This window comes from Pseudomonas sp. GW821-FHT02A08, from assembly GCF_059422045.1.
The window spans coordinates 1-115,343 of the sequence record NZ_JBWKWD010000016.1 but is presented as its reverse complement, the minus strand read 5'-3'; the positions used below and the strand labels follow the sequence as shown (position 1 = coordinate 115,343).

Sequence of the window (115,343 nt, the reverse complement as noted above, 5' to 3'; positions counted from 1 at the left end):
GCGAACGTACCCAGGAAGGTTTCTACAAAGTGCGCGCCGGCCTGGACCAGGCAATCGCTCGCGGCCTGGCCTACGCTCCGTACGCCGACCTGATCTGGTGCGAAACCGCCAAGCCAGACCTGGACGAGGCTCGTCGCTTCGCTGAAGCGATCAAGAAGGAATACCCGGACCAACTGCTGTCGTACAACTGCTCGCCTTCCTTCAACTGGAAGAAAAACCTGGACGACGCGACCATCGCCAAGTTCCAGCGCGAACTGTCCGCCATGGGCTACAAGCACCAGTTCATCACCCTGGCCGGCATTCACAACATGTGGCACAGCATGTTCAACCTGGCGCACGACTACGCCCGCAACGACATGACTGCCTACGTGAAGCTGCAAGAGCAGGAATTTGCCGACGCCGCCAAGGGTTACACCTTCGTGGCTCACCAGCAGGAAGTGGGCACCGGCTACTTCGACGACATGACCACCGTGATCCAGGGTGGCTCGTCTTCGGTAACCGCGCTGACCGGTTCGACCGAAGAAGAACAGTTCCACTGATCTGCTTCGCCTGAGACATCAGCCGCCGCGGGCCGAATAGAAAGCTAACCGCAGCGCTGCACATCTGACGCCCCGACTGGTTCGGGGCGTTTTTTTTGCCTGCAATTCAACAAACACTGCAATAACCCTGTGGGAGCGGGCTTGCTCGCGAAAGCGTCGGATCAGTCGACATCAATACTCAATGATGAACCGCATTCGCGAGCAAGCCCGCTCCCACAGGGGGACAGAGGTGCTTGTAGCAAATCATTGATCCAGAGCGCTATCACTGTCAGAAAAATCCGCTAAAACGCTCACCGTCGCTACTTGCATTAACGCCCATATAAGACAACTTCCCGAACATCTGAAGGACAAGCAGTTTAAAAACCAAGCCAAATAATATTGATTATCATTTAGCTGCAACTATGTTCGTTACATTCCCTACAAAACATAATTGACGAAATGCCGGCTAATGCCCGTAACGCATGGGCTGCGGGGCCTTTATGGCTCGCTATGTCCTTATTCCTATAAATAATTTCGCTATAGGAATTTTACTTGCCGGGTGTTTAGCCATAAAATCAGCTGGATTGATTGCTGCGACATATCGTCACTGCTTTTGTTTCTTTTCAAGCTCAGAGACCTTTGCTCTCTGTTAAGGATTACCAGCATGCCCGAAGCGACAGGACTCATGGCCCATAACTGGGGCTTTGCCATTTTCCTTCTAGGCGTCGTCGGCCTCTGTGCCTTCATGCTGGGCGTCTCCAGCCTCCTTGGGTCAAAAGCCTGGGGCCGCAGCAAAAACGAACCGTTCGAGTCCGGCATGCTACCTACAGGTGGCGCCCGCTTGCGGCTCTCAGCCAAATTCTATCTGGTCGCGATGCTCTTCGTGATCTTCGATATCGAAGCCCTCTTTCTCTTTGCATGGTCTGTGTCCGTCCGCGAAAGCGGCTGGACCGGATTCGTCGAAGCTCTCGTTTTCATAGCAATTCTGTTGGCAGGCCTTGTCTACCTATTCCGAGTGGGCGCCCTTGACTGGGCTCCGGAAGCTCGGCGCAAGCGGCAAGCGAAGCTGAAACAATGAGGCTTTGGCAATGCAATACAATCTCACCAGGATCGACCCCGATGCTCCTAACGAGCAATATCCGATTGGCCAGCGGGAAACCGTTTCCGATCCGTTAGAAGATCAAGTCCACAAAAACATTTTCATGGGCAAGCTCGAAGACGTGCTTAACGGCACGATCAACTGGGGGCGCAAGAACTCCCTGTGGCCGTATAACTTCGGTCTTTCGTGCTGCTACGTGGAAATGACCACCGCCTTCACGGCGCCCCACGACATCGCGCGCTTTGGCGCCGAGGTTATCCGGGCATCGCCGCGCCAGGCGGATTTCATGGTTATCGCCGGTACCTGCTTCATCAAGATGGCGCCGATCATCCAGCGTCTCTACGAGCAAATGCTCGAGCCTAAATGGGTCATCTCCATGGGTTCGTGCGCCAACTCCGGTGGCATGTACGACATCTACTCCGTCGTTCAAGGGGTGGACAAGTTCCTGCCCGTTGACGTCTACGTGCCTGGCTGCCCGCCCCGCCCTGAAGCTTTCCTGCAAGGCTTGATGCTGTTGCAGGAGTCGATTGGCCAGGAGCGTCGCCCACTTTCCTGGGTCGTTGGTGATCAAGGCGTGTACCGCGCCGAGATGCCATCCGAAAAGGAAAAGCGCCGCGAACAGCGTATTCAGGTAACCAACCTGCGCAGCCCCGACGAAGTCTGATCCAGATCTGCTGTTTCAAAGAAACGAGAAGCTGGCTTCATTCTTTACGTTGACCGAAAGCGATAAATAACCATGACTACAGGCAGTGCTCTGTACATCCCGCCTTACAAGGCAGACGACCAGGATGTGGTCGTCGAACTGAACAACCGTTTTGGCCCGGAGGCGTTCACCGCCCAGCCTACCCGCACCGGCATGCCGGTGCTTTGGGTTGCCCGCGCCAAACTCGTCGAAGTCCTGACTTTCCTGCGTAACCTGCCCAAGCCGTACGTCATGCTCTATGACCTGCACGGCGTGGACGAGCGTCTGCGCACCAAGCGTCAAGGGCTGCCGAACGGCGTCGACTTCTCCGTGTTCTATCACTTGATGTCGATCGAACGTAATAGTGACGTAATGATCAAGGTCGCCTTGTCCGAAAGCGACCTCAGCCTGCCGACCGTCACCAGCATCTGGCCGAACGCCAACTGGTACGAGCGTGAAGTCTGGGACATGTTCGGCATCGACTTCAAAGGCCACCCTCACCTGTCGCGCATCATGATGCCGCCGACCTGGGAAGGTCACCCGCTGCGCAAGGACTTCCCGGCGCGCGCCACCGAGTTCGACCCGTTCACCCTGAACCTGGCCAAGCAACAGCTCGAGGAAGAGTCTGCGCGCTTCAAGCCGGAAGACTGGGGCATGAAGCGTTCCGGCCCGAACGAGGACTACATGTTCCTCAACCTCGGCCCGAACCACCCGTCCGCCCACGGTGCGTTCCGTATCATCCTGCAGCTGGACGGCGAAGAGATCGTCGACTGCGTACCGGACGTCGGTTACCACCACCGTGGTGCCGAGAAGATGGCCGAGCGTCAGTCCTGGCACAGCTTCATCCCGTACACCGACCGTATCGACTACCTCGGCGGCGTGATGAACAACCTGCCGTACGTGCTCTCGGTCGAGAAGCTGGCCGGCATCAAGGTGCCGGAGAAGGTCGACGTCATCCGCATCATGATGGCCGAGTTCTTCCGGATCACCAGCCACCTGCTGTTCCTGGGTACCTACATCCAGGACGTCGGCGCCATGACCCCGGTGTTCTTCACCTTCACCGACCGCCAGCGCGCGTACACGGTGATCGAAGCCATTACCGGTTTCCGCCTGCACCCGGCCTGGTACCGCATCGGTGGCGTCGCCCACGACCTGCCGCGCGGTTGGGAAAAACTGGTCAAGGATTTCGTCGAGTGGATGCCAAAGCGTCTGGACGAATACCAGAAAGCCGCACTGGACAACAGCATCCTGCGTGGCCGGACCATCGGCGTCGCCGACTACAACACCAAAGAGGCCCTGGAATGGGGCGTCACCGGTGCCGGCCTGCGTTCGACCGGTTGCGACTTCGACCTGCGTAAAGCGCGCCCGTACTCGGGCTACGAGAACTTCGAATTCGAAGTGCCGCTGGCCGCCAACGGCGATGCCTACGACCGCTGCATCGTGCGTGTCGAGGAGATGCGCCAGAGCATCAGGATCATCGACCAGTGCCTGCGCAACATGCCGGAAGGCCCGTACAAGGCGGATCACCCGCTGACCACGCCGCCGCCGAAAGAGCGCACGCTGCAGCACATCGAAACCTTGATCACGCACTTCCTGCAGGTTTCGTGGGGCCCGGTCATGCCGGCCAACGAATCCTTCCAGATGATCGAAGCGACCAAGGGCATCAACAGTTATTACCTGACGAGCGATGGCGGCACCATGAGCTACCGCACCCGGATTCGTACCCCAAGCTTCCCGCACCTGCAGCAGATCCCTTCGGTGATCAAAGGCAGCATGGTCGCGGACTTGATTGCGTACCTGGGTAGTATCGATTTCGTTATGGCCGACGTGGACCGCTAAGCATGAACAGCACGCTTATCCAGACAGACCGTTTCACCTTGAGTGAAACCGAGCGCTCGGCCATCGAGCACGAGCTGCATCACTACGAAGACCCGCGCGCGGCGTCGATCGAAGCCCTGAAGATCGTCCAGAAGGAACGTGGCTGGGTGCCGGACGGCGCCTTGTACGCCATCGGCGAGATCCTCGGCATCCCGGCCAGCGATGTTGAAGGTGTGGCGACGTTCTATAGCCAGATCTTCCGTCAGCCGGTCGGCCGTCACATCATTCGCGTCTGCGACAGCATGGTCTGCTACATCGGCGGCCACGAGTCCGTGGTCAGCGAAATCCAGAGCAAACTGGGCATCGGCCTGGGCCAGACCACCACCGACGGTCGTTTCACCCTGCTGCCGGTCTGCTGCCTCGGCAACTGCGACAAGGCGCCGGCGTTGATGATCGACGACGACACTTTCGGTGATGTGCAGCCTGCCGGCGTTGCCAAATTGCTCGAGGGCTACGTATGACCCTGACTTCCTTCGGTCCAGCCAACCGCATCAAGCGTTCGGCCGAGACTCACCCGCTCACCTGGCGTCTGCGTGACGACGGCGAAGCCGTCTGGCTCGACGAATACCAGGCCAAGAACGGTTACGCCGCTGCGCGCAAGGCCTTCGCCGACATGGCCCAGGACGACATCGTCCAGACCGTGAAAGACTCCGGCCTCAAGGGTCGCGGCGGTGCAGGCTTCCCCACTGGCGTGAAGTGGGGCCTGATGCCCAAGGACGAATCCATCAACATCCGCTACCTGCTGTGCAATGCGGATGAAATGGAGCCCAACACCTGGAAAGACCGCATGCTGATGGAGCAACTGCCCCATCTGCTGATCGAAGGCATGCTGATCAGTGCCCGCGCACTGAAAACCTACCGCGGCTACATCTTCCTGCGTGGCGAGTACACCACCGCCGCCAAGCACTTGAACCGTGCCGTGGAAGAAGCCAAGGCAGCGGGCCTTTTGGGCAAGAACATCCTGGGCAGCGGTTTCGATTTCGAGCTGTTCGTCCATACCGGTGCCGGGCGTTATATCTGCGGTGAAGAAACCGCACTGATCAACTCCCTCGAAGGCCGCCGTGCCAACCCGCGCTCCAAGCCGCCCTTCCCTGCCGCCGTAGGCGTGTGGGGCAAGCCGACTTGCGTGAACAACGTCGAGACCCTGTGCAACGTGCCGGCGATCATTGCCGACGGCGTGGACTGGTACAAATCGTTGGCTCGCGAAGGCAGCGAAGACATGGGCACCAAGCTCATGGGCTTCTCCGGCAAGGTCAAGAACCCGGGCCTGTGGGAGTTGCCGTTCGGCGTCACCGGTCGCGAGCTGTTCGAAGACTACGCCGGTGGCATGCGCGACGGTTACAAGCTCAAGGCCTGGCAGCCTGGCGGCGCCGGTACCGGCTTCCTGTTGCCGGAACACCTGGACGCACAAATGTATGCCGGCGGCATCGCCAAAGTGGGCACCCGTATGGGTACCGGCCTGGCCATGGCGGTGGACGACAGCGTCAACATGGTGTCCCTGCTGCGCAACATGGAGCAGTTCTTCGCCCGCGAATCCTGCGGCTTCTGCACCCCGTGCCGTGATGGCTTGCCATGGAGCGTCAAGCTCCTGATGGCCATCGAGAACGGTGAAGGCCAGCCAGGCGACATCGAGACCCTGCTGGGTCTGGTCGGTTTCCTCGGCCCAGGCAAGACCTTCTGTGCTCACGCACCGGGCGCCGTGGAGCCATTGGGCAGCGCAATCAAATACTTCCGCCATGAGTTCGAAGCCGGTATCGCGCCTGTCAGCGCCGCCGTCCCGCCTCTGGCAAGGCCGATCGTAGTCGGCGCGTAAACGCTTAAAACAGGCGAAGGGTCCGTGCCCTTCGCTTTTCGTGTGATGACGCCGTAAGCGGCTGTGTTGATTCACGCGGATAACAAGATTCCATTAGCCACGCCCGCTGACACCGGGCCAACGAAGAACTTTGAACCATGGCCACTATCCACGTAGACGGCAAAGAGCTCGAAGTCGATGGGGCAGACAACCTGTTACAGGCATGTCTGTCGCTAGGCCTCGATATCCCTTATTTCTGCTGGCACCCTGCCCTTGGCAGCGTTGGCGCTTGCCGCCAGTGCGCGGTCAAGCAGTACACCGACGAGAACGACACCCGTGGTCGCATCGTCATGTCCTGCATGACCCCTGCCACCGACAACACCTGGATCTCCATCGAAGATGAAGAGTCCAAGGCGTTCCGCGCCAGTGTTGTCGAATGGCTGATGACCAACCACCCTCACGACTGCCCGGTCTGTGAGGAAGGCGGTCACTGCCACCTGCAAGACATGACGGTAATGACCGGCCACAACGAGCGCCGTTACCGCTTCACCAAGCGTACCCACCAGAACCAGCAACTGGGCCCGTTCATTTCCCACGAAATGAACCGCTGCATCGCTTGCTACCGCTGCGTGCGCTTCTACAAGGACTACGCCGGCGGCACCGATCTCGGTGTGTTCGGCGTCCACGACAACGTGTACTTCGGTCGCGTTGAAGACGGCACCCTGGAAAGCGAGTTCTCCGGCAACCTCACCGAGGTCTGCCCGACCGGTGTGTTCACCGACAAGACTCACTCCGAGCGCTACAACCGCAAGTGGGACATGCAGTTCTCGCCGAGCATCTGCCATGGCTGCTCCAGCGGTTGCAACATCTCCCCGGGCGAACGTTACGGCGAACTGCGTCGCATCGAAAACCGTTTCAACGGTTCGGTGAACCAGTACTTCCTGTGTGACCGTGGCCGTTTCGGCTATGGCTACGTCAACCGCGAAGACCGTCCACGTCAGCCGCTGCTGGCCAATGGCACCAAGCTGAGCCTCGACGACGCGCTGGATAAAGCTGCTGATTTGCTGCGCGGTCGCAACATCGTCGGTATCGGCTCGCCTCGCGCCAGCCTCGAAAGCAACTACGCGTTGCGCGAACTGGTCGGTGCGGAGCACTTCTACTCGGGTATCGAAGCCGCCGAACTGGAGCGCATCCGCCTGGTCCTGCAAGTGCTTAAAGACAGCCCGCTGCCAGTGCCGAACATGCGCGACATCGAAGACCACGACGCCGTGTTCGTCCTCGGTGAAGACCTGACCCAGACAGCTGCGCGCATGGCCCTGTCCCTGCGTCAATCGGTCAAGGGCAAGGCCGAAGACATGGCCGACGCCATGCGCGTCCAGCCTTGGCTCGACGCCGCCGTTAAGAACATCGGCCAGCACGCGCTGAACCCGCTGTTCATCGCCAGCCTGGCTGAAACCAAGCTCGACGACATCGCCGAAGAGTGCGTTCACGCAGCTCCAGACGACCTGGCCCGCATCGGTTTCGCAGTGGCTCACGCCCTCGACGCCAGCGCACCGGCCGTTGAAGGCCTGGACGCCGAAGCCCTCGAGCTGGCCAAGCGCATTGCCGACGCCCTGCTCGCGGCCAAGCGTCCACTGATCATCGCCGGTACTTCCCTGGGCTCCAAAGCCCTGATCGAAGCCGCCGCGAACATCGCCAAAGCGTTGAAGCTGCGCGAGAAGAACGGTTCCATCAGCCTGATCGTGCCAGAGGCCAACAGCCTCGGCCTGGCCATGCTCGGTGGCGAATCGGTCGACGCCGCGCTGCAAGCCGTGATCGACGGTAAAGCCGACGCCATCGTCGTGCTGGAAAACGATCTGTACACCCGTACCGACAAGGCCCGTGTCGATGCTGCCCTGACCGCCGCCAAAGTGCTGATCGTCGCCGACCACCAGAAGACTGCCACCAGCGATCGCGCGCACCTGGTTCTGCCAGCCGCCAGCTTCGCTGAAGGCGACGGCACCCTGGTCAGCCAGGAAGGCCGCGCCCAGCGCTTCTTCCAGGTTTTCGATCCGAAGTACCTGGACGCGAGCATCCTGGTTCACGAAGGCTGGCGCTGGCTGCATGCCCTGCGCGCCACCCTGCTGAACCAGCCGATCGACTGGACCCAGCTGGACCACGCCACCGCCGCTGTCGCTTCCAGCACACCGGTCCTGAACCGCATTGTCGACGCCGCACCGTCCGCCGCGTTCCGCATCAAGGGCATGAAACTGGCCCGTGAACCGCTGCGCTATTCCGGTCGTACCGCCATGCGCGCCGACATCAGCGTGCACGAACCGCGTACCCCGCAGGACAAGGACACCGCGTTCGCCTTCTCCATGGAAGGTTACTCGGGTTCGGCCGAACCGCGTCAGCAAGTGCCATTCGCCTGGTCTCCAGGCTGGAACTCGCCGCAAGCCTGGAACAAGTTCCAGGATGAAGTCGGTGGTCACATCCGCGCTGGCGACCCGGGCACCCGCCTGATCGAAACCAGCGGTGACTCGCTGAACTGGTTCGCCACTGTTCCGCGTGCGTTCAACCCGGCCCAGGGCACCTGGCAGGTCGTGCCGTTCTTCCACCTGTTCGGCAGCGAAGAGAACTCTTCGAAAGCCGCTCCGGTTCAGGAACGCATTCCGGCTGCCTACGTCGCACTGGCCAAGTCCGAAGCCGACCGCCTGGGCGTCAACGACGGTGCCATGCTGAGCCTGAACGTGGCCGGCCAGACCCTGCGTCTGCCGCTGCGGATCAATGAAGAACTGGGCGCAGGCCTGGTGGCATTGCCTGCGGGCATCGCCGGCATTCCGCCAGCAATCTTTGGCAAATCCGTTGACGGTCTGCAGGAGGCAGCTCAATGACCTGGTTCACTCCTGAGGTGATCGACGTGATCATCGCGGTCCTCAAGGCCGTGGTGATTCTGCTCGCCGTGGTGGTTTGCGGCGCCCTGCTCAGTTGGGTCGAGCGTCGCTTGCTCGCCCTCTGGCAGGACCGTTACGGTCCGAACCGCGTCGGCCCGTTCGGCGCGTTCCAGATCGCGGCCGACATGATCAAGATGTTCTTCAAGGAAGACTGGACGCCGCCATTCGCCGACAAAGTGATCTTCACTTTGGCACCGGTCGTGGCCATGAGCGCCTTGCTGATTGCCTTCGCAATCATCCCGATCACCCCGACCTGGGGTGTCGCGGACATCAACATCGGCATCCTGTTCTTCTTCGCCATGGCCGGTCTGTCGGTCTACGCGGTGCTGTTCGCCGGTTGGTCGAGCAACAACAAGTTCGCCCTGCTGGGCAGCTTGCGGGCCTCGGCGCAAACCGTGTCGTACGAAGTGTTCATGGGCCTGTCGCTGATGGGCATCGTGATCCAGGCCGGCTCGTTCAACATGCGCGACATCGTTGAATACCAGGCGCAGAATATGTGGTTCGTCATTCCGCAGATCTTCGGTTTCCTGACCTTCTTCATCGCTGGCGTGGCCGTGACTCACCGTCACCCGTTCGACCAGCCGGAAGCGGAACAGGAACTGGCCGACGGTTACCACATTGAATACGCCGGCATGAAATGGGGCATGTTCTTCGTCGGCGAGTACATCGGCATCGTGCTGATCTCGGCGCTGCTGGTGACCTTGTTCTTCGGTGGCTGGCACGGTCCGTTCGGCATTCTGCCGCAGATCCCGTTCATCTGGTTCGCGTTGAAAACCGCGTTCTTCATCATGTTCTTCATCCTGCTGCGCGCCTCGATTCCGCGCCCACGGTATGACCAAGTGATGGATTTCAGCTGGAAGTTCTGCCTGCCGCTGACCCTCGTCAACATGCTGGTGACCGCTGCGATCGTGTTGCTCAACACGCCCGCCGTCGCGGCTCAGTGAGGATAGAGAATCATGAAGTACATTTTTGACATCGTGCATGGCTTCTTCACCCAGCTTCGCAGCCTGGTGATGATCTTCGGCCATGCCTTCCGCAAGCGCGACACGCTGCAATATCCGGAAGAGGCGGTGTACCTGCCGCCACGCTTCCGTGGCCGGATCGTGCTGACCCGCGACCCCGACGGCGAAGAGCGTTGCGTAGCCTGCAACCTTTGTGCCGTGGCGTGCCCGGTCGGTTGCATCTCGCTGCAGAAAGCTGAAACCGAAGACGGTCGCTGGTACCCGGACTTCTTCCGCATCAACTTCTCGCGCTGCATCTTTTGCGGCCTCTGCGAGGAAGCCTGCCCGACCACCGCGATCCAGCTGACGCCGGATTTCGAAATGGCCGAGTTCAAACGTCAGGACCTGGTTTACGAGAAAGAAGATCTGCTGATCTCCGGCCCCGGCAAAAACCCTGATTACAACTTCTATCGTGTTGCAGGTATGGCGATTGCCGGTAAGCCCAAAGGCTCCGCGCAGAATGAAGCCCAGCCGATCAACGTGAAGAGCTTGCTGCCTTAAGGAAGAAAGATGGAATTCGCTTTCTATTTCGCATCGGGTATCGCTGTGGTGTCCACGCTCCGCGTGATCACCAACACCAACCCTGTGCACGCCCTGCTCTACCTGATCATTTCGCTGATCGCCGTGGCGATGACATTCTTCGCCCTCGGCGCACCGTTTGCCGGTGTACTGGAAGTGATCGCCTACGCTGGCGCCATCATGGTGCTGTTCGTGTTCGTGGTGATGATGCTGAACCTTGGCCCGGCCTCGGTTCAGCAAGAGCGTGTCTGGCTCAAGCCCGGTATCTGGGGCGGCCCGGTCCTCCTCGCCGCGCTGCTGCTGGTGGAACTGCTGTATGTGCTGTTCTCCCACCATAGCGGCCAGGCCGTCGGCCACACCACCGTAGACGCCAAGGCCGTGGGCATCAGCCTGTTCGGTCCTTACCTGCTGGTGGTCGAACTCGCCTCGATGCTGCTGCTTGCCGCAGCCGTCACGGCGTTCCATCTGGGCCGTAACGAAGCCAAGGAGCAATGACGATGCCTGCTATCCCTATGGAGCATGGTCTGGCGGTCGCCGGCATCCTGTTCTGCCTCGGTCTGGTCGGCCTGATGGTCCGCCGCAACATTCTCTTCGTGCTGATGAGCCTGGAGGTCATGATGAATGCCTCCGCCCTGGCGTTCATCGTTGCCGGTAGCCGCTGGGCGCAGCCGGATGGACAGATCATGTTCATCCTGGTGATCAGCCTGGCAGCCGCCGAGGCCAGTATTGGCCTGGCGATCCTGCTGCAACTGTATCGCCGCTTCCACACGCTCGATATCGACGCTGCCAGTGAGATGCGCGGATGAACCTTCTCTATCTGACTTTCCTGTTCCCTCTGATCGGTTTTGTGCTGCTGGCGTTCTCCCGGGGACGCCTCTCGGAAAACCTCTCGGCGCTGATCGGCGTCGGCTCCATTGGCCTGTCGGCGATCGTCGCGGCTTATGTGATCTGGCAATTCAACGTGGCTCCGCCGGAAGGCGGCCACTACACCCAGGTGCTGTGGCAATGGATGGCGGTGGAAGGCTTCACGCCGACCTTCACCCTGTATCTGGACGGCCTGTCGGTGACCATGCTCGGCGTGGTCGTCGGCGTCGGCTTCCTGATCCACCTGTTCGCCTCCTGGTACATGCGCGGTGAAGACGGCTACTCGCGCTTCTTCGCCTACACCAACCTGTTTATCGCCAGCATGCTGTTCCTGGTCCTGGCCGATAACCTGCTGTTCGTGTACTTCGGCTGGGAAGGCGTGGGCCTGTGCTCGTACCTGTTGATCGGCTTCTACTACAGCAACCGCAACAACGGTAACGCCGCACTCAAGGCCTTCATCGTGACCCGTATCGGTGACGTGTTCATGGCCATCGGCCTGTTCATTCTGTTTGCCCAACTGGGCACGCTGAACATTCAGGAACTGCTGGTGCTGGCTCCGCAGAAATTCCAGGCCGGCGACTTCTGGATGGTCATGGCCACCCTGATGCTGCTGGGCGGCGCTGTCGGTAAATCCGCGCAACTGCCGCTGCAAACCTGGCTGGCGGACGCGATGGCCGGTCCTACTCCGGTTTCGGCACTGATCCACGCCGCGACCATGGTAACCGCCGGTGTCTACCTGATCGCCCGTACCCACGGCCTGTTCACCCTGGCGCCGGAAATCCTGCACCTGGTGGGCATCGTTGGCGGTGTGACCCTGGTTCTGGCTGGTTTTGCAGCCCTGGTCCAGACCGACATCAAGCGTATCCTTGCCTACTCGACCATGAGCCAGATCGGCTACATGTTCCTGGCGCTGGGCGTTGGTGCCTGGGACGGCGCGATCTTCCACCTGATGGCCCACGCCTTCTTCAAGGCCCTGCTGTTCCTTGCATCCGGTTCGGTAATCGTTGCCTGCCACCACGAGCAGAACATCTTCAAGATGGGCGGCCTGTGGAAGAAACTGCCACTGGCCTACGCCAGCTTCATCGTCGGCGGCGCGGCCCTGGCGGCCCTGCCTCTGGTGACCGCAGGTTTCTACTCCAAGGACGAAATCCTCTGGGAAGCGTTCGCCAGCGGCAACCACGGTCTGCTCTATGCAGGTCTGGTCGGCGCATTCATGACCTCGCTCTACACCTTCCGCCTGATCTTCATCGCGTTCCATGGTGAAGCGAAGACAGAAGCCCACGCCGGTCACGGCATCGCCCACTGGCTGCCACTGTCGGTCCTGATCGTATTGTCCACCGCCATCGGCGCGATGATCGTTCCACCGCTGCACGGCGTGCTGCCGCAAAGCGTCGGCCATGCCGGCGGCGAAGCCAAGCACAGCCTGGAAATCGCCTCGGGCGCCATTGCCCTGGCCGGTATCCTGCTGTCCGCGCTGCTGTTCCTCGGCAAGCGTCGCTTCGTCACCGCCATCGCCAACAGCGGCATCGGCCGTATCCTCTCGGCCTGGTGGTTCGCTGCCTGGGGCTTCGACTGGATCTACGACAAACTGTTCGTCAAGCCTTACCTGGCGATCAACCACATCCTGCGCAAAGACCCGCTGGACCAGACCATCGGTCTGATCCCGCGTATGGCCAAAGGCGGCCACACCGCCCTGAGCCGTACCGAGACCGGTCAACTGCGTTGGTACGCCGCCTCGATGGCTGCTGGTGCCGTGCTGGTCATCGGCGCCGTCGTGCTGGTAGCGGTCTGATATGAACCTTGCGAACTTGCGAAAGGAATTGAGCCCGTCATGATTCTGCCTTGGCTAATCCTGATCCCCTTCATCGGCGGCCTGCTGTGCTGGATGGGTGAGCGCTTCGGCGCCACCCTCCCCCGCTGGATTGCGCTGATCACCATGTCCCTGCTGCTCTCCCTCGGCCTCTGGCTGTGGGCCAACGGTGACTATTCATTTGCACCAAAGCCTGGCGCCGATCCAACCTGGGCGCTTGAGTTCAAGCACGTCTGGATCCAGCGCTTCGGCATCAATGTGCACCTGGCCCTCGACGGCCTGTCGCTGTTGATGATCCTGCTGACCGGCTTGCTGGGTGTGCTCTCGGTACTCTGCTCGTGGAAAGAGATCCAGCGTCATGTCGGTTTCTTCCACCTGAACCTGATGTGGATCCTGGGCGGTGTCGTCGGCGTGTTCCTCGCCCTCGACCTGTTCATGTTCTTCTTCTTCTGGGAAATGATGCTGGTGCCGATGTACTTCCTCATCGCGCTCTGGGGTCACAGTTCTTCGGACGGCAAGAAAACCCGGATCTACGCGGCGACCAAGTTCTTCATCTTCACTCAGGCTTCCGGCCTGATCATGCTGGTGGCGATCCTGGGTCTGGTACTGGTCAACTTCAACGACACCGGCGTGATTACCTTCAACTACGCCGACCTGTTGAAGACCAAGATGTCGACGACCACCGAGTACATCCTGATGCTCGGCTTCTTCATCGCCTTCGCGGTCAAGCTGCCGGTCGTGCCGTTCCACTCCTGGTTGCCTGACGCTCACGCCCAGGCACCGACAGCAGGTTCCGTCGACCTCGCCGGTATCTTGCTGAAAACCGCGGCCTACGGCCTGCTGCGTTTCGCCCTGCCGCTGTTTCCGAACGCTTCGGCCGAGTTCGCGCCGTTTGCGATGGCCCTGGGTCTGATCGGGATCTTCTACGGTGCGTTCCTGGCGTTCGCGCAAACCGACATCAAGCGTCTGATTGCCTTCTCGTCCGTTTCCCACATGGGCTTCGTACTGATCGGCATCTACTCCGGCAGCCAACTGGCGCTGCAGGGCGCGGTAATGCAGATGCTGGCCCACGGCCTGTCGGCGGCGGCACTCTTTATCCTGAGTGGCCAGCTGTACGAGCGCACCCACACCCGCGACATGCGTGAAATGGGTGGCCTGTGGTCGAAGATCGCTTACCTGCCGGCCCTCAGCCTGTTCTTCGCAGCCGCGTCCCTGGGCTTGCCGGCTACCGGTAACTTCGTCGGTGAGTTCCTGATCCTGATCGGCACCTTCCCGGTCGCCCCATGGGTCACCATCATCGCGACGTCCGGCCTGGTGTTCGGTTCGGTCTACTCGCTGATCATGATCCACCGTGCCTTCTTCGGCCCGTCGAAATCGGACGCGGTGCTGCACGGCATGGACGGTCGCGAAATGATCATGGTGGTCGGTCTGGCAGCGCTGCTGATTTACATCGGCGTCTACCCGCAACCGTTCCTCGATACCTCTGCCGCTACGATGCATGGCGTGCAGCAATGGCTCGGCACCGCCTTCACTCAACTCGCTTCGGCCCGGTAAGAGCGCTATGGAATTCACGACTCAACACTTTATCGCGCTTGCGCCGTTGTTGATCACCAGCGCCACGATCATCGTGGTGATGCTGGCGATCGCCTGGCGCCGCAACCACTCCCAGACCTTCCTGCTGTCGGTGGCGGGTCTGAACCTGGCTTTGCTGTCGATCCTGCCAGCCTTGAAGGTCGCGCCATTGGCTGTGACCCCACTGCTGCAAATCGATAGCTTCGCTTGCCTGTACATGGCGCTGATCCTGGTCGCCACCCTCGCTTGTGTCACCCTCGCCCACGCCTACCTCGGCGATGGCGGCACGGGTTACCCGGGCAACCGTGAAGAACTGTACCTGCTGATCCTGATGGCCGCCGCCGGTGGCCTGGTGCTGGTCAGCGCGCAGCACCTGGCCGGGTTGTTCATCGGTCTCGAACTGCTCTCGGTACCGGTCTACGGTCTGGTGGCTTACGCCTTCTTCAACAAGCGTTCGCTGGAAGCCGGCATCAAGTACATGGTGCTGTCGGCCGCCGGTTCCGCGTTCCTGTTGTTCGGTATGGCCCTGCTCTACGCTGACGCCGGTTCCCTGAGCTTCAACGGCATCGGCCAGGCCCTGGCGGCCACCGGCCTGCCAAGCTCGCTGGCGCAACTGGGCCTGGGCATGATGCTGATCGGCCTGGCGTTCAAACTGTCGCTGGTACCGTTCCACCTCTGGACTCCAGACGTGTACGAAGGTGCTCCGGCACCGGTGGCAGCGTTCCTCGCTACCGCTTCCAAGGTTGCCGTGTTCGCGGTGATGGTGCGCCTGTTCCAGATCTCGCCAGCGGCGAGCAGCGGCGTGCTGAGCAACGTACTGACCATCATCGCCATCGCGTCGATCCTGTTCGGTAACCTGCTGGCACTGACCCAGAGCAACCTCAAGCGTCTGCTGGGTTACTCGTCCATCGCCCACTTCGGCTACCTGCTGATCGCCCTGGTGGCGAGCAAGGGTCTGGCCGTGGAAGCCATCGGCGTGTACCTGGTCACCTACGTGATCACCAGCCTCGGCGCCTTCGGCGTGATCACCCTGATGTCCTCGCCGTACAAAGGCCGTGACGCAGACGCCCTGTACGAATACCGCGGCCTGTTCTGGCGCCGTCCGTACCTCACCGCCGTGCTGACCGTGATGATGCTGTCCCTGGCCGGTATCCCGCTGACCGCAGGCTTCATCGGCAAGTTCTACATCATCGCCACCGGTGTCGAGTCCCATCAGTGGTGGCTGGTCGGCTCACTGGTTCTGGGCAGCGCCATCGGCGTGTTCTACTACCTGCGCGTCATGGTCACCCTGTACCTGATCGAACCGAACCTGCGCCGCGTCGACGCCCAGCTGCACTGGGAACAACGTGCAGGCGGCGTGATGCTGCTGGCCATCGCGGTACTGGCTTTCTTCCTCGGCCTGTACCCACAACCGCTGCTGAACCTGGTTCAGCAGTCGGGTCTGGCGGGTTGATCGCTTGAGCGACACTCGGCAGTAAACGGAAACGGCACCTTCGGGTGCCGTTTTTGCGTTTGGGCATTTGTGTGCTGCCACAAGTCATCGGCTGTCAGGAATGGCCTCTTCGCGGGCAAGCCCGCTCCCACAGGTTATGCATCGTGCACAAAATTTGTGGCCACACTCGGTTACTGTGGGAGCGGGCTTGCCCGCGAAGGCGTCGGGACAGACTCCAACAAAAACGGCACCTTCCGGTGCCGTTCGCCTTTCACACTCCCGCCACGTTACTTACGCGCCGCCTCCCAGGATTTCAGCAGCTCGCTGTAGCTCACGGTCTCGCCTTTAGGCTTCTCGTTTTCCAGTTTCGGTTTCGGTGCGCCCGGCTGGTCGAACCAGTATTGCGCGTCGCGCTCGGGGTTCATTTTCGGGGCGCAGGTGGCTTGTGCCTTGGAGCGTTCCAGACGGGTCATGATTGCGTCCTGATCCTTGGCCAGGCCGTCGAGTGCCTGTTGCGGGGTCTTCTCGCCGCTGGCGGCTTCGGCGATGTGGCTCCACCACAGTTGCGCCAGACGCGGATAGTCCGGCACGTTGGTTCCGGTCGGGGTCCATTGCACTCGGGCCGGGCTGCGATAGAACTCCACCAGGCCACCGAGCTTTGGCGCCAGGTCGGTCATGGCTTGCGAGTTGATATCCGATTCGCGGATCGGTGTCAGGCCAACGATGGTTTTCTTCAGCGACACGGTTTTCGAGGTCACGAACTGCGCGTAGAGCCAGGCCGCGAGTTTCTGTTTCTCTGGCGTGGATTTCATGAAGGTCCAGGAACCGGCGTCCTGATAACCGAGTTTCATGCCCTCCTCCCAATACGGACCTTTCGGCGAAGGCGCCATGCGCCATTTCGGCGTGCCGTCGGCATTCATCACCGGCAGGCCCGGTTTGGTCATGTCGGCGGTGAACGCGGTGTACCAGAAGATCTGCTGGGCAATGTTGCCCTGGGATGGCACGGGACCTGATTCGGAGAAAGTCATGCCCGCCGCTTCAGGTGGCGCGTACTTTTTCATCCAGTCAACGTACTTGGTGGTTGCATACACGGCTGCCGGGCCGTTGGTGTCGCCACCGCGAGTCACGCTGGAGCCGACCGGATGACAATCCTCGACGCGGATCCCCCACTCGTCCACCGGCAAGCCATTGGGTATGCCTTTATCGCCAGCGCCGGCCATGGAGAACCAGGCATCGGTGAAACGCCAACCCAGGGACGGGTCTTTCTTGCCGTAGTCCATGTGCCCGTAAACGCGCTTGCCGTCGATTTCCTTGACGTCTTCGCTGAAGAATCTGGCGATATCTTCATAGGCCGACCAGTTCACCGGTACGCCCAACTCGTAACCGTACTTTTCCTTGAATTTTGCTTTCAGGTCCGCACGTTCGAACCAGTCGGCGCGGAACCAGTACAGGTTGGCGAACTGCTGGTCAGGCAATTGATAGATCTTGCCGTCCGGCGCGGTGGTGAAGGAGATGCCGATGAAGTCCTTGATGTCGAGGGTCGGCGAGGTGAAGTTCTTGCCCTCGTTGGCCATCAGGTCGGTGATCGATTCGGTCTTGCCGTAGCGAAAGTGCGTACCGATCAGGTCCGAGTCATTGACCCAGCCGTCATAGATGTTCTTGTCCGACTGCATTTGGGTCTGCAGCTTTTCCACCACGTCGCCTTCCTGCAGCAGGTCGTGGGTCAGCTTGATCCCGGTGATCTCGGTGAAGGCCTTGGCCAGTACCTTGGACTCATACTCGTGGGTGGCGATGGTTTCCGACACCACTTTGATGCTCATCCCGCGAAACGGCTCCGCCGCCTTGATGAACCACTTCAGCTCTTCGAGTTGTTGATCGGCCGTGAGTGTGGATGGCTTGAATTCACTGCCGATCCATTTCTTCGCGGCGTCTTCATAGGCATCGGCCCACGCAGACGCGCTCAAACCGCTGAGTGCCAGCATGGCTGCCAATGAAATGCTATGTCGCAGCTTATTGTTTTTGTCGAACATAGAGACCTCCTGTTTAAGTTTCGGAGCAACATTGCCGAGCGATTCGACTAGCCCCAACGCATCACAGCCAACAGCCACACCAGGGACATCGCGAAGGCGACCCAGATGCTCCAGTCGGTGACGCCGATTACCAGCAAATGCAGGTAGGCGCTGCCGAGAAGACCGATGAACAACCGATCGCCACGGGTGGTGGCAATCGGTAGAAAACCTCGCCGAAGCACGCTCGGCGAACGCAACTCCCAGGTGGTCATGCCCACCAGGATCAAGCCGATAACACCAAAAAATGCCGCCGTGGGGACGGTCCAGCTCATCCATTCCATCATCAGTTCCTCATACCCGGCCCAGGGCAAAGCCCTTGGCCACGTGGTTGCGAACAAACCAGATCACCAGCATGCCCGGCAGGATGGTCAACACCCCCGCCGCCGCCAACACTCCCCAGTCAATGCCGGACGCCGAGACGGTGCGGGTCATCACCGCTGCTATCGGCTTGGCGTTGACCGAGGTGAGGGTTCGCGCCAGCAGCAGTTCGACCCAGGAAAACATGAAGCAGAAGAACGCCGTCACGCCGATGCCGGAGCCGATCAGCGGGATGAAAATCTTCACGAAAAACTTGGGAAAGCTGTAGCCATCGATGTAGGCGGTTTCGTCGATTTCCTTGGGCACGCCGGACATGAAACCTTCGAGAATCCACACCGCCAGCGGCACGTTGAACAGGCAATGGGCCAGGGCCACGGCTATATGGGTGTCGAACAAGCCGATCGAGGAATACAGCTGGAAGAACGGCAACAGGAACACCGCCGGGGGCGCCATGCGGTTGGTCAGCAGCCAGAAGAACAGGTGCTTGTCGCCCAGGAAGCGGTAGCGCGAGAACGCATAGGCCGCCGGCAAGGCCACGGTCAGGGAAATGATCGTGTTCAGGCTCACGTAGTAAGCCGAGTTGATGTAGCCGGTGTACCAGCTCGGATCGGTGAAGATCACCTTGTAGTTCGCCAGCGTGAAGTCCTGTGGGAAAAGCGTCAGTCCACCGAGGATTTCGCTGTTGCTCTTGAAGGACATGTTCAACAGCCAATAGATCGGCACCAGCAGGAACAGGATGTAGATCAGCAACGGAATCAGCTTTCTCTTGCTCATGATGGCCTCAGCGGTTGGCGTCGGAGTGAGTCATGGCGGTGTAGAACAGCCAGGACACCAACAGGATGATCAGGAAGTACACCAGCGAGAATGCGGCAGCCGGCCCCAGGTCGAACTGCCCGATCGCCATCTGCGTCAGGGTCTGGCTCAGGAAGGTCGTGGAGTTACCCGGACCTCCACCCGTGAGCACGAAGGGCTCGGTGTAGATCATGAAACTGTCCATGAAGCGCAGCATCACGGCGATCAGCAGCACGCTCTTGAGCTTGGGCAGCTGGATATGCCGGAACACCGCCCAGGCCGAGGCCCGGTCGATCCGCGCCGCCTGGTAATACACATCCGGAATCGCCCGCAGGCCGGAGAAGCACAGCAGCGCCACCAGTGAGGTCCAGTGCCAGACGTCCATCACCAGCACGGTGACCCAGGCGTCCATGGTGTTCGCCGCATAGTTGTAGCTGATGCCCATGGCCTTGAGGCTCGCCCCAAGCAGACCGATGTCGGCCCGGCCGAAGATCTGCCAGATGGTGCCGACCACGTTCCAGGGAATCAGCAACGGAATCGCCAGGATGATCAGCACCACTGACGACCAGCGCCCCTTGGTCGGCATGGTCAGGGCAATCGCAATCCCCAGGGGGATTTCGATCAGCAGCACGCAGGCCGAGTAGATGAACTGGCGCAGCAACGAGTCGTGCAGGCGCGGGTCGAGCAGTACCTGTTTGTACCAGTCGGCGCCGACGAAGTAACGGCTGGACTGGTCGAAGATGTCCTGCACCGAATAGTTGACCACAGTCATCATCGGGATCACCGCACTGAACGCCACCAGCAGGAACACCGGAAGCACCAGCCACCAGGCCTTGTTGTTCTGCACCTTGTTCATGGCTGCACCTCTTGGTTGGCATTGGCTTCGAGCAGGAATTCATCGGCGTAGACCATCAGCCACTGCGCCGGAAAACTGATGTAGGCCGTGCCTTGCGGCACCGGTTTGTCTTCGGCCAGACGCACTTTCAGGGGCACGCCATCGAGGTCGAGGCTCATGATCTTGTAGGTGCCCAGGTCTTCGACGTGTACGACCTTTGCCCGCTGCGCGTCATCAAAGGCTTCGTCCCACACATGGACGAACTCCGGACGAATGCCGACCTTCAGGGTTTTCCACTCCGATTCAGCAATACGTTGCTGCATGGCCTCCGACAGCGGCAGGTGGGTCGAGGCGAAACCGACACCGCCCGGTTGTGGCTGTACCTCGATCAGATTCATCCCGGGGCTGCCAATGAAGTAGCCGACAAAGGTGTGGCTCGGGCGCTCGAACAATTCCCTTGGCGTACCGAACTGCACAATCTGCCCGCCGTACATCACCGCAATCTTGTCGGCGAAGGTCGAGGCCTCCAACTGATCGTGGGTGACGTAGACCATGGTGATGTTGAACTGCTCGTGGATCTGCTTGAGCTTGCGCCGCAGTTTCCACTTCAGGTGCGGGTCGATCACCGTCAGCGGCTCGTCGAACAGGATCGCCGACACGTCGTCGCGCACCAACCCACGGCCCATGGAGACTTTCTGTTTTTCGTCGGCGGTGAGGTTGCGCGCCTTTTTGCCGAGCAGGTTCTGCAGGTCGAGGACTTCGGCGATTTCCTGCACCTTGCTATGGACCTTCGCCTCGGCCATGCCCTGATTGCGCAGAGGGAAGGCCAGGTTGTCGAACACGGTCATGGTGTCGTAGACCACCGGGAACTGGAAAACCTGAGCGATGTTGCGTTTTTCGGGAGTCAGGTTGTTGACCGCTTTGCCGTCGAACAGCACATGGCCCTGGGACGGGCTGAGCAGCCCGGAGATGATGTTGAGCAAGGTTGATTTGCCGCAGCCCGATGGACCGAGCAAGGCATAGGCGCCGCCCTGCTCCCAGATGTGGTCCATCTCGCGGATCGCATAGTCCTCCGGTCCGGCCGGGGTCCTGGTGTAGCTGTGGGCGAGGTTCTGCAAACGGATTTCGGCCATCAGGCAACCCTCGTGACACGCCGGCCCGGCGCCTGGACCAGCCGCCCCTGCGTATCGAACACAAACAGTTTATGGGTCGGGATGTAGATGCGGATCGGCGCATCGACGTCGTATTCGTGGACACCCGGCAAGTGCAGTACCAGCAGGAAATGCTCGTTGCGCACGTGAAGAAAGGTTTCCGAGCCGCTGATTTCCGCGACTTCGACGGTCACCGCCAACTCGAGGTCATCGTCGTTGCTCGGCACCAGCGAGATATGGCTGGGTCGCACGCCGAAACGGAACTCGCCCTCACCCACCGGGCGCAGATCGACGTTCAGCGGGAAATGCACGAAGTTGGCGAAACTCACTTCGTTGCCGGCAATGCGCCCCGGCATCAGGTTGATCGGCGGCTCGGAGAACAGCTCCGCCGCCAGCACCGTCTGCGGCTGGTGATAGACCGAGGCGGACTGGCCGCTCTGGATCACCCGGCCTTCGTGAACAATGGTGGTGGTGCCGCCCAGGGCCAGGGCCTCGTTGGGTTCGGTGGTGGCATAGATCGCGATGGTGTGGCGCGCCTTGAACAGCTCGCGCATTTCCTGGCGCAGTTCTTCGCGCAACTTGTAGTCGAGGTTCACCAAGGGCTCGTCGAACAGGATCAGTTCGGCATCCTTGACCAGCGCCCGGGCCATGGCCGTGCGTTGTTGCTGACCGCCGGAAAGCTCCAGCGGATAGCGCTTGAGAAACTTCTCGATGCGCAGCATTTTCGCGGTTTCCAGCACCTTGCTCTGGATAACTTCGCTGGATACACCGGCCTGACGCAGGGGCGAGGCGATGTTGTCGAACACCGTCATGGTCGGGTAGTTGATGAACTGCTGATAGACCATCGACACATTGCGCAAGCGCACGGGGCGTTGGGTGACGTCGACGCCATTCATCAGGATGCGGCCGCTGTCGGGCTTGTCCAGACCGGCCATCAGGCGCATCAGGCTGGTCTTGCCGGACAAGGTGCGCCCCAGCAAAACGTTGAAGGAACCGGGTTCAAAACTCAGGTTGGCATCGTCGATCCAGGTCTGGCCCTCGACGGTGCGGCTGACGTGCTCCAGGGTTAATGACATGGCTCGGCCTTTTTTATTTTTGGAATCAAGCGACCGGAGCTGTAAAGCGACATTTGTGCCAGAAATTGCAAACGATTGATTCAGTTTGAAATTCCTGAGAATGACTACGGAGTCACGTTCGTTGCTGAACACAAATGAACAACCGGAAATGAACAACTGAACAGTTCACCCATTGACAGTGAACAATAGTGAACAACACTCTACGGACAGTTAATGGTCCCTGTAGCAGCTGGCGCAGCCTGCGTTCGGCGGCGCAGCCGTCGTAGAACCTGTATTCGCGGTCATCCTGACCACCGCGCTGCCTGATTTCACGACGGCTGCGCCGCCGAACGCAGGCTGCGCCAGCTGCTACAGGGATCGTGTGTACCCATAACAAAAACAATAAAAGCCTGTTCAGAGATCGACTGCCATGGCCGCACCCGCATCGCCGTTGTCCCACGACGCCATCATCCAGGACTCCTGGTCCCGCTGCCGCGCGTTCGGCCTCAGTCATCAGAGCACGCCGGCATTCGACCAATTGCCGGCCGCGGGCATCGCGCAACTGCTGGAGAGCCAGCATTCACTGGTGCAAACCACCCATCAGGAAGTGCTGCCCTACTACGAGAACATCCTGAGCAATTCCAATTGCCTGATCATGCTCGCCGACCATCACGGCCAGGTGCTCACGTCCTGGGGCACCCAGCGCTTTATCGAACCTAAACTGGCCCGGGGTTTCAGCGCCGGCGCCAGCTGGATGGAACGCTGCACCGGCACCAACGCCATCGGCACCGCCCTGGCCTGCGAACAAGCGGTGCACATCGAGCACGACGAACATTTCCTCAAGGCCAACCGCTTCATGACCGGTTCCGCCGCGCCGATTTTCGATGCCGAACGCAAGGTGATCGCGGTGCTGGACGTTTCCAGTGACAGCTACCTGCCGCCCTCCCACACCCTGGGCATGGTCAAGATGATGAGCCAGACCGTGGAAAACCGGCTGATCCTCAACCTGTTCCATGGCCAGCATTTCCAGCTGACGTTCAATACCGGGCTGAACAACCTGGACAGCCAATGGGCCGGCTTGCTGATATTCGACGAGACCGGCCAGGTGCTGTCGGCCAATCGCCGGGCCGACAATCTGCTGGGCATCAACCTGTCGCGGGTCAGTGTCGAAAGCCTGTTCAAGGTCTCGCTGCTGGAGCTGCTGAACCAGCCCGAAGGCCTGCCCTTCGCCTTGCAAACCTCGGGACGCAATCGCTTCCAGTGCCTGTTGAAGCGGCCGAAACAGGCATCAATTCAACCCCGAGTATTCGCCGAGCCGGTTGTAGCCGCACCCGCGGCCATCAGCCTCAACACCCTGCATTTCGGCGACAGTCGCGTGGAAAAAGCCGTGCGTCAGGCCGAGCGCTTGCTGGAAAAAGACATTCCATTGCTGATCCATGGGGAAACCGGGGTCGGCAAGGAAGTGTTCGTCAAAGCCCTGCATCAGGCCAGCTCGCGTAGCAAACAAGCGCTCATCGCCGTCAACTGTGCGGCGATTCCCGCCGAACTGGTGGAGTCCGAACTGTTCGGTTATGAGAAAGGCGCGTTCACTGGCGCCAACCAGAAAGGCAGCATCGGGCTGATCCGCAAGGCTGACAAAGGCACGCTGTTCCTCGATGAAATCGGCGACATGCCACTGCCAACACAGGCTCGCCTGCTGCGGGTGCTGCAGGAACGTTGCGTTCAGCCGGTGGGCAGCAGCGAGTTGTTCCCTGTTGACCTGCGCATCATTTCAGCGACCAACCGCTCGCTACGGGAACAAGTACAACTGGGGCGGTTTCGTGAAGACCTGTATTACCGCATCGGCGGCCTGACCCTGGAGTTGCCGCCCCTGCGCGAACGCAGCGATAAGGATGCACTGTTCAAACGCCTGTGGGAGCAGCACCGCGAACCGGCGCAATGGGCCGGTTTAAGCCAGGAAGTGATGGCGTTATTCGGCCGCCACCCGTGGCCGGGCAACCTGCGCCAGGTCAGCAGCGTGATTCAGGTGGCCCTGGCCATGGCCGAGGAACAGCCGGTGCGACCTGAGCATTTGCCGGATGATTTTTTTGTCGATCTGGAGATGGAGCCGGTGGAGACGCCGGAACCATTGGCCGTTGACCTCAATGATGTCGAGGACTTGAACCGGCAGTTGCAGGCAGTCGGGGGGAATATTTCGTATCTGGCCCGGCGGTTGGGGGTTAGTCGCAATACCCTGTACAAGCGGTTGCGTCAACCGAGCGATTAACTTCATCCCTGTAGCAGCTGCCGAAGGCTGCGTTCGGCCGCGCAGCGGTCGCAAGATCTTTCATGCGGTGTATCAGACTAAACGAAGTTGTCCGATTGGCGAGGGCTGCGCCCTCGAACGCAGCCTTCGGCAGCTGCTACGAAAATCAAACGTACCCTGATCAAACAAAAACCCGCACAAGGCGTAATGCCGATCAGTTAAGCCACAACGCAATCTGTAGCAGCTGGCGTAGCCTGCGTCCGGCTGCGCAGCAGTCGTAAAATCAGCGTTCGCGGTACCTCAGAGAGATCGTGCAAGCCGGATTTACGACTGCTGCGCAGCCGGACGCAGCCTTCGGCAGCTGCTACGAAAATCAAACGTACCCTGATCAAACAAAAACCCGCACAAGGCGGGTTTTGTTTTACAGCAGATCAGGCAATCAGTCAGCCAGACGCCAGGTCGTGCCACCCTTGCCGTCTTCCAGCACCACGCCCATGGCCGTGAGCTGGTCGCGGATACGGTCGGATTCGGCCCAGTCCTTGCCGGCACGTGCCGCCAGGCGCGCTGCGATCAACGCCTCGACTTCGGCAGCATCCACACGCCCTTCGGCGCCGGCCTGCAAGAAGTCATCGGCTTCGAGCTGCAACACACCCAGCACGCTGGCCAGTTCCTTGAGGCGCGCCGCCAGACCGGCCGCAGCGTTGAGATCGCTCTCACGCAAACGGTTGATCTCGCGGACCATCTCGAACAGCACCGCGCAGGCTTCCGGCGTACCGAAATCGTCGTTCATCACCGTGGTGAAACGCTCGACGAAGGCTTCGCCGCCAGCAGGTGCAACATTCGGCAGGCCTTTCAACGCGTGGTAGAAACGCTCCAGGGCGCCCTTGGCGTCCTTGAGGTTGTCTTCCGAGTAGTTGATGGCGCTGCGGTAGTGGCTCGACACCAGCAGGTAACGCACGACCTCCGGGTGGTACTTGTCGAGCACGTCGCGAATGGTGAAGAAGTTGTTCAAGGACTTGGACATCTTCTCGCCATTGATGCGAATCATGCCGCAATGCATCCACGCGTTGGCGTAGGTCTTGCCGGTGGCCGCTTCGCTCTGGGCGATTTCGTTTTCATGGTGCGGGAACTCCAGGTCGCTGCCGCCGCCATGAATGTCGAAGGTTTCGCCCAGGCAGCAGGTCGACATCACCGAGCACTCGATGTGCCAGCCCGGACGCCCGGCGCCCCATGGCGATTCCCAGCTCGGCTCGCCCGGCTTGGCGGCTTTCCACAGCACGAAGTCCAGCGGGTCCTGTTTCGACTCGTCGACTTCGATCCGTGCGCCGATGCGCAGGTCTTCGATCTTCTTGCGCGACAGCTTGCCGTAGCCCATGAATTTGGCGACGCGGTAGTACACGTCGCCATTGCCCGGTGCGTAGGCGTAGCCCTTGTCGATCAAGGTCTGGATCATGCTCTGCATGCCAGCGATATGATCGGTGGCCCGCGGTTCCATGTCCGGCTTGAGGATATTGAGGCGCGCCTCGTCCTCGTGCATCGCGGTGATCATGCGTTCGGTCAACACGTCGAACGGCTCTCCGTTCTCCTTGGCCCGATTGATGATCTTGTCTTCAATATCGGTGATGTTGCGCACATACGTCAGGTTATAACCGCTGAAACGCAACCAGCGGGTCACCAGGTCGAACGCGACCATGCTGCGGCCGTGGCCAATGTGGCAGTAGTCGTACACGGTCATCCCGCAGACGTACATGCGCACATTGTTGCCATCGAGCGGCTTGAAGACTTCTTTGCTCTTGGTGAGCGTGTTGTAGATCGTAAGCACTTTAAGTTCCTTGAATCACTGGCCCCACGAATCACGCAAGGTCACGGTACGGTTGAACACCGGAGCGCCCGGTTTCGAGTCCTTGATATCCGCGACGAAGTAACCTTCGCGCTCGAACTGGAAACGGTCTTCCGGCTGTGCATTGCCCAGCGAAGGCTCGGCACGACAACCAGTGAGAACTTGCAGCGAGTCAGGGTTGATGTTGTCCAGGAAACTGGCGCTGTCTTCGGCCTTCTCAGGGTTGGCCGAACGGAACAGACGATCGTACAGACGCACTTCGCACTCGACGCTGGCAGCGGCCGGCACCCAGTGGATCACGCCTTTGACCTTGCGGCCTTCAGGGTTCTTGCCCAGGGTGTCCGGATCGTAGGAGCAACGCAGTTCGACGATGTTGCCATCGGCGTCCTTGATCGCTTCGTCGGCACGGATCACGTAGCTGCCACGCAGGCGCACTTCACCGGCCGGCTCCAGGCGCTTGTAGCCCTTCGGCGGCTCTTCCATGAAGTCTTCACGGTCGATATAGATTTCCCGGGCGAACGGCAGTGCGCGCACGCCCATGTCTTCTTTCGGGTGGCACGGCAGTTCGAGGTTCTCGACCTGGCCTTCCGGGTAGTTGGTGATCACGACTTTCAGCGGACGCAGTACGCACATGGCGCGCGGGGCGCTGTGGTCGAGGTCGTCACGGATGCTGAATTCGAGCATGCCGAAGTCCACCACGCCGTCGGAACGGTTGGTGCCGATCATTTCGCAGAAGTTGCGGATCGATTTTGGCGTGTAGCCACGGCGGCGGAAACCCGACAGCGTGGACATGCGCGGGTCGTCCCAGCCGTTGACGTGACCTTCATCCACAAGCTGCTTGAGCTTGCGCTTGCTGGTGATGGTGTAGTTCAGGTTCAGGCGGCTGAACTCGTACTGGCGCGGGGTGGCCGGCACCGACAAGTGCTCGAGGAACCATTCGTACAGCGGACGGTGGCTTTCGAACTCCAGGGTGCAGATCGAATGGGTGATGCCTTCGATGGCGTCCGACTGACCGTGGGTGAAGTCGTAGTTCGGGTAGATGCACCACTTGTCACCGGTCTGGTGGTGGTGAGCATGGCGAATGCGATACATGATCGGGTCGCGCAGGTTCATGTTCGGCGAGGCCATGTCAATCTTGGCCCGCAGCACCCGTGCGCCGTCCTTGAACTCGCCGGCCTTCATGCGGGCGAACAGGTCCAGGTTTTCTTCAACCGAACGGTCGCGGAACGGGCTGTTCTTGCCCGGCTCGGTCAGGCTGCCACGGTATTCCCTGGCTTGCTCCGGGGTCAGGTCATCGACGTAGGCATTGCCGGATTTGATCAACTCCACCGCCCAGTCATGCAACTGGTCGAAATACTGCGAGGCGTAGCGCACTTCACCGGACCACTCGAAGCCCAGCCATTTGACGTCGCTTTCGATCGCGTCGATGTATTCCTGGTCTTCCTTGGCCGGGTTGGTGTCGTCGAAACGCAGGTGCGTGACGCCGCCGAACTCCTGGGCCAGGCCGAAGTTCACGCAGATCGACTTGGCGTGGCCGATGTGCAGGTAGCCGTTGGGTTCAGGCGGGAAACGGGTGACGATCTGCGTGTGCTTGCCCGAGTCCAGGTCTGCCTGGATGATCGGCCGCAGGAAGTTGACCGGCACGGCAGGGCCGGTCTTGGCATTCGAGGTAGGGTCGACAGTGGGCTTGCTCATAGGATCCTTGAACGTACAAGTGCGTGGCCGTAATGAAGGCCGGACAAAACAAAGGCGCTATCATAGCCGATGCCGTCAAGTACCTGACAGAGCGCACTCTGTAAACCGTCGCATTTAATGGGCCGTAAATGAAAAAACAGCCTCGAAATTCGCGTCTGGCACGCTAAACTGCGCACCTTGGCCAAAAAGGCTGAACCGGTGGCGGGACATGCTGTTCCAACACCACGAATTCCTTCAATGAGTAACGATCATGACCCAAGTCAAACTGACTACCAACTTCGGCGACATCGTCCTCGAACTGAACGCCGACAAAGCCCCGATCACCGTGGCCAACTTCGTCGAGTACGTTAAAGCCGGTCACTACGAAAACACCGTTTTCCACCGTGTCATCGGTAACTTCATGATCCAGGGCGGCGGTTTCGAGCCAGGCATGAAAGAAAAGAAAGACAAGCGTCCAAGCATCCAGAACGAAGCCGACAACGGTCTTTCCAACGACAAGTACACTGTCGCCATGGCCCGCACCATGGAGCCGCATTCGGCTTCCGCACAGTTCTTCATCAACGTGGCGGACAACAGCTTCCTGAACCACAGCGGCAAGAACGTTCAGGGCTGGGGCTACGCGGTATTCGGTAAAGTGACCGCCGGCACCGACGTTGTCGACAAGATCAAAGGCGTGGCCACCACGTCCAAGTCCGGCCACCAGGACGTACCGGCAGACGACGTGATCATCGAGAAAGCCGAGATCATTGAGTGATATTGCTGATTTCAGACTTACATCTGATCGATGCGCGCCCGGACATTACCCGGGCGTTTCTGGATTTGCTCGCCGGACGCGCCCGCTCGGCGAGTGCGTTGTACATTCTGGGCGACTTCTTCGAGGTGTGGATTGGCGACGACGCCATGACCCCCTTCCAGCGCTCCATCTGCCAGGCCCTGCGCGACCTCAGCGACAGCGGCACGGCCATTTTCCTGATGCACGGCAATCGCGACTTCCTGCTCGGCAAGGCCTTCTGCAAAGCAGCCGGCTGCACCTTGTTGAAGGATCCGAGCGTCGTGCAGTTCAACGGCGAGCCGGTGCTGCTGATGCACGGCGACAGCCTCTGCACCCGCGACGAAGCCTATATGAAGCTGCGTCGCTACCTGCGCAACCCGATCACCCTGTTCATCCTGCGGCACCTGCCCCTGCGCACCCGGCACAAGCTGGCGCGCAAGCTGCGCAGTGAAAGCCGCGCGCAAACGCGGATGAAGGCCAACGACATCGTCGATGTCACGCCCGAAGAAATTCCGCGGATCATGCAGGAATACGGCGTGAAGACCTTGATCCACGGGCATACCCACCGTCCCGCGATTCACAAGTTGCAGCTTGGCGAGCAAGCGGCCAGGCGCATTGTGCTGGGGGATTGGGATCGTCAAGGCTGGGCGTTGCAGGTGGATGAGCAGGGGTTTGCGCTGGCGCCCTTTGATTTCACTCCGCCACCGCAACTGGCAGCCCCCGCCAACTGAAGGCTGTAGGAGATCCCTGTGGGAGCGGGCTTGCTCGCGAAGACGGTGTGTCAGTCGACATCTGTATTGACTGATCCACCGCTTTCGCGAGCAAGCCCGCTCCCACATTGGTGCTGCGGTGCTTAGTGGCTTGCAGACGCCGCAGGCCCCGCCTTGGCGGTAAACGGCGGCCTGGCCAGCCACACAATCAGGATCAGCCCCATGAACATCCAGCCCAGCAAGGTGAAGTAATCCACCGTGGACATGATGTACGCCTGGCTGATCACCATCTGATCCAGTTGCGTGTAAGCCTGAGCCCCTGCCCCGCCCAGATGGGTAATCGCCTCGCGAGTCGCCGGATCGAACGGCGTAATGCTTTCAGTCAGGTACGCGTGATGCTGATCCGCCCGGCGAATCCAGATCCAGGTGGTCAACGACGCCGCAAAACTGCCGCCCAGGGTCCGCAAGAATGTCGCCAGCCCCGAACCGTCGGCAATCTGGCTCGGCGGCAGGTCCGAGAGCAGGATGGTCAGGGTCGGCATGAAGAACAGCGCCACGCCGATCCCCATGAACAGCTGCACCATGGCGATGTGCTGGAAGTCCACCTCATTGGTGAAGCCTGCGCGCATGAAACAGCTCAGGCCGATGGCCAGGAACGCCCCGCCCGCCAGCAGGCGCATGTCGAATTTCGGTGCGTATTTGCCGACAAACGGCGCCAGCAGCACCGGCAGGATCCCCAGCGGGGCCACGGCAAAACCGGCCCAGGTCGCGGTGTAGCCCAGCCGCGTTTGCAGCCACTGCGGCAGGATCAGATTGATCCCGAAGAACCCGGCATAACCCAGGATCAGCACGATGGTGCCGTAGCGGAAGTTGCGATGGGCAAACAGCCGCAGGTTGACCACCGGGTGTTCGTCGGTCATTTCCCAGATCACGAAGAACGCCAGGGCCACCACCGAAATCACCGAGCCGATCACGATGAAGCCGGATTCGAACCAGTCGGCATCGTTGCCCTTGTCGAGCACGATCTGCAATGCCCCGACGCCGATGATCAGCGCGATCAAGCCGACGTAATCCATCGGTTGGCGGCTGGTGACCACCGGGCGCTTTTTCATCTGTTGGGTCACCACCCAGGCCGCGAACAGGCCGATCGGCACGTTGATGAAGAAAATCCACGGCCAGCTGTAGCTGTCGGTGATCCAGCCGCCGAGGATCGGCCCGGCAATCGGCGCGACCACCGTGACCATCGCCAACAGTGCCAGCGCCAGCCCCCGTTTCGCCGGGGGGTAAACCGCAATCAGCAGGGTCTGGGTCATCGGATACAGCGGCCCGGCCACTACCCCTTGCAGCACCCTGAAGCCCACCAGCTCGGGCATCGAGGTGGAAATCCCGCACAAGAACGAAGCCAGCACGAACAGCAGCGTCGCCCAGACAAACAGCTTCACCTCGCCAAAACGCCGACTGAGCCAACCGGTCAGGGGCAAGGCGATGGCGTTGCTCACGGCAAACGAGGTAATGACCCAGGTGCCCTGCTCCGAGCTCACGCCCAGGTTGCCGGAGATCGTCGGCAGCGCCACGTTGGCGATGGTGGTGTCGAGCACTTGCATGAAGGTCGCCAGCGACAGGCCGATGGTGCTGAGCAGCAGGCTGGGCGGTGTGAAAGACGCGTTATTGCTCATCGCGAATCCTTTGAAACAGGTCTGGCGCTGCGCCGGTTACAGACGCAGCTATCCCTGTGGGAACGGGCTTGCCCGCGAAGAGGTCGGCACATTCAACATGGATGTCGCCTGACGCTCCGCCTTCGCGAGCAAGCCCGCTCCCACAGGGTCGATGTAATGGCCTTTCAGCGTTGCGCGGTTTTGCTGATCGCGGCGCTGTTGTCGTGGATCAACTGGGTGATCATCGCGTCGGCCTCGGCCAACTGACGGTCGTAGACGTTGGTGCTGAACGAAGCCTTCTGCGGCGGCTGTTGCGCCAGCACCGGCCCGCTCTGGTCGTGCAGGTCCACATCGACCATGGTCGACAGGCCGACCCGCAGCGGATGTTTGGCCAGTTCCTGGGCGTTGACGTGAACTCGCACCGGCACGCGCTGCACGATCTTGATCCAGTTGCCGGTGGCGTTCTGCGCCGGCAGCAGGGCAAAGGCGCTGCCGGTGCCGGCGCCGAGGCTGTCGATGGTGCCGCTGTATTTGACGCTGCTGCCGTACAGGTCGGTTTCGATCTCCACCGGTTGGCCAATGCGCATGTCACGCAGCTGGGTTTCCTTGAAGTTGGCGTCGATCCACAGCTGATCCAACGGAATTACCGCCATCAGCGCGGTACCCGGTTGTACCCGTTGGCCCAGTTGCACCGAACGCTTGGCCACGTAACCGGTGACCGGTGCAATCAGGACGCTGCGTGAGTTGTTCAGGTAGGCCTGACGCAGTTGCGCGGCGGCGGCCATCACGTCCGGGTGCGAAGAAACCACGGTGTCATCCACCAGCGCGCTGGTGGTCTTGAGCTTTTGTTCGGCATTGGCCAGGGCGTTTTGCGCCGAGGTCAGGTCGTCGCGGGCGTGGGACAGCTCTTCCTGGGAAATCGCCCCGCCGGCGGCGAGGTTCTTGCGCCGGCTGAAGTTGTCCTGGGCCTTTTGCACTTCGGCTTTCTGCGCATTGACCTGGGCCTTCATGCCATCCACATCGCTGTACAGGCCGCGCACCTGACGCACGGTACGGGCCAGATTGGCCTGGGCATTTTGCAGACCGATTTCGGCGTCGTTCGGATCAAAGTTCACCAGCACCTGGCCTTCATGCACCAGATCGCCATCGTCGGCGCCGATGCTGACCACGGTTCCCGTGACCAGCGGGGTGATTTCCACCACGTTGCCGTTCACATAGGCGTCGTCGGTGCTTTCGCTCCAGCGCCCGTAGAACTCGTGGTAGGCCCAGACGCCCGCGCCGCTCAGCACGACGACGGCGGCCAGGACCAGCAACATGAACTTGCGCTTGCCCGAATTGGGGTTGCCCTGTGTGTTTTCAGGAGGTTGGGTTGTATCGGCAGTGGCCATGACAAGTACCTTGAATTAGTGGGTCAGCGTGGCTGGCGTGGCGTTGGCCGAGGCGATGGCCTCAGGCTGGAAACCGCCGCCCAGCGCCTGCATCAGCTGGATCGACAGGTCGATCTGCTCGGCATTCAGGTTGGCCAGCTGACGCTGGGCCTGGAGCAATTGCTGCTCGATGCTGAGCACGTCCAGGTAGTTGCCGATGCCGGAACCGTAACGCTGGACCACGGTGTTGTAGGAATCCTGGGCGATGTCGGTGGCATGCTGCTGGGCAGCGATCTGCCGGCCGATATCGCGCAGCTGGTTAATGCTGTCACTGACATCCCCCAGCGCCTTCACCAGGCTTTTGTTGTATTGCGCCACGGCGAGGTCGTAATCGGCGTCGCGGGAATCGAGGTCGGCGCGCAAGCGGCCACCGTCGAAAATCGGCACAGAAATCGTCGGTGCAATGTTGAAGAAGCGGCTGGCCGATCCAAACATCGCATCGCCCAACAAGGATTCGGCACCGGCAGCGGCGCTGAGGTTCAGGTTGGGATAGAACCGGGTCTTGCCGGCATCGATGCTTTTGCTCGCCGCCTCGACCCGCCAGCGCGCGGCCACCAGGTCCGGGCGACGCCCGAGCAACTCGGCCGGCAGCACCGAAGGTAGCGCTACCGCACTTGGTTGAAGAATGTTGGGGCGGGCAATTTCATTGCCCCGGTCCGGGCCTTTGCCGAGCAGCACCGCGAGAGCGATTTTCGCGCTGTTCAAGCGTTTTTCGGCGTCGATCAGGTTGGCCTGGGAAGTGGCTTCCAGGCTTTCGGTCTGCTGGAACTGGTACTGACTGTCGATCCCGGCCGTCAGGCGCCGCTGGCTCAGGTCGAGCATTTGCCGGGTGCGCTTGAGGTCTTCGTTGGACAGGTCGTAGACGATGTGTGCCTGGCCAAGGTCGCTATAGGCCCGGGCGACATCGGCGGCCAGGGTCAGTTGCGCGGCCTGCTGGTCGACTTCGGCGGCGCGGGCCTGGCCGAGGGCCGCTTCCCAGGCATCGCGCTGACCGCCCCACAGGTCGAAGTTGTAATTGAAACCGGTGCTGATGTTACGCACGGTGGCATACGTGTCGCCCTGCCCGCGCGGGTCCTGGTCCCGGGCCAGGCGCGAGCGGCTGACACCGGCGCTGGCATCCAGGGTCGGCATCCGCTCGGCGTCGGCTGCGGAAGCGGCAGCGCTGGCCTGATGGGCACGGGCGTCGGCGATCTGCATGTCCGGGCTGTCGCGCAGGGCCTCGCGGATCAGGCCGTCGAGTTGCGGGTCGCCGAGGCTTTTCCACCAGTCGCTTTTCGGCCAGGCGGCGGGCGACAAGGTCACGCCGCCGAGGGATTGCCCGGCCTTGAGGGTCTTGGCGTCGAGGTTGACGCCTTCGGTTTTCAGGCCGCTGTAACTGGCGCAACCGGCGACGCTCATGGCCAACAGCACCAGGCTCAGGCCGGTACGCAAGGGGTTACTGCTCATTTGTCACCTACCCGCAGCAGGGTGATCGCGTCACCGGCTGCCACCAAAATTTTCTTCAGGATCAACTCCAGGGTTTTCAGCTCCTCCGCAGTGATGGCACCGGCCAGTTCATTCATGGCTTCGGCGCCGATGTGCGGCAGGCGGTCGGCGAGCTTCTGCCCTTCTTCCGTAAGCACAAGCTGCACCTGACGGCGATCCGCCTCGGAGCGTTGGCGAGCGAGGAAACCTTTCTGTTCCAGACGATCGAGCATGCGCGTCATCGAGCCGCTGTCCAGGGACAGGTGGCGGCACAACTCGCCCGGCGAATCGATGCCGAACTGGGCAATGATGATCAACACCTTGAACTGCGCGGCGGTGATGCCGTGGGGTTCCATGTGGGTGTCGATGATCCGGTCCTTGAGCAGCGCGGCACGTCCGAGCAGCAGGCCAAGATGGCAATTGTGGAAATCGTCTGGAGAGAAATGTTTCATCTGACCACCAATTAGCTGCCTAGGCAGTGAATGTATGTCGAGATGTTACTGCCTAGGCAGCGAATGTCAACGCAATAGTTAGCATGCTTGGTAAATAGTTGATAAATGGTTTCGGATTTTGTGCTGGCCACACGGACGCCTTCGCGAGCAAGCCCGCTCCCACAGGGATCACGCTGAACCTGTGGGAGCGGGCTTGCTCGCGAATGGGGCGACTCGGTCTTTTGCAGGAAATGCGGGCCTAGAAATCCCGCTTGTAGAAGATGTCCAGCGAACTGGCCACGCCGCCGGCGGCTTCGAGGTAGACCTTTTTGCTCAGCTTGTAGCGCAGGGCAATGGTGTTGGCCGGCTCGAACACGCCAACGCCATAGCGCAGGCTGAGCTTCTCGGAAATATTACCGCTGGCCACCACACTGGTGGCGTCGCCACTGCCTTGTGTGTCGAGCTGGAAGTCCTGGATGCCCAGGTTCTTGGCGATGCCGCTGGTCACACCGGAACTGCCCATCAAGCCCAACCCGAGGGCCGCCTGGGCGAGCATGTTGTTGTCTTCGCCATTGCTGCTCAGCGGACGCCCGAGCACCAGATAGGACAGGGCCTGCTCCTGGCTCATTGCCGGTTCTGAAAAGATTTGCGTGGTCGGTTGTTCGGCGCTGCCACTCAAACGAATGCCGGCGATGATGTCGTCGGTCTTGCGAATGGCTTCGATGTCCAGGTACGGCTGATCGATGGGCCCGGCAAACAGCAAACGTGCCCGGCGCACCGAAAGCCGCTGGCCGTAAGCACGGTAACGCCCGTCGTTGAGCCACAGCTCGCCACGGGTGTCCATGTTGTCGCCGATGTGCACATGCCCCTGCACATTGGCGGTCAGGCCAAACCCGGCAAAGCTCAGCTTGTCCTCGCCGACCAGCACCTCAATGTCCATCTTCATCGCCAGCGGTGGCTTGCCCTCCTCGGTCTGCTGACCGACGATCACCGTGTCATCGGAGACCTTGACCGTCGACGGCGGCAATTCGCGAATGGTGATTTCGCCCCTGGGCACCAGCACTTTACCGGCGATGGCCAGCTCATCGCCCTTCATTGAAATTTTCAGGTCCGGTGCGACTTCAAGCTTGGCGTAAGGCTCGACGGTGACCGGCAATTGCGAGCCTTTGAGTACCAGATCCACCACTAGCGCCTGACCCCAGGCAATGTTGCCGTTCAGACTGCCCTGCCCGGCCTTGCCGCTGTTCCAGCCACCGTTCAATTGCACGCTTTCACCGGCGATGAGTGCTTGAACGTGCAGGTTTTTCAGCTCCATCGGCAATTCAGGCCCGGAGATCTGACCGTCGCTGAGTTGCAGGCTGCCGTTGACCTGCGGCGCCAGCAGCCCGCCGGAAATCGTGCCGCTGCCGTTCAAGCGCCCGGTCAGCTTCTCGACCATCGGCACGAACGGTCGCGCCACCGACAGGTCCAGCCCGCTCAAGCGGAACGAGCCGCTCAACGGTTTGTTCTTTGGCAACGGATTGAGCTGCGCCTGCACCATCAGCTCGCCGAGTTTGCCGCCGACGAAATTGAGTTCGGTGTCGATACGTTTGGGCGTGAGTTTGCTGGTGAGCTTCAGGGTCTGGTACGGGAAGTCCAGCCACTGGTCCTTGTCCTTGATGCGCAACGTGCCGCCGCCGGCATCGACGCTGACCTGGCCGTTCGGGCCACTGGCCGGCAGGTCCAGTTGCAGGTCGGCGTTGAGCCGGCCCTGCCAGGCGAAATCCTTCGGCAACCATTGCGCGAGGCTGTCGATCGGGAATTGCTTGAGGTGATAACGCAGCTTCGGCTCGGGCATCAGGCGCGAGTCTTCACCGCACAGGCTGGCCTGGCCGGATGCCCAGCAATGGGCGCCAAAGTTGATTTTGCCGTCCGCCAGGCGTTCGAGTTTCGCCGGCCCTTGCAGCTTCCAGTCCTGGCCACCGGCCTGGATATCACCGCTGGCCAGGCGCCCGCGCCAATTGCCTTTATCCAGCGCACCGTCCAGACCCAGCGCCAGTTTCAGCTTCGGCCCTTGCAGATCGAGGCTCAGCTTCTGGTTCTTGATGTCGCCCTGGCCGCTGGCGGTCAGGGTTCCCAGCGAGGTGTCACCGGCCTGGATGCCGCTGCCCTTGAGGTCGATTTTCGCCCGTTGGGCACTGTCGAGCATGGCGTCCAGGTTCAGGCTTTGCAGGCGATTGTCCTGGAAAACCAATTGCGAGCCTTGCAGGTCCAGCTTGCCTTGGGGCGCCTTGAGCGTGCCGGCGACATCCACGCGGCCATTGAGCTGGCCGCGCAGCTCTGGCCAGAGCTGGGCCAGGCGCGGCAGCTTGAGATCGATCTGGCCGGCGAGTTTCTGTTGCAGGTTGCCTTTGCCGCTGATGCTGTTATCGCCGAGGCGAACTTGCAGGGCATTGAGGTTCCATTGCTCGCCACGGCCATCGGCCTTGGCCTGGATTACCGCCGGTTGGCCGCGCAGTTTGCCCTTGAGGTCCAGGTCGGCATTGAGGCTGAGCACTTCATTTTTCATCTCGCCCGTGCTGCGTAACGGCCCGGCCAGTGTGCCCGGCAGCTCCGCGACCCAGTACGCCGGGTTGATCGCCGACAGGTCCAGCGCGGTGTCCCAGGCGATGCCATCGGCGAATTGCAGGTTCAGGTGCCCTTCGGCTTTGCCCTGCCCGGCCTGGAGTTGAATCTGTTGCAGGTAGATTTTCGTCAGGTCGCCGGCGAACGGGCTGGCCAGGGTGAAGGCGCCGGCCGGACCATCCGCCGCCGCGTCAAAATGACCGAGGTACTTGCCGTCGGTGTAAGAGACTTCGCCGGTGAACGTGCGAAGCGCTACTTGCGGTTCGTCGATGAGCGGATAGAGCCTGTGCCACGGGAAGTCCAGCCAGTCGATCTTCGCCTCGGCGCTCAGGCCCTTGCTCCAATCCAGCTGTCCGGTGAGCTTGAGGCTCTGCTTGTCGTTGGCGGTCAGGTCCAGCGCGGCGATCTGCGCGCCCTTGGCGTCGACCTTGCCTTGCAGCATCAGGGCGACTGGCCCTTGCTCGGCGGGCAGCGTGGCTTTGCCGAGCAGCGCGTAGCCGTTCTTCAGGTCCCCTGCCCCCGTGAGCTCAAGCTGATTGAGTTGCAGGGTGTCCGGCAGATCGGTACCGGGCTTGAAGCCATCGGCGGTGATCCGCACCTTGGCCGGCAGGTTTTCCACCAGCGGTTGCAGTTCGCCGGTCAGCTGCCCGTTGAGGTAACCGCTGCCGTCGGCTTTCAGGTTCAGGGTCTTGAGCAGGTCGCCGTCGACTTTCAGCGACAGCGCCAAAGGTTCAGGCGTCGACAACAGGGTCAACTTGCCGGAGGCGCTGAGGGGCCAGTTGCCGGAGGGTTGCAGCAGACCGGACAGGTTCAGGCTCAGGTCATCGCGCTGCAACGACACCGCGTCGATCTTCAAACCGGCCGTCGTCCAGTGCGCCGCCAGTTGCAAGCCCTTGAGCTCTTCGCTGCCGTTGAACAACAGGCTGCCGACCTTGATCTCTCCCAGTTCGATGGCCAATGGCAACTTGAGCTCCGGGAGCGTGATCGGGCCGCTGTCTGGCTCTTCAGCACCCGGCGGGAACGTCAGGCTGACCTGATCGGCCTGCAATTGCTCGATGCACAGGGTCATGCGGGTCAGGCACAACGGCGACCAGGCGAAAATCACCTTGCTCAGCTCAACCCGATTGCTGTCCTGCTGCCACAGCACCCGGTCGGCACTCCACTGCCCGCCCAACCGGCCCTGGAAGTTTTCCAGGGTCAAGCCCGGCACGAAACCCAATGCCCAGCGGCTGCCCGTCGCCGTACCCAGCACCGTGGCCAGCGTCAGGACAACCAGCATCAACAGTGCGGCTATCGTCAGCAGCGTTACTTTCAAACCACGCTTCACAGCTCAGGCCCCATGGAAAAGTGCAGTCGAATACCGCCATCGTCGTCCAGCGCATGGGCCAGGTCGAGGCGGATCGGCCCCACCGGCGAGACCCAGCGCACGCCGATACCGACTCCGGTCTTGAGACTCGGCAGCTCGAGGGTGTTGAAGGCGTTTCCCTGATCGACAAAGGTCGCGATTCGCCATTTTTCGGCGACCGAATACTGATACTCCGCGCTGGCGGCCACCATGTAGCGGCCACCGATGCGGTCGCCGTCGGAGTTTTCCGGGGACAGGCTCTGATAGTCGTAGCCACGCACGCTCTGATCGCCACCGGCGAAGAAGCGCAGCGATGGCGGTACCGATTTGAAGCCGTTGGTGGCACTGCCGCCGACCTGCACCCGCCCGAGGAAGCGGTGTTTATCGAACACTGTGGTCAGGCCTTTGACCAATGCCGTGCCGTAGAGCAGGTTGCTGTCGGAACCCAGGCCTTCCTTGGCCACCTTGGATTCGAATTGCAGGCGATAGCCGTTGTGCGGGTCGATGCGGTTGTCGCTTTTGAGGTACGAATAGCTCACACCGGGCATCAGCAAGGTACTGAGTCCCGAGTCATCGCCCAGTTGGTAATCCTCGCGCTGCCACTTCAGCGATACCACCCGTTGCCAGCCGCTGGGCAGTTTGCTGTGCCATTCGGGGCCGAGGGTCAACAGTTTGCTATGGGTGTCGGTGCCGGCGATGTCTTCATTCTGATAGCCGCCGGCAAAACGCAATTTGTCCGTCAGCGGCGGGTCCAGCGGAATGTCGTAGAACAACCCGACGTTCTGCCGAGGCGCCGAGACTTCGGCCTCCCAGCCGTAACTGTGCCCTTGCGCATTGACCCAGTGCCGGGTCCAGTTGGCCTTGGCCCGTGGGCCGACGTCGGTGGAGAACCCCAGGCCCAGGCCCATGGTCCGTGGCTTGCGGGTTTCGAGCTTGACGTCTACCGGGATCGCATTCTCTTTTGACGCCGCGGGTGCCGCGTCCACGCGCACGCCTTCGAAGTAGCCACTCGATTGCAGGTTCTGATTGAGTTCGGCAATCAGCTCCGAGTCATAGGGTGTGCCGGCCTTGAATGGCACCATGCGTTGCAGCAGCTCGTCATCGAACGGCGTATCGCCCTCGAAATTGACCTTGCCCAAGGTATAGCGCGGACCGCTTTCATAGATCAGTTCGATGTCGGCGACACCGGCACGGGGGTCGACCGACAATTTTGAACGGGTGAAACGGCCGCTGAAAAAGCCATAACGCGAAGCCTGATTCTGGATCAGGCGCTTGGCGTCCTCATAATGCCCATGGTTGAGCACGGCACCGGGCTTGAGCGCGTCGCTCTTGGGGATTCGAAAGGCCTTGAGGGAGGCTGCCGGACCGTCGACACGCACCGTGACATTGCGCAAGTGCACCGGCTCGCCGGGGTCGACCTTCAGCACCAGGCGCGGCTTTTCGCCGCCCTTCACTTCACTGTCGATGTGCGGCTGGTAATAACCCAAGGCCTGGGCGGCCTTGCGAGCCTGCTCTTCGGCGCCACGGCTGAAGCGCAGCAACGCCTCTTCATCGCGATCGCCGAGGCTGCCGATATAGCCTTCGATATTGGCCTTCAGCTCGTCATTGGACGGTTTGATCCGTACATCCAATTCACTTTGTGCCAGCGCCGTGCAGCTGGTAATCAGCATTAGCGCACCGCTGGTAATTCTTCCTGGAAACTTCATAGGCGCGGATGCTATCACGAGCTTGAGAGCGTGATAGAGCCTGACATGCCCGGAAAGTTCTCTGCTCAAGCCGTTGCTGTTTGTAACACCTGGGGATTGGGGTGAAAAAACACGTGCTCGCGAACCGGTCCTACGGCAACTTCACCGATTTCCTCGTAGCCCTGACGTTTATAGAACTCCAGATAGCGAGGGTTCCCGGTATCGAGGATCACGCCCTGTGAGTGTTCATCCACCGCGCACCAGTTGTGCACGGCTTGCAACAGTTGTTCGCCGAAATGCTGGCCCTGGAACTGCGGGTGAACCCCCAGCAACGGCAGGACGTGCACCGACTCGTTCGGCAGGCAGGCCTCCACGGCAGCGTGATATTCGAGGTAGCGACGGGTACAGCGAAACCCTGTGCTGAGCACCATGCGCAGGCGCCAGGCCCAACTTTCGGTGACGCCCAGGCGACGTTGCGGCGGTGCGATCAGGGCGATGCCGATCAAGCGGTCGTTGACCAGCAGGCCGATGGCCGGCAGGTCCTGGAGAAAGTGCTGGGTCACCAGTTCGCGCACGGTAGCGCGAACCCGCTGCTCGTAGCCGGGGCGCTCGGCTTCGAACAGATAGCCGAAGGTCGGTTCGTGTCGATAAGCCTGGTACAGCAGCGAACGCGCTTCGCGGGCATAGCCGCTGTCGAGCATGTGTATATCGGCGATGGCGGTCGAGGTTTCGGGCATGACGGTTGATCTCCCCGGCACAGCTCGGGTGGCTGCGCTCTTGTTGTTACGAGCCTGTCGGCGCTGTCACAGTTCCTTACAGATCCGCAATCAGTGTAGGCAATGAAATCGCCTTCGCGAGCAAGCCCGCTCCCACAAAAGCAAAGTCAGGCACATAACCTGTGGGAGCGGGCTTGCTCGCGAAGAGGCCATCACTGCCCACACAAGACTGACTGGCAAAAGCGAATCCCCTCACCCCACACTGGCCCGATTCCCACATGTCAGCTAGCATCGCCCTTTTGCCAGGACTGCCGACCATGAAGATCGTCTCCTTCAACATCAACGGGCTGCGCGCCCGTCCCCATCAGCTGGCGGCGCTGATCGAAAAGCACCAGCCCGATGTGATCGGCTTGCAGGAAACCAAGGTCCACGACGATCAGTTCCCACTGGCCGAGGTTCAGGCCCTGGGTTATCACGTGTATTTCCACGGGCAAAAAGGCCATTACGGCGTCGCCCTGCTCTCGCGCCAGGAGCCGCTGGCCCTGCATAAAGGTTTCGCCACCGACGAAGAAGACGCCCAGCGGCGCTTCATCTGGGGCACCTTCGCCGACGCCAATGGCGTGCCGGTGACCATCATGAACGGTTATTTCCCACAGGGTGAAAGCCGCGACCACCCGACAAAATTCCCGGCCAAGGAACGTTTTTACGGCGACTTGCAGCAATTGCTGGAAAGCCAGTTCAAGAATGACCAGCCGCTGGTGGTGATGGGTGACGTGAACATTTCCCCGGAAGACTGCGACATCGGCATCGGCCCAGACAACATGAAGCGCTGGCTGAAGACCGGCAAATGCAGCTTCCTGCCGGAAGAGCGCGAGTGGATGGCCCGCCTGAAGAACTGGGGCCTGGTGGACAGTTTCCGTCACCTGAACCCGGACGTGACCGACACCTTCAGCTGGTTCGACTACCGTAGCCGTGGCTTCGAAGACGAACCCAAGCGTGGCCTGCGCATCGACCTGATTCTCGCCTCCCACGGCTTGCTGCCACGGGTGAAGGCCGCCGGTGTGGATTACGAACTGCGTGGCATGGAAAAACCTTCGGACCATGCGCCGATCTGGCTTGAGTTGAGCTGATCCCGAGACGTACGCAACACCAATGTGGGAGCGGGCTTGCTCGCGAAAGCGTCGGATCAGTCGACACATGTATTGACTGAAACACCGCATTCGTCGGAGCGCCGCCCGGAGCAAGCCCGCTCCCACATTAGAAAAGTGTCATTTTTCGGAAACCTTACTGACTTAATCTCCCGACACCTCCTTTGGCTATGTAAGGTGCCGGCATGATGCTGCGCGTGTTGTTCCTGTTGATGCTGTGCACGGGCTTGCCGCAGGCGGCCTCGGCCGGCGACTTGCCGACACCCGAACACGGCCCGGTGCTGCGAATCCAGGGTTCCAACACGATCGGCGCGGCATTGGGACCGGCACTGGTCGAGGGCCTGCTCAGTGAACAGGGTCTGCGCAAGATCCACCGCGAAACCCCGGACACCGCCAACGAACTGCGCATCGTCGGCGAAACCGTTCAGGGCCGTCGTGTCGTGGTGGAGGTGGCGGCCCATGGTTCCAGCACCGGTTTCACCGCGCTAAAAGCCGCCAGCGCCGATCTTGCCGCCTCGTCGCGCCCGATCAAGGACAGCGAACTGGCGAGCCTGCAATCGCTCGGTGACCTGAAAAGCCCGAGCGCCGAACAGGTCATTGCCATCGATGGCCTGGCGATCATCCTTCACCCGGACAATCCGCTGAACCAACTCGACACCGTGCAACTGGCGCGCATCTTCAGTGGCGAGGTGAAGACCTGGGAAGACATCGGCGGTCGCGGCGGGCCGATACACCTGTACGCGCGGGATGATCAGTCCGGGACCTACGACACCTTCAAGGAACTGGTCCTGAGTGATCGAGGAAAAAGTCTCAGTAGCACGGCGAAACGCTTCGAATCCAGTGAGCAACTGTCCGACGCCGTGAGTGCAGACCCACAAGGCATTGGTTTTATCGGCCTGCCCTACGTGCGCCTGGCCAAAGCCGTGGCGATTGTCGATGGGCAATCACAAGCCATGCTGCCACTCAACAGCCTGATTGCCACGGAAGATTATCCGCTGTCCCGTCGGTTGTTCTTTTACCTGCCCCCCAACGGGAAAAATCCATGGGCCGATGCCCTTGTTGCCTTTGCCCAAAGCGCTAACGGTCAGGCCATTGTGGCCGCCAGCGGTTTTATTGCCCAAACCGTCCAGGCCATGGCCGTTACCCCCAATGCGTTGATGCCCGAGGGTTATCAGGCGCTGAGTCGACATGCTCAACGGCTGTCGGTGAACTTCCGCTTCGAGGAAGGCAGCGCCAGCCTGGACAACAAGGCCCGACAAGACCTGCGGCGGGTGCTCGACTATATAAAGCAGCACGGTAAAACTGAAGGACAGGTCACGCTGGTGGGGTTTGGCGACGCCAAGAGCGACCCGGCGCGCGCCGATCTGTTGTCGAAACTGCGGGCCATGGCGGTGCGGCGGGAGCTGGTGAAGAGCGGCGTAGTGTTTCGCGAAATTCGCGGGTTTGGAGCGCAGATGCCGGTGGCGGCCAATAGCGCCGATGAAGGGAGGATCAAGAATCGGCGGGTTGAGGTTTGGGTGTATTAGATGTTTACGTGCTTTAAAGACGAGCAAGACTGCTAAAATAGACTAACGAACTGTCAAAGTTGACAGTTGTACGATCGATTTCGTTGAAATAGCCTCGCTATGAATGCTGACCTGTTCATTTGCCTGAATGCAGGTGATGTCAGTGAATCAAGGCAAACTTAACGGGTCAATCATGAGCACTCAAAATACATCCCCCAAAAGGCCAGGTAACCTGGACGATCAATTCGGCGACAACGGCTTTGTCAGAGGACCTGCAGGAGCAATAACCTATTCATTGACCTCACAACCCGACGGGAAGTTGATTTATGCCGTACACAGCGCGAATCAATATTTAATTTATCGCACAAACTCCGACGGACAGTCGGACCCATCGTTCGGTAACAACGGCAGCGTTAGCGGTAAATTCCTGGAAGACAAGAGCTCTAAACCTACTCGATTAATCTCCAGAGACAACAAAATACTCATCATCGGCGATGCTTTATACGGAGCCGAAGGAACGCCCGCGGCAAATCGACTGAATGAAAGTGGCAGCCCGGATCTGATTTTCAATACAGTTCTGGTCCCCCGCCCTGCCATATCGTCGAATGCTGATGCATCTGATGGAGGTGTACTTCGGGATGGCAGAATTCTGATTCTTAGCCAACGAACCAAAGATGGAGGTCAGACTCATAACGTGGGCCAGTTGACCTGCATGCTCCCCGATGGAACGCCCGATCGCTCTTTTGGAGATCAAGGGCATATTACTGTTTTTCTGGACGACAATATCAACCGAATGGTCAGCGTCGCGGTTCAAACAGACGACAAGATCGTCATTGGTATGAACTACGTTACATTGCCATCTGGCAGCCGAATAGTACTTTGCCGCTACACGTCACAGGGCAAGCTCGACAAGAGTTTTGGTACTGACGGCTATACTTGGCTCGGTCCTGATGGAGGATCATACGAACTTCACAAGATGATAGCCCAACCCGATGGAAAACTGATTTGCGTTGGGAAAATCGGAAACTTCCAGGCACTGATCATGCGATATAACGAGGACGGTTCTCCCGATCCACGGTTCAACGGCGGCAAGGAGGTGCTGATTAAAGTACAGCATTACGGCGGTTGGTTGAGCGCCGTGGGAGTACAACCTGAAGACGGCAAGATTGTCGCTGCAGGCTGGAGTGGTGGATCCCCTATGCGAATGTTGTGGGGACGCTTGAACGAGGATGGCACGAACGACTCCAGTTTTGGATACGAGGGTTGGGTCAAAGAATCAGCGGGGGGCAGCCCCTACGACATTCTGGTTCAAGATGGCCGTTTCATTATCGCCGGGCGGGCATCCGACCCTACGGAGGCAGTGCTTTACGGCATCCTGCGTTGATGGTTGTACCTGCCAGGAAAAGGCTGTGTCAGTCCTAAGATTGCGGACGACACAGCTTTTTTTCAATTAATTCCCGCTACGCATCATTTCTTTCGGCACATATTTGCCGATTTCGAACTTGCCGATCGCCGCACGGTGCACTTCGTCCGGGCCGTCGGCCAGGCGCAGGGTGCGCTGCATCGCGTACATGTAGGCCAGCGGGAAATCGTTGGAAACCCCTGCCCCGCCATGGATCTGGATCGCCCGGTCGATCACCCGCAACGCCACGTTCGGCGCCACGACCTTGATCTGCGCGATCTCGCTTTTCGCCACTTTGTTGCCGACGGTGTCCATCATGTAGGCCGCTTTCAATGTCAGCAGGCGTGCCATGTCGATTTCCATCCGCGAGTCGGCGATCTTGTCGATGTTGCCGCCCAGGCGCGCCAGCGGCTTGCCGAACGCCGTGCGGCTCACCGAGCGCTTGCACATCAGTTCCAGTGCGCGCTCGGCCATACCGATCGAACGCATGCAGTGGTGAATCCGGCCCGGGCCAAGGCGACCTTGAGCGATTTCGAAGCCGCGTCCTTCGCCCAGCAGGACGTTTTCGTACGGTACCCGGACATTTTCAAACAGCACTTCGGCGTGACCGTGAGGCGCATCGTCGTAACCGAACACCGGCAGCGGACGCACGATCTTCACACCAGGCGCATCCACCGGCACCAGAATCATCGAGTGCTGGGCGTGACGAGGCGCATCTGGATTGCTCAGTCCCATGAAGATCAGGATTTTGCAGCGCGGGTCGCAAGCACCCGAGGTCCACCACTTCTTGCCGTTGATCACCCACTCGTCGCCATCGCGCACGGCACGGGCGGCCATGTTGGTAGCGTCGGAGGATGCGACATCCGGTTCGGTCATGGCGAATGCCGAGCGGATCTCGCCGCGCAGCAAGGGTTCGAGCCAGCGTTGTTTCTGCTCTTCGTTGGCGTAACGCACCAGCACCTCCATGTTGCCGGTGTCGGGTGCCGAGCAGTTGAACGGTTCTGGTCCCAGCAACGAGCGGCCCATGATTTCCGCCAGTGGCGCGTATTCGAGGTTGGTCAGGCCTGCACCCAGTTCGGACTCAGGCAGAAACAAATTCCACAGGCCTTCGGCCTTGGCCTTGAGTTTGAGTTCTTCCATGATCGCGGTCGGCTGCCAGCGATCGCCCTCGGCGACCTGACGCTCGAACACGGCTTCGGCGGGATAGACGTAGGTGTCCATGAACGCTGTTACGCGCTCACGCAGTTCCTGAACCTTGGGCGAATAAGCGAAATCCATGAGCGAGATACCTTCTTGGGGGAGGTTGTTTAGGTCATGTATCGATGCTAGAACAGCGTTGATAATTTACCTAGCCTATTCTCGGCGTGTATAAACATTCATCACCGATATATGATCGGCTGATCGTCACGGTCAGTCCGCCCACACAATAAGAGAGCCGCGTAATGAATCTGAGCAAGGTCGATCTCAACCTTTTCATCGTCTTCGACGCGATCTACACCGAAGCCAACCTGACCCGTGCCGGGCAGATTGTGGGCATTACCCAGCCTGCGGTGTCGAACGCCCTGGCCCGGTTGCGCGAGACCTTCAACGACCCGCTGTTCGTACGCACCGCCCAAGGCATGGTGCCCACGCCCATGGCGCAGAACATCATCGGCCCGGTGCGCAACGCACTCTCGCTGCTGCGCGTGTCGGTGCAGGAAAGCCGTATTTTCAACCCCCAGCAAGCGGTCAAGACCTACCGCATCAGCATGACCGACCTGACCGAAGCGGTGATCCTGCCGCCGCTGTTCCAGCGCCTGCGCCGCCTGGCGCCGACGGTGATCATCGAAAGCTTCCTGTCCAAACGCCGCGAAACCACCAAGGAACTGGCCGCCGGTCGCCTCGACTTCGCGGTGGATGCGCCGCTCAACACCGACCCGCAGGTGCGTCACGTCAAATTGATGGAGGACCGCTATGTGTGCGCCATGCGCAAGGGGCATCCGCTGGCGGGCAAGGAGAAACTCACGCTGGACGATTACCTGGGCCTGACCCACATCCATATTTCCAGCCGACGCAGTGGCCTCGGCTATGTCGACCTGGCGCTGGGCAAGATGGGCATCCAGCGCAAGATCGCCCTGCGCTCCCAGCATTACCTGATGGCCTCGCAAGTGTTGCAGCAGACCGACATGGTCATGACCGTGCCGGAACGCTTCGCCCGCCGTAACGACCTGCATGCCTTTTATCTGCCGGTCAACGATGTGCCGCCGGTGGAAACCCACCTTTACTGGCACGAAAGCACCGACCAGGACCCGGCAAACCGCTGGATGCGCGAGCAGATGATCGAGCTGTGCCAGCAGGTGACGGCGCAGGAGAAAAAGCTCGAGAAGGTGTAAAGGCGTTACACCGCGTTATCGTTCTTCGTCGGAACGCCGCCCGGAGCAAGCCCGCTCCCACATTGGATCTTCAGTGGACACAATACTTGTGCCCTGCACAGATCCCTGTGGGAGCGGGCTTGCTCCGGGCGGCGTTCCGACGAAGGGGCCAGCAAGAACACTGAAAATTCACACCGCTTGACGTAAACGTCAACCTGCCATTAGCTTAGCGCCATGACCTTTTGCGAGCGCGCCCATGAGCAACCAGACCTACAGCATTTCCGACCTCGCCCGCGAGCTCGACATCACCACCCGCGCCATTCGCTTTTATGAAGAGCAAGGCCTGCTCAGCCCCGAGCGCCGTGGCCAGGAACGCATTTACTCGCCCCGCGACAAGGTCAGCCTGAAGCTGATCCTGCGGGGCAAGCGCATCGGTTTCTCCCTGGCCGAATGCCGCGAGCTGATCGAGCTCTACGACCCGTCCAGCGGTAACACCAAACAGTTGCACAGCATGCTGGCGAAAATCAGCGAGCGCCGGGAGCAGCTTGAACAGCAAATGCTCGACATCGAACAGATGAAACTGGAGCTCGATACTGCCGAAGAGCGCTGCGTGCAGGCGCTGGAGCAGACGCTCAAAGGCCAGGAATCGATTCAGTAACCTGCGCAAATCATGTGTGGGAGCGGGCTTGCTCGCGAAAGCGTCGGGTCAGTCGACATAAGTGTTGAATGAAAAACCGCATTCGCGAGCAAGCCCGCTCCCACATTAGATCCCCGCTCACCATGACTACAGGTGAATCTCTTATGTCCCTCCCCACCCACGTACGCATTGTCGAAGTCGGCCCACGCGACGGCCTGCAAAATGAAGCCCGGCCCATCAGTGTTACCGACAAGGTGCAACTGGTCGACGCACTGACCGCAGCCGGGCTCGGCTATATAGAAGTCGGCAGTTTCGTTTCGCCCAAGTGGGTGCCGCAGATGGCCGGCTCCGCCGAGGTCTTCGCGCAGATCCAGCGCAAAACCGGTGTGGTCTACGGCGCGCTCGCCCCCAACCTGCGCGGTTTCGAAGATGCCCTCGCCGCCGGGGTCAAGGAAGTGGCCGTATTCGCCGCGGCGTCCGAGGCGTTCTCCCAGCGCAACATCAATTGCTCGATCAGTGAAAGCCTGGAGCGTTTCGCGCCGATCATGGACGCCGCCAGACAACATGGGGTGACCGTGCGCGGGTATGTGTCCTGCGTGCTGGGCTGCCCCTATGAAGGTAACGTCGCCCCCGAGCAGGTTGCCGTGGTCGCCCGCGAGCTTTATGCCATGGGCTGCTACGAGGTCTCGCTGGGGGACACCATCGGCACCGGCACCGCTGGCGCCACCCGCAGGATGTTTGAAGTGGTATCGAAGGATGTGCCCCGGGAGAAACTGGCAGGTCACTTCCACGACACCTACGGCCAGGCTGTGGCCAACATCTACGCCAGCCTGCTGGAAGGCATCTCGGTGTTCGACAGCTCCATCGCAGGTCTCGGCGGCTGCCCCTATGCCAAGGGCGCCAGCGGTAACGTCGCCACCGAAGACGTGGTTTACCTGCTCAACGGCCTGGGCATCGACACCGGAATCGACCTTGAAGCCTTGATGCTCGCCGGCCAGCAGATTTGCACAGTTTTGGGTCGCCCTACCGGTTCCCGCGTGGCCAAGGCCCGCAGCGCACAGTGAGTGCGCTGAGTGTGTCCGGGTGTTACCGCTGCGTCTGAAACGTGGGCGCAGGCGAGTAACACGGAAACAAAATGTAGGGTTTTGCCTGAGGCGAAAAACCCTACAAATCTGTAAATAGCTGATTTTAAAGGACTTTATAAAGTTGGCATGCCTCCTGCTATATCTATCGCACAACAAGAATAAAAAAATTGTGGCAAACCTAATAAAAACAAGACGTAACGACTCTGACATAACAAAAACAACACGGCAGAGACGCAGCTAACAGATTTTTTTGGAGAAGATGTGCTTTTCAGGGTGCTTTTCGGAGTTACCCGCAACCAGACAGAGAATAATAAAACTACCTTCAGGTAGCTCCCGTACTGGTTGGATCGCTCAGCGAGAAAGTAGATCAGCGCTCAAAAAAATACGTTTGCTCTTGATCCCGAATGGGGATCGCCAAAAACAGCGGTAAAGGGCAACGGTTGCCAAAAACAAAAACAGACCGACCCTCAATAATAAAAAAAGAGCACGCGCAACGAAATTAAAGGGGAGCTTCGGCTCCCCTTTGTGCTGTCTGGCGTTCAGGTTTTCCTCGATCAAAACTGTGGGAGCGGGCTTGCTCGCGAAGGCGGCGCTTCAGTCAATACATGTATCAACTGATCCGACGCTTTCGCGAGCAAGCCCGCTCCCACATTGGGTTGTGCTCAGGCTTTGTTGATGCGCAACTCCTCGATACTGATCTCGCGCATCCGGAATTTCTGAATCTTGCCAGTCACCGTCATCGGAAACTCCTCGACGAACTTGAAGTAGCGCGGCGTCTTGAAGTGGGCGATGCGCTCCTTGCACCAGGCTTGCAGTTCTTGCTCGGTGGCGCTATGGCCAGGATGGAACTTGATCCAGGCGACGATCTCTTCGCCGTAGCGCGAGCACGGAATCCCTATCACCTGCACATCCGCAACGGCCGGATGGGTGAAGAAAAACTCTTCCAGCTCCCGCGGGTAAATATTCTCGCCGCCCCGGATAATCATGTCCTTGTTGCGCCCGGCAATGCACACGTAACCCTCGTCGTTCATGCTCGCCAGGTCGCCGGTGTGCATCCAGCCTGCCTGATCGATGGCTTGTGCGGTGCCTTCGGGGTTATTCCAGTAACCCAGCATCACGCTGTAACCACGAGTGCACAGCTCACCGATGGTGCCGCGCGGCACCAGGTTGCCCGCTTCGTCGATGATCTTGCTTTCAAGCTGCGGCTGGGTACGGCCGACGGTGGTCACGCGCAGTTCCAGGTCGTCTGACGGACCGGTCTGCAACGACACCGGACTGGTTTCCGTCATGCCGTAGGCAATCTGCACTTCGCTCATGTGCATTTCGCTGATGACCCGGCGCATCACTTCGATAGGACAGGTCGCGCCCGCCATGATCCCGGTGCGCAGGCTCGACAGATCGAATTCGGCACGTTGTGGTTGATCGAGCATGGCGATGAACATGGTCGGCACGCCGTACAGCGCCGTGGCTTTTTCGTCAGCCACAGTGCCGAGGGTCAGCAACGGATCGAATGCGTCGTTTGGATAAATCATCGTGCTGCCATGGGTGATGCAACCGAGGTTGCCCATGACCATGCCGAAGCAGTGATACAACGGTACCGGGATCACCAGGCGATCGGCTACCGTCAGCCCCAGGCTTTCACCGACCATGTAGCCGTTGTTGAGAATGTTGTAGTGACTGAGGGTCGCGCCCTTGGGGAACCCGGTGGTGCCGGAGGTGTACTGGATATTCACCGGCTGATCGAAATGCAGGCTGTCCTGGCGCTCATGCAACTGCTCGGCCGTGACGCCGCCAGCCAGATCGGCCAGTTGCGACCATGGCAGGAAGCCAGATGGCGGCTGCGCATCCAGGCTGATGACGCCACGCAACTCCGGCAATCGCTCGCTGTGCAACTTGCCGATGGATTGCTCGGCCAACTCCGGCACCAGCCCTTGCAGCATCGCGTGATAGTTCGAGGACTTGAAGGCCCCGGCGCACACCAGCCATTGGCAGCCTGATTGCTTCAGTACGTATTCGAGTTCGGAACTGCGATAGGCGGGGTTGATGTTGACCAGGATCACGCCAATTTTCGCGGTGGCAATCTGGCTGATGCACCACTGCGCACAGTTCGGAGCCCAGATACCGAGGCGGTCCCCGGCTTGCAGCCCCAGCGCCAGCAGTGCTCTGGCGTGCAGGTCCGCAGCCTCGGCCAATTGCCGCCAGGTGTAACGCAGCTGCTGATGGCGCACCACCAGCGCCTCCCCGTCCGGGTACTGCGCAACCGTGTTGTCGAACGCCTGGCCGATGGTCATCGCCAGCAAGGCTTTGTCCTGGGTACCACGGGTGTAACTACGTTGCGGGCTTGCACTGGGTTGATCCATGACGACCCCTATTGTCTTTATTTATGGGCTACCGGCGGTCTCTTGTGGGAGCGGGCTTGCTCGCGAAAGCGGCGTATCAGACAACATGAATGTCGACTGACAGGACGCCTTCGCGAGCAAGCCCGCTCCCACAGAATGGGTCCGCGTTCTATCTTGAACTGGCTCTACTCTCGCTCAAGTTGACGTTAACGTAAAGGGTGATTGACAGCCATTCGTCACAGGCTTACGTTAACGTAAAGGTGAGAACCGAATCACGGTCCTCCCCACCCGACAAAAAAGCCAAAAGGTGACCCATGAGCTATCCATCCCTGAACTTTGCCCTCGGTGAAACCATCGACATGCTGCGCGATCAGGTTCAGTCCTTCGTCGCCAAGGAGATCGCCCCGCGCGCCGCTCAGATCGACATCGACAACCTGTTCCCCGCCGACCTGTGGCGCAAATTCGGCGACATGGGTCTGCTGGGCATTACTGTGCCGGAAGAGTACGGCGGTGCCGGCCTGGGTTACCTGGCTCACGTGGTGGCCATGGAAGAAATCAGCCGTGGCTCGGCCTCGGTGGCCTTGTCCTACGGCGCCCACTCCAACCTGTGCGTCAACCAGATCAACCGCAACGGTAACCACGAACAGAAATCCAGGTACCTGCCCAAGCTGATCAGCGGTGAACACATCGGCGCCCTGGCCATGAGCGAGCCGAATGCCGGTTCCGACGTGGTGTCGATGAAACTGCGCGCCGACAAACGCGGCGACAAGTATGTGCTCAACGGCAGCAAGACCTGGATCACCAACGGTCCGGACGCCAACACCTACGTGATCTACGCCAAGACCGACCTGGAAAAGGGCCCCCACGGCATCACCGCCTTCATCGTCGAGCGCGACTGGAAAGGCTTCAGCCGCAGCAACAAGTTCGACAAGCTCGGCATGCGCGGTTCGAACACCTGCGAGCTGTTTTTCGATGACGTCGAAGTGCCGGAAGAAAACATCCTCGGCGTGCTCAATGGCGGCGTGAAAGTACTGATGAGCGGCCTCGACTACGAGCGCGTCGTGCTCTCGGGCGGCCCGACCGGGATCATGCAGGCGTGCATGGACCTGATCGTGCCGTACATCCACGACCGCAAGCAGTTCGGCCAAAGCATCGGTGAGTTCCAGCTGATCCAGGGCAAGGTCGCCGACATGTACACCCAACTCAACGCCAGCCGCGCCTACCTGTACGCCGTGGCCCAGGCTTGCGAGCGCGGCGAAACCACGCGCAAGGACGCCGCCGGCGTGATCCTCTACAGCGCCGAACGCGCCACGCAAATGGCCCTCGACGCGATCCAGATTCTCGGCGGCAACGGCTACATCAATGAATTTCCGGCCGGTCGTCTGCTGCGTGACGCCAAGCTGTACGAAATCGGCGCGGGCACCAGTGAGATCCGTCGCATGCTGATCGGTCGCGAACTGTTCAACGAAACCCGCTAAACGGAGCTGTCCATGGCTACCCTGCATACCCAGCTCAACCCCCGTTCAGCGGAGTTCGCCACCAACAGCGCGGCGATGCTCAAGCAAGTCGACGCGTTGCACACCCTGCTCGCCCAAGTGGCGCAAGGTGGCGGCCCGAAGGCTCAGGAACGCCACACCTCGCGGGGCAAACTGCTGCCTCGCGAGCGCATCAACCGCCTGCTCGATCCGGGTTCGCCGTTTCTGGAGATCAGCCAACTGGCGGCGTACGAGGTGTATGGCGAAGACGTCCCCGCCGCTGGCGTGATTGCCGGGATCGGCCGTGTGGAAGGCGTCGAATGCATGATCGTCGCCAACGATGCCACTGTAAAAGGTGGCTCGTATTACCCCCTGACGGTGAAAAAACACCTGCGCGCCCAGACCATCGCCCAGCAGAACCGCCTGCCGTGCATCTATCTGGTGGACTCGGGCGGCGCCAACTTGCCGCGCCAGGATGAAGTGTTTCCGGACCGCGAGCACTTCGGGCGGATCTTCTTCAATCAGGCCAACATGAGCGCAATGGGCATCCCGCAGATTGCCGTGGTCATGGGTTCCTGCACCGCTGGCGGCGCCTATGTACCGGCGATGGCCGACGAAGCGATCATGGTCCGCGAGCAGGCGACCATCTTCCTCGCCGGCCCTCCGCTGGTGAAGGCCGCGACCGGTGAAGTGGTCAGCGCCGAAGACCTCGGCGGGGCCGATGTGCACTGCAAGATTTCCGGTGTAGCCGACCATTACGCCGAGAGCGACGAACACGCCCTGGCCCTGGCGCGCCGCAGTGTCGCCAACCTCAACTGGCGCAAGCTGGGTGAGGTTCAGCAACGCGCTCCGGTCGCCCCGCTGTACGGCAGCGACGAGTTGTACGGCGTGGTCCCGGCCGACGCCAAGCAACCCTTTGACGTGCGTGAAGTGATTGCGCGGCTGGTGGATGGTTCGGTGTTCGACGAGTTCAAGGCGCTGTTCGGGACAACGCTGGTCTGCGGTTTTGCTTACCTGCACGGGTACCCGATCGCGATCCTCGCCAACAACGGCATTCTTTTCGCTGAAGCGGCGCAGAAAGGCGCGCACTTCATTGAACTGGCGTGCCAGCGCGGCATTCCGTTGTTGTTCCTGCAAAACATCACCGGCTTCATGGTCGGCCAGAAGTACGAGGCCGGCGGCATCGCCAAGCACGGCGCAAAACTGGTGACCGCCGTGGCTTGCGCCAAAGTGCCGAAGTTCACCGTGATCATCGGCGGCAGTTTCGGTGCCGGTAACTACGGCATGTGCGGTCGCGCCTACGACCCGCGCTTTTTGTGGATGTGGCCGAATGCGCGCATTGGCGTGATGGGCGCCGAACAGGCGGCCGGCGTGCTGGTGCAGGTCAAGCGCGAACAGGCCGAACGCGGTGGCCATGGTTTCAGTGCCGAGCAGGAGGCCGAGATCAAGCAACCGATCCTCGACCAGTATGAAGAACAGGGTCACCCCTATTATTCCAGCGCGCGCCTGTGGGACGACGGTGTCATCGACCCGGCCCAGACCCGCGACGTACTGGCCCTGGCCTTGTCCGCGTCGTTGAACGCGCCAATCGAACCGAGCCGCTTCGGCGTGTTCCGGATGTGATTTTCTGTGGGAGCGGGCTTGCTCGCGAAGGATCCACCGCGGTTCATCCGATGCACCGCGTTATCGTTCTTCGCGAGCAAGCCCGCTCCCACAAGGACCGTGGAGACGGACACTATGAGCGACTTCAACACCCTCGAACTGCTGAGCGATCCAAGGGGTTTTGCGACTCTCTGGCTCAGCCGCGAAGAAAAGAACAACGCGTTCAACGCACAGATGATCCGCGAGCTGATCCTTGCCCTCGATAAAGTCGCGAGCGATGCCAGCCTGCGGTTTCTGATCGTGCGCGGTCGCGGCAAGCATTTCAGCGCCGGCGCCGATCTGGCCTGGATGCAGCAATCGGCCGAGCTCGATTACGCCACCAACCTCGATGACGCCCGGGAACTGGCGGAGTTGATGTACAACCTGGCCAAACTGAAAATTCCGACCCTGGCGGTGGTGCAAGGCGCAGCCTTTGGTGGCGCATTGGGCCTGATCAGTTGCTGCGACATGGCCATCGGCGCCGATGATGCGCAGTTCTGCCTGTCCGAAGTGCGCATCGGCCTGGCCCCGGCCGTGATCAGCCCGTTCGTGGTGCAAGCCATCGGCGAGCGTGCGACCCGTCGCTATGCCTTGACCGCTGAGCGCTTCGGCGGGCAACGGGCACGGGAAATCGGTTTGTTGTCGGAGAGCTATGCAAGTGCCGAGCTGGAACAGAAAGTCGAGCAATGGATCGACAATCTACTGCTTAACAGTCCGGCCGCGATGCGCGCCAGCAAGGACCTGTTGCGCGAAGTCGGCGACGGCTCACTGACCCCGGCATTGCGCCGCTACACCGAAAACGCCATCGCCCGCATCCGCGTCAGCCCCGAAGGCCAGGAAGGCCTGCGCGCCTTTCTGCAAAAGCGTCCGCCGAGCTGGCAAGCCGAAACCACCACCAAGGAGCCCCGTTGATGAGCGCACCTGTCCTCACCACCCTGCTGGTGGCCAACCGTGGCGAAATCGCTTGCCGGGTGATGCGTACCGCCAAGGCCCTGGGCCTGACCACCGTGGCCGTGCACAGCGCCACCGACCGAGACGCCCGGCACAGCCGCGAAGCCGACATTCGGGTTGATCTCGGTGGCAGCAAAGCCGCCGACAGCTATCTGCAGATCGACAAACTGATCGCCGCCGCCAAAGTCAGCGGCGCCCAGGCGATTCACCCCGGCTACGGCTTTCTGTCGGAGAACGCCGGGTTCGCCCGCGCCATCGAAAACGCCGGCCTGATCTTCCTCGGTCCGCCCGCCTCGGCCATCGACGCCATGGGCAGCAAGTCCGCCGCCAAAGCCTTGATGGAGACCGCCGGCGTGCCGCTGGTGCCCGGTTATCACGGCGAAGCCCAGGACCTGGAAACCTTCCGCGCCGCCTGCGAACGCATCGGCTACCCGGTGCTGCTCAAGGCCACGGCCGGGGGCGGCGGCAAAGGCATGAAAGTGGTCGAGGACGTCAGCCAACTGGCCGAAGCCCTGGCCTCGGCCCAGCGTGAGGCGCAATCGTCGTTCGGCGACTCGCGGATGCTGGTGGAGAAATACCTGCTCAAGCCACGTCACGTGGAAATCCAGGTGTTCGCCGACCAGCACGGCAACTGCCTGTACCTCAACGAACGTGACTGCTCGATTCAGCGCCGTCACCAGAAAGTCGTCGAAGAAGCGCCGGCACCTGGCCTGAGCCCGGAGCTGCGGCGTGCCATGGGTGAGGCCGCCGTGCGTTCGGCGCAGGCCATCGGTTATGTCGGTGCCGGCACCGTGGAGTTTCTGCTGGATGCGCGGGGCGAGTTCTTCTTCATGGAGATGAACACCCGCCTGCAAGTCGAACACCCGGTCACCGAAGCCATCACCGGCCTTGACCTGGTGGCCTGGCAGATTCGCGTAGCCCGCGGCGAAGCATTGCCGATGACTCAGGATCAGGTGCCGCTGGTGGGCCACGCGATCGAAGTGCGGCTGTATGCCGAAGACCCGGGCAACGATTTCCTGCCGGCGACCGGTCGTCTGGAGTTGTATCGCGAATCCGCCCAAGGGCCAGGGCGTCGAGTGGACAGCGGCGTTGAAGAAGGCGACGAGATCTCGCCGTTCTACGACCCGATGCTCGGCAAGTTGATTGCCTGGGGCGAAGACCGTGAACAGGCGCGCTTGCGCCTGCTGAGCATGCTCGACGAATTTGCCATCGGCGGGTTGAAGACCAACATCAATTTCCTGCGACGCATCATCGGCCACCCGGCATTTGCCGCTGCCGAACTCGATACCGGCTTCATTCCGCGCTATCAGGAACAGTTGCTGCCGACGCCAGCGCAACTCAGCGACGATTTCTGGCAAGCCGCCGCCCAGGCGTTTGCCCAGAGCCAGCCACATGCAACCCGCGCCGATGACCCGAGTTCACCGTGGGCGGCGCGTAATGGCCTGCGTGCCGGTTTGCCGAGAGAAATCACCCTTCACTTGAGCTGTGAAGGCCAGGACCGGGCGCTGACCCTGGGCGACATCAATGCCCACAGCGCTCGGCTCAATGGCGAGCAACTGCTGACCGAGCAGGCCGGTGTGCGCCGTCAACACCGCGCAATACGCCGTGGCGATTACGTGTATTTGCAGTGGGATGGCGAGTTGCACCGCATCGAGTCTTACGACCCGATCAGCGCCGTCGAGGCCAGCCACAGCCATCAGGGCGGGCTGACCGCCCCCATGAACGGCAGCATCGTGCGCGTGCTGGTGGAGGCCGGGCAATCGGTCGAAGCCGGAGCGCAATTGGTGGTGCTGGAAGCGATGAAGATGGAGCACAGCATTCGCGCGCCCCATGCCGGGGTGATCAAGGCGCTGTATTGCCAGGAAGGCGAGATGGTCAGCGAAGGCAGTGCGCTGGTCGAACTGGAAGAAGCGTGAAATGAAGATCGGTCCTGCGCATCGCGAGGACCGATCTGATCAGAACCTGGCTGTTGCCTGAACCACTACACCGATGATTCGACACTCTTCGGTGTACAAGGCTTTCGGATACGTCGGATTGAGCGGGACCAGGTAACGCTGCCCGCCCTCTTCGATGAGCTTGCGGAACGTGGCTTCGGCGCTGTCCGGCCACTGGGCGATGACCAGTTTGCCAGGCTCGGCGTCTACCGCAGGGTCCACCAGAATCAGCATGCCTTCCGGGATGCTCATGCCATTGGGTGCGGTCATCGCATCGCCTGCCACTTTCAACCAGAATGCCGGCCCCCGGGCGTGGTAATCGGACAGTTCAAAGTGCCCTTTTCCGTACGCCGGGACCTCGCCGTCGCGCACTTCGACAGGTTCGCGCCAATCACTGACCGGATAGCGGAAGTACGGGTTGTACTTCTGTGTCAGGGGAATTTCGTCGTCCGTTGACGCCTGCGGTTCCCGGATCACCAGCGCCACTTCGAGAAACTCAAGGCCCAGTGCCCGCAGCACGCGGTTCATGTCTTCGATGCCGGGTTCACGACGTTTGTTGAGCCAGTGACCAATGCCGCCCTGGGACATCCCGAGGCGCTCGGCGAGTATCTCTTGAGTGATTTTGAGTTCACTCATCTTGGCCTTGACCAATTCAATCCATTTATCCATGTGCGGCACGATACGTGGGCGACTCCGACCATCAAAACACAAATTGTAGTATTTAAATTATCGTCACAAATACAATTCGTATTAGGATCGATTCACGGATCTGAATCTACCACGGAGCTTGCCATCGCCATGAACCCACCCACCAATGACCGCCCGGACATGCAAATCGACAGCACCTTCACCTCGCCCCTGGACTCTGCGGCGGCACAACGCGCGCTGGACTATTACTTGAAACCAGCTATTTCAGAGGAAGTGTCCGAGCCGCGTTTTTTTGATGTGAACCGCAATATCAGCGGCGAAGAGGCGCTGGTTCATGCCCTGGACCTGTTGCGCTGTGCTGCCGCCACCGCGCACGAGTCAGCCAGTCACCTGCAAGGCGCAAGCCGCGACCTGGCGTTTTCGACGGTGCACATGATCGACATGGCCAAGGCGATGGTCGACCGATCGCTGGAGAAATATGAAAACGGTTGAGGTGAGAAGGCAAATCGAGAGGACAGGAAAGAATTTTTCTGTCGGGCAGGTAAAAATGTTTGACTTGCAAACGAGAATGATTATTATTGCACCAACTGGTCGCGAGATCAGTCGATGGACCAGGTGACCTTAGGTCGGTCTCCTGGACTATCTCCTCATCAGGCTAATCACGGTTTTTGACCCGGCTTTTTGCCGGGTCTTTTTTTGTCCGCAGCATCCCGTATTTTTCCGAAAGACATAAATTGTACGGCGCTTGCTACTTAGTATCTTTGCGCAGCGTCCTCCCTTGTGGCCATTCAGTAACTCAATGATTCCATTGGGAAATACTGTGGCAGGACAAGCCATCCCGATGCGTCCTGACCCGCAAAATCTGCCCGGATGAAGGCGGGCCCTGCATGCCGGGCCCGCGGTTCAGCATGGCTCAGGAAGGGAAATGCTGGTTGGCGATCGCCACCACTTCCTGCTCGGAGATCGGCGCAAGTGCCGCCACCGCCCAAAGATCATAGGCCGGATGGGCACGCTGGATCGGCAGCACCATGTCGAAGCCGGCCGCTTGCAGGGAGCCGGTCAGGACCTTCTTGGTGAAACCGCAACGGTGCGCCATGAACACGTTGCCGTTGGCCATGGCCGGGCGATGGCCGTAGAGGATGTCGATAGGCGCGATCGGGCCGGCCGGTGAAAGGTAGGCCTCGTCGGTCAGCTTGTCTTCGGCCACCAGTGCGCACACCGATTGCAGGTCCGGGCAAGTGATGATCACGAAGCCGCCAGGCTTGAGGACGCGCTTGAACTCCGCCAGGGCTACCGGCACTTCATGGGGATAGAGATGCTCGATGTTGTGGCTGGAGAACAGCGCATCCACCGAAGCGTCCTTGACCTGGGACATGTCGGTCATGGTGCCGACGATGTCCGGGTTGACACTCTCATCGATATCGAAGCGCAGCTCCTGCCACTGCTCCGAGGCGAAGCCCTTGGTCGTGCTGTTCTTGCTCTTTGGACCGCAACCTACATGGAGGAAGGTTTTCACAATCAGTTACTCGATCAAGGCCCTTGCCGGATGGCAAAAGGGGGAATGGGGGCATGTTCCGCTGGCCAATGCCTGCCAACGGACGCCCGCGCACACTAGGGGAAGTGCTGGGCAAGGGTCAAGGTCATGGCAGTACAACGGCGTACCGATTGGTCAGCTCGCAAAGAATGGCGGAAACCCAAGATAGTGGCTATATGATATCTACCCATTACTATCCGAGCCTATAAAACGAAGACTTTTTATAACTAAAAGTTTAAAAAAGGCAAAAAGCCATCAAAAAGATTCTTAATGTTTTTACCGAATGTGTCGCTAATGACACGAGGGCTACCAAATTTCCGCCCAAGGCTACGGCGACAACGCTGGCAGCGCCGTAAATGACCCCTATACAGGATGCGTCCATGAGCTTTATTTCTTCGTTGACCCCAGCGCAAGTCGCTGCCCTGAGTACAACCACCATTGCTGGGCTTGCGACCCAGGATATTGCCGCCTTGAGCACCGCTCAGATCGCCGTGATGACCACTGCGCAGATCGCGGTCATCACCACGCCGAACATTGCCGTGCTTTCGACCGTGCAGGTACCGGCACTGACGACTGCGCAGGTCGTAGCCCTGACCACCGCTCAGGTCACCGCACTGAAAACCACGCAGATCGCCGCGCTGACGACTACGCAAGTCGCTGCCTTCGAAACGACGGATATCGCTGCGCTGCCCGTTGCCTCGCTCACCAGCCTGACCACGGCCCAGACTGCCGCTCTGACCACCGCACAGGTTGTCGCCCTGACCACTGCCCAGGTTGCCGCGCTGAAAACCACGCAAGTCGCAGCGCTGACCACCACGCAAGTGGCGGCCATGCAGGTCGCCGATGTCGCCGCGCTGACCACGGCCAGCGTCGTGGCCCTGACCACCGCTCAGGTGGCGGCGCTGACCACTGCCCAGGTCGCAGCGCTGACCCCGACCCAGATCGGTGCTCTGGAAACCGCCGACGTGGCCGCCTTGACCACGGCTCAAGTAGTGGCCCTGACCACCGCCCAGGTCGCCGCGCTGAAAACCACACAGATCGCTGCCTTGACCACCACCCAGGTGGCGGCCATCGAAACCGCTGACATCGCCGCCTTGCCAGTGGCCAGCATCGCCGCGCTGACCACCGCGCAGACCGCTGCCCTGACCACCGCCCAGGTCGTGGCCCTTACCACCGCCCAGGTGGCCGCGCTGAAACCGGCCCAGGTGGCTGCACTGACCACCACGCAAGTGGCGGCCATGCAGGCTGCCGATGTCGCTGCACTGACCACCGCTGACGTTGTCGCCCTGACCACCGCCCAGGTCGCGGCATTGACCACCGCGCAGATCGCGGCACTGAAACCGACCCAGATCAGTGCCATGGAAACCGCCGACGTGGCCGCCTTGACCACCGCTCAGGTGGTGGCCCTGACCACCGCCCAGGTGGCTGCACTGACCACCGCGCAAGTGGCTGCCTTGACCACCACGCAAGTGGCAGCCATCGAAACCGCTGACATCGCCGCCTTGCCAGTGGCCAGCGTTGCCGCCCTGACTACCGCCCAGGCCGCTGCCCTGACTACCGCCCAGGTCGTGGCCCTCACCACCGCCCAGGTGGCCGCGCTGAAACCGGCCCAAGTGGCTGCACTGACCACCACGCAAGTGGCGGCCATGCAGGCTGCCGATGTCGCAGCGCTGACCACCGCCAGCGTCGTGGCCCTGACCACCGCTCAGGTCGCGGCACTGACCACCGCCCAGGTCGCAGCACTGACCCCGGTTCAGATCGCTGCTATGGAAACCGCTGACGTGGCGGCATTGACTACCGCTCAGGTGGTGGCGTTGACCACCGCTCAAGTGGCAGCCCTGACCACCGCGCAAGTGGCGGCCATGACCACCGCGCAAGTGGCGGCCATCGAAACTGCCGATATCGGCGCATTGACCACCGCTGGTGTCGTCGCCTTGACCACTGCCCAGGTCGCGGCACTGACCACCGCCCAGGTGGCGGCGCTGAAACCGACCCAGATCAGCGCCCTGCAGACTGTCGATGTCGCGGCGTTGACCACCGCCCAGGTCGTGGCCCTGACCACCGCCCAGGTGGTGGCACTGACTACCGCGCAAGTGGCTGCTTTGACCACTACCCAAGTGGCGGCCATGGAAACTGCCGATGTCGGCGCCCTGACTGCCGCTCAACTGGTAGCCTTGACTACCGCCCAGGTCGCGGCACTGACCACGGCACAAGTGGCGGCACTGAAACCGACCCAGATCAGCGCCCTGGAAACCGCCGACGTGGCCGCCTTGACCACCGCTCAGGTGGTGGCCCTGACCACCGCTCAAGTCGCGGCACTGACCACCGCGCAAGTGGCTGCCTTGACCACCACGCAAGTGGCAGCCATTGAAACCGCTGACATCGCTGCCTTGCCAGTGACCAGCGTCGCCGCCCTGACCACCGCGCAGGCCGCTGCCCTGACCACCGCCCAGGTCGTGGCCCTCACCACCGCCCAGGTGGCCGCGCTGAAGCCGGCCCAAGTGGCTGCACTGACCACCACGCAAGTGGCGGCCATGCAGGCTGCCGATGTCGCCGCGCTGACCACCGCCAGCGTCGTGGCCCTGACCACCGCTCAGGTCGCGGCGCTGACCACCGCCCAGGTCGCAGCGCTGACCCCGGCTCAGATCGCTGCTATGGAAACCGCTGACGTGGCGGCATTGACTACCGCTCAGGTGGTGGCGTTGACCACCGCTCAGGTGGCAGCACTGACCACCGCGCAGGTGGCTGCTTTGACCACCACGCAAGTGGCGGCCATTGAAACCGCTGATATCAGTGCGTTGACCAGCGCCGGTGTCGTGGCCCTGACCACTGCCCAGGTCGCGGCACTGACCACCGCTCAGGTGGCGGCGCTGAAACCGACCCAGATCAGCGCCATGCAGACTGTCGATGTCGCGGCGTTGACCACCGCCCAGGTCGTGGCCTTGACCACCGCCCAGGTGGCGGCACTGACCACCGCGCAAGTGGCTGCTTTGACCACCACGCAAGTGGCGGCCATCGAAACCGCTGACATCGCTGCCTTGCCAGCGACCAGCGTTGCGGCCCTGACCACCGCGCAGACCGCTGCCCTGACCACCGCCCAAGTCGTGGCATTGACCACTGCCCAGGTGGCCGCGCTGAAACCGGCCCAGGTGGCTGCCCTGACCACCACGCAAGTGGCGGCCATGGAAACTGCCGACGTCGGCGCGCTGACTTCTGCGCAACTGGTAGCGTTGACCACTGCCCAGGTCGCGGCACTGACCACGGCACAAGTGGCGGCACTGAAGCCGACCCAGATCAGCGCCCTGGAAACCGCCGACGTGGCCGTTTTGACCACGGCTCAGGTGGTGGCCCTGACCACCGCCCAGGTGGCGGCACTGACCACCGCGCAAGTGGCTGCTTTGACCACCACGCAAGTGGCGGCCATCGAAACCGCTGACATCGCTGCCTTGCCAGTGGCCAGCGTCGCCGCGCTGACCACCGCGCAGACCGCTGCCCTGACCACCGCTCAGGTCGTGGCCCTGACCACCGCCCAGGTGGCCGCGCTGAAGCCGACCCAGGTGGCTGCCCTGACCACCACGCAAGTGGCGGCCATGGAAACCGCCGATGTCGGCGCGCTGACTTCTGCCCAACTGGTAGCGTTGACCACCGCCCAGGTCGCGGCACTGACCACGGCACAAGTGGCAGCACTGAAACCGACCCAGATCAGCGCCCTGGAAACCGCCGACGTGGCCGCCTTGACCACCGCTCAGGTGGTGGCCCTGACCACCGCCCAGGTGGCTGCACTGACCACCGTGCAAGTGGCTGCCTTGACCACCACGCAAGTGGCGGCCATCGAAACCGCTGACATCGCCGCCTTGCCAGCGACCAGCGTTGCCGCCCTGACCACCGCGCAGGCTGCTGCCCTGACCACCGCTCAGGTGGTGGCCCTGACCACCGCCCAGGTGGCCGCACTGAAGCCGGCCCAAGTGGCTGCACTGACCACCACGCAAGTGGCGGCCATGCAGGCTGCCGATGTCGCAGCGCTGACCACCGCCAGCGTCGTGGCCCTGACCACCGCTCAGGTCGCGGCACTGACCACCGCCCAGGTCGCAGCACTGACCCCGGTTCAGATCGCTGCTATGGAAACCGCTGACGTGGCGGCACTGACTACCGCTCAGGTGGTGGCGTTGAGCACCGCTCAGGTGGCAGCACTGACCACCGCACAAGTGGCTGCGTTGACCACCACGCAAGTGGCGGCCATCGAAACCGCTGATATCGGTGCGTTGACCAGCGCTGGTGTCGTGGCCCTGACCACTGCCCAGGTCGCGGCACTGACCACCGCCCAGGTGGCCGCGCTGAAACCGACCCAGATCAGCGCCCTGCAGACTGTCGATGTCGCGGCGTTGACCACCGCCCAGGTCGTGGCCCTGACCACCGCCCAGGTGGCGGCACTGACTACCGCGCAAGTGGCTGCCTTGACCACCACGCAAGTGGCGGCCATGGAAACCGCTGACATCGCCGCCTTGCCAGTGGCCAGCGTTGCGGCCCTGACCACCGCGCAGACCGCTGCCCTGACCACCGCCCAAGTCGTGGCATTGACCACTGCCCAGGTGGCCGCGCTGAAACCGGCCCAGGTGGCTGCCCTGACCACCACGCAAGTGGCGGCCATGGAAACTGCCGATGTCGGCGCGCTGACTTCTGCCCAACTGGTAGCGTTGACCACTGCCCAGGTCGCGGCACTGACCACCGCTCAGGTGGCGGCGCTGAAACCGACCCAGATCAGCGCCCTGGAAACCGCCGACGTGGCCGCCCTGACCACGGCTCAGGTGGTGGCCTTGACCACTGCCCAGGTGGCGGCACTGACCACCGCGCAAGTGGCTGCTTTGACCACCACGCAAGTGGCGGCCATCGAAACCGCTGACATCGCCGCCTTGCCAGCGACCAGCGTTGCCGCCTTGACCACCGCGCAGACCGCTGCCCTGACCACCGCCCAGGTCGTGGCATTGACCACTGCCCAGGTGGCCGCGCTGAAACCGGCCCAGGTGGCTGCCCTGACCACCACGCAAGTGGCGGCCATGGAAACTGCCGATGTTGCCGCACTGACTACCGCCAGCGTCGTGGCCCTGACCACCGCCCAGGTGGCGGCGCTGACCACCGCCCAGGTGGCAGCCCTGAAGCCGACCCAGATCAGCGCCCTGGAAACCGCCGATGTGGCCGCCTTGACCACGGCCCAGGTCGTGGCACTGAGCACCGCCCAGGTGACGGCACTGACCGCCACCCAGGTGGCCGCCCTGACCACCACGCAAGTGGCGGCCATGGAAACTGCCGATGTCGGCGTCTTGACTGCCACTCAACTGGCAGCCTTGACCACCGCCCAGGTCGCGGCTCTGACCACGGCACAAGTGGCTGCACTGAAACCGACCCAGATCAGCGCCCTGGAAACCGCCGATGTCGCAGCGCTGACCACCGCCCAGGTCGTGGCCCTGACCACCGCTCAGGTGGCGGCCTTGACCACCGCCCAAACGGCGGCATTGACCACCACGCAAGTGGCGGCCTTTGAAACGGCGGACATCGCCGCGCTGACAGTGACCGACACTGCAAGCCTGACCACTGCGCAGACTGCTGCCCTGACCACCGCCCAGGTAGTTGCCCTGACCACCGCCCAAGTGGCGGCGCTGAAGGTGACCCAGATCGCAGCCCTGACCACCACGCAAGTGGCGGCCATGGAAACCGCCGATATCGGCGCGCTGACTTCTGCCCAACTGGTAGCGTTGACCACAGCCCAGGTCGCGGCCCTGACCACGGCGCAGATCGCGGCCTTCAAGCCGACCCAGATCAGCGCCCTGGAAACCGCCGATGTAGCAGCCCTGACCACCGCGCAGATCGTGGCGATCGAAACCACCGACATGGCGGCGTTGACCACGGCACAAGTCGCGGCCCTCACCACGGCGCAAGCCGCAGTGCTGACCACGGCGCAACTGTCGCACCTGTCGATGACCCAGGTCGATTCGTTCACCACCGCGCAACTGCAGGCGATGACCGCCACCCAGATCGACGCACTGGCCCTGTCCACACCGCTGGTCCTGGACCTCAACGGCGATGGCGTGCAGACCACCCACCTGAGCAACGGCGTCAAGTTCGACCTCAATGCCGACGGCCACAAGGAAGCCACCGGCTGGACCGCTGGCGGTGATGGCCTGCTGGCGCTCGACCTCAATGGCGATGGCCAGGTCAACGATGGCTCCGAGCTGTTCGGTTCCTCGTTCCGCCTGCCGGACGGTTCGCTGGCCAAAGACGGTTTCGAGGCACTCGTCAGCCTGGACAGCAACCATGACGGCGCGGTCAACGGCGCTGACCAGCTGTTCGCGTCGCTGCAAGTCTGGGTCGATGCCAACAACGATGGCGTCAGTGACAAGGGCGAGATGCACACCCTCAAGGAGCTGGGCATCACCCAGTTCAATCTGGATGTGGCCAAGACCGCCGAGCTCAACCACGGCAACCTGATCGGCCTCGACAGCAGCTACGAAACCAGCGATGGCCAGAGCCATACGATCGCCGACGTCTGGTTCCGCACCGACGCCAATGGTAATCAGTCCCTGGACCTGACCAAGCTGGATTCGCCGACAGTCGATGCCCACTCCCTGGGTGCCATCGATCTGGCAGCGGACGGCGGCAAGGCCAGCGTACTGACCGTCGATGCCGAGGCAGTTGCCAAGCTCGGCCAGGCTGGCCAGGTGGATGTGGCCAGCGGTGCCGCGGCACCGGTGCAGATGATCATCGACGGTGACCACAACGACACGGTCAACATCACTGGCAACAGTGGCGAGTGGCAGGCGGCAGGGACCACCACAGTCGATGGCGCCAGCTACAACGTGTTCAACGACGGTGACGTCCAGTTGTTGGTCGCAACCGACGTGCAGACTTGGATTCACTGAGTTTCAGTGGTAAACCTTGACTGATCCGATACCGGGCTCGAAAGAGCTCGGTATTTTTTTATTGGAAGAGATCTTCGCGCAAATGCTTAGACAGAATCTTGAGAGCCCGGACCTCGATGTCGTGCTGGCCGCAGCCCTGCAGCTGGCCGAGGGTATCGCGCTGGAACCGATGAAGTTGCTCGCAACCGCAGACCGGCTCAATGGCGCGCAGCGCGTCAAAGATGTCGCTGCGCTCTACCAGCGCTGGCTGCAGCACTGCCATTCGTCGGTCAATTACATTATCCAGTTCAACCTGGGGACCACGCTGTCGCAACTGGGGCAGATCGAGGCCGCAGAGGCAGCCTATCGCGCCGCCATTGCCCAGAACCCGGAGTTCGCCCAGGCGTGGTTCAACCTGGGGACGCTGCTGGAGCGTCAGCACAAACCGCAGGAGGCCCTGGCCATCTGGCAGTCGATGCTCGATGATCGCCTGGTCGACGCCACGCAAAGCCGCGAGCTGTACCTGATGACCTGCAACAACCTGGGCCGCCTGCTGGAGGAAACCCGGCAGTTGCAGAAATCCGAAGCCATCCTGCGCACCAGCCTGGAAGCCGACCCGAATCAACCCAAGGTGATTCAGCACTGGGTGCACTTGCGCCAGAAACAATGCGTCTGGCCGGTCTATGAGCCGCCGGCAGGCTTGACCCGTGGCGACCTGTTCAAGGCGTCCTCGCCATTGGCACTGCTCGCCGGCAGCGATGACCCCGGCCTGCAACTGGCCGCCGCGGTGCACTTCGTCAAGGAACGGGTCAATGTCCGGGTCCCTGCCCTGGCTTCGACCGCAGGCTATGGCCACCAGAAGTTGCGCATCGGCTTCCTGTCTTCGGACTTCTGCCTGCATGCGGTGTCGTTGCTGACGGTGGAGCTGTTCGAACTGATCGATCGGCAGCGCTTTGAGGTGTACGGTTTTTGCTGGAGCCGCGAAGACGGCTCGGCCCTGCGCGAGCGGGTCAGGCAGGCAATGGATCACTTCGTGCGCATCGACGCCATGGATGATGCCGCTGCCGCGCAATGCATCCGCAACCATGAGATCGACATCCTCATCGACCTGCATGGGCTGACGTCCGGGGCCCGTCCGGACATTCCGGCTTACCGCCCGGCCGCGGTGCAGATGACCTACCTGGGTTTTCCCGGGTCGACCGGGCTGCCGGGCATCGATTATGTGATCGCCGATCGCTACCTGATCCCCGACAGCGAGAAGGCGTACTACAGCGAAACACCGCTGTACCTGGCGCAGATCTACCAGTGCAGCGACCGCCAGCGACCCGTTGCGGCGTTGCCGACCCGCGCCGAGTGCGGCTTGCCGCAAGAGCGTTTCGTGTTTTGCTCGTTCAACAACAACTACAAGTTCAACGAAGAAGTGTTCGACTGCTGGATGCGTATCCTGCAGCGCGCCCCCGACAGTGTGTTGTGGCTGCTGGCCGACAACCCCTGGGCCCAGGAAAACCTCTGCGCCAGGGCCCAGGCACATGGCGTGAACCCGGCACGCCTGCTGTTCGCCCCGCGGGTCGCACCGGCGCAATACCTGGCCCGCTACAGTGCCGCGGATCTGTTCCTCGACGCATATCCGTTCAACGCCGGGACCACGGCCAACGATGCCCTGTGGATGGGCCTGCCGGTACTGACCCGCTCGGGCCGCACTTTTGCCTCGCGCATGGCCGGCAGCCTGCTGACTGCGCTGGACCTGCCGGAGCTGATCACCACCACGCTGGCCGAGTACGAAGAGCGTGCCGTCGAACTGGCGACCCGGGCGGATCTGTTGCCCGGCTTGCGTGAGCGTCTGCACCAGGGTCGCGAGCACTCGGCGCTGTTCGACACACCACGCTTCGTCAGGGATTTCGAGGACGCGATCAGCAGTGTGGCGCCTGGCCGGGTGTAGGAGCGAGCTCGCGATGGACCTGTAGGAGCGAGCTTGCTCGCGATGGACTTGAGAGCGCCGCGTTTAGTCAGTTAACACGCGTTATCGTTAACGACCATCGCGAGCAAGCTCGCTCCTACAGTTGATCGGTTGGTCAGAACAACCCCTGGACCTTTTCCAACTCGTTGCGGGTCATCTGGCCGGTGTGGGTGTGCAGGTTGACATAGCTTTGCAGCATCGCCAGCTTGGTATCGAGCAGGTCACGCTTGGAGGAGTACAGGCGCTGTTGGGCATCGAGGATGTCGACCGTCGAGCGCACGCCGGCCTCATAGCCTTTTTCCGCGGATTTCAGGGCGGTCTGGCTGGAGCGCACGGCGGTCACCAGGGCCTTGATCTTCTCGAAGCCCGCCACCACCCCCAGGTAGTTGAGCTCAAGGTCCTCGTTCATTTGCTGGAGCTGGACCTCATAGCCGGACCGGGCACTCTCCAGGGCAGCACGGGCCTTTTCGGAAGAAGCGCTGACCCCGCCGCCCTGGTACAGCGGGATATCGATGACGACGCCCAGGTAATATGTCGACTGGCGCTGGGACGTTTCATTGAGGTCGCTCTGGCCGACCCGTGCCAGCCGGCCGCTCAGCGCCACGGTCGGGTAGTGCCCGGCCTTCTGCAGCTTGAGGTTGGCTTCAGCCACTTTGATCGAAGCACGGCTGATGCCCAGTGCAGACGCGGTCTGGTCGGCCTTGATCAGCCAGTAGTCGAGGTCCTGCTCGGGGGCAAGCAAGGCGGCGGCCGGTGCCTGCTCCTGCATCTGCGGAATCTCGCTGACGGCAATCCCGGCGCGGCCCGCCAGCTTGCGCAGGGCCGCGCGATGCTGAGCCTGCAACTGGATTTCCAAGGCGCGGATCGAATCGAGCCGGGCTTGCGCCTCTTCAAGGTCGGTGATGCTGCCTTCACCGGCTTCGAACAGGCGCCGGGATTGCTTGGCCAGTTCTTCGACCGAGGCTTTCTGCTGGGTCGTCAGCTTGAGTTCGTTTTCCACCTGGGCGAGATCGAAATAGGCCTGCACCACGCGATCGAACAGCTCCTGGTCGGCGCCTTCGTGCTGGACTCCGCCCAGCTGCCCACGCGCCTTGGCCTGTTCGTAGGAGGCCCAGCGGCCTTTGTCGAACAGCGGCTGGATAACCGACAGGGCAATGCTGTCGGAAGCAAACTGATCGCTCTGGCTATTGGCCGAGGACTGGTGTTCGAACTGGCCGCCATGGCCGTAGCGTGAGTTGATGGCGACTTGCGGCAGCAAACCGCTGCGGCCGATAGCCTCTTCCTGGCGCGATGCCTCGTAGTCATGGTTGGCAACCTGGTAGGTCGCATCGTTGAGTCGCGAGGCGTCGTAGAGGGCGACCAGTGACAACGGCGCTTCAGCCGCCAGCAGCCGGCACGAGCAGAACACGCAGAGTAGTAAGGCGATACGTACGGACACAGTCATTCTTCCTTGAAAGCGCCGGCCATACGCTCGGTCACCGGCTGCATCAAGTAGTTGGCAAGGGTGCGTTCGCCGGTCTTGACCAGTACTTCGGCCTGCATGCCTGGCTTGACATCCAGGCCCAGCTCGCGCAGATGGATGATCGCCTCGGGGCTGACCGAGACCTCCACCGAGAAGTAGGGCGTACCGCTGTGTTCGTCGATCAACTGGTCGGCCGACACCGTGAGCACCTTGCCGACGATCACCGGGGTGTGGACCCGTTGCAGCGAACCGAAACGCAAATCGACCGGCAGCTCCGGCTTGAGCCGGTCGGCCATCATCGGCGGGAATTGCGCCTTGACCACCCAGCTGGAGCCTTGCGGGACAATGTCCATCAGGCGCTGGCCCGCTGGTGCGACGCCGCCGACGGTGTGCACGGTCATGCCCATCACCTGGCCGGCGACGGGCGCGACGATTGCGGCGCTGTTGACTTCGAATTCCAATGACTTGATCTGGTCGATCAGGCTCGATGTCTGCGCCACGACCTGGGTCAATTGCGACTCGGCGTCGCTGCGAAAGACCTGCCCCTGTTGCAGCGCCTTGAGCTCGCTTTCATTGATCGCCTGGCGCGTGCGGCCGATATCGGAAATGCTCGAAGCCAATTGGGCGCCCAACTGCGCCGCACTGCTTTCCGCTTCGAACAGCCGGTTGCGTGGCAGATAACCTTCACGGGCCAGTTCCCGCAGCCCCTTGAGCGCCTGCTGCTGGAATTGCAGCTGTACGGCGTGGTTGCGCTTGATCTCTTCGAAGCCCTGGAGCTGTTCTTTGAGCGAGGCTATTTCGTGTCGGCTGATTTGCATGCGGCTGGCCAGTTCGGCACGGCGGGTGGCGAACAGATAGCCTTGCAGTTCCATCGCCGCGACGGCGCGCGGGTCGCTGGCGCGGGCCAGCAATGCCGCGGACCATTGCACAGCGTCGCGGTTCAGGCGTTCGGCCATCAGCCGATCCTCGACGGCGCGGGCGCCGAGCCACTGGCCCAGGGCGACGTCCAGTTGCGACTTGGCCTGGACGGTGTTGAGTTGCATCACCACCTGCCCCTGCTGCACCCGGTCGCCTTCACGTACCAGGATGTTGTCGATCGTGCCGCCGGTGCGCGACTGCACGGTCTTGCGCTCGCCGGAAACCACCACTGTGCCGCTACCGACCACGCCGCGGTCAAGCGGCGCCAGGCAGGCCCATAGCAGAAACCCGCCGAGGCCCAGGAGCAAAAACCACACACCGATCCTGGCAATGCCCGCGGCATCCGCATCGGGCTTGTTCTCGGGGGTCGAAATGTCGCTCGAACTGGCTTGCATTGACGCCTCAGGCTTCTTGATTGCGGGGTTCGACAGCTTTTGCCGCAGCCGCTGGCACCAGGGTCTTGAGCACCTGGTCACGCGGGCCGAACAGGGTTTGTACGCCGTCCTTGAGGAACAACAGCTTGTCGACCGCGCCGAGAATGCTCGGCCTGTGGGTGACCAGCACCACGGTGCAGCCTTCGGCCTTGAGCTTGCGCACGGCCTGCACCAGCGCCGCTTCACCGGCATCGTCGAGGTTGGAGTTGGGCTCGTCGAGCACCACCAGCGCCGGCTGGCCATACAACGCGCGGGCCAGGCCGATGCGCTGCTTCTGGCCGCCGGACAACCCCAGCCCGCCAGTCCCGAGCAAGGTGTCATAACCTTTGGGGAAGTGCAGGATCATCTCGTTGATACCGGCCAGTTGCGCCGCAGCGATGACCTTGCCTGCGTCCACTTCGCCGAAGCGCGCGATGTTTTCGGCGATGCTGCCATCGAACAGCTCGATATCCTGGGGCAGGTAACCCAGATGCGGGCCGAGGTCTGCACGCGACCACTGGCCGACCTCGGCGCTGTCCAGGCGTACCGAGCCCTGCCTGGCGGTCCAGATGCCGACCATGGCGCGCGCCAGGGAAGACTTGCCCGACGCGCTCGGACCGATGATCGCCAATACTTCGCCCTTGGCCAGGCTGATAGTCACGCCGTTGACCGCGGGCTTGTGCATGCCCGGCGGGATGATCACCAGGCGGTCGATGCTAAGGGCCCCGGTCGGTGCCGGCAGGGGCATGCCTGGCGCGACTTTGGGGAATTCGCCGAGCAGACGGTTCAAGCGTTCGTAGCTGCTTTTGGCGTTACCCATTTGCTTCCACGAACCGATCAGCGCTTCGGCCGGCGCCATGGCCCGTCCCAGCAATACCGACACGGCGATCATCACCCCGGCGGAAATCTGGTTCTCGATCACCAGGATGGCACCCAGGCCAAGGGCCAGCGATTGCCAGGTCATGCGCACAAAGCGCGACAGCGCAGCGATCCGCGAGCTGCGGTCACTGGCCTCGCCCTGCTCGGTAATGACCCGCTGCTGCACGTTGAACCAGCGCTGGCGCAAGGGCGCGAGCATGCCCATCGCCTGAATCACCTCGGCGTTCTGCAAGGTACTGTTCACATAGCTGGAAGACGCCACGGACAAACGGTTGGCTTCGCTCATGCTTTTGCGGGTGGTCAGCTCGTTCCAGACGCCCAGCCCGGCAAGGATCAGCGAGCCGATGACAGTGAACACCCCAAGCCAGGGATGGAACAGGAACGTCGCGATGACATAGATCGGCAGCCACGGCGCATCGAAGATGGCAATCAATGCCGGACCGGTAACGAACTGCCGGATGCTGTTCAAATCGCTCAGCACCTGCGCCGGGTTGGAGCTGTGCTCCTTCAGGCTACGCTCGAACGCCGCATCGAATACCCGCTCGCCCAACTGAGTGTCCAGACCGGCGCTCATCTTGATCATCACCTGGCCGCGCACCCACTCCAGCACACAGCCAAGGGCAAAGAACCCGAGCAAGATCAGGCTCAGCATCAACAGCGTGGTTTCATTGCGACTGGTCAGGACGCGGTCGAAAACCTGCATCATGTAGATGGACGGGACCAGCATCAGCAGGTTGATCACCCCGCTGAACAATGCCAACACGCCGAACAGCCGACGATAACGTAGCAGCGCTGCATCGATATCTCGCTGGGGATCTAGGAAAAATCGCATAAAGTCCGATAGGTGAAAAAAACATTGGGAAAGACAACGGTCATGTTGATGCCCGGGGTGCATTTCGCGGCGGCGATGCTAGCACTTTGCCCCTTGTTAATGAACAGCTTGAAGCCAGTTGGCGCCTCTACTCCATCGGCTTGAAGGAGGCGATCTTGAGTGGTTTTTCGATGGAGGGACAAACGGGGGGAATAGAAAGGCTTTAAGAAATGAAATCAAAAAATATAAATGCATTACCAAATAAAAGACCCGGCTTTTGGCCGGGTCTTTTATTTGCCAGTTTTTCTGGCTTTGGCTTCAGGCTAATGAAGTCTTTGGGTGCCGCAAATTTGATGGCGCGAATGATATCAAAAGAATTCCAGCTGGCAAGAGAAGCCCGGCATCATTGGTTCAAACCAGCGACAGATAGCACTTGAGAATCACTCGCACAGTCTCTAAGCTGCGGCGGCGTCAAGGAGGACGCCCCCCCACTCCTTGCCCTCTCTCGTGTTCTTCAATACACCGCTATATGTGAGTCCGTTCGTGGCTCTGTCCCGCCGCATAACACACCGGTTTCAGGATCGCGCAAGATAATTTGCCCACGCCCGTAACTGGTGAGATCGCACGCCACCTGAACCTCGTGCCCGCGACGCGCCAGTGCCGCAGCCATATCCCGCGAAGCGTCCTGCTCAATACCCACCTTCATGTCCCCCAACCATTGCCAACGCGGTGCGTCCAGCGCGGCTTGAGGGTTGAGTCCGAAATCCACCAGATTCATGACCATCTGCACATGCCCTTGCGGTTGCATGTAGCCGCCCATGACACCAAAGGGGCCCATCGCTTCACCGTCTTTTGTCAGGAACCCTGGGATGATGGTGTGAAAGGTCTTTTTACCAGGCGCCAGGCAATTGGAATGGCCGGGATCAAGGCTGAACTCTTCACCGCGGTTTTGCAGGGCGATACCGCTGTCGGGCAACACCACGCCGGAGCCAAAGCCGTGATAGTTGCTCTGGATGAACGAAACCATGTTGCCCTCCGCATCGGCGGTGGCCAGATAGACCGTACCACTGGCGTGAGGCTCACCCGGCACGGGCGCCACGGCCTGCTCACCAATCCGCGCCCGGCGATGAGCGCAATAGTGGTCGCTGAGCAGATCGTCCACCGCCACCCGCATGTGCTCCGGATCGGTGATGTAGTGCAAACCATCGCTGTAGGCGAGTTTCATGGCCTCAAGTTGACGATGCCAGGTCTGCTGGCTGTCGCGATGATCGAAGTCAAAGCCCTCGAGAATCTTCAACGCCATCAACGCCACGAGTCCCTGACCGCTCGGAGGTATCTCCCAGACGTCGACACCACGATAGTTGACCTTGATCGGCTCAACCCACTGGGCGCGGTAGTCCTGCAAATCACTGGCGCGCAGATAGCCGCCGGTGGCCCGCGAATGCGCATCCAGCCTCTGCGCCAGCGCGCCACGATAAATACTTTCACACTCAGTGGCGGCCAATTCGCTCAAGGTCCGTGCCTGGGCCGGGTTACGGAACAGCTCGCCAGCGCGGGGGGCACGGCCTTCGATCAGGAAGGTCTCGAACCAGCTCTCAAGCACGTCGCTACGGTCCGCAGTGAAATCCTCCAGCGCAGATTGCCATTGCAAGGCGACCACTGGCGAAACGGGAAATCCGTCCCGCGCCAGACTGATGGCCGGCTGCAGCAAGTCCGCAAAGGGCAGACGACCGAAACGCCGGGACAATTGCGCCCAGGCCGACGGGCAGCCAGGAACAGTGACAGGCGTCCAGCCATGCAGCGGCATTTTTTCATGACCGGCCGCTTTCACTGCCTCAATGCTCAGGGCTTGCGGGGCGGCGCCGTTGGCAGCCAGGCCATGCAGTTTGTCCTGGGTCCAGACCAAGGCAAAAGCGTCACCGCCAATACCACAACCGGTGGGCTCGACCACCGTCAATGCTGCTGCCGTGGCGATGGCCGCATCGATGGCATTGCCACCGCGACGCATCACTTCAATCCCGGCTTCGGCGGCCAGTGGCTGAGAGGCGGCGACCATGCCGCGCTTGGCGAAAACGCTTTGACGTTGTGAGGTGTAGGGATACTCATGGGCAGAAAACTTGAACATGGCAGGACTCACACAAAAGTAATGTTCATAAAAGCCTGTAGGAGCGAGCCTGCTCGCGATGGACTCAAGAGCACTGCGTTTTTCCAGGTAGCCCGCTTCATCGTTAACGTCCATCGCGAGCAGGCTCGCTCCTACAACACGCGGCTGAGGAACGCCCGGGTACGGGCATGGCGGGGTTGGCTGAAGATCTGCTCGGGCGGGCCCTGCTCGATCAGTTCGCCTTGATCGAGGACCACCACCCGATCGGCCACTTCGCGGGCAAAGCCCATTTCGTGGGTGACCACGACCATGGTCATGCCCTCCTCGGCCAGTTCCTTCATGACTTGCAGCACTTCACCTACCGTCTCCGGGTCAAGGGCACTGGTGGGCTCGTCGAACAACATCGCCTGGGGTTTCATGGCCAGTGCCCGGGCGATGGCCACCCGCTGCTGCTGCCCACCGGACAACATCGAAGGGTAGTGATTCGCCTTCTCGGCCAGCCCGACCCGCTTGAGCAACGCCCGCGCTTGCTCCACCGCTGCCGCGCGCGGCACGCCGAGCACCTGGATGGGCGCCTCGATGATGTTTTCCAGGGCCGTCATGTGCGGGAACAGATTGAAGCGCTGAAACACCATGCCGATGTCCCGGCGCTGACGCGCAATGTTGCGCTCCGAGTCCCGGGCCAGGCTGCCGTCGGCACGGGTGCGGTAACCCATGGGCCGGCCGCTGACACGGATTTGCCCGGACTGAATGTCCTCAAGCAAATTGATGCAGCGAATAAAGGTGGTTTTGCCCGAACCGGAGGCGCCGATCAACACCACGACTTCACCCCGTTTCACTTGCAGCGAAATGCCCTTGAGAATTTCCAGGTCACCGAACGACTTGTGAATATCCAACGCTTCGATGACCAGTTCTTCACTCATGTGCGCCATCTCAACGCCCTCTCAACAGTTTCATGGTGTTGCGACCGAACATGCGGCTGGCGGCCGGAGCCGGACGATCGGATTGGCCGAAACGCGCCTCGAGCCAGCGCTGGAAAAAGCCCCAGAGCGTGGTCAATGCCAGGAAGTAAATGGCAACTACCAGATACAACTCGAACACCCGGAAGGTCGCCGAGGTCACCATTTGCGTGCTGAGCAACAACTCCTGCACGCCGATCACGCTGACCAGCGTGGTGTTTTTCAACATCACGTTGAACTCGTTGCCCAGCGGCGGAACGATGACCCGGAAGGCCTGCGGCAGGACGATACGACGCATCAACCTGGGGAACGTCATGCCCAGGGACCGCCCGGCTTCGTACTGACCCTTATCCACCGCGCCGATGCCGGCCCGAATGATCTCGGCCATGTACGCGCCTTCGTTGAGACCCAGGGCGATGATCGCCGCCTGAATGTTGCCTGGCACAATCAACCAGCCCAGGTCCAGGTCTTCGAAGCGGAAAATGCCGCCGGCCGCCAACGCCGTGTACAGAAACACGATCTGCACCAGCAGCGGCGTGCCGCGCATCAGCCACACATAAAAGCGCACCGGGTATTGCAACAGCGGGTTACTCGACAGCTTCATCAACGCCGCGATCAACCCCAGCACACAGCCGAGCAACATCGCCGACACACTGATCAGGCACGTCAGCCACAACCCCGTCAGGTAGACATCACTTGGCTGTAACAGGTATTGCCAGAACACATCCCAATTGAAGTTCATCAGGTTCGTCCTCAGTCCAGTTTGTCGCTGCCGACATGCCATTTACTGAGGAGCGCTTCGTAACTTCCGTCAGCGCGCATGCCTTGCAAGACTTCGGTCAACGCGACGGTCAATTGCGGATCACTTTTGCGCACACCGAAACCGGTCAGGATGCGGTTGAAAGCAGGCACCGCCGATTGAAACAGGTCAGGGGCCAGTTGCTGGTAATGGCCGGCAGACTCGACCGTGGTGCCGAAAGCATCCACCTGGTTGATGCGCAAGGCCTGGAACGCATCGGCGTCGACGTTGTAGACCACCAGTTTCATCGGTGCCTTGCCGGCCGCTTCAAGTTTTTCGTTCTCTTTGCCCAGCAGCACGCGAATGGTCGAGCCATTACTGACCGCGACCTTGAGCCCCGACAAATCTTCCAGCGTGTTCACCGATTTCGGATTGCCTTTGGGCACCACGATGGACTGGCTGGAATACATGAAGTTGACGATGTCGATCACCTCACGGCGTTCGGGTTTGTCGAATAGTTGATCGACGATCATGTCGCACTGTTGCGCCAGCAGCGCCGGGATCAGCCCGGCGAACGGGGAGATCCGCCATTCGACTTTCTTGCCACCCAGGCGCTGGGCAATCGCCTCGCCCATATCCACCTGGAGCCCTACCGGTTTTTGCTTCAGGTCAAACGACACCAGCGGTGGCGAATCCATGCCGGAGCAATAGACGATCTTCTCGCTTTTGCTTAATCGTTCGGGAAGTTCAGGAGCCGCCAGCGCCCATTGCGAGCAGAGGCTTAAGGAAAGGACAGCAGCTAACGCGCAAGGCTTGTGCATGGCAATACTCCAGTCAGGTGAGGTAACGGGGTTACGCAAAATCACAACAACCGCAAATCGCTAGGCAGGACGGCTCTCTTTACTGATGAGCCTCAAGAAACTGAATCAGGCGCGGAATCGTTCCTTCGATGTGCTCGCACACCACCGCGGCCGCTTTATCCGGATCACCGGAACGCAACGCGGTCACGATCGAGGCGTGTTCGTCCCGGGCACTGCGGGGCTTGTCGGCGTGTTGCAGCCACAGGCGCATGTGCGGCTCGATCACCGAGTACAGCGCCGAAATTTGCCGCATCAGGCGCGGGCGCTCACTCAGGCTGCACAGGTATTCATGGAAGGCGCGATGACGACTGACCCACTCGGCACCGTCCTCGCGGTAGTCGTCCATTTCGTCGAGCAGACGCTCCAGATGGCTGAAATGGCGCTCGGTCATTTTGCTGACAGCCACCCGGATGGCGAGCCCTTCAAGGGCACTGCGCATCTCGAACACTTCACGCATTTCGTCGATGTTCAGGCCTCGTACGATGGCGCCGCGATTGGGCCGCAACGTCACCAGGCCGTCGGCATCCAGACGGCGGAACGCTTCGCGTACCGGCATGCGGCTCATACCGATTTCACCGGCGATGTCCTCGGCGATCAGCCGTTCGCCGGTGCGGTAACGTCCTTTGCAAATGGCCTCCAGGAGAAAGTTGTAAGCCTCCTCCTCAGCAGTGACAGGCTGGCGCTCGGTATAGGCAGGGGCGAATTTCATCAGTGCACCTTTTTTGTATTTTTGTATCCAATTATCCATAAAGCCAATACAGCAGATTGCGTGCCAGATTCAGCGCATCAGTTGCAGGTAATTGATTGCATTGAGATATCAACCATCACGATGGCTGGATACATCCGAAGAGGTCGAACGGGAACGAGTTGAAATGCCCCAACCTGTCACCTGAAAGCCTCAAAACGGTGCTGGTGGTAACACGGATGATCGCTACGCTTGGTTGGAGGACTTCGCGGCAAACCTTGAGTCGCAAAGTGAACAGGCACCTTGGGGGGTGAGACGATTTTTCTGCGCTCCTAAGGCCCCGCGCTTGCGTGTAAAGTGGCCGCCATAAAAATCTTGATCAGGAACCCGACCGTGGCTAAATCCTCCCTCGACATCAGTGCCAACTTCGACAGCGGCAACATCCAGGTGATCGACCTCAGCGACCCGCTCAAGCCCTTGCTGGCGATCCGCCCCGATACCAAGAGCAACCATTTCCAATGGTTCCACTTCAAGGCCAGCGGCCTGCATGTCGGCCAGGACCACTGGTTTCGCCTGAACAATGCCAGTCAATCCTCTTATAACAAGGCCTGGACCGGCTATCAGGCAGTGGCGTCCTACGATCACGTCAACTGGTTCCGCGTACCGACCATTTTCGAAGGCGACTGCCTGCGCTTCAGCCTCGAAGCCGAGCAGACCCACGCCTGGTTCGCGTACTTCGAACCCTACAGCCGTGGTCGCCACGACTGGCTGATCGAGCAGGCGCTGACCAAGGCCGGCACCAAACTGCTGGCCACCGGCAAGAGTGTCGAAGGTCGCGACATCCAGCTATTACGTAAAGGCACCGGCGCCGAAGGCCAGCGCAAAGTGTGGATAATCGCCCAGCAACATCCGGGCGAGCACATGGCCGAGTGGTTCATGGAAGGCGTGATCGAACGCCTGGAAAAGCACGACGACCCGCTGCTGAACAAACTGCTGGCCGGCGCCGACCTGTACCTGGTGCCGAACATGAACCCGGATGGCGCCTTCCACGGTCACCTGCGCACCAACGCCATGGGCCAGGACCTGAACCGCGCCTGGCAGAATGCCAGCCAGGAAATCAGCCCGGAAGTCTTTTTCGTACAGCAGCAGATGGAAACGTACGGCGTCGACCTTTTCCTCGATGTGCATGGTGACGAGGAAATCCCTCACGTGTTCACCGCCGGTTGCGAAGGCAATCCCGGTTACACGCCGCGGATCGAAAAGCTCGAGGAGCACTTCCGCAGTCATCTGAAGCACACCACCAAAGATTTCCAGACCAGGTATGGCTATGTCCGCGATGAACCGGGTCAGGCCAACATGACGCTGGCCTGCAACAGCGTGGGTCAGAAGTACGACTGCCTGTCACTGACCCTGGAAATGCCGTTCAAGGATCACGACGATCATCCGAACCCGTTGACGGGCTGGTCGGGCAAACGCTCGAAGCAGCTGGGCAAGGATGTACTCACCACCATTGCGGATATGGTCGATACCCTGCGCTGATCCCCCTTCCAGATCAAAAAATCGCCGCCTGCCACGGGCGGCGATCTTTTTCTCCATTGCTGCTAGCCGCGATCCTTGCCCCGCAGCATGCTGTCGAGCACATCATCCCGACGCACCCAGCCGTGAAACAACGCCGCCGCCAAATGCAGCAGCACAGTCAGAAACAGCAGGTACGCCAGGTACCCATGGGCTTTGCGCAAAAACGCGAACAGCTGGGCGTTCGCCGGCATGATCGATGGCAACTGCAGCGAGCTGCTGAGCATCACCGGCTCACCCGACGCCGAAATCATCGCCCAGCCCAGCAGCGGCAAGACCAGCATCAAGGCGTACAGCAACACATGCGAGGCCTTGGCCGCCAGCGCCTGCCAACCCGGCAGGTCCGCCGGCAGCGGTGGTTGCGTGGTGGAGAAACGCACGACCAGACGCACGATCACCAACAGCAAGATCGCGACGCCCAAGGGTTTGTGCAGATGAATCAGCCATTCATGCCGCTCGGAGACCGAGGCAACCATACCGGCACCAATAAACAGCATGGCGATGATCATCAGCGCCATCAGCCAGTGCAGCAGACGCGCCAGGGGTGCGAAGTGGTTCGGTTGAGTGCTCATTGCCGGGTCTCCTGTTTGGCGGCGGGCAACTGGCTGACTTCGCTGGTGCGGCGCAGGTAGGAATTGGCGTAACCGGCTGAGCGAGCGGCGAGCAATGGGTCGTCGGAACCTTCGATGCCAGCGGGTAAAACCAGCGGATCGTAGTTGATGTCACGGCATTCGCCATTGAGTTGCGGCTGGGTTTTTTCCAGCACCAGGGTGCCCGCGTTCAACACTTTGCGTCCTTCGGGCCAGGCTTTGCTGGCGTCGTTCACTGGATCGCCGGGATTGGCCAGGATGATGTTCAACTGCCAACGCAGGGGGCCTGCGGTTATACGCTCAACCAGGTCTTTCTCCAGAAAGTCACTCCCCTGCGGCACCGCAGCACCCGGTTCATCCTGAGCCACCGGAACCATGCTCCAGCGCACGGCCTGGCGCTGTCCGGTGGCGCTCACCAGATAGAAGGCGTTGACGCTGTTATAGGTCTGCGTGACGTAACTGGCTGACGGCTTGGCGGTCTTGATCCAGGCCAGGAACGGTGCGGCTTCCGGATGCGCACCGAAAAACGCCGGTACCGCGGCCGGGTTCGGCTTTCCGGTGGCCGGGTCTGGCGACTGCGCCTGCTGCAATTGATAGAACGCCTCGGGCGTGCCGACCGGGAACACCGGCATGCTGTTCATCCCGGTGCGCCACTGCTGGCCGTTGGCCTGGGTGAAGCGCAAAGCCATGCTGCGGATCGGAACGGCGCTGTCCGGCGCGTAAGGGTTGCCGGCCGGCAAGGCGAAACGCCCGACCACCGGCGTCCGCGCTTCGTTGAACACCTGAGCGGCGGAATAGCTGCGCGCCTCGCCACTGCTCTCGAAATACCCGATCACGCACACGCCTTTGGAATGGTTGCGACGGAAACCCGGATGCACGCCATTGTTGGTTTCCAGCACGTTGATCAGTTTTTTCGGGGTCAGGCGCTGTGGGTCAAAGGTGCCGTTGACGTAGGCAAACGCCCCCGCCACGGTGGCAACGACCACGGCAATGCCAGCCAGACGCAACGTCAGGCTCGCCGCACTCAAGGGTGGCCGGGTTGGCGGTGATGATCGATCTACCATGAAAGACTCCAGGGCCATCGGCCACAAGTGAGAAGAATCAAGCAGACGAACCGCACACAGGTTTATTCCCATGCGCGGTTTTTATTTTTTCTGACGTGGAATAACCTCGAATGCCGGGCGTCTTCCTGGTCCACCGTCCAGCGTAGTGACTTGCCAGAACTTCATGAACGATATCGACGAACAACTCAGAGAAATCATTCCCGGAATGCGGCGGTTTGCCGTGTCGTTGACGCGCAACACCAGCAGTGCTGACGACCTGGTGCAGGCGAGCCTGGAGCGGGCACTCTCGAGTTGGGCCGGCAAACGCGCCGAGGGTGACTTGCGCGCCTGGCTGTTCTCGATTCTCTATCGGCAGTTTCTCGACGCCCACCGCCGCTCCCGGCGCTATGCGCGCATGCTCGAATTCTTCACCGGGCGTAATGATTCACAGCCTTCGGTGGAGCGCACCGTGATTGCCCAATCGACCCTCAACGCCTTCGACCGACTGCCCACCGAGCAACGCGCGCTGCTGCTCTGGGTGTCGGTGGAAGGCTTGAGTTACAAAGAGGTCGCCGAGATTCTCGACGTCCCCACCGGCACCGTGATGTCCCGCCTGTCCCGGGCTCGCCAGGCCCTGCGCCAACTCAGCGATGGCGAAATCAACCGCCCTTCCCTGCGGAGACTCAAATGATCAGCATGCCCCCCAGCGAGCGAGACCTGCACGCCTACGTCGACCACCAACTGAGCGACGTCGATCGGCGCCTTGTGGAGACTTTTCTGGCCACTGACCCGCAGGCGGCCGCGCAAGTGCGCGCCTGGCAGCTGGATACCCAGGCACTGCGCGCAGCCTTGGGCGGGGCCTTGCAACACCCCTCGAACCCGGACCTTGATCCGGTCGTGATACGCCAGCGCCTCAAACGCCAATCCCGTCGACACCTGGCCAGTGCCGCGGTGTTGCTCATTGCCGTCAGCGTTGGCGGTTTCAGCGGTTGGCAAGCGCGGGAGATGACACTGGCGAGCCCCCAGCTGCCGATGACCGATGCCCTGCAGGCGTATCGCCTGATTGCCCAGCAAGGTCTCCTGCCGGCGGATTACAAAGTCGGCGACGACGGAGACATGCAGGGGTGGCTCGACCGCTACTTCACCCGGGCCAATCGCCTGCCCGACCTCTCGAGTGCCGGTTTCAAGCCGGCCAGCGGGCGTTTGCTGAGTACCGAGCAAGGCCCTGCGGCAATGGTGGTCTACGAGAACCAGGGCGGGCAGAAAATCAGTTTCTATGTGCGCCCGCCAGGGCCGAAAAACTTCCTGCTACCCAGGGGCAGTCGCAGCGATGGCGAGTTGCAGGCCGAATACTGGTCGGGAAGCGGCTATAACTATGCGATGGTCAGCCCGGCTGACACAGCAGCGGCGCAGATGCTCAAACAGACCACTCAGTTCTGATCCCACAAGGATTGCGGCGTTCCTTTAGAGCCCGGTGACGGTGGCCCGGATAGGCCGACACCGCTGGAAGCGGATTCCATGCTCTGGTTACACTATGGCCCCGCAACACAAAGAGCCTGCCCGCACACCATAGGTGATATCCCAGTGGCCGTTCGACCGCCCGACCGTTGGCCAATCAAATCGCGCTGGCAACCGTTGCGTCGCCTTCTTGGCAAGGCACCGGCTGCCGGCAGCGCCGCGGCAGGCCAAGTCATCCACGACTACTTTCGCCATCAGGCCCATGCCCTGGGCTACACCCTCAGTTACAGCCAACAGCGGGTGATCGACTGCATGGCCCGGCATGCCTGCATGCTGATGGACACTGCGGCGAAACCGCTTCCCGGCCTTTACCTGCATGGTGCCGTGGGACGCGGCAAAAGCTGGCTGCTCGACGGATTTTTCCGGGCCATTCCCCTCGCGCAGAAACAACGCCTGCACTTCCATCAGTTTTTCGCCCAACTGCACCAAGGCATGTTCAAGCACCGCGAACAGGCCGACGCCCTGGCCAATACCCTCGATGAACTGCTCAGCGATTGCCGGGTGCTGTGTTTCGATGAGTTCCATGTGCACGACATCGGCGATGCAATGCTCATCACCCGGTTGTTCAAGGCACTGTTCCAGCGCGGCATCCTGTTGCTGGTCACCTCCAATTATCCGCCCGAAGGCCTGCTGCCCAATCCGCTGTACCACGCACGCTTCAAACCGGCGATCGACTTGATCCATGCGCGCATGCAGGTGATGGAAGTCGGCGGGCCCCACGACTATCGCAGCCAGGTCCGACCCCATGCGCATCAGTTGTTCACTCAAGGTCACTACGTCTGGCCGGCAAGCGTGGCGCAACGACAATCGCTGAACCTGCCCAGGCACAATGCCCCGCCGGTTTCGTTGCCGGTGGGCACCCGGCATTTGCGAGCGCATTTGTGCGAAGGGCGCGGTATCGGTTTTACCTTCACCGAGTTGTGCGATCAGCCCACGGCGGTGATGGATTATCTGGAGTTGTGCCGCCGGTTCGACCGCTGGATCATCGACGAACTGCCACTACTGGGCGATTGCACGATTGCCGCCCAGCAGCGTTTCATCAATCTCATCGACGTGCTGTACGACCAGGACAAGCACCTGACGTTGCTCGGGCAGCACTCATTGCGCGAAAGCCTGGGTGGCGACGCCATTGATCTGGCGCGCACCCGCAGCCGATTGGGGCAACTGGTCGAAGTCAGCGAACCGGTCTGATCGATATCTTTTTGTTGCATTGACTGGCCCCTTCGCGAGCGGGCTCGCTCACACACTGAATTTGTGTCGGATACAGAATTTGTGATCTACACCGATCAAATGTGGGAGCGGGCTTGCTCGCGAAGGCGGCCTGACAGTCGCCACATCTTTCCCGCTATCATGTCGCCCATTTCCAGGGCCCCGCGCCCTCCCCTTGGTTAATGGCGAATCTGTTCATGCATACCCTTGCTCAATTGCGCGCCGGCGAGTTGTCGGGCATCACGCGGCTGGATCTGGCAGAAGGCCTGACCGAGTTTCCCCAGGAGATCTTCGATCTGGCGGATTCGCTGGAAGTGCTCAACCTCAGCGGCAACGCCCTGAGCGCGCTGCCAGAGAATTTGCACCGCCTGACCCGATTGCGCGTGCTGTTCTGCTCCGATAACCGCTTCACCGAGTTGCCGGCCTGTGTTGGCCAATGCGCCGCACTGACAATGATCGGCTTCAAGGCCAACCGCATTGCCCACGTGCCCGCAGCGGCACTGCCACCGCTGCTGCGCTGGCTGATCCTGACCGACAACTGCATCGAGACGCTACCGAGCGAGTTGGGAGAGCGGCCATACCTGCAAAAGCTCATGCTGGCCGGTAACCGCCTGCAGACGTTGCCGGAGTCGATGCGCAATTGTCATCGGCTGGAGCTGATCCGCATCGCCGCCAACCAGTTCACCGACTTGCCACAATGGCTACTGACGCTGCCGAGCCTGACCTGGCTGGCCTATGCCGGTAACCCGCTGGAAACTGAAGCCGATGCGGCCGCCCTCGACGCCACACCGCGCATTGACTGGTCGGCATTGCATTTGGAGAAAAAACTCGGCGAAGGGGCGTCCGGGGTGATTCATCAGGCCGTCTGGCAACGGGCTGACCAACCGGCCACGCCCGTTGCCGTGAAGCTCTACAAGGGCGAAATGACCAGCGATGGCTCGCCGCTGCACGAGATGAACGCCTGCATCACCGCCGGGTTGCACCCGAACCTGATTCGCGTCGAAGGGCGGATTGTCGATCACCCGCAACACACCGCCGGACTGGTGATGCAGTTGATCCCGCCGAGCTTTCGCAACCTCGCCAGCCTGCCGAGCCTGGCGTCGTGCAGCCGCGACATTTATGCCGATGACCTGCGTTTCAGTGCGGCGGTGGCGCTGAGCATTGCCTCGGGCATTGCCTCGGTGGCCGAACACCTGCACGGCCATGGCATCACCCACGGCGACCTCTATGGGCACAATATTCTGTGGAATGAACAGGGTGATTGCTTGCTGGGGGATTTTGGCGCGGCGTCATTCCACGAGATTTCCGACAGCCTTGAAAGCCGTGCCTTGCAAAGGATCGAGGTACGGGCGTTCGGGGTGTTGCTGGGCGAACTGCTGGAGCGGGTTGATTCGGGGTTGAACGTTGAACAGCGTGGGGTGCTGGAGGATCTGGAGCGGCGTTGCTGTCAGCCGCAGGTGCTGGCGCGGCCTGGGTTCAGCGAAGTCGTGCGGCAATTGGAAAGTCTGTGACCGCTGCGCGGTCATTTTCGCGAGCAAGCCCGCTCCCACAGTTGATCGAGTTGCCCGGCCAGGCGCAATCTAATGTGGGAGCGGGCTTGCTCGCGAAGACGGTGTCACTGGCGAATCAGATCAACCCGCCAACCCGACAAACATGTCCTGCACGTCGTCATGGTTATCGAGGCCTTCGAGGAACGCTTCGACTTCCGCCATCTGCTCATCGCTCAGGCCGCTGACCGGGTTTTTCGGCTGGTAGCCCAGTTTGGCCGACAGCACGGTGAAGCCTTGTTCCGGCAGGGCTTTCTGTACCGCGTCGAGGTCGGTCGGTTCGGTGATGAACAGGGTTGCACCCTCTTCGCCCGGCTCGAAATCCTGTGCACCGGCTTCGATGGCGGCCATTTCCGGGTCGGCGTCCGGGGTGTCCGGCGACGCTTCGATCATGCCGACATGGTTGAAGTCCCAGGCCACCGAACCGGAAGCCCCCAGTTGGCCCTTGCGGAATGCCACGCGGATCTCGGCAACGGTGCGGTTGATGTTGTCGGTCACGCACTCGACGATCAACGGCACCTGATGCGGGGCGAACCCTTCATAGGTCACACGATGGTACTGCACGGTCTCGCCCAACAGGCCCGCGCCCTTCTTGATAGCGCGATCCAGTGTTTCCTTGGGCATCGAAGCTTTCTTGGCCTGTTCAACCACCAGGCGCAAGTGCGCGTTGGTAGCAATATCGGCGCCGTTGCGCGCAGCAATGGTGATTTCCTTCACCAGTTTGCCGAAGATCTTGCCCTTGGCATTGGCTGCCGCTTCTTTGTGTTTAACCTTCCACTGTGCGCCCATTTCTCACTCTCTTATCTGTGGCATCTGTGGCGCCGAGACATCTATTGGCCGACGCTTTGCGCAAGTTTATACGGCCTAAAGTTGGCAATCGACCAAAAAATCCCGACTGGCATCGACATCTTCACCAGCGGTTGTAGGGGGATTCGGAAATGTCGCTTTAGCGTGCCCACAATGCGCCGGGGTTTCGTACGCTTTGCACCCTACTTCACAGCGGTAGCGCGTTCGATGCAAAACGACAAGGAAAGTCCCACCACCCTGACGCTTCTCGACGACGACCTGAGCTTCCAGGTGGTCCGGTTCAGTGGACATGAAGCTCTCAACCAGCCCTTTCGATTCGACATCGAGGTGATCGGGCTGGCACCGGCCCTGAACCTTGAGCGATTGCTGAATCAACCGGCATACCTCGAATTCGGCCACGACCAAGGCATTCATGGTGTATTGGACAGCGCCAGTTGTGAACATCGAAGCGGGCACCGGGTCGCTTACAGACTGGTGCTGGTACCCCGCGTCCAGGCGCTGGAACAGCAACGATGCCGACGTATTTTCCAGCGCGCCAGCGTACCCATGATCCTGCGCCGGTTGCTGGAGGAACATGGGCTGCCCATCGGCAGCTATCGCTTCGAACTGGCAACCGGGCACTATCCCCTGAGACCTTTTTGCATTCAGTACGAAGAAACCGGCCTGGCGCTGCTGCAACGGCTGTGCGAGGAAGAAGGCATCCACTATCACTTCGAGCATCAACGGGACGGCCATGTGCTGGTGCTGGCCGATGACAGCCTGAGTTTTCCCCAGGAACCGCTGCTCATGTCGATGAGCAGCGGCGAACACCGTGAACCTGTGATCAGCGAACTGTTCCAGCGCCATGATGCTCCGCTCTCCCCTGTACGCCCAGGCACCAGGAATCCGGGTGCAGCGGACATCAGCGAAGGCGCGGCCAATCACTCGTTCGCCACGGCACGGCATTGTCCCGCTGGCGAACAGCAACATCGCGACCAGCTCAGCCGTCGACAACTGGAACGCCTGCGTTGCCGACACCTGCAGATCCACGGTCATAGCAACCAGGGGGCATTACGCAGTGGCCGGATCCTGCAGGTGGCCGAGCATCCGCTGGCGAATTTCAATGATCAATGGCTGGTTACCGAAATTCGCCATCAGGGCCATCATCCATCCATTCTGCTCGATGACACACCCGACGTGGCCCCGGGATACCGCAATCAATTCAGTGCCATCCCCTGGTCGACCGTGTTCAGGCCAGCGCTCAAACAACCCAGGCCGAGTATCCCCGGGTATCAGCCTGGCCAGGTGTGCGGCCCGGTGGGGCAACCGGCGGCAGTGGACGAGGATGGCCGGGTTCAGGTGAACCTCTGGCCCGCCACACCATCGGCTGCTGAGGCGTGCGACGGTCTGTGGCTACCACTGGCGCTGACCACCGCCGAAGAATGGATCGATCCGGCCCGCTTGCCCGTGGCCGGCAGCGAGGTACTGGTGATTTTCCTCGACAGTGACCCGGATCGCCCGGTGCTTTGTACGGCCTTGGGCCCTCGGTCACAACCTCACCGCCCTCGCCCGCGTGAGCCCCATGGCGATACCCGCCTGCTGTTCGACTGGCTGCTCACCCGCTCGGACATTGCGCACTGACGCTCAGCCCTTGTCAGCCTTGCCGGCGGCGGCAGCGAACTTCGCCAGGCGCACGTCCAGATGCCGTGGCCGACGCCCGTGATCCTCCGCGCGCTCTTTGCGGCGGATGGCGTTGCGCACCATCAGCGAGCCGATGTAGCGAATCGGCTCCGGCGGGAAAAACCCCAGCGGTCCATTAACCAGCGGCGAACGGGTCCAGAGGTTGTCCAGGCCCTGGACCATCGATGCCAGAATCTGCCCGCCCATATGGCAGGGTCCGACACCGCTGCCGGAATAGCCGAAACCGTAGAACACATTGCCACTGGCGCTCATCTGCCCGAAGAACGGCAACCCGGTCACCGAGCGGTCCGATGGGCCGTTCCAGGTCGCCTCGACCTTGACGTCGGCAAACGCCGGGAAGAAATCCGCCAGGCTGTTCTGCAACATACCGGCGTAAGGCGATGGTTGATCGAACACCGGCAGCATGCGCCCGCCATAGGCGAAGGTATTGCCGCCCTTGCCGAGCATGATCCGGCCGTCCGGGGTGTTGTGGTAGTAGTGCACGAAGATCCGCGAATCGAGCACCGTGACACCGCTGGTCAGGCCGATTTCGTCGAGCAAGTCCGGCCGAGGCTCGGTGATCAGCATGTCGCTGGAAACGATCGCCACGCTGCGTTCGAACTGCGGGAATGCCCGGGCCATCCAGGCGTTCATCGCCAGCACCACGCGGTCGGCGCGAATGGTGCCGTTGGGGGTTTGAATGCCCGCCGGCCGGCCCTCCTCCAGCCCGGTCATGGCGGTGTTTTCATGAATCTTCACCCCCAGTTGCAGGGCGACCCGGCGCAAGCCACGCACCAGTTTGCCCGGCTGCACACTGGCCGCGGCCGGGGAAAACCAGCCCTCCAGGTGCTTGCCGGAACCGGCCATGCGCTGCACATCGGCCACTGGCCGCTGGGTGAACGAGTTGATGCCGTTGCGCTCCAGCGCCGCGATCACAGCGTCGGTCGAGCCGACCTGGGCGCGATTGGTCGCTGTGTAGAGGGTGCCATCGAGGCGGTAATCGGCGTCCACCCCATACTGTTCACAGAAGGCACCGATGGCATGGATGCTGTGCTCGGACTCCTTGACCAGACGCACGGCTTCTTCGACGCCGAACAAACGCTCAAGGGTGAAATACTTGGCCGACCACGACAACGCGCAACCGCCGTTGCGCCCACTGGCCCCGGCACCGCAGATGTCCGCTTCGATCAGCAACACATCCAGCTCGGGGTTCTGTTCCTTGAGCATGATCGCGGTCCACAACCCGGTGTAACCACCGCCGACGATACAGACATCGACGCGGGTGTCGCCTTCCAGTGGCGGACAGGTTTCGGATGCATCAGCCTTCAGGGCCTGGTCCAGCCAAAAGGGTCTCATGGGGGTCAATCTCCGGTCAGTGGCCCACACGCCGGCCTGCCGCAAGTGCAGCAGGCGACGCGGGGCAGGATTCAGGTACGCAGGGGTTTGATGGTCATCGCTTGATTGGGTACGTAGGCGAAGTGAGTACCCAGGCCACCGGGGCGGCTGTTCCAGTGGGGGATCAACACCAGCGCCGAGAACATGGCGCAACCGGCGAAGACGATGAACACGGTAACGGTATCGAAGTAGCCCGGCAGCAGCCCGCCGAGAATCGCCCCGACCGAGCCGCAGCCGTTGACGAAACCGGCTGCCGTGGCGCCGGCCTTGGCGGTGCCGAAATCGATGGCGGCCGCACCGCTGATCATCGAGTCCGGTCCGTAGAGGGTCAGGCCCATGACGAACAGCAGCGCCACCACCAGCAATACGCTGCCGGTATGCAGGGCGCCCATGAAAAACGCCAGGGACACGGTCAACGCCAACAGGCTGATCACGCAGGCCGGCATGCGCCGGGCGCCGAACAGTTTGTCCGAGGCCAGGCCAATCAGGATCGGCCCGAGCAAGCCGGCCAGTTCAAACGCGGTGGGAATGATCGCCGCGCCGACCTTGCCCACCGAAGGCATCTGCTCGAAGACGATCACCGGCCCCCACAGCAGAATCGCGTAGCGCGCCGGCTTGAGCATGAAGTACGCCAATCCCAATACCAGCACGGTGCGGTTGCGCAGGATTTCCTTCAAAGGCTCCCACATGCTGATTTTGCTTTGCGCCTCGGCTTGTTCGGCGGTCAGCTCGGGTTCCGGCTCCACCGCCGGCAAGCCGACGTCTTCCGGTTTGTTGCGTTGGAAAATAAAAAACAGCACGGCGACCAGCCCAACCACCGCCGCACTGGAAATGAACGCCGCATGCCAGCTGCCGATGAGCGTGTACGCCCACCAACCGGCAAACGGCGAGGCCACCAGACCGCCAAAGGCGTAGCAGGAACTCCACAGGCCCAATACCCGTCCGCGTTGCTCGGAGGGAAAGAAGCTGCCGAGGTTCTTGCACAGCCCCGACCAACCGGTGGACTGCGCCAGGCCTTGTATCAGCATGCAGGTAGCGAAAATCGGCAAGGTTGCGAAGTTGCCCATCACCAGCGCCGCGCCAGCGGAAATCAGCAACCCGCCGAGCACCACCACCCGCGGGCCAAAACGGTCTGCGAGGATGCCCCAGGTGAACTGACCGACGGCGTAGGCCGTCAGGTAGATGGCGTCGAGGTTGGCCATGGCCATTTTGTCGAGCATGAAGGTCGGGTCTTCGCCAATACCGAGTTTGGCGACCGAGAAGGCTTTGCGAGTGAAGTAGAACGCGGCGTAGGCGAGCCAGGTGATCGCGAAGATCTGCACGCGCCAACGCTTGATGGTGCCGATGTGCTTGTTCATTGTGGTTCTGACCTCAGGGTGTGAGTGTGCCGGCAGAATTGGAAGAAAACGCCTGTGTTTTTATTGTTGAGCACTGCGATATCGCCCTGTCCCTACGGCGGATACCGGTCAGATGAGTCCTGTAGTTGCACGCACAGGCTCATGGCACCCGCTGCTGTTCGACTGACCAGTCACCGGGGCTGAGGTGGATAAAAACAATTACTGATTAATAAGTGAAATCGATTTATCGTATTTCAAATATAAGTTCAGCTTGTTACTGGAGATCCCCATGTCGGTGTCCCACGCCCAGCTCAAAGCTTTCCACGCCGTGGCGGTGCATGGAAGCTTTACCAAGGCCGCCGAGCGCCTGTTTCTGACGCAACCGGCGATTTCCGACCAGGTGCGCAAACTCGAAGAGCGCTACGGCGTTTTGCTGTTTCACCGCAACAAGCGTTCCGTGCGCCTGACCGATCTGGGCGAGCGCCTGCTCGGCGTGACGCAGAAGTTATTTGTCATCGAAGCCGAGGCCCAGGAGTTGTTGCAGGACTCCCAGGCCTTGCAGACCGGCAGCCTGATTCTGGCGGTGGATGCGCCAGTGCATGTGCTACCGCAGATTGCCCGGTTCTGCGAACGCTACCCGGGGATCAGCGTGAAGATCGAAACCGGCAACACCGATGAATCGCTGTTCCGACTGTTCAACTATCAGGCCGACCTGGCGTTGCTGGGCCGTGACGTCAGCGACGAACGCCTGGTCTCCCTGCCCTTGCGCAACGACCCGATGGTGGCGTTCGTGTCGCGCAATCATCCGTGGGCCGAGCGCGAATCCATTACCCTCGCCGACCTCGACGACACGCCACTGGTGTTGCGGGAGATTGGTTCGGTGACCCGGCAGACCCTGGAAGAGGAAATGGCGGGGGCCGGGTTCCGTATTCGTCCGGCGATTCAGGTTGAAGGTCGCGAGGCGGCGCGGGAAGCGGTAGTGGTCGGGATTGGCGTGGGCGTGGTGTCGGCTGCCGAGTTTGGCGCGGATTCGCGGGTGTGTGCGTTGCCGATTATCGATTGCAAACGCAGGCTGACCGAGACACTGGTGTGCTTGCGCGAGCAGAGTTCGCGGCGGGTGGTGGCGACTTTTCTGGAGATGGTTCGCGAGAGTCTTGTGTAGGCAGGTTCGGCCCCTTCGCGAGCAAGCTCGCTCCCACACTGGATTTGTGTCGGATACAGAATTTGTGATCTACACCGATCAAATGTGGGAGCGGGCTTGCTCGCGAAGGCCGCGCTTCGGTCTACCTGCCCGGTGCCAACCCGAAAAACGCCTGAATCAAGCGCAAATCCCGCCGCCGCTCCATGCACCCCATCATGTGCCGGTTCACCAACCCCTCGCCAATGATCGGCACCGCCGCCACCCGTGGGTCATGGCTGACCTCCACCGACGACACCACCCCCACTCCCAACTCGGCCGCCACCGCCTCGGTCACTGCTTCGCGGCTGTCCAGCTCCAGCAACACCCGTGGATTGACCTTGGCCTGGACGCACGCCTCATCGAACGTGCGCCGGGTAATCGAACTCGGCTCACGCAACACCATGATCACCTGGTCCAGTTCCTTGAGCGGCACGCCTTTGGTTCGTTGCGCCCAAGGGTGCCCATCGGGCACCAACGCACAAATACGTGACTCGCTCAGCGCTTGCAGATGCAGGCCCTTGCGCGGTTCCACCTCTGTCAGTACCGCCACGTCGGCATGCTCGGACAACAACGCGGCGAGGGTTTCCTGGGCGTTGCCCAACCGCAGGTTCACGGTGATCCCCGGATAGCGCGCCCGCAGACTGGCGAGCATCGGCATGACCATGTGCGGACCGTCCGCCGCCACCTCCAGACGCCCGGTCAGCAATTGCCGGTTGGCTTCGAGCATCACCTGCGCCTCTTCGGCCAGGCCGAACATCGCCCGGGTGATTGCCGCCAGTTTTGTACCCTCCTCCGTCAGTTCCACCCGGCGGGCGGTGCGACGCAGCAGGGTGATCTGGTAGTGCTCCTCCAGGGCCTTGATGTGCCCGGTAACCGCCGGCTGGCTGATGAACAGCCGCGCCGCCGCCCGGGTAAAGCTGCCTTCCCGGGCCACGGCATCGAAGGCGCGGAGCTGAAACAGGTTCATGAATAACCCTCACTGATGGCTGGCATAACAATAAACAATTTGATTGATAACACAGCAAATTGCAATTTAGGCACCAACGCTTCATCCCATCGATTGCGAGGACACGAGAATGAGTACTGCCGAACCCATCCTGCTCACCCCCGGCCCGTTGACCACGTCGGCCCGCACCCGTCAGGCAATGATGGTTGACTGGGGTTCATGGGATGACCGCTTCAATCAACTGACCGCCAGCCTCTGCGAGCAACTGCTGGCCATCATCAACGGCGCCGCCACCCACCACTGCGTGCCTTTGCAAGGCAGCGGCACTTTCGCGGTCGAAGCGGCCATCGGCACGCTGGTGCCTCGGGACGGCAAGATTCTGGTACTGATCAACGGCGCCTACGGCAAACGCCTGGCGAAAATCTGCGAAGTGCTCGGTCGCTCCTTCAGCACCTTCGAAACCGCCGAAGATGAGCCAACCACCGCCGCCGACGTCGACCGCCTGCTGCGTGCCGATAGCGGCATCACCCATGTCGCCCTGATTCACTGCGAAACCAGCACCGGCATCCTCAATCCGCTGCCGCAGATCGCCCAGGTCGTCGCAGAACACGGCAAGCACTTGATCATCGACGCCATGAGCTCCTTCGGCGCCCTGCCAGTGGATGCACAGCAAGTGCCGTTCGACGCACTGATCGCCGCCTCGGGCAAATGCCTGGAGGGAGTACCGGGCATGGGCTTTGTCTTCGCTCGCAAAGAATCCCTGGCCGGCGCCGCCGGTAACTCGCATTCGCTGGCGATGGACTTGCAGGACCAGCACGCCTACATGGCAAAGACCGGCCAATGGCGCTTCACCCCGCCGACCCATGTGGTCGCCGCGCTGCACGAAGCCCTGCTGCAATACAACGAAGAAGGCGGCTTGCCGGCGCGGCACGAACGCTATGCCGCCAACTGCCAGGCTTTGATGGAAGAGATGGGCAAACTGGGGCTGCGCAGCTTCCTGCCGGCGGCTATCCAGGCGCCGATCATCGCCACCTTTCACGCCCCGAAAGATCCGCGCTACGCATTCAAGGAATTCTACGAACGGGTCAAGGCCAAGGGCTACATCCTCTACCCCGGCAAACTGACTCAGGTCGAAACCTTCCGCGTCGGCTGCATCGGCCATGTCCAGCCAGCCGAAATGCGCGAAGCCGTGGCAGCGATTGCCGAAGTACTGCGCGAGATGGAAGTCCTCGACATCTGATTTCCCGGTAGCAGCTGCCGAGCCTGCGAGGCTGCGTTCGGCTGCGAAGCAGTCGTAAATCCCGACGGCGCGGTCCACCTGAAACACCACGGTGGTTGTTTTTGCGACTGCTTCGCAGCCGAACGCAGCCTCGCAGGCTCGGCAGCTGCTACCCGGATTTGCTCATCATTCCAACAAGCAGGATTTGAGACATGAACTACACCAACCCAACCAAACTGCAAGCCGCCATCCTCGACTGGGCCGGCACTGTGGTCGACTTCGGCTCCTTCGCCCCGACGCAGATTTTCGTCGAGGCCTTCGCCGAGTTCGACGTCCAGGTGTCCATCGAAGAAGCCCGTGGCCCGATGGGCATGGGCAAGTGGGACCACATCCGCACCCTGTGCGATCTGCCGGAGGTTGCCGAGCGTTATCGTAAAGTGTTCGGCCGCACGCCGACCGACGATGACGTCACCGCCATTTACCAACGCTTCATGCCGCTACAGATCGAAAAAATCGCCGAACACTCGGCACTGATTCCCGGGGCGCTGGAGACCATCGCCAACCTGCGCCAGCAAGGGATCAAGATCGGCTCCTGCTCCGGTTACCCGAAACAGGTCATGGACAAGGTGGTTGAACTGGCCGCCACCAACGGCTACGTGGCCGATCACGTGGTCGCCACCGATGAAGTCCCGAATGGTCGCCCATGGCCCGCCCAGGCGCTGGCCAACGTCATCGCCCTGGGCATCGACGATGTCGCCGCCTGCGTGAAGATCGATGACACCGTGCCGGGCATTCTCGAAGGTCGCCGCGCAGGCATGTGGACCGTGGCGCTGATCTGCTCCGGCAATGCCCTGGGCCTGGACTACGAAGGTTATCGCGCCTTGGGCCGCGACCAACTGGACAGCGAGCGCAAGCGCATCCACGGGATGTTCGAAGGCTCGCGCCCGCACTACATGATCGACACCATCACCGATCTGCCGGAAGTGATCGCCGACATCAACAAGCGCCTGGCCAACGGCGAAATGCCACAGTCCAGCTGACAAATCCCCGCATTGCCCTTGTGGGAGCCTGCTCCCACAAGGGTCTTTGTGCCGAGGTTACTCAGTGATCTTCTCGAAGTTGCGATAGAACATGTCGTCGTCGCGGCTGTCGGTCATCGAGTGCAACTGGTAGCTGCGATTGAGCCGTGCACCGCCGTCCCGGGTCAGTGGCGACCAGACGAGGTTGGCGCGGCGCATGGTCGACATGCTCATCAGTTCATCGAACGGAATGGACAGGTAGATGCCTTTGTCGAAACTACCTTCGCCATATTCAGCACCGGTTGCGGTGGTGATCGTTGCCCACGCACCAAACCGTACGCCGTTGGAAAACTCCCGCGAGATATCCAGCGTGCCCCCCCAGTCGCCTGCCAGGTAACGCCCGACGCTGACAGCTGCCAGCGTGTCGTAGGGCAAGTCGGTGTAGCCGGTGATGTGACCGGTCAATACCGAATAATCACGCAAACCAAACCCCTGGTCGAACTCACGTTGGCGCACGTAGTTCAGGTCCGCGCCCACCGACCAACGCTCGCCGGTCGGACGGAACAGCACCTCGCCCCCGACACCGGCAAACATCGACTCCAGGTAGCCGCCGTACACCATGCCATACAGGTCTTTGTCCAACTGCTCGGCATGGCTGACCTGGAACAACGGCATGGTGACATCGGACGTGGTCATGTACTGACGCAAGTCCGTGCGCACGCGGGGCAAGCCGCTGGGTGCGTCATAGGTGAACTTGTCGAAGTTGTTGATCAGGTTGGCACTGAGCAAACCACTCCACCAGGTGTTGCGGTTGAAGCGGTACTCGGCGTCCACGTCGGCGCTGAACTGATAGAGCAAGCCATCGGGGCCACCGACGTTCTGCTTGAAGCCCAGACCGACGCCATAGGCGAATGGTTGCATCGCTTCGGTGTAGAGGGTTTTCTCGTTGTGCGGCATCGCCGGGTTGATCTCGGTGGTGCGGTGCAACGATTGCAGCGGCTCCTCGTTGTTGATCACTTCGCGGAAGGTTTGCCTTGGCACGCTGGTTTCTTCAAGTGGCAGGCCGTAGCGCTTGTTCACCACGGTGAACCAGTCGATATCGTCGTTGACGCTGTTGTCCAGAATCCGGCTCGCGCGGCCTACGGCCTTGGCCGAATGGAAGTAACGCTGCTGCTCGCCGTACACGAACAATTCGGAATCGCGCTGGCTGATGCGCTCGACCTTGTACCCGGCATTTTGCTGCAGGCGCCGGGACACATCGGCCCAGTTGACCTGATCCATCCCGGCGCTCGGCGCCTTCGCCGGCAAGGGTTCAGCCGGCGGGTCGAACGTCTTGGCCGGCGCCTTGCGGCTGGCGAAGTTGGTGTGGAAGGTGACGCCGAACATCGCCGTATTGCCGCGCTCCCACGCTGCGCTGACGTCGATCGAGTCAGTCAGCTTGAACACCGCGCCAAGGTTGATCGGCGAGTCCTGCTTGATCTCGTTGTCCTTTGGCTCGTGCTTGTAATCGTTGCCTTCGTATTCGAGTTTCAGGCTGAGCCGATCCCAGGGTGTCTGGTAGCTCACGCCGCCGAAAAAGGATGGGCTGCCGCGAAAATAGGCCCCGGCGTTGACATCACCGGTACCTTCGCTGTCGGGCCGGGTCTTGAAGCGATCACTGATGTAGCCCAGCGGGTTTTCGAAGTCACCGCGGTTGCCCAGGTAACCCCAGGCAATGCCGGCGCTGAAATCAAAATTGTCGTAGCGCTTGTTGGCCACCACGAATTCACTGGAGAACAGGCCCGTACCACCGATGTCCCGGAAGCCCAAGGCCACCTCGGGTGCCCAATGGGTCTCTTCCCACAGGCGAGCCTTGAGGTCGACCGCCTTGTCCTTGTAGCTCTGGTTGCCGCTCAACGATTCGGGGCCATAGGGGCGGTTGGTGATCGCGGTGTAGCGAAACGAGCCTTCCAGCCACTCAAGTGGCTGAAGTGAAACGCTGTAACGGCTGTAGGGGTCGGTGCGGTTGGCATTGAGGCTCAATTCACCGGCCGGCGCCATCCGCGCCGTCGGCGTTTGCAACAGGCCCGCGCCACCGAAATCATTCTGGGTAATGCGTGGTTCTGCATAAGCCAGACCACAGGGCAGTAACAATACGGCTGCAAAACGTAAATTCAACGAACCACCTCAGCCAGCTGCGTGGCAATAAATTCGGCCAACTGCTGATTCAGTTCAGGGATAGGCGGATCAAGGTCATCGTTTTTGACCGGGACCAGAATCTTGCTGCCGGCGGCAGGTATCTGCCCGCTCTCGCGATTCCAGTGCGCAATGCCGACGCGCCGGGTGACGCCGTTGGGCTGGATCAACCACAGGTAATCGGCGTCCGCATCGACCAGCGGCGTGCAACCCTGCAGGTAATCGCGGGCCTCTTGCAGCGCTTGATAGGGCAACCGACACGACTCGGCGACAGCGCCGAGCACCTCGACTTCGTCGACCCGCAGCGGGTAGATGAGGCGATCGCCGTCGTCCAGGCGAATGTTGCGGGCAAACCCGACTTCCACGGCGACCGGGTCCAGGACAGCCACTTGGCGCCCGGTGACCGGCATGCGCCTGACTTGCTCGGCCAACCGCACCGCCAGGGCAGCCCGGCTCGGTCTGTCAAACAGCACGGCCATGCGCTGCAACACGTCCAGATCGAACAGCACCCCGGCCTTGAGCCGGGTCTGCTCTTCGACCAGGGACTGACGCAGCAATACGCCCGCCAACCAGTAACTCTCGGCATTGGGCTGTGCCACGCTGATCACGTCCAGCAATCGCCCGCCCGCCGGCAGGTCGACCGCCCCCGGGTTGGCAACGTCACCGGTGACGGTGACCGCTGCATGGCTGATGCCAGTGATCAACAGCAGGCACGCCGATAGAGCCCTGACCCGCTTCACCGGGCATGCCTGCGGTCAGGGGTCAGTTGCACGATCTTGACCCGCAACTGCGAGGTCAGTTGCTGCTCACTCTGCACAATGAAACCGTCAACGGGATCGACCCAGTAACGATTGGTCGCACGCAGGCCGATGGCCGGCGCGTCAATCTGCTCATCGACACGTAGCACGGCGTATTCCTTGTTGAGGATTTCCAGGGTTTCCATGGATTTACGCGAGAAGCGACTGTTCAAGGTCACCCCGACTTCCTGGCCCTGGTAGAGATCGATCCAGCGCTGGCTGGTATAGCCATCGGGCACTTGATGGAGGCCTTGCTTGAAGGGCGAGACGTCAGCAAGGCGCGTCCCGTCCAGATCGCCGCCCAGGCCCAGGCCGATGCTGCGCACCGCCAGGCCATCACGCATCAGCAGAACCTGTTTGCCGGACGCGACCCAGAACTGCAGGTCGCCGCGCTCACGCACCAGCGCCAGCACGCCGGAACCGGACGGCGTGGTCAGCTTGAGCTGGGGATAGCGCACATCCGCCACCTGGGCCGCCGTCACGTCCAGCTCATTGGGCCCCACCACCGCTGATTTGAGGTTGGTCATCGAAGCGACCATCAGCGGGTTACAGCCACACAACATCAAGGCCGCTATCAAGCAGACGCCAACATTCAACGTTCTCACGATCGGACCCGGCCTTAATTGCTGTTGCTGCTGACTTCACTCATGTTCTTCGCCGCGGAAGCGCCCGTACCGACAATCGATGCCGACGGCACCAATTGGCTGATGAAGCGATTCCAGCGAGTCACGTTGGCAGGACCTACGTAGACAACGTCCTGGGGACGTACTTCAAAGTGCGTGGCCAGTGCCATGGCGGTCGGGGATTGGGCTTGCAACTGGTAGACTTTCGCCGGTTCCACATCGAGGTTTTCAACACCCCTGATCACGTACACGGCGTTACCGTTGGAGGTGGTCTGACTCAATCCACCGACCGAGCCCAGCACATCGGACAGGTTCATGGTGGCGGTCTTGAAGCTCAGTGCGCGGGGCTGGTTGACCTCGCCCATGACGTAGATGCGTTTTTTGTCGTTGTACGGCAGATACAACTGATCGCCACCCTTGAGGTAGACGTTCTGCAACTCGGAATCCGGCTGGTTGAGCGTGTCGAGATTGAGCGTGTAGACCCGCCCGTTTCGCGTCAGCAACAGACCGGACAAGTCGGCACTCGCCGTATCGATACCGGCAGAACCGAGGGCCTCGACCACACTGAGCGGGTTGGTGGAAATCGGTTGCGGACCGGCCTTCGAAACGGCGCCCGTCACCACGACTTTCTGGCTGGAAAAGCGCAACACGGCGACATCCACTTGCGGTTCGGCGATGAAGGCCGACAGCCTTTCTTCGATGTCCGATCGCAGTTGCTGGACGGTTTTACCGGCCGCCTGGACCTCTTTGATAAACGGGTAGTAGAGCGTGCCATCGGCACGGACCAGGCGACCGTTGGCATCAATCTGCTGTTGCGCGCCGGAGGGTGCGGTCAGCTCCGGGTGGTCCCAGACCGTGATGTACAGGACATCGTTACTGCCAATGCGGTACTCGGCCGGGGCCGCCAACAGTTCCGTCGGCACGGACTCACGCTTTTGCGTGGCCCTGTTCATGGAAATGAGCTTGGGCGTGATCGCAATGAGCTCGACCCGACTGCTTTCACTGGCGCCCTGGCGCGTGATGTCACTGGTGCTCAGGTATTGGCCGGGGGAAAACATGCAACCTTGTAAAGCGATGCTTGCCAACATTAAAAGAGAAAAGCTACGAGTCATAATGGCACTACGCTATTCAAGGGCGAATCTAAAAACAAAGTCACCCGATTTGCATCGGGCGACCTTGTACTGCACCAACAGATGTTTCAGTTAGTTGTGCGTGCCGGTTGTACCCGTGGTACCTGTCGTACCCGTCGTACCGCCGTTTGCACTTCCACCACTGTTGGACGCCGCTACAGCACTGGCGACCATTGCAGTACTGGCTGCAGTGGCTTGAGTCGCCGCCACGTTACCCAATACATTGGTCGCAGTTGTAAGCGGCGCTTCTACCGCAGACGCCAAGTTGCTCAACATCGTCAACAGGGCAATTGCCATCACTTTCTTCATATCAACTCCTTTCTAACATTCAACCCGATCGAAATCGGGCATTACGTTAGAGGTGGTAGAGTTCAAGTCCGCAAAAAGTGCGAACAAGATCCGTTGTTCTTTCACAGTCTTACCCAACTGATAAAAGTCGAACGGCAGGTTTATATCTACGGACTTGCAAAAGGCATGACCAGTGTATTTTCCCGACGATATCTAACAACCTGACTGGAAATAACATTAGGCTAAAACGCCATCATCCCAGATAGCCTTTGGGGTGATTCGATTGCCAGCGCCAGGTATCCGTGACCATGTCCTGCAAGTTGCGCGAGGCCTTCCAGCCCAGTTCTTTCTGCGCCTTGGAAGGGTCGGCCCAGCTCTCGGCGATATCACCCGAGCGACGCGGCATCATTCGATAGGGCACCGGCTGACCGCACGCCTGCTCGAACGCCCGCAGCACTTGCAACACGCTGTAGCCATCGCCGGTGCCCAGGTTCCAGGTATGAATGCCGGTGCGCCCGGCGATGGACTGCAAGGCCTTGAGATGGCCATCCGCCAGGTCCACGACGTGGATATAATCGCGCACTCCGGTGCCGTCGACCGTGGGGTAATCGTTGCCGAAGATCGACAACTCTTGCAGGCTGCCAACCGCCACCTGGCTGATGTAGGGCACCAGGTTATTCGGAATGCCGCTCGGGTCTTCGCCCAGATGACCGCTGTCATGCGCGCCGATCGGGTTGAAGTAACGCAACAGCGCGATGCTCCAGCGCGGCTCGGCCAGGCTCAGGTCACGCAGCACATTTTCCACGATCAGCTTGGATTGACCGTAGGGATTGGTGGGGTTGCCCGTGGGGAAATCCTCGCGGATCGGCATCTGCTCCGGCTCGCCGTATACCGTGGCCGACGAACTGAACACCAGGCGAAACACCCCGGCGGCGGCCATCGCCTGACACAGCGTGATGCTGCCGCTGACGTTGGTCTCGTAATACTCAAGCGGCTTGCGCACGCTCTCGCCCACGGCCTTGAGACCGGCAAAGTGCAGGACGGCATCGATGGCATGCTGCTGGAAAATCCGGTCCAGCAAGGCCCGGTCGCACACATCACCGCGAATCATCAGCGCACTCTTGCCGCAAATGGCTTCCACCGCGTGCAATGCCGCATCGCTGCTGTTGCAAAGATTATCCAGCACAACAACTTCATAGCCTGCTTCAAGCAGTGCGAGCGTGGTGTGCGAACCGATGTATCCAGCTCCACCCGTTACCAGAATTTTCATAGTGCGGTCCATAGTGGGAAAAGTGCGAAGTTGAGTGTCAAGTCCCTCTTGTTAAAGGTGTGCGCTGAACCACACAAATAAGAGCGACTACAACAAAAAACAAAATTAGTTCAACGACTGGCAATAAATATTTTTTCAGGCCAAACTGTATTGCGGGATACTTATTAGCATTCCGACGCACACACCACTATCAACAGATACCGACTAAAAATAACCAACAACTATCAACCCGACATCTCATAACATTGTTGCGTTATCCGCACATTGCTATTTGCCACTAGTGGCCATACTCAGGTATTAAAGTAAGCCTTCAATAATCATTGAAACTTGCAATCACTCGTTATTGCGCGCACCCGTTGGCTGTGTTCCATGACTGTCCAGGATACTTTTATGATTCGTAAATGTTTGTTCCCCGCTGCCGGCTATGGCACTCGTTTCTTGCCGGCGACCAAAGCCATGCCCAAGGAAATGCTGCCGATCGTCAACAAGCCATTGATCGAGTACGCCGTTGAAGAAGCACGGGACGCCGGCCTGCAACACATGGCGATCGTCACCGGGCGGGGCAAGCGCGCGCTGGAAGACCACTTCGACATCAGCTATGAACTGGAGCACCAGATTCGCGGCACCGAGAAAGAGAAGTTCCTGGCCGGAACCCGCGAGCTCATCGACACCTGCACCTTCTCCTACACCCGCCAGGTGGAAATGAAGGGCCTGGGTCACGCGATTCTCAGTGGTCGCCCGTTGATCGGCGACGAACCCTTCGCCGTGGTACTGGCCGATGACCTGTGCCTGAACCTGGAAGGTGATGGCGTCCTCACCCAAATGATCGAGCTCTACAAGAAATTCCGCTGCTCGATCGTGGCCATCCAGGAAGTCCCCCGCGACCAGACTCACAAGTACGGCGTCATTGCCGGCGAGCCGATCTCCGACGGGATCTACCGGGTCAACAACATGGTGGAAAAACCTGCCCCGCAAGACGCCCCGTCGAACCTGGCGATCATCGGCCGCTACATTCTGACGCCGGATATCTTCGACCTGATCGCCGACACCGAACCGGGTAAAGGTGGCGAGATCCAGATCACCGACGCGCTGATGAAACAGGCGCAGAACGGCTGTGTGCTGGCTTACAAGTTCAAGGGTTTGCGCTTCGATTGCGGCGACGCCGAGGGATACTTGCAGGCGACCAACTTCTGCTACGAAAACCTGTACTTGAAGGGCCGCTAAGACGGCTCCAACCCCCGACGCCCACTCTTCATTCAGGCAGGCCAACCATGAACATTGCACAACTTTCGGCATACATTGAAATGGAGGTGGGCAACCTCGGGGTGATGTCCTCGTTATCGCGACATCAGCGGTTGCCGAGCGCCAACGAGTCCTGGCTCGGCCCCACTCTGCTGGTGGAACGAATCGGTATGTTTCCCTCTTCCGGAGACATCCGCCGGCCGATGCTCGACCCCTATCCCCTCCTCGCTCACCTGAAAAGGCTTTACCGCAGGCAGGCGCTGGAAATCGATGACCGCGATGGGCTGAAAGTGATATTCAGCGACTGGCGATTCCGGGTGCGCATTTGCTGCAACGACCCGGCCATCATCATCAACGTGGAAACCCGTTGTGCTACGCAACTGATGCCGCTTAAAACCGCAGAGCTGCTCGCTCATCTGGAGCACTTCGAATCGGCTGCCCTGTAGGAGCGAGCTTGCTCGCGATGGACGCCAACGATAACGCGCCCTGTCTGAATGACCGCGTTGTCCGGACGTTTTTCGCGAGCAAGCTCGCTCCTACAGTGCTGCGGTACTTCCACCGACGATCAGACGATAAAAGAAATCGGCAATCACTCGCCCACCCGTGGCCGGAACCGGATGAATCTTGTCCGGGCCGATCATGGTGGCGGCATAACGCTTGAAGTCGGTACCGAACGCACACTGCAGATTGGCGTAACCGAGGTGTTCCTTGCGCGCCCAGGGTTCCAGGACTTGCGCATAGGCCGACATCGGGTAAGCGCTGGAACGTGTCGTGTCCTGACGCAGGATCAGGTTGATGCTCGCCGCCGGTTGAATCTCGCGGACCATCCCCACCAAACCCTGAATGTTCTTCAGGTACTGCTCCGGCTTCACGCCAAAACCCTGGTCGTTACCGCCCAGCATGATCAGGTAGATGTCGGCGGGAATCTTCGACACCACCGTCTTCCACTGCGCCTGCCAACGGCTATCGCCGTGGTAGAAGTCCGCGGACGCAGCGCCGGACGCCGCGAGTTTGGATACCCGCACACCCTCCTGATCATTGCTCATCCACAGGCCGAAGAGGGTTGGCGCGCCTTTCACCACTTCCAGCCGGAACGCCCAGTCTGTCGCTGCCGACGTGCCTGGCAGTGGCACTTCCTGAACCCCTGAGCCTGCAAGCGTCAATGGCTGCCAGGATTGCGACGGTGCCCAGCGGTAGCGAACCTCATCGGATTCGCCATTGCCGAGGTAGAGCAGTTTCGCTTGGGTGACAGCCGTGTTGATGGCCGGTGTCGGATTGGCATCGATCTCCAGCCAGGCACCGGGTCGACCGGTAAGGGTTCGGCTGTCGGGGCTGGCCTGACCAAGGGCGGACACCTGCCAGTCACCGCCGAAGTACTTTTCACTGCTGCGGGTGTATTTGAAGTGCGTACCGCCCAGTGCCGCGCCGTGGTTGAAGCCGACATAGCCGGGACCGGCGAAACCCGTCTCCCCGGCCAGCCGCTGCACCAGTTTGTTCAGATAGAAATCCTGCCCGGCGCTGTAGCTGTCGCCGATCACCGAGATGGACAGGACCTTCCCGCCCTTCCCTTCGCGCCACTGGCCAAACCGTTCACGAGCGTCGCCGACTTCGACCACTGACGCCGCAACTGGCTGGACGTCATCAACTGCCAACATGCATCGCTTCCTTTACTCGGACACTCATCGGGTTTGAGGCACCGGGGCGACGTTTGCCGGTGGTTTTTTAACCGCCGCGCGCTCACCCAGGAACAGCACGGAGCTGAAGTTGAATCGACTGAAAACCATCGATAGAACAACCGGCCCCAGCAAGCCACACGCCAGGCCACCGAGCACCAGAAGGCTTTCGTCCTTCACGCCCAAACGCCCCAGGACAAACCGCGAAGTGGCGGCAAACAACACATGGAACAGGAAGATCCCATAGGAATACCCGCCGAGCCAGGTCAGCCACTTCGAGCGCATGTCGCTGGACAGCAACGCAATGCAGGACACGCACCCCACGGTCAAACCGATCAGGCTGCGGCGGTCGACGATCAACTCGCGATCAATCGCCGCCACGTACAACAGCGTCAGCGAGATCAACACAAACACCAGCGGCCCGATCACCTTGAACCGTTGCTTCAGCGCATCGACATTTTCCTGACCGATCATCCCCGCCACAAAAAACGGTAGCAGATAGATCGCACCGTTGATGCCAAACGCATCGAGCTTGAACGGCGGCAGCAGAAACACCCCTGCCGCAAACGCAAACAGCAGGTACAAGCGCGTCGCCGTGCGCAGCAGACCACGCCACTCCAGCAAGCCGACGAACATGAAAATGATGAACACTGCCTGCAGGAACCAGAAGTGGTTGACCGGCACCCAGAACGACAACAACGCGTCGATCACACCGACGTCCTTGTTCACACCCGGCCCCACCGCCTGCAACACCGAGAACGGCACGCCCACGCAAAACAGCGGCACGATCAGCCGTCGCACCTTGCCGGAAAAGAACACCGAAAAGTCATTGCCGCGGATTTTGTAGATGGAATAGATGTAGCCGGAGATAAAGGTGAACAGCGGCATCCGCACATACACCATGGAGTCGGCGATCACCCGGAACGGCGAGCCCAGGTCTATTTTCAAGCCTCCGCCCAACGGGCCGATGACGTGATAAAGCACCAGCAGCAGGCACGCCAGGCCACGCAGGGTTTCGATCTCCAGGGACTTTTTCTTGCTCGACATAAAGCACCTGCCTCAATTCAGAATTCTTGATTCAACCTGCGCCGGCTTGTTCGCCCGCAACATCAATCCCAGGCCCACGAACAACACGGGCACCACCATCGAGAAGTGCCGGGCAAAGGAGCCGAAGTCCGGCTCGAACAGGCCTTGAACCAGCAGAAACGCCAGGGGAATCGCGATCAGTTCCTTAGGCTTGGTCTGGATCGGCGCGCCTTTGTAATCGGTCGAGGTGATGACTTTGAACAACAGCAGCGCGGTCATGATCATCAATGCCACGAAGATCACCTGCCCCGGCCCCGACAGCAGAATCAGCTCCACCGGGAACGACAACCGGAAGAAGATGATCATCGAGTCCAGCGCCTGCGAGACAAAGTCGCTACCGCTGAGCCACGAGACGATCAACGACTTGGACCCCTCCTCGCCCGCCGTGCGCAGTTCGTTGTTGCTGGCGCGAATCGACGACACCGGAAACCCGAGCGCGACCTGGATCGCCATGGCGACCGCCAGGTAGAACAGGAACAGCATCAGGAAGAAGGTGACGCGCGAGACATACTTCTTCATCACGCAGACACCAACCCAGGACAGTGAAAACAGAATCCAGTAGGGTCGGATCAGTACGCCGTAAATCACCGCCGAGAAGAAAAATCCGCCGCGATATTTGCGTGTCAACGAGCTGAGCAAAATGCTCAACACCGCCACCGACACAATGATTTCCTTGGTCAGGTTTTCAAGGAAAAACGAGCGAACGATGCCCCACAGACACAGCGTGCCGAAAATCGCCAGCGGCATGCGCCGGAAGACCACCACCGGAATCGCCGTGAGGAAAAAATTGCAGAACATGCCGTAGGCCCAGGCATTGGTCAGATTGATCCCGGTGGGCCGCAGCAGGAACGCCGAACACTCATAGGAAGAGCGATCCGGCGAGAACGGGTTCCAGAAATTGCAGTTGTCGGCACGGGCGTAGGACGACCACAAGGTCATGGCATCCGGGCCAGGATCGCGGGGGACCAACAGCGGCATGGCCACCGACAGAAACAACCCGGTGAACAGGATCAGGAACGAAATCGAGGAATCGAGTCTCTTGCCGCGAAACTCGATGCACGGCAGCTTCAACCCCATGCCAAAGCCCCTTTCGGCCGGGTCACACGGGTCAACACGGCAATCACGCCGAGCTGCACGATGATCGCAAAGACGTTGCCCCAGGCAGCGCCGTAGATCGAGTAGTGCTTGATCAGCACGTAGCTGACCGGCACCGAAACCAGCAAGCAGATCGCTGCGCTGGCCAGTGACACCCGACTGTTTTTAGAGGCAATCAAGCCGCCCCAGACGATGTCGCCAATGGCACGCAGGGCGAAGGAAAAAATCAGCACGCCGAGGATCGCGTTGTCCGGACGCGGAACACTCGTGGCGACGTAATCGAGCACAACATTGAAGAACAGATAAATCAGTACCGCCACCGCGGCGGACACCACCAGCGAGCGCATGACCCATTTATTGACGAACAACTGTCGGACCGTGAACGGCTGTTGATCCGCCTGGAAACGCTTGGCGAGCACCGGAATGCCGACCACCGCCACCACCGCATAGGACAGCGCCTGCAAGGTATTGGCCGCCGACCAGGCGTACACGTATTTACCAAGGCTGGCGTAGGGTTCGATGTCGATAATCAAAAAGCGCTCGACGTACTGACTCAACGCGATCAACCCTGTGCCGAGATAGAACGGCAATCCGGCCTTCCAGACCGTTTTCGTCGCGAGCGAACCCGTCACCCGGCCCTTGTGCACGTTCACCACAATCAGGTAACCGGCGACGATCACCAGCACGTTGGCCACAACCCACAACCACAGCACACTGGCGATCCCGGACACCCAGCCGAGCATCATCCCGCCCACCGCCAACAGCGCCCAGAGGCCGGTCTTGATGAAAAACAGCAGCGCGCCGGCCGTGGCTTTCTGCGCGGAAAACACGAAGGAGTTGATTTCGAACGACAGGTGTTCAGTGAGCAAAACCAGGGTCACGCAGAGGATCAGCGCAGTCGTCGCATCGACTGCCTGGAACAGCGAATACACCAGCACCGTCGCCACCGACAACAGCAGCCCCACGGCCAGGTACAGCAGCAGGACCCTGTCGACGACCCGTCGCGAACTGCCACCGACGCTGATCAACCGATTGATTTCGGAACTGAAGCCAACGCTGTAGAACTTCGACGCAATCAACGAGGCCGCGACCACCACGCCGTAAAAGCCCAGCGCCTCATAACCGAGGAAATGGGTGATCGCCAGCACCAGCAAAAACTTCGCGCCCAATGCTCCGCCGCGAAGCAGTAGCCGAAATATCATCGAACGATACCTTTGATGATGTCGTCCATGGCCACGGTTTTTGCCTCGATCTCGCGGCAGGTGTCGGTCAGGCGTTTGCCGAAACCGGACAGTGCGTTCGGCGCGTAGACCGTGTCGATGATGGTGTCGACATTAATGTCGCCGCCGTTGATCACCCAGTCTTCCACGCCCATGTCCTGATAGGCGCCGAAGCCTTTGCGTTCATAGCTGATGTGATACGCCGGAACACCGGACAGCAGCGATTCGATGGCGCCGTGCAGGCGCACGGAAATCACCAGGTCCGGCTGATACTTGGCCAACGTCGCTTTCAATGGCAGCAGGTCTTCGGTAATGCCCAGTTCGCGATAGAACGCACCGTCATCGTTGCCGCGAACGGCGCTCTGGACCGCGCATACCACTTTGCTTTTGTTCTTCAAGCGCTGCAGCAGCAACTTGAGATTGGCCACGTAAGCGACCTTCTTCTCCTTGCTCCACTCCGGCGGCTTGCGCAGCACGACGCACACCGTTGCCGGCGATGAGGCGCAACGGGTGAACTTGGGCTGCATGAGGATTTTGCTGGCCAATGACTGCACCGCCAGATCCGGTGCGCGGTAGACATTTTCACAGGCATCGAAAATTGCCGACGACCTGTTGTCACGCACGAACACCGCATCGGCGCTGGCGTAGTGCTCGACGATCTTGCTGCTCTCGCCGTGGAACGGCCCGATGCTTTGCGGCAAGTACACCGACGGCACTTTGCTGAGAATCGCGGTTTCCAGTTGCTTGGCGTGGCCCAGTTTCAACTTGATGTGTTCGAAGGCGCTTTTGGAGCGCATGTAGCCGCCACCGACGCCGACGATCAAATCGGTTTTCTTCAACAGATCAGCGAGACCGGCATAGGACTGATTGAGGAACACCGCCTGCTTGACCCGCCCCAGCCCCTTGGCCGCCATGACCGGCGCGTCAAAACGCGGGTGCGGCAAGTAACTGAAGGATTCCGGATCGGAGGCCACGACACTGATCGAGGTATCGTCACCAAAATTTCGCTGCACCAGGGCAATGGCCAGATCCACGAGCAGACCGTCACCGGAGTTGGACGCACTGTAGCCATGCAAAATCGTTACGTTCATATGCTTGAGTTCTACTTAAAAAGTGGGGGCGCGATACAGGTCATAGGTCTGGCGGATCATCAGCGTGGCGCTGAAGCGCTCGCGGACGATGCTGCGCCCTTCGCTGCCAAGGTCGAGCAACCGCGGCTTCTGGATTTTCGTCAGCACATCGGCCAGCGCCTGGTGGTCCCCGCTGGGGAACACGTAGCCGGACACCTCGTTGGTGACCAGTTCGGGCAGCGACGTGCAGTTGCTGGCAATCACCGGCAAGCCCATGGCCATGCCTTCGAGCGGCACCATGGCAAAGCCTTCCCAGCGACTGGGGACGATCAACGCATCGGCTTTGCGGTACAGCGCCTGGACTTCGCTCGGCGTCACCCACGGCAGGTATTGAACCCCTTCCATCGGCGGGCACTCGACCGAATCCTCGTTCACGGCACTGCCCACCACCGTCAGCTTCAGGTCGCTGCGCTGGACTTTGGCGAAGGCCTTGAGCAACACGTCGAAGCCTTTCTGATAATCGAGACGGCCGACGAAGAGCAGGTGAATAGGCTCGGGACCGTCGGTTTTCGGCGCGTCATCCTTGTGATGAATGCCGTTGTAGATCAGCTTCATGCGCTTGCGCTCGATGCCGAACCGCGCGGCCTTGTCGAGTTCGTACTGGCTGACGCAGATGATCACGTCGGTGACCTTCTGCAATACCCGCTCGATCCACGCGTAGGCTTTCTGCTTGGTCGGCGAGCTTTCCATCAGGAACGAAAAGGCATGGGGACAGTAGACGATCTTCGGCTTGCGCCAAGGTCGCAACAGCACGCACACGCAACGCCCGATGACACCGGAAAAGGTGCTGTGCAAATGCACGACATCGGGTTTTTCCTTGAGCATCACCTGAGTCATTCGCCAGGCGAAGCGCAGCAAGGACGGCACATTGCGTCCGGTGCGGGCGAAGGTGCGGATCTGCTGCCCGGCAATCCCGTGCAGTTCCTTTTCCTGATCCTGCGGAACCAGATAGACCAGCTCATAGTTTGCCGCGTCGCCTTCGGGCGAAGCCGAAATCGTGCGGATCACCGTCGCGACGCCACCTTTGATCGTCTCTGCCACGTGCAGTATTTTTTTCACAACTCACCCACTTCAAACATGAAAGGACAACCGCTGACACTCAGGATTTATCGGACGCGTATTCGTAGTTGTAATAGCCGTAGCTACCGTTGCCGTAGTAGCTGGCCGCGCGCTTCTCGACGCCGTTGAACACCGCGCCCTTCAACTCGATGCCGTTCTGGGCGAATCGACGAATCGTCAGTTCGATCTCTTTGGCCGGGTTCACCCCGAAGCGCGTGACAATCAGGCTGATCCCCGCTTCGCGACCGACAATCGCCGCGTCCGTCACCGCCAGCAGCGGTGGCGTGTCGATGATCACCACGTCGTAAAGCTCGCTGAGTTGCGCCAGCAGCTCACGAAAGTTGACGTGCATCAGCAGCTCGGAAGGATTGGGCGGGACCTGCCCACGACTGATGAAATGCAGGTTGTCGACTTCGACTTTATTGATCGCCTGCTCGATGCTGCAACGCTTGACCAACAGGTCCGACAAGCCGTTGGTGATCGGTGTGTTCAGCGTCTTGTGCAGATGGCCTTTGCGCATGTCGGCATCGATCAGTACGACTCGCTGCCCGCTTTGCGCCATGACCGCCGCAAGGTTGGAGGAGACGAAGGTTTTGCCGACCTGCGGGCTCGGGCCGGAAATCATGATCCGGTTGTTGGTCGAATCGAGCCCGGCAAAGTGCAGACAGGTACGCAAGCTGCGGATCGACTCGATGGACAAATCCGTTGGGTTGCGCAGCGCCAGCAGGTAGGCCGGCTTGTCCGCTCCGTCCTTGGCACGAACCTTTTTACTGTCTTCTTCCTGTTGCAGCGCGCTGTATGGAATCGACGCGTACACCGGCAAGCCGAGTTGCTCGATGGCCTCCGGACCTTCCAGGCCCCGGCTCAGGGACTTGCGCAGCAACACCAGCGCTACCCCGAAAAATGCACCAAGGAAGGTTGCAATCAGAACGATCAAGGCTTTTTTCGGTTTGACCGGGCTGGTCAGGTCGACATCCGCGGAGTCGACCAAGCGCACATTGCCCACTGCCCCTGCCCGGACGATGTCCAGTTCCTGGGATTTGTTCAGCAGTTGCGTGTAGATCTGCGACGCCACTTCCACGTCACGTGTGAGGTTCAGCAGTTCCTGTTGCGTCGCAGGCAGGTCCTGGGCCTTGCTCTCCAGCGCCTTCTGCTGCTGGGTCAATTCACCGATCTGGGTCATCAGCGCGCGGTACGCCGGATGCTGCCTGGTGAACTTGCGATCCATCTCCGCCTGTTGCATTTTCAGCTCGGAGATACGGGTGTCCAGACTGACGACCTGTTCCAGCACCGATTGGGTTTCGAGGGAAATGTTGACCGTCTTGCCGCGGGTTTGATAACCGTTGAGCGCATCGCTGGCCTTGGCCAGGTCGCGTTTGACCTGCGGCAACTGGCCTTGCAGGAACGCCAGGCTCTGCGCCGCTTCCGCCGACGTGCGTTGCACGTTCTGCTGCACATACAACGAAGCGATTTTATTGAGGATTTTCACTGCCTCGGCCGCGTCGCTGCTGGCCAGGGCCAAACGGATAATCCCCGACTCCTTGCCTTGCTCGGAAATATCCAGCGCATCCTGGTAACTCTGGATGGTCACGATCCGTGGATTGCGCACCACTTCGAAGCGGGTGCCAGGGTTCGCCGACAGCTGAGCGATCTGCCCCTCTACTTCGTCCTGTTTGAACGCCTCGCCAGCGACGCCTTCGACCAGCAAGTTGTCGTTTTCATCGAACAACCGGAATCGATGCTGCTCGCCGGCGATCAGCGTGAGTTTCTTGCCCAGCAGTTCCTTCGGCAGATTGAGCCGGTTGATCTCCAGGCGCTCACCACCCCAGGCGTAGCTGTTCAGGCCGAAACGCGGCGCCGCGACACTGAACTCGGTCTCACCGCGATAACGTCGGGCGAGAAAACCGCCAATGAGCGGGAAGGTTTTGGGGGTGACGTCGATATCAAGGCGCAGATCATCGACCGTTTTGCCGATCACCGCACGGGACTTGATGATGCCGATTTCGGTCACCGACGGCGATTGCCCGCCGAGCATGCTGTTGAGATCGGAGAACCCGAGCATGTCGTTCTTCTTCGGCTCGACCTGCACCAGCGCGTTCGCCAGGTACACGGGCGTTGCCAAAACCGCATAGGCAACGCCGGTCGCCATGAAGGCACCGGTGAGCGCGCCGATCAACCATTTCTGGTCAATCAAAGAGCCAAATATGCCGAGAAGATCAATACTGTCTTGATCGTTGTCACGGGTGCCGATTACTGACGGTAACTGCATAAGTCTGTTCTTACCATTCACTGATCTGAAGAATATTCATCAATGTCCGAGGCGCTGCGCCCATGAGCTAACAGCATCTTCAATCAATGCATGGGCATGAATAAAAGCGGCCTTTCCTTGACGATACGGATCCTGTATTTCTCGCTCGCTCTGCCACTTTCCGAGTAGAAACACTTTGCCCCTGGCATGAGAGGCAATCTTCAGTACTTGTTTTACATGCTCTCTTTCCATGACCAGAATCAAGTCTGATTCATTAACGATGTCCGGTGTAATTTGCCGCGCCTTAAACCCTTGGGCGTTGTGCCCGTGATCTTCCAGAACCTGGAGGGCCGACGGCTCCATGGCCTCTCCGACCCGCGCGGCAAGGCCCGCCGAGGTCACCGTGATCGCTGAAGGGGCCAGCGCGTTACGCAGCAAAGTTTCTGCTGTCGGGCTTCGGCAGATATTGCCCACGCAGACGACAAGGATCTTTCTGAACAAGGTTACTTTCCCGTGTAATATCAATAGGCCAACATCTCGAGTGGGCTTTAGTGAACCCACAAGACCTTGCGGCACTGAGAAATAGATTCGCCCTGTTAATACAAGTGCATTAAGTACCACAGCCCCCAAAAGCCACCCAACCAGAATTACCGGACCAAAAATAACTGTGATTTTCTGAAACTCACTACCTGACAAAAAATAACATTCGTGCACTTCGCGCCCTCGCGAGCATCGAAATAAAAGTAACAAGTCAATGATTGGAAAATGTCATTACCCGCCAGGAGAACAGGCATGAAATCAGCACGTTTCAAACGGCTCACTGCCTCAACCCTGTTAATGCTGGGCGCAGCCAGTCAGGTTTACGCCAGTGACGTGTTCCCCGTACTTGCCGCCAACAAAACCATCGGTGTCCAGGTGAAGATCCAGACCTTCTCCCCCACCGACGCCGAGCAGATCAAGGCCGCGGGCTTCGGATTCGTGCGCTTTGGCGTCTGGACCAACAGCCTGGGCGGCCCGGCGTATCAAAAGCAGATCAGCGATGCCTTCGCCGCGGCCAAATCCGCCGATCTGCCGGTACTGATGACCGTACGCTCGACCAAGGCGCTGACCACCGCCCCCGACAACACCAGAGAACTCGTTGCCGCGGGCCAATCGTTCGCCAGTTCGGTGAAGGGGCTGGAGCAGTCATACGGCGCGCAGCTCGTCGCGATTGAAATATGGAACGAACCGGACCTGGCGAAGTATTGGCCAACCCGAAATCTCGACACGACCTTTGTTCCGTTCATGAGTGCCCTGTGCAAGTCGCTGCAGGAGCAACCGCCATCGACGCCGCTGATCGGCTTTGGCTTCGCCCGGCCACCGAGTGCCGGTACGACTTCAGCATTGGCGTTGAAGAAAATCGTCAGTGAATACCCCCAATGCCTGAGCGCGATCTCCTATCACCCCTATGGCATGTCGGCGGCGCAGATCAGCAAGACCCAGGCGTTTATTCAGCAAAACTTCCATCTACCGGGCGTCATCAGTGAATGGGGCGTACCCTCCCTCGGCTCCAACGGCGGGATTGAAGCCCAGGCCAGCAAAATCAGCGCCTTCATCGCCGACGTCAAGAAACTCGACATCCCGCTGACATCGATTTACGAGTGGAAAAACAGTGAAACGGGCAGCAACGACCGGGAGCGAAACTTCGGTTTCCTGACCTCCGACGGCCAGGCGAAACCGGCGAAAATGGCTGTTTCTACCCAGTTGAATCCGCAATAGGACGTACGTCCACCTGGTGCTGACGGTCAGTTGCCTGGAACCTGTGCCGCGTTTTGGCATCGTATTGATCGATACCAGGCCCCGCCTTTCAAACAACCGTTTTCAGGTTGTTGCCGCAGGGGCCGTCGATACACGTACACGCCCTTGAGTGGCTGTCAGCGCTCGGGTAATGTCATCAGACCCATAGGACAGAGCACGCCCATGACTTCCAAGCTGGAACAACTCAAACAAATGACAACCGTGGTTGCCGACACCGGCGACTTCGAAGCTATCGCTCGCGTTAAACCCGTGGACGCCACCACCAACCCATCCCTGTTGCTCAAGGCCGCGGCCATTCCTGCGTATGCCGAGCTGCTGAACGCCAGCGTCAACGACTGCAAGGGCGATGTGGGCCTGGCCAGTGACCGTTTTGGCGTGGCCGTGGGTCAGGAAATCCTGAAAGTGATCCCGGGCCGCATTTCCACCGAAGTGGATGCGCGCCTGTCGTTCGATAGCGATGCCATGTTGAAGCGCGCCCATCGCCTGATCGAGCTGTACGACAAGGCCGGCATTGGCCGCGACCGCGTACTGATCAAGATCGCCTCCACCTGGGAAGGCATCCGCGCTGCCGAGATCCTGGAAAAGGAAGGCATCCAGACCAACCTGACCCTGCTGTTCTCCTTCGCCCAGGCAGCCGCCTGCGCAGATGCCGGGGTGTTCCTGATTTCGCCGTTCGTGGGCCGTATCTACGACTGGTACAAGAAAGCCAACGGCAACGACTACACCGGTGCCGATGATCCGGGCGTGCAGTCGGTGACGCGCATCTACAACTACTACAAGGCCAATGACTACAAGACCGTGGTCATGGGGGCGAGCTTCCGCAACCTGGGCCAGATCGAACAACTGGCCGGCTGCGACCGGCTGACCATCAGCCCGGACCTGATCGACAAGCTGGCCGCGGATACCGGCAAGCTGGAGCGCAAACTGGTGCCCGGCCATGCCGGTGAAGCGCGCCTGAGCCTCAACGAATCGCAGTTCCGCTGGCTGTCCAACGAAGACGCGATGGCGACCGAGAAACTGGCTGAAGGCATTCGTCAGTTCGCGCGGGATCAGGAGAAGCTCGAGGCGCTGTTGCAGGCCAAGCTGTGACCTGAGCGGGTGTCATGCAAAAAGGGCGAACCTTGGTGGGTTCGCCCTTTTTTTGTCAGCAGTGTCCCGTCCTGAATAAGGTTTACACCTTCTGATCTGTTTTTCAGGAGGACGTAATGGAATCAGCAAAAAGGCGTA

Annotated in this window: 91 protein-coding genes (1 of these 91 running past the window's edge); 44 read left to right on the top strand and 47 right to left on the bottom strand. The window is 60.7% G+C overall.

Annotated elements, in window-relative coordinates; genetic code table 11:
• From aceA to nuoN, 14 genes are all read left to right on the top strand, one after another.
• Nucleotides 1-539, top strand: partial view of an isocitrate lyase gene (gene aceA / locus AC07W4_RS13835; protein ID WP_007970439.1) — the final stretch only. The gene continues 787 nt to the left of window position 1, outside the view; 539 of the gene's 1,326 nt are visible here — the last part of the coding sequence; the start codon falls outside the window, past its left edge; its stop codon occupies nucleotides 537-539.
• A 643-nt stretch (nucleotides 540-1,182) separates the two neighbouring features.
• A complete protein-coding gene (locus tag AC07W4_RS13830) occupies nucleotides 1,183-1,596 on the top strand; it encodes an NADH-quinone oxidoreductase subunit A (RefSeq protein ID WP_003223812.1) in 414 nt (137 codons plus the stop codon).
• Between the two features lie 10 nt (nucleotides 1,597-1,606).
• Nucleotides 1,607-2,281: a NuoB/complex I 20 kDa subunit family protein gene (locus AC07W4_RS13825; protein ID WP_007970441.1), complete on the top strand. Its 675-nt coding sequence runs from the start codon at nucleotides 1,607-1,609 to the stop codon at nucleotides 2,279-2,281.
• A gap of 72 nt (nucleotides 2,282-2,353) precedes the next feature.
• Nucleotides 2,354-4,138: an NADH-quinone oxidoreductase subunit C/D gene (gene nuoC, locus AC07W4_RS13820; RefSeq protein WP_007981273.1), complete on the top strand. Its 1,785-nt coding sequence runs from the start codon at nucleotides 2,354-2,356 to the stop codon at nucleotides 4,136-4,138.
• Between the two features lie 2 nt (nucleotides 4,139-4,140).
• Nucleotides 4,141-4,638 carry an NADH-quinone oxidoreductase subunit NuoE gene (gene nuoE, locus AC07W4_RS13815; protein WP_008053447.1) on the top strand — a complete coding sequence of 166 codons (498 nt, stop codon included), beginning with the start codon at nucleotides 4,141-4,143 and terminating at the stop codon, nucleotides 4,636-4,638.
• Nucleotides 4,635-5,990: an NADH-quinone oxidoreductase subunit NuoF gene (nuoF, locus tag AC07W4_RS13810; RefSeq protein ID WP_057714158.1), complete on the top strand. Its 1,356-nt coding sequence runs from the start codon at nucleotides 4,635-4,637 to the stop codon at nucleotides 5,988-5,990. Before nuoE ends, nuoF begins: the two co-directional genes overlap by 4 nt.
• Before the next feature lie 137 nt (nucleotides 5,991-6,127).
• Nucleotides 6,128-8,842: an NADH-quinone oxidoreductase subunit NuoG gene (gene nuoG, locus AC07W4_RS13805; RefSeq protein WP_495032810.1), complete on the top strand. Its 2,715-nt coding sequence runs from the start codon at nucleotides 6,128-6,130 to the stop codon at nucleotides 8,840-8,842.
• Nucleotides 8,839-9,846 (top strand): NADH-quinone oxidoreductase subunit NuoH, encoded by a 1,008-nt coding sequence (gene nuoH / locus AC07W4_RS13800; protein ID WP_008053443.1) that lies wholly within the window; start codon nucleotides 8,839-8,841, stop codon nucleotides 9,844-9,846. The genes nuoG and nuoH overlap by 4 nt, the downstream gene beginning before the upstream one ends.
• A 12-nt stretch (nucleotides 9,847-9,858) precedes the next feature.
• The gene (nuoI, locus tag AC07W4_RS13795; RefSeq protein ID WP_007905075.1) at nucleotides 9,859-10,404 is read left to right on the top strand and encodes an NADH-quinone oxidoreductase subunit NuoI; all 546 of its coding nucleotides are present in this window, start codon (nucleotides 9,859-9,861) and stop codon (nucleotides 10,402-10,404) included.
• A 9-nt stretch (nucleotides 10,405-10,413) separates the two neighbouring features.
• On the top strand, nucleotides 10,414-10,917 hold the full coding sequence (gene nuoJ, locus AC07W4_RS13790; protein ID WP_007981266.1) for an NADH-quinone oxidoreductase subunit J: 504 nt from the start codon (nucleotides 10,414-10,416) through the stop codon (nucleotides 10,915-10,917).
• A 2-nt stretch (nucleotides 10,918-10,919) separates the two neighbouring features.
• Nucleotides 10,920-11,228, top strand: a complete 309-nt coding sequence (nuoK, locus tag AC07W4_RS13785) for an NADH-quinone oxidoreductase subunit NuoK (protein ID WP_007946416.1) — start codon at nucleotides 10,920-10,922, stop codon at nucleotides 11,226-11,228.
• Nucleotides 11,225-13,078 (top strand): NADH-quinone oxidoreductase subunit L, encoded by a 1,854-nt coding sequence (gene nuoL / locus AC07W4_RS13780; RefSeq protein WP_495032809.1) that lies wholly within the window; start codon nucleotides 11,225-11,227, stop codon nucleotides 13,076-13,078. The genes nuoK and nuoL overlap by 4 nt, the downstream gene beginning before the upstream one ends.
• Before the next feature lie 39 nt (nucleotides 13,079-13,117).
• Entirely contained in the window at nucleotides 13,118-14,650 is a 1,533-nt protein-coding gene (nuoM, locus tag AC07W4_RS13775) for an NADH-quinone oxidoreductase subunit M (protein WP_495032808.1), read from the top strand.
• A 7-nt stretch (nucleotides 14,651-14,657) separates the two neighbouring features.
• Nucleotides 14,658-16,121, top strand: a complete 1,464-nt coding sequence (gene nuoN, locus AC07W4_RS13770) for an NADH-quinone oxidoreductase subunit NuoN (protein ID WP_008053440.1) — start codon at nucleotides 14,658-14,660, stop codon at nucleotides 16,119-16,121.
• A gap of 266 nt (nucleotides 16,122-16,387) precedes the next feature.
• On the opposite strand, the gene AC07W4_RS13765 is transcribed toward nuoN, so the two are convergent.
• From AC07W4_RS13765 to AC07W4_RS13740, 6 genes are read right to left on the bottom strand one after another with little or no spacing between them, the layout of a single operon-like run.
• Complete coding sequence (locus AC07W4_RS13765; protein ID WP_008046502.1) at nucleotides 16,388-18,130, bottom strand: ABC transporter substrate-binding protein; 1,743 nt, start codon at nucleotides 18,128-18,130, stop codon at nucleotides 16,388-16,390.
• A gap of 47 nt (nucleotides 18,131-18,177) precedes the next feature.
• The gene (locus AC07W4_RS13760; RefSeq protein WP_032829366.1) at nucleotides 18,178-18,450 is read right to left on the bottom strand and encodes a DUF2160 domain-containing protein; all 273 of its coding nucleotides are present in this window, start codon (nucleotides 18,448-18,450) and stop codon (nucleotides 18,178-18,180) included.
• A gap of 10 nt (nucleotides 18,451-18,460) precedes the next feature.
• Nucleotides 18,461-19,261: a carbohydrate ABC transporter permease gene (locus AC07W4_RS13755; RefSeq protein ID WP_008046506.1), complete on the bottom strand. Its 801-nt coding sequence runs from the start codon at nucleotides 19,259-19,261 to the stop codon at nucleotides 18,461-18,463.
• A gap of 7 nt (nucleotides 19,262-19,268) precedes the next feature.
• On the bottom strand, nucleotides 19,269-20,135 hold the full coding sequence (locus AC07W4_RS13750; protein ID WP_008046507.1) for a carbohydrate ABC transporter permease: 867 nt from the start codon (nucleotides 20,133-20,135) through the stop codon (nucleotides 19,269-19,271).
• Nucleotides 20,132-21,247: an ABC transporter ATP-binding protein gene (locus tag AC07W4_RS13745; protein WP_495032807.1), complete on the bottom strand. Its 1,116-nt coding sequence runs from the start codon at nucleotides 21,245-21,247 to the stop codon at nucleotides 20,132-20,134. The genes AC07W4_RS13750 and AC07W4_RS13745 overlap by 4 nt, the downstream gene beginning before the upstream one ends.
• On the bottom strand, nucleotides 21,247-22,341 hold the full coding sequence (locus AC07W4_RS13740) for an ABC transporter ATP-binding protein (protein WP_495032806.1): 1,095 nt from the start codon (nucleotides 22,339-22,341) through the stop codon (nucleotides 21,247-21,249). Before AC07W4_RS13740 ends, AC07W4_RS13745 begins: the two co-directional genes overlap by 1 nt.
• Nucleotides 22,342-22,750: 409 nt before the next feature.
• Between AC07W4_RS13740 and AC07W4_RS13735 the strand changes: the two genes are divergently transcribed.
• Nucleotides 22,751-24,586, top strand: coding sequence for a sigma-54-dependent Fis family transcriptional regulator (locus AC07W4_RS13735; protein ID WP_495032805.1), 1,836 nt, complete (start codon nucleotides 22,751-22,753; stop codon nucleotides 24,584-24,586).
• A gap of 418 nt (nucleotides 24,587-25,004) precedes the next feature.
• Here the strand turns inward: AC07W4_RS13735 and cysS are convergent, their stop codons facing one another.
• Nucleotides 25,005-26,387, bottom strand: coding sequence for a cysteine--tRNA ligase (cysS, locus tag AC07W4_RS13730; RefSeq protein ID WP_495032804.1), 1,383 nt, complete (start codon nucleotides 26,385-26,387; stop codon nucleotides 25,005-25,007).
• A 15-nt stretch (nucleotides 26,388-26,402) separates the two neighbouring features.
• Nucleotides 26,403-28,100, bottom strand: a complete 1,698-nt coding sequence (locus AC07W4_RS13725; protein ID WP_495032803.1) for a glutamine--tRNA ligase/YqeY domain fusion protein — start codon at nucleotides 28,098-28,100, stop codon at nucleotides 26,403-26,405.
• A gap of 250 nt (nucleotides 28,101-28,350) precedes the next feature.
• Here AC07W4_RS13725 and AC07W4_RS13720 point away from each other — a divergent pair, with 250 nt between their 5' ends.
• A complete protein-coding gene (locus AC07W4_RS13720; protein WP_008053603.1) occupies nucleotides 28,351-28,854 on the top strand; it encodes a peptidylprolyl isomerase in 504 nt (167 codons plus the stop codon).
• On the top strand, nucleotides 28,851-29,603 hold the full coding sequence (gene lpxH / locus AC07W4_RS13715; protein ID WP_495032802.1) for a UDP-2,3-diacylglucosamine diphosphatase: 753 nt from the start codon (nucleotides 28,851-28,853) through the stop codon (nucleotides 29,601-29,603). Before AC07W4_RS13720 ends, lpxH begins: the two co-directional genes overlap by 4 nt.
• Before the next feature lie 122 nt (nucleotides 29,604-29,725).
• On the opposite strand, the gene AC07W4_RS13710 is transcribed toward lpxH, so the two are convergent.
• The 7 genes from AC07W4_RS13710 to AC07W4_RS13680 form a co-directional block, all read right to left on the bottom strand.
• Nucleotides 29,726-31,258 carry a DHA2 family efflux MFS transporter permease subunit gene (locus AC07W4_RS13710; RefSeq protein ID WP_495032801.1) on the bottom strand — a complete coding sequence of 511 codons (1,533 nt, stop codon included), beginning with the start codon at nucleotides 31,256-31,258 and terminating at the stop codon, nucleotides 29,726-29,728.
• A 164-nt stretch (nucleotides 31,259-31,422) separates the two neighbouring features.
• Nucleotides 31,423-32,625: an HlyD family secretion protein gene (locus tag AC07W4_RS13705; protein ID WP_495032800.1), complete on the bottom strand. Its 1,203-nt coding sequence runs from the start codon at nucleotides 32,623-32,625 to the stop codon at nucleotides 31,423-31,425.
• A gap of 15 nt (nucleotides 32,626-32,640) precedes the next feature.
• Entirely contained in the window at nucleotides 32,641-34,110 is a 1,470-nt protein-coding gene (locus AC07W4_RS13700) for an efflux transporter outer membrane subunit (RefSeq protein WP_495032799.1), read from the bottom strand.
• A complete protein-coding gene (locus AC07W4_RS13695; RefSeq protein ID WP_495032798.1) occupies nucleotides 34,107-34,580 on the bottom strand; it encodes a MarR family winged helix-turn-helix transcriptional regulator in 474 nt (157 codons plus the stop codon). Before AC07W4_RS13695 ends, AC07W4_RS13700 begins: the two co-directional genes overlap by 4 nt.
• A 238-nt stretch (nucleotides 34,581-34,818) precedes the next feature.
• A complete protein-coding gene (locus AC07W4_RS13690) occupies nucleotides 34,819-38,490 on the bottom strand; it encodes a translocation/assembly module TamB domain-containing protein (protein ID WP_495032797.1) in 3,672 nt (1,223 codons plus the stop codon).
• Complete coding sequence (locus AC07W4_RS13685; protein ID WP_495032796.1) at nucleotides 38,487-40,214, bottom strand: autotransporter assembly complex protein TamA; 1,728 nt, start codon at nucleotides 40,212-40,214, stop codon at nucleotides 38,487-38,489. Before AC07W4_RS13685 ends, AC07W4_RS13690 begins: the two co-directional genes overlap by 4 nt.
• A 65-nt stretch (nucleotides 40,215-40,279) precedes the next feature.
• Nucleotides 40,280-40,930: a GNAT family N-acetyltransferase gene (locus AC07W4_RS13680; RefSeq protein WP_495032795.1), complete on the bottom strand. Its 651-nt coding sequence runs from the start codon at nucleotides 40,928-40,930 to the stop codon at nucleotides 40,280-40,282.
• 296 nt (nucleotides 40,931-41,226) lie between these two features.
• Here AC07W4_RS13680 and xthA point away from each other — a divergent pair, with 296 nt between their 5' ends.
• The 3 genes from xthA (at nucleotide 41,227) to AC07W4_RS13665 (ending at nucleotide 44,946) form a co-directional block, all read left to right on the top strand.
• Nucleotides 41,227-42,039, top strand: coding sequence for an exodeoxyribonuclease III (gene xthA, locus AC07W4_RS13675; RefSeq protein ID WP_008053614.1), 813 nt, complete (start codon nucleotides 41,227-41,229; stop codon nucleotides 42,037-42,039).
• 203 nt (nucleotides 42,040-42,242) lie between these two features.
• Nucleotides 42,243-43,583, top strand: coding sequence for a phosphate ABC transporter substrate-binding/OmpA family protein (locus tag AC07W4_RS13670; RefSeq protein WP_495032794.1), 1,341 nt, complete (start codon nucleotides 42,243-42,245; stop codon nucleotides 43,581-43,583).
• Nucleotides 43,584-43,755: 172 nt separating this feature from the next.
• Nucleotides 43,756-44,946 carry a hypothetical protein gene (locus AC07W4_RS13665; RefSeq protein WP_495032793.1) on the top strand — a complete coding sequence of 397 codons (1,191 nt, stop codon included), beginning with the start codon at nucleotides 43,756-43,758 and terminating at the stop codon, nucleotides 44,944-44,946.
• Between the two features lie 66 nt (nucleotides 44,947-45,012).
• Here the strand turns inward: AC07W4_RS13665 and AC07W4_RS13660 are convergent, their stop codons facing one another.
• On the bottom strand, nucleotides 45,013-46,242 hold the full coding sequence (locus tag AC07W4_RS13660; protein WP_495032792.1) for an acyl-CoA dehydrogenase: 1,230 nt from the start codon (nucleotides 46,240-46,242) through the stop codon (nucleotides 45,013-45,015).
• 164 nt (nucleotides 46,243-46,406) lie between these two features.
• Between AC07W4_RS13660 and AC07W4_RS13655 the strand changes: the two genes are divergently transcribed.
• The 3 genes from AC07W4_RS13655 (at nucleotide 46,407) to AC07W4_RS13645 (ending at nucleotide 49,016) form a co-directional block, all read left to right on the top strand.
• Nucleotides 46,407-47,336: a LysR family transcriptional regulator gene (locus tag AC07W4_RS13655; RefSeq protein WP_008053617.1), complete on the top strand. Its 930-nt coding sequence runs from the start codon at nucleotides 46,407-46,409 to the stop codon at nucleotides 47,334-47,336.
• 235 nt (nucleotides 47,337-47,571) lie between these two features.
• Nucleotides 47,572-47,973: a MerR family transcriptional regulator gene (locus AC07W4_RS13650; RefSeq protein WP_495032791.1), complete on the top strand. Its 402-nt coding sequence runs from the start codon at nucleotides 47,572-47,574 to the stop codon at nucleotides 47,971-47,973.
• Nucleotides 47,974-48,116: 143 nt separating this feature from the next.
• Entirely contained in the window at nucleotides 48,117-49,016 is a 900-nt protein-coding gene (locus AC07W4_RS13645; RefSeq protein WP_495032790.1) for a hydroxymethylglutaryl-CoA lyase, read from the top strand.
• Between the two features lie 683 nt (nucleotides 49,017-49,699).
• Here AC07W4_RS13645 and AC07W4_RS13640 read toward each other — a convergent pair.
• Nucleotides 49,700-51,397 carry an AMP-binding protein gene (locus AC07W4_RS13640; protein WP_495032789.1) on the bottom strand — a complete coding sequence of 566 codons (1,698 nt, stop codon included), beginning with the start codon at nucleotides 51,395-51,397 and terminating at the stop codon, nucleotides 49,700-49,702.
• A gap of 293 nt (nucleotides 51,398-51,690) precedes the next feature.
• Here AC07W4_RS13640 and AC07W4_RS13635 point away from each other — a divergent pair, with 293 nt between their 5' ends.
• The 4 genes from AC07W4_RS13635 to AC07W4_RS13620 all read left to right on the top strand — a co-directional run bounded on the left by AC07W4_RS13635 (nucleotide 51,691) and on the right by AC07W4_RS13620 (nucleotide 57,359).
• Complete coding sequence (locus AC07W4_RS13635; RefSeq protein ID WP_150735206.1) at nucleotides 51,691-52,854, top strand: isovaleryl-CoA dehydrogenase; 1,164 nt, start codon at nucleotides 51,691-51,693, stop codon at nucleotides 52,852-52,854.
• Nucleotides 52,855-52,866: 12 nt separating this feature from the next.
• The gene (locus AC07W4_RS13630; protein ID WP_495032788.1) at nucleotides 52,867-54,474 is read left to right on the top strand and encodes a carboxyl transferase domain-containing protein; all 1,608 of its coding nucleotides are present in this window, start codon (nucleotides 52,867-52,869) and stop codon (nucleotides 54,472-54,474) included.
• Between the two features lie 114 nt (nucleotides 54,475-54,588).
• On the top strand, nucleotides 54,589-55,404 hold the full coding sequence (locus tag AC07W4_RS13625) for a gamma-carboxygeranoyl-CoA hydratase (protein ID WP_008053631.1): 816 nt from the start codon (nucleotides 54,589-54,591) through the stop codon (nucleotides 55,402-55,404).
• Nucleotides 55,404-57,359, top strand: a complete 1,956-nt coding sequence (locus tag AC07W4_RS13620; protein ID WP_495032787.1) for an acetyl/propionyl/methylcrotonyl-CoA carboxylase subunit alpha — start codon at nucleotides 55,404-55,406, stop codon at nucleotides 57,357-57,359. The genes AC07W4_RS13625 and AC07W4_RS13620 overlap by 1 nt, the downstream gene beginning before the upstream one ends.
• Before the next feature lie 39 nt (nucleotides 57,360-57,398).
• On the opposite strand, the gene AC07W4_RS13615 is transcribed toward AC07W4_RS13620, so the two are convergent.
• Nucleotides 57,399-58,046, bottom strand: coding sequence for a LexA family protein (locus AC07W4_RS13615; RefSeq protein ID WP_495032786.1), 648 nt, complete (start codon nucleotides 58,044-58,046; stop codon nucleotides 57,399-57,401).
• 129 nt (nucleotides 58,047-58,175) lie between these two features.
• Here AC07W4_RS13615 and AC07W4_RS13610 point away from each other — a divergent pair, with 129 nt between their 5' ends.
• Complete coding sequence (locus AC07W4_RS13610) at nucleotides 58,176-58,517, top strand: DUF6124 family protein (protein WP_495032785.1); 342 nt, start codon at nucleotides 58,176-58,178, stop codon at nucleotides 58,515-58,517.
• 421 nt (nucleotides 58,518-58,938) lie between these two features.
• On the opposite strand, the gene AC07W4_RS13605 is transcribed toward AC07W4_RS13610, so the two are convergent.
• A complete protein-coding gene (locus AC07W4_RS13605) occupies nucleotides 58,939-59,541 on the bottom strand; it encodes a class I SAM-dependent methyltransferase (RefSeq protein WP_103395442.1) in 603 nt (200 codons plus the stop codon).
• Between the two features lie 398 nt (nucleotides 59,542-59,939).
• Here AC07W4_RS13605 and AC07W4_RS13600 point away from each other — a divergent pair, with 398 nt between their 5' ends.
• The gene (locus AC07W4_RS13600; RefSeq protein WP_495032784.1) at nucleotides 59,940-66,473 is read left to right on the top strand and encodes a beta strand repeat-containing protein; all 6,534 of its coding nucleotides are present in this window, start codon (nucleotides 59,940-59,942) and stop codon (nucleotides 66,471-66,473) included.
• Between the two features lie 82 nt (nucleotides 66,474-66,555).
• Nucleotides 66,556-68,391: an O-linked N-acetylglucosamine transferase, SPINDLY family protein gene (locus tag AC07W4_RS13595; RefSeq protein WP_495032783.1), complete on the top strand. Its 1,836-nt coding sequence runs from the start codon at nucleotides 66,556-66,558 to the stop codon at nucleotides 68,389-68,391.
• Nucleotides 68,392-68,524: 133 nt separating this feature from the next.
• Here the strand turns inward: AC07W4_RS13595 and AC07W4_RS13590 are convergent, their stop codons facing one another.
• The 3 genes from AC07W4_RS13590 to AC07W4_RS13580 are packed head-to-tail and all read right to left on the bottom strand — an operon-like array spanning nucleotide 68,525 to nucleotide 72,913.
• Complete coding sequence (locus tag AC07W4_RS13590) at nucleotides 68,525-69,853, bottom strand: TolC family outer membrane protein (RefSeq protein WP_495032782.1); 1,329 nt, start codon at nucleotides 69,851-69,853, stop codon at nucleotides 68,525-68,527.
• Complete coding sequence (locus tag AC07W4_RS13585) at nucleotides 69,850-71,184, bottom strand: HlyD family type I secretion periplasmic adaptor subunit (RefSeq protein WP_495032781.1); 1,335 nt, start codon at nucleotides 71,182-71,184, stop codon at nucleotides 69,850-69,852. The genes AC07W4_RS13590 and AC07W4_RS13585 overlap by 4 nt, the downstream gene beginning before the upstream one ends.
• Nucleotides 71,185-71,191: 7 nt before the next feature.
• The gene (locus AC07W4_RS13580; RefSeq protein ID WP_495032780.1) at nucleotides 71,192-72,913 is read right to left on the bottom strand and encodes a type I secretion system permease/ATPase; all 1,722 of its coding nucleotides are present in this window, start codon (nucleotides 72,911-72,913) and stop codon (nucleotides 71,192-71,194) included.
• A gap of 209 nt (nucleotides 72,914-73,122) precedes the next feature.
• Between AC07W4_RS13580 and AC07W4_RS13575 the strand changes: the two genes are divergently transcribed.
• Entirely contained in the window at nucleotides 73,123-73,329 is a 207-nt protein-coding gene (locus tag AC07W4_RS13575) for a hypothetical protein (protein WP_157222730.1), read from the top strand.
• Nucleotides 73,330-73,406: 77 nt separating this feature from the next.
• Here AC07W4_RS13575 and AC07W4_RS13570 read toward each other — a convergent pair whose 3' ends face one another.
• From AC07W4_RS13570 to AC07W4_RS13550, 5 genes are all read right to left on the bottom strand, one after another.
• Nucleotides 73,407-75,017: a gamma-glutamyltransferase family protein gene (locus AC07W4_RS13570; RefSeq protein ID WP_032829736.1), complete on the bottom strand. Its 1,611-nt coding sequence runs from the start codon at nucleotides 75,015-75,017 to the stop codon at nucleotides 73,407-73,409.
• A 131-nt stretch (nucleotides 75,018-75,148) separates the two neighbouring features.
• On the bottom strand, nucleotides 75,149-75,928 hold the full coding sequence (locus AC07W4_RS13565) for an amino acid ABC transporter ATP-binding protein (protein WP_495032779.1): 780 nt from the start codon (nucleotides 75,926-75,928) through the stop codon (nucleotides 75,149-75,151).
• Between the two features lies 1 nt (nucleotide 75,929).
• The gene (locus AC07W4_RS13560; RefSeq protein ID WP_495032778.1) at nucleotides 75,930-76,697 is read right to left on the bottom strand and encodes an amino acid ABC transporter permease; all 768 of its coding nucleotides are present in this window, start codon (nucleotides 76,695-76,697) and stop codon (nucleotides 75,930-75,932) included.
• 11 nt (nucleotides 76,698-76,708) lie between these two features.
• Entirely contained in the window at nucleotides 76,709-77,515 is an 807-nt protein-coding gene (locus AC07W4_RS13555; RefSeq protein ID WP_495032777.1) for an ABC transporter substrate-binding protein, read from the bottom strand.
• A gap of 79 nt (nucleotides 77,516-77,594) precedes the next feature.
• Nucleotides 77,595-78,263, bottom strand: coding sequence for a GntR family transcriptional regulator (locus AC07W4_RS13550; protein ID WP_008051141.1), 669 nt, complete (start codon nucleotides 78,261-78,263; stop codon nucleotides 77,595-77,597).
• Between the two features lie 369 nt (nucleotides 78,264-78,632).
• On the opposite strand from AC07W4_RS13550, the gene AC07W4_RS13545 reads away from it, so the two are divergent.
• On the top strand, nucleotides 78,633-79,778 hold the full coding sequence (locus tag AC07W4_RS13545) for a M14 family metallopeptidase (RefSeq protein WP_495032776.1): 1,146 nt from the start codon (nucleotides 78,633-78,635) through the stop codon (nucleotides 79,776-79,778).
• Between the two features lie 62 nt (nucleotides 79,779-79,840).
• Here the strand turns inward: AC07W4_RS13545 and AC07W4_RS13540 are convergent, their stop codons facing one another.
• Nucleotides 79,841-80,386, bottom strand: a complete 546-nt coding sequence (locus tag AC07W4_RS13540; RefSeq protein WP_495032775.1) for a cytochrome b — start codon at nucleotides 80,384-80,386, stop codon at nucleotides 79,841-79,843.
• Nucleotides 80,383-81,468, bottom strand: coding sequence for a catalase family peroxidase (locus AC07W4_RS13535; RefSeq protein ID WP_495032774.1), 1,086 nt, complete (start codon nucleotides 81,466-81,468; stop codon nucleotides 80,383-80,385). The genes AC07W4_RS13540 and AC07W4_RS13535 overlap by 4 nt, the downstream gene beginning before the upstream one ends.
• A gap of 163 nt (nucleotides 81,469-81,631) precedes the next feature.
• Between AC07W4_RS13535 and AC07W4_RS13530 the strand changes: the two genes are divergently transcribed.
• The 4 genes from AC07W4_RS13530 (at nucleotide 81,632) to AC07W4_RS13515 (ending at nucleotide 85,685) form a co-directional block, all read left to right on the top strand.
• The gene (locus AC07W4_RS13530; RefSeq protein WP_495032773.1) at nucleotides 81,632-82,138 is read left to right on the top strand and encodes a sigma-70 family RNA polymerase sigma factor; all 507 of its coding nucleotides are present in this window, start codon (nucleotides 81,632-81,634) and stop codon (nucleotides 82,136-82,138) included.
• Nucleotides 82,135-82,887 (top strand): anti-sigma factor family protein, encoded by a 753-nt coding sequence (locus AC07W4_RS13525; protein ID WP_495032772.1) that lies wholly within the window; start codon nucleotides 82,135-82,137, stop codon nucleotides 82,885-82,887. Before AC07W4_RS13530 ends, AC07W4_RS13525 begins: the two co-directional genes overlap by 4 nt.
• Before the next feature lie 144 nt (nucleotides 82,888-83,031).
• On the top strand, nucleotides 83,032-84,156 hold the full coding sequence (zapE, locus tag AC07W4_RS13520; protein ID WP_495032771.1) for a cell division protein ZapE: 1,125 nt from the start codon (nucleotides 83,032-83,034) through the stop codon (nucleotides 84,154-84,156).
• A gap of 215 nt (nucleotides 84,157-84,371) precedes the next feature.
• The gene (locus AC07W4_RS13515; RefSeq protein ID WP_495032770.1) at nucleotides 84,372-85,685 is read left to right on the top strand and encodes a leucine-rich repeat-containing protein kinase family protein; all 1,314 of its coding nucleotides are present in this window, start codon (nucleotides 84,372-84,374) and stop codon (nucleotides 85,683-85,685) included.
• Nucleotides 85,686-85,805: 120 nt separating this feature from the next.
• Here AC07W4_RS13515 and AC07W4_RS13510 read toward each other — a convergent pair whose 3' ends face one another.
• Nucleotides 85,806-86,510 (bottom strand): YebC/PmpR family DNA-binding transcriptional regulator, encoded by a 705-nt coding sequence (locus AC07W4_RS13510; protein ID WP_495032769.1) that lies wholly within the window; start codon nucleotides 86,508-86,510, stop codon nucleotides 85,806-85,808.
• Between the two features lie 225 nt (nucleotides 86,511-86,735).
• Between AC07W4_RS13510 and AC07W4_RS13505 the strand changes: the two genes are divergently transcribed.
• Entirely contained in the window at nucleotides 86,736-88,148 is a 1,413-nt protein-coding gene (locus tag AC07W4_RS13505) for a type VI secretion system Vgr family protein (RefSeq protein ID WP_495032768.1), read from the top strand.
• 3 nt (nucleotides 88,149-88,151) lie between these two features.
• Here the strand turns inward: AC07W4_RS13505 and AC07W4_RS13500 are convergent, their stop codons facing one another.
• On the bottom strand, nucleotides 88,152-89,543 hold the full coding sequence (locus tag AC07W4_RS13500) for an FAD-dependent oxidoreductase (RefSeq protein ID WP_495032767.1): 1,392 nt from the start codon (nucleotides 89,541-89,543) through the stop codon (nucleotides 88,152-88,154).
• Nucleotides 89,544-89,614: 71 nt separating this feature from the next.
• Nucleotides 89,615-90,940, bottom strand: a complete 1,326-nt coding sequence (locus AC07W4_RS13495; RefSeq protein ID WP_495032766.1) for an MFS transporter — start codon at nucleotides 90,938-90,940, stop codon at nucleotides 89,615-89,617.
• A gap of 268 nt (nucleotides 90,941-91,208) precedes the next feature.
• Here AC07W4_RS13495 and AC07W4_RS13490 point away from each other — a divergent pair, with 268 nt between their 5' ends.
• Nucleotides 91,209-92,081, top strand: a complete 873-nt coding sequence (locus AC07W4_RS13490) for a LysR family transcriptional regulator (protein WP_495032765.1) — start codon at nucleotides 91,209-91,211, stop codon at nucleotides 92,079-92,081.
• Between the two features lie 121 nt (nucleotides 92,082-92,202).
• Here the strand turns inward: AC07W4_RS13490 and AC07W4_RS13485 are convergent, their stop codons facing one another.
• On the bottom strand, nucleotides 92,203-93,066 hold the full coding sequence (locus AC07W4_RS13485) for a LysR substrate-binding domain-containing protein (protein WP_495032764.1): 864 nt from the start codon (nucleotides 93,064-93,066) through the stop codon (nucleotides 92,203-92,205).
• A gap of 109 nt (nucleotides 93,067-93,175) precedes the next feature.
• Here AC07W4_RS13485 and AC07W4_RS13480 point away from each other — a divergent pair, with 109 nt between their 5' ends.
• Both AC07W4_RS13480 and phnX read left to right on the top strand, forming a co-directional pair.
• Nucleotides 93,176-94,285, top strand: coding sequence for a 2-aminoethylphosphonate--pyruvate transaminase (locus AC07W4_RS13480; RefSeq protein WP_495032763.1), 1,110 nt, complete (start codon nucleotides 93,176-93,178; stop codon nucleotides 94,283-94,285).
• A gap of 191 nt (nucleotides 94,286-94,476) precedes the next feature.
• A complete protein-coding gene (phnX, locus tag AC07W4_RS13475) occupies nucleotides 94,477-95,304 on the top strand; it encodes a phosphonoacetaldehyde hydrolase (RefSeq protein WP_008053297.1) in 828 nt (275 codons plus the stop codon).
• A 57-nt stretch (nucleotides 95,305-95,361) separates the two neighbouring features.
• On the opposite strand, the gene AC07W4_RS13470 is transcribed toward phnX, so the two are convergent.
• The 6 genes from AC07W4_RS13470 to galE form a co-directional block, all read right to left on the bottom strand.
• Complete coding sequence (locus AC07W4_RS13470) at nucleotides 95,362-97,440, bottom strand: YjbH domain-containing protein (protein ID WP_495032762.1); 2,079 nt, start codon at nucleotides 97,438-97,440, stop codon at nucleotides 95,362-95,364.
• Nucleotides 97,437-98,198, bottom strand: coding sequence for a capsule biosynthesis GfcC family protein (locus AC07W4_RS13465; RefSeq protein ID WP_495032761.1), 762 nt, complete (start codon nucleotides 98,196-98,198; stop codon nucleotides 97,437-97,439). Before AC07W4_RS13465 ends, AC07W4_RS13470 begins: the two co-directional genes overlap by 4 nt.
• On the bottom strand, nucleotides 98,195-98,860 hold the full coding sequence (locus AC07W4_RS13460; RefSeq protein WP_008053304.1) for a YjbF family lipoprotein: 666 nt from the start codon (nucleotides 98,858-98,860) through the stop codon (nucleotides 98,195-98,197). The genes AC07W4_RS13465 and AC07W4_RS13460 overlap by 4 nt, the downstream gene beginning before the upstream one ends.
• A 14-nt stretch (nucleotides 98,861-98,874) precedes the next feature.
• The gene (locus AC07W4_RS13455) at nucleotides 98,875-99,990 is read right to left on the bottom strand and encodes a polysaccharide biosynthesis/export family protein (protein ID WP_495032760.1); all 1,116 of its coding nucleotides are present in this window, start codon (nucleotides 99,988-99,990) and stop codon (nucleotides 98,875-98,877) included.
• Nucleotides 99,991-100,080: 90 nt separating this feature from the next.
• Complete coding sequence (locus AC07W4_RS13450) at nucleotides 100,081-100,317, bottom strand: hypothetical protein (protein ID WP_008053308.1); 237 nt, start codon at nucleotides 100,315-100,317, stop codon at nucleotides 100,081-100,083.
• 232 nt (nucleotides 100,318-100,549) lie between these two features.
• The gene (gene galE / locus AC07W4_RS13445) at nucleotides 100,550-101,566 is read right to left on the bottom strand and encodes a UDP-glucose 4-epimerase GalE (protein ID WP_495032759.1); all 1,017 of its coding nucleotides are present in this window, start codon (nucleotides 101,564-101,566) and stop codon (nucleotides 100,550-100,552) included.
• A 390-nt stretch (nucleotides 101,567-101,956) separates the two neighbouring features.
• Between galE and galU the strand changes: the two genes are divergently transcribed.
• Nucleotides 101,957-102,790, top strand: coding sequence for a UTP--glucose-1-phosphate uridylyltransferase GalU (galU, locus tag AC07W4_RS13440; RefSeq protein WP_008053311.1), 834 nt, complete (start codon nucleotides 101,957-101,959; stop codon nucleotides 102,788-102,790).
• Nucleotides 102,791-102,837: 47 nt separating this feature from the next.
• Nucleotides 102,838-103,254, top strand: a complete 417-nt coding sequence (locus AC07W4_RS13435) for a mannose-1-phosphate guanylyltransferase (protein WP_495032758.1) — start codon at nucleotides 102,838-102,840, stop codon at nucleotides 103,252-103,254.
• A 90-nt stretch (nucleotides 103,255-103,344) separates the two neighbouring features.
• On the opposite strand, the gene AC07W4_RS13430 is transcribed toward AC07W4_RS13435, so the two are convergent.
• From AC07W4_RS13430 to AC07W4_RS13395, 8 genes are read right to left on the bottom strand one after another with little or no spacing between them, the layout of a single operon-like run.
• The gene (locus AC07W4_RS13430) at nucleotides 103,345-104,463 is read right to left on the bottom strand and encodes an SGNH/GDSL hydrolase family protein (RefSeq protein ID WP_495032757.1); all 1,119 of its coding nucleotides are present in this window, start codon (nucleotides 104,461-104,463) and stop codon (nucleotides 103,345-103,347) included.
• A 24-nt stretch (nucleotides 104,464-104,487) separates the two neighbouring features.
• A complete protein-coding gene (locus AC07W4_RS13425; RefSeq protein WP_495032756.1) occupies nucleotides 104,488-105,528 on the bottom strand; it encodes an acyltransferase family protein in 1,041 nt (346 codons plus the stop codon).
• A gap of 12 nt (nucleotides 105,529-105,540) precedes the next feature.
• Nucleotides 105,541-106,644 carry a hypothetical protein gene (locus AC07W4_RS13420; RefSeq protein WP_008053315.1) on the bottom strand — a complete coding sequence of 368 codons (1,104 nt, stop codon included), beginning with the start codon at nucleotides 106,642-106,644 and terminating at the stop codon, nucleotides 105,541-105,543.
• A complete protein-coding gene (locus tag AC07W4_RS13415) occupies nucleotides 106,635-107,864 on the bottom strand; it encodes an MATE family efflux transporter (protein ID WP_495032755.1) in 1,230 nt (409 codons plus the stop codon). Before AC07W4_RS13415 ends, AC07W4_RS13420 begins: the two co-directional genes overlap by 10 nt.
• A complete protein-coding gene (locus AC07W4_RS13410; RefSeq protein ID WP_008053317.1) occupies nucleotides 107,861-108,973 on the bottom strand; it encodes a polysaccharide pyruvyl transferase family protein in 1,113 nt (370 codons plus the stop codon). The genes AC07W4_RS13415 and AC07W4_RS13410 overlap by 4 nt, the downstream gene beginning before the upstream one ends.
• Nucleotides 108,974-108,988: 15 nt before the next feature.
• Nucleotides 108,989-110,071, bottom strand: coding sequence for a glycosyltransferase (locus tag AC07W4_RS13405; RefSeq protein WP_495032754.1), 1,083 nt, complete (start codon nucleotides 110,069-110,071; stop codon nucleotides 108,989-108,991).
• A gap of 40 nt (nucleotides 110,072-110,111) precedes the next feature.
• Nucleotides 110,112-112,340, bottom strand: coding sequence for a polysaccharide biosynthesis tyrosine autokinase (locus AC07W4_RS13400; protein ID WP_495032753.1), 2,229 nt, complete (start codon nucleotides 112,338-112,340; stop codon nucleotides 110,112-110,114).
• A 39-nt stretch (nucleotides 112,341-112,379) separates the two neighbouring features.
• The gene (locus AC07W4_RS13395; protein ID WP_032829881.1) at nucleotides 112,380-112,820 is read right to left on the bottom strand and encodes a low molecular weight protein-tyrosine-phosphatase; all 441 of its coding nucleotides are present in this window, start codon (nucleotides 112,818-112,820) and stop codon (nucleotides 112,380-112,382) included.
• A 291-nt stretch (nucleotides 112,821-113,111) separates the two neighbouring features.
• Here AC07W4_RS13395 and AC07W4_RS13390 point away from each other — a divergent pair, with 291 nt between their 5' ends.
• Entirely contained in the window at nucleotides 113,112-114,077 is a 966-nt protein-coding gene (locus AC07W4_RS13390; RefSeq protein ID WP_495032752.1) for a glycosyl hydrolase family 5, read from the top strand.
• 201 nt (nucleotides 114,078-114,278) lie between these two features.
• Complete coding sequence (gene tal / locus AC07W4_RS13385; RefSeq protein WP_495032751.1) at nucleotides 114,279-115,205, top strand: transaldolase; 927 nt, start codon at nucleotides 114,279-114,281, stop codon at nucleotides 115,203-115,205.
• Nucleotides 115,206-115,343: the final 138 nt, after the last annotated feature.

Coding starts and splice junctions, on each gene's coding strand:
- AC07W4_RS13830 (WP_003223812.1), top strand. CDS start 1,183: ATGCCCGAAGCGACAGGACTCATGGCCCATAACTGGGGCTTTGCCATT.
- AC07W4_RS13825 (WP_007970441.1), top strand. CDS start 1,607: ATGCAATACAATCTCACCAGGATCGACCCCGATGCTCCTAACGAGCAA.
- nuoC (WP_007981273.1), top strand. CDS start 2,354: ATGACTACAGGCAGTGCTCTGTACATCCCGCCTTACAAGGCAGACGAC.
- nuoE (WP_008053447.1), top strand. CDS start 4,141: ATGAACAGCACGCTTATCCAGACAGACCGTTTCACCTTGAGTGAAACC.
- nuoF (WP_057714158.1), top strand. CDS start 4,635: ATGACCCTGACTTCCTTCGGTCCAGCCAACCGCATCAAGCGTTCGGCC.
- nuoG (WP_495032810.1), top strand. CDS start 6,128: ATGGCCACTATCCACGTAGACGGCAAAGAGCTCGAAGTCGATGGGGCA.
- nuoH (WP_008053443.1), top strand. CDS start 8,839: ATGACCTGGTTCACTCCTGAGGTGATCGACGTGATCATCGCGGTCCTC.
- nuoI (WP_007905075.1), top strand. CDS start 9,859: ATGAAGTACATTTTTGACATCGTGCATGGCTTCTTCACCCAGCTTCGC.
- nuoJ (WP_007981266.1), top strand. CDS start 10,414: ATGGAATTCGCTTTCTATTTCGCATCGGGTATCGCTGTGGTGTCCACG.
- nuoK (WP_007946416.1), top strand. CDS start 10,920: ATGCCTGCTATCCCTATGGAGCATGGTCTGGCGGTCGCCGGCATCCTG.
- nuoL (WP_495032809.1), top strand. CDS start 11,225: ATGAACCTTCTCTATCTGACTTTCCTGTTCCCTCTGATCGGTTTTGTG.
- nuoM (WP_495032808.1), top strand. CDS start 13,118: ATGATTCTGCCTTGGCTAATCCTGATCCCCTTCATCGGCGGCCTGCTG.
- nuoN (WP_008053440.1), top strand. CDS start 14,658: ATGGAATTCACGACTCAACACTTTATCGCGCTTGCGCCGTTGTTGATC.
- AC07W4_RS13765 (WP_008046502.1), bottom strand. CDS start 18,130: ATGTTCGACAAAAACAATAAGCTGCGACATAGCATTTCATTGGCAGCC.
- AC07W4_RS13760 (WP_032829366.1), bottom strand. CDS start 18,450: ATGGAATGGATGAGCTGGACCGTCCCCACGGCGGCATTTTTTGGTGTT.
- AC07W4_RS13755 (WP_008046506.1), bottom strand. CDS start 19,261: ATGAGCAAGAGAAAGCTGATTCCGTTGCTGATCTACATCCTGTTCCTG.
- AC07W4_RS13750 (WP_008046507.1), bottom strand. CDS start 20,135: ATGAACAAGGTGCAGAACAACAAGGCCTGGTGGCTGGTGCTTCCGGTG.
- AC07W4_RS13745 (WP_495032807.1), bottom strand. CDS start 21,247: ATGGCCGAAATCCGTTTGCAGAACCTCGCCCACAGCTACACCAGGACC.
- AC07W4_RS13740 (WP_495032806.1), bottom strand. CDS start 22,341: ATGTCATTAACCCTGGAGCACGTCAGCCGCACCGTCGAGGGCCAGACC.
- AC07W4_RS13735 (WP_495032805.1), top strand. CDS start 22,751: ATGGCCGCACCCGCATCGCCGTTGTCCCACGACGCCATCATCCAGGAC.
- AC07W4_RS13725 (WP_495032803.1), bottom strand. CDS start 28,100: ATGAGCAAGCCCACTGTCGACCCTACCTCGAATGCCAAGACCGGCCCT.
- AC07W4_RS13720 (WP_008053603.1), top strand. CDS start 28,351: ATGACCCAAGTCAAACTGACTACCAACTTCGGCGACATCGTCCTCGAA.
- AC07W4_RS13710 (WP_495032801.1), bottom strand. CDS start 31,258: ATGAGCAATAACGCGTCTTTCACACCGCCCAGCCTGCTGCTCAGCACC.
- AC07W4_RS13705 (WP_495032800.1), bottom strand. CDS start 32,625: ATGGCCACTGCCGATACAACCCAACCTCCTGAAAACACACAGGGCAAC.
- AC07W4_RS13700 (WP_495032799.1), bottom strand. CDS start 34,110: ATGAGCAGTAACCCCTTGCGTACCGGCCTGAGCCTGGTGCTGTTGGCC.
- AC07W4_RS13695 (WP_495032798.1), bottom strand. CDS start 34,580: ATGAAACATTTCTCTCCAGACGATTTCCACAATTGCCATCTTGGCCTG.
- AC07W4_RS13685 (WP_495032796.1), bottom strand. CDS start 40,214: ATGAAGTTTCCAGGAAGAATTACCAGCGGTGCGCTAATGCTGATTACC.
- AC07W4_RS13680 (WP_495032795.1), bottom strand. CDS start 40,930: ATGCCCGAAACCTCGACCGCCATCGCCGATATACACATGCTCGACAGC.
- xthA (WP_008053614.1), top strand. CDS start 41,227: ATGAAGATCGTCTCCTTCAACATCAACGGGCTGCGCGCCCGTCCCCAT.
- AC07W4_RS13670 (WP_495032794.1), top strand. CDS start 42,243: ATGATGCTGCGCGTGTTGTTCCTGTTGATGCTGTGCACGGGCTTGCCG.
- AC07W4_RS13665 (WP_495032793.1), top strand. CDS start 43,756: ATGAGCACTCAAAATACATCCCCCAAAAGGCCAGGTAACCTGGACGAT.
- AC07W4_RS13660 (WP_495032792.1), bottom strand. CDS start 46,242: ATGGATTTCGCTTATTCGCCCAAGGTTCAGGAACTGCGTGAGCGCGTA.
- AC07W4_RS13655 (WP_008053617.1), top strand. CDS start 46,407: ATGAATCTGAGCAAGGTCGATCTCAACCTTTTCATCGTCTTCGACGCG.
- AC07W4_RS13650 (WP_495032791.1), top strand. CDS start 47,572: ATGAGCAACCAGACCTACAGCATTTCCGACCTCGCCCGCGAGCTCGAC.
- AC07W4_RS13645 (WP_495032790.1), top strand. CDS start 48,117: ATGTCCCTCCCCACCCACGTACGCATTGTCGAAGTCGGCCCACGCGAC.
- AC07W4_RS13640 (WP_495032789.1), bottom strand. CDS start 51,397: ATGGATCAACCCAGTGCAAGCCCGCAACGTAGTTACACCCGTGGTACC.
- AC07W4_RS13635 (WP_150735206.1), top strand. CDS start 51,691: ATGAGCTATCCATCCCTGAACTTTGCCCTCGGTGAAACCATCGACATG.
- AC07W4_RS13630 (WP_495032788.1), top strand. CDS start 52,867: ATGGCTACCCTGCATACCCAGCTCAACCCCCGTTCAGCGGAGTTCGCC.
- AC07W4_RS13625 (WP_008053631.1), top strand. CDS start 54,589: ATGAGCGACTTCAACACCCTCGAACTGCTGAGCGATCCAAGGGGTTTT.
- AC07W4_RS13620 (WP_495032787.1), top strand. CDS start 55,404: ATGAGCGCACCTGTCCTCACCACCCTGCTGGTGGCCAACCGTGGCGAA.
- AC07W4_RS13615 (WP_495032786.1), bottom strand. CDS start 58,046: ATGGATAAATGGATTGAATTGGTCAAGGCCAAGATGAGTGAACTCAAA.
- AC07W4_RS13610 (WP_495032785.1), top strand. CDS start 58,176: ATGAACCCACCCACCAATGACCGCCCGGACATGCAAATCGACAGCACC.
- AC07W4_RS13600 (WP_495032784.1), top strand. CDS start 59,940: ATGAGCTTTATTTCTTCGTTGACCCCAGCGCAAGTCGCTGCCCTGAGT.
- AC07W4_RS13595 (WP_495032783.1), top strand. CDS start 66,556: ATGCTTAGACAGAATCTTGAGAGCCCGGACCTCGATGTCGTGCTGGCC.
- AC07W4_RS13590 (WP_495032782.1), bottom strand. CDS start 69,853: ATGACTGTGTCCGTACGTATCGCCTTACTACTCTGCGTGTTCTGCTCG.
- AC07W4_RS13585 (WP_495032781.1), bottom strand. CDS start 71,184: ATGCAAGCCAGTTCGAGCGACATTTCGACCCCCGAGAACAAGCCCGAT.
- AC07W4_RS13580 (WP_495032780.1), bottom strand. CDS start 72,913: ATGCGATTTTTCCTAGATCCCCAGCGAGATATCGATGCAGCGCTGCTA.
- AC07W4_RS13575 (WP_157222730.1), top strand. CDS start 73,123: ATGAAATCAAAAAATATAAATGCATTACCAAATAAAAGACCCGGCTTT.
- AC07W4_RS13570 (WP_032829736.1), bottom strand. CDS start 75,017: ATGTTCAAGTTTTCTGCCCATGAGTATCCCTACACCTCACAACGTCAA.
- AC07W4_RS13565 (WP_495032779.1), bottom strand. CDS start 75,928: ATGGCGCACATGAGTGAAGAACTGGTCATCGAAGCGTTGGATATTCAC.
- AC07W4_RS13560 (WP_495032778.1), bottom strand. CDS start 76,697: ATGAACTTCAATTGGGATGTGTTCTGGCAATACCTGTTACAGCCAAGT.
- AC07W4_RS13555 (WP_495032777.1), bottom strand. CDS start 77,515: ATGCACAAGCCTTGCGCGTTAGCTGCTGTCCTTTCCTTAAGCCTCTGC.
- AC07W4_RS13550 (WP_008051141.1), bottom strand. CDS start 78,263: ATGAAATTCGCCCCTGCCTATACCGAGCGCCAGCCTGTCACTGCTGAG.
- AC07W4_RS13540 (WP_495032775.1), bottom strand. CDS start 80,386: ATGAGCACTCAACCGAACCACTTCGCACCCCTGGCGCGTCTGCTGCAC.
- AC07W4_RS13535 (WP_495032774.1), bottom strand. CDS start 81,468: ATGGTAGATCGATCATCACCGCCAACCCGGCCACCCTTGAGTGCGGCG.
- AC07W4_RS13530 (WP_495032773.1), top strand. CDS start 81,632: ATGAACGATATCGACGAACAACTCAGAGAAATCATTCCCGGAATGCGG.
- AC07W4_RS13525 (WP_495032772.1), top strand. CDS start 82,135: ATGATCAGCATGCCCCCCAGCGAGCGAGACCTGCACGCCTACGTCGAC.
- AC07W4_RS13515 (WP_495032770.1), top strand. CDS start 84,372: ATGCATACCCTTGCTCAATTGCGCGCCGGCGAGTTGTCGGGCATCACG.
- AC07W4_RS13510 (WP_495032769.1), bottom strand. CDS start 86,510: ATGGGCGCACAGTGGAAGGTTAAACACAAAGAAGCGGCAGCCAATGCC.
- AC07W4_RS13505 (WP_495032768.1), top strand. CDS start 86,736: ATGCAAAACGACAAGGAAAGTCCCACCACCCTGACGCTTCTCGACGAC.
- AC07W4_RS13500 (WP_495032767.1), bottom strand. CDS start 89,543: ATGAGACCCTTTTGGCTGGACCAGGCCCTGAAGGCTGATGCATCCGAA.
- AC07W4_RS13495 (WP_495032766.1), bottom strand. CDS start 90,940: ATGAACAAGCACATCGGCACCATCAAGCGTTGGCGCGTGCAGATCTTC.
- AC07W4_RS13490 (WP_495032765.1), top strand. CDS start 91,209: ATGTCGGTGTCCCACGCCCAGCTCAAAGCTTTCCACGCCGTGGCGGTG.
- AC07W4_RS13485 (WP_495032764.1), bottom strand. CDS start 93,066: ATGAACCTGTTTCAGCTCCGCGCCTTCGATGCCGTGGCCCGGGAAGGC.
- AC07W4_RS13480 (WP_495032763.1), top strand. CDS start 93,176: ATGAGTACTGCCGAACCCATCCTGCTCACCCCCGGCCCGTTGACCACG.
- phnX (WP_008053297.1), top strand. CDS start 94,477: ATGAACTACACCAACCCAACCAAACTGCAAGCCGCCATCCTCGACTGG.
- AC07W4_RS13455 (WP_495032760.1), bottom strand. CDS start 99,990: ATGACTCGTAGCTTTTCTCTTTTAATGTTGGCAAGCATCGCTTTACAA.
- AC07W4_RS13450 (WP_008053308.1), bottom strand. CDS start 100,317: ATGAAGAAAGTGATGGCAATTGCCCTGTTGACGATGTTGAGCAACTTG.
- galE (WP_495032759.1), bottom strand. CDS start 101,566: ATGAAAATTCTGGTAACGGGTGGAGCTGGATACATCGGTTCGCACACC.
- galU (WP_008053311.1), top strand. CDS start 101,957: ATGATTCGTAAATGTTTGTTCCCCGCTGCCGGCTATGGCACTCGTTTC.
- AC07W4_RS13435 (WP_495032758.1), top strand. CDS start 102,838: ATGAACATTGCACAACTTTCGGCATACATTGAAATGGAGGTGGGCAAC.
- AC07W4_RS13430 (WP_495032757.1), bottom strand. CDS start 104,463: ATGTTGGCAGTTGATGACGTCCAGCCAGTTGCGGCGTCAGTGGTCGAA.
- AC07W4_RS13425 (WP_495032756.1), bottom strand. CDS start 105,528: ATGTCGAGCAAGAAAAAGTCCCTGGAGATCGAAACCCTGCGTGGCCTG.
- AC07W4_RS13420 (WP_008053315.1), bottom strand. CDS start 106,644: ATGGGGTTGAAGCTGCCGTGCATCGAGTTTCGCGGCAAGAGACTCGAT.
- AC07W4_RS13415 (WP_495032755.1), bottom strand. CDS start 107,864: ATGATATTTCGGCTACTGCTTCGCGGCGGAGCATTGGGCGCGAAGTTT.
- AC07W4_RS13410 (WP_008053317.1), bottom strand. CDS start 108,973: ATGAACGTAACGATTTTGCATGGCTACAGTGCGTCCAACTCCGGTGAC.
- AC07W4_RS13400 (WP_495032753.1), bottom strand. CDS start 112,340: ATGCAGTTACCGTCAGTAATCGGCACCCGTGACAACGATCAAGACAGT.
- AC07W4_RS13390 (WP_495032752.1), top strand. CDS start 113,112: ATGAAATCAGCACGTTTCAAACGGCTCACTGCCTCAACCCTGTTAATG.
- tal (WP_495032751.1), top strand. CDS start 114,279: ATGACTTCCAAGCTGGAACAACTCAAACAAATGACAACCGTGGTTGCC.